General features: G+C 64.5%; 97 protein-coding genes and 1 tRNA gene (2 of these 98 cut by a window edge). 24 read left to right on the forward strand and 74 right to left on the reverse strand.

Going from position 1 to position 115,343, the window contains the following annotated elements:
• From GCT19_RS03345 to GCT19_RS03355, 3 genes are all read right to left on the reverse strand, one after another.
• Positions 1-1,091 carry the beginning of an ATP-dependent DNA helicase gene (locus GCT19_RS03345; protein WP_152851010.1) on the reverse strand. Its footprint begins 1,162 nt before the window's first position, so 1,091 of the gene's 2,253 nt are visible here — the first part of the coding sequence; it begins with the start codon at positions 1,089-1,091; its stop codon lies beyond the left edge, outside the window.
• A gap of 63 nt (positions 1,092-1,154) precedes the next feature.
• A complete protein-coding gene (locus GCT19_RS03350; protein WP_013089766.1) occupies positions 1,155-1,373 on the reverse strand; it encodes a DUF465 domain-containing protein in 219 nt (72 codons plus the stop codon).
• Positions 1,374-1,521: 148 nt separating this feature from the next.
• Complete coding sequence (locus tag GCT19_RS03355; protein ID WP_456299578.1) at positions 1,522-2,601, reverse strand: hypothetical protein; 1,080 nt, start codon at positions 2,599-2,601, stop codon at positions 1,522-1,524.
• Between the two features lie 187 nt (positions 2,602-2,788).
• Between GCT19_RS03355 and GCT19_RS03360 the strand changes: the two genes are divergently transcribed.
• Complete coding sequence (locus tag GCT19_RS03360) at positions 2,789-5,140, forward strand: Tex family protein (protein ID WP_152851011.1); 2,352 nt, start codon at positions 2,789-2,791, stop codon at positions 5,138-5,140.
• A gap of 153 nt (positions 5,141-5,293) precedes the next feature.
• Here the strand turns inward: GCT19_RS03360 and GCT19_RS03365 are convergent, their stop codons facing one another.
• From GCT19_RS03365 to ndk, 17 genes are all read right to left on the reverse strand, one after another.
• Positions 5,294-7,180, reverse strand: a complete 1,887-nt coding sequence (locus GCT19_RS03365; RefSeq protein ID WP_018435455.1) for a potassium transporter Kup — start codon at positions 7,178-7,180, stop codon at positions 5,294-5,296.
• A 232-nt stretch (positions 7,181-7,412) separates the two neighbouring features.
• Positions 7,413-7,985, reverse strand: a complete 573-nt coding sequence (locus tag GCT19_RS03370) for a phosphoribosyltransferase (RefSeq protein WP_013089770.1) — start codon at positions 7,983-7,985, stop codon at positions 7,413-7,415.
• Between the two features lie 18 nt (positions 7,986-8,003).
• Positions 8,004-9,350, reverse strand: coding sequence for an adenylosuccinate synthase (locus GCT19_RS03375; protein WP_152851012.1), 1,347 nt, complete (start codon positions 9,348-9,350; stop codon positions 8,004-8,006).
• 219 nt (positions 9,351-9,569) lie between these two features.
• On the reverse strand, positions 9,570-10,721 hold the full coding sequence (locus GCT19_RS03380) for an ATP phosphoribosyltransferase regulatory subunit (protein WP_152851013.1): 1,152 nt from the start codon (positions 10,719-10,721) through the stop codon (positions 9,570-9,572).
• Positions 10,722-10,938: 217 nt separating this feature from the next.
• A complete protein-coding gene (locus GCT19_RS03385; protein WP_152851014.1) occupies positions 10,939-11,130 on the reverse strand; it encodes a DUF2065 domain-containing protein in 192 nt (63 codons plus the stop codon).
• Positions 11,131-11,173: 43 nt separating this feature from the next.
• Positions 11,174-12,079 (reverse strand): protease modulator HflC, encoded by a 906-nt coding sequence (gene hflC / locus GCT19_RS03390; protein WP_018435452.1) that lies wholly within the window; start codon positions 12,077-12,079, stop codon positions 11,174-11,176.
• A 15-nt stretch (positions 12,080-12,094) separates the two neighbouring features.
• Positions 12,095-13,504, reverse strand: a complete 1,410-nt coding sequence (hflK, locus tag GCT19_RS03395; protein WP_018435451.1) for an FtsH protease activity modulator HflK — start codon at positions 13,502-13,504, stop codon at positions 12,095-12,097.
• 49 nt (positions 13,505-13,553) lie between these two features.
• A complete protein-coding gene (gene hflX, locus GCT19_RS03400) occupies positions 13,554-14,741 on the reverse strand; it encodes a GTPase HflX (RefSeq protein ID WP_152851015.1) in 1,188 nt (395 codons plus the stop codon).
• Between the two features lie 57 nt (positions 14,742-14,798).
• Positions 14,799-15,035: an RNA chaperone Hfq gene (gene hfq, locus GCT19_RS03405; protein WP_006051315.1), complete on the reverse strand. Its 237-nt coding sequence runs from the start codon at positions 15,033-15,035 to the stop codon at positions 14,799-14,801.
• A gap of 175 nt (positions 15,036-15,210) precedes the next feature.
• On the reverse strand, positions 15,211-16,548 hold the full coding sequence (gene der / locus GCT19_RS03410; RefSeq protein WP_013089777.1) for a ribosome biogenesis GTPase Der: 1,338 nt from the start codon (positions 16,546-16,548) through the stop codon (positions 15,211-15,213).
• 466 nt (positions 16,549-17,014) lie between these two features.
• Complete coding sequence (bamB, locus tag GCT19_RS03415; RefSeq protein WP_018435447.1) at positions 17,015-18,160, reverse strand: outer membrane protein assembly factor BamB; 1,146 nt, start codon at positions 18,158-18,160, stop codon at positions 17,015-17,017.
• A 78-nt stretch (positions 18,161-18,238) separates the two neighbouring features.
• Complete coding sequence (locus GCT19_RS03420; protein WP_152851016.1) at positions 18,239-18,868, reverse strand: YfgM family protein; 630 nt, start codon at positions 18,866-18,868, stop codon at positions 18,239-18,241.
• A gap of 66 nt (positions 18,869-18,934) precedes the next feature.
• Positions 18,935-20,275, reverse strand: a complete 1,341-nt coding sequence (gene hisS, locus GCT19_RS03425; RefSeq protein ID WP_152851017.1) for a histidine--tRNA ligase — start codon at positions 20,273-20,275, stop codon at positions 18,935-18,937.
• Between the two features lie 21 nt (positions 20,276-20,296).
• Entirely contained in the window at positions 20,297-21,613 is a 1,317-nt protein-coding gene (gene ispG, locus GCT19_RS03430; RefSeq protein ID WP_018435444.1) for a flavodoxin-dependent (E)-4-hydroxy-3-methylbut-2-enyl-diphosphate synthase, read from the reverse strand.
• A gap of 85 nt (positions 21,614-21,698) precedes the next feature.
• Complete coding sequence (locus GCT19_RS03435) at positions 21,699-22,826, reverse strand: helix-turn-helix domain-containing protein (protein ID WP_018435443.1); 1,128 nt, start codon at positions 22,824-22,826, stop codon at positions 21,699-21,701.
• A gap of 213 nt (positions 22,827-23,039) precedes the next feature.
• Entirely contained in the window at positions 23,040-24,191 is a 1,152-nt protein-coding gene (gene rlmN, locus GCT19_RS03440; protein ID WP_018435442.1) for a 23S rRNA (adenine(2503)-C(2))-methyltransferase RlmN, read from the reverse strand.
• A 217-nt stretch (positions 24,192-24,408) separates the two neighbouring features.
• Positions 24,409-24,834 carry a nucleoside-diphosphate kinase gene (ndk, locus tag GCT19_RS03445; RefSeq protein ID WP_013089784.1) on the reverse strand — a complete coding sequence of 142 codons (426 nt, stop codon included), beginning with the start codon at positions 24,832-24,834 and terminating at the stop codon, positions 24,409-24,411.
• A gap of 270 nt (positions 24,835-25,104) precedes the next feature.
• Here ndk and GCT19_RS03450 point away from each other — a divergent pair, with 270 nt between their 5' ends.
• Positions 25,105-25,803 (forward strand): Bax inhibitor-1/YccA family protein, encoded by a 699-nt coding sequence (locus tag GCT19_RS03450; RefSeq protein ID WP_013089785.1) that lies wholly within the window; start codon positions 25,105-25,107, stop codon positions 25,801-25,803.
• A gap of 146 nt (positions 25,804-25,949) precedes the next feature.
• Here the strand turns inward: GCT19_RS03450 and GCT19_RS03455 are convergent, their stop codons facing one another.
• The 10 genes from GCT19_RS03455 to GCT19_RS03500 all read right to left on the reverse strand — a co-directional run bounded on the left by GCT19_RS03455 (position 25,950) and on the right by GCT19_RS03500 (position 35,129).
• Positions 25,950-26,723, reverse strand: coding sequence for an MBL fold metallo-hydrolase (locus tag GCT19_RS03455; protein ID WP_018435441.1), 774 nt, complete (start codon positions 26,721-26,723; stop codon positions 25,950-25,952).
• Between the two features lie 7 nt (positions 26,724-26,730).
• Entirely contained in the window at positions 26,731-27,870 is a 1,140-nt protein-coding gene (gene bamC / locus GCT19_RS03460) for an outer membrane protein assembly factor BamC (RefSeq protein ID WP_013089787.1), read from the reverse strand.
• A gap of 123 nt (positions 27,871-27,993) precedes the next feature.
• Complete coding sequence (dapA, locus tag GCT19_RS03465) at positions 27,994-28,911, reverse strand: 4-hydroxy-tetrahydrodipicolinate synthase (RefSeq protein ID WP_018435439.1); 918 nt, start codon at positions 28,909-28,911, stop codon at positions 27,994-27,996.
• Between the two features lie 43 nt (positions 28,912-28,954).
• The gene (locus GCT19_RS03470; RefSeq protein WP_152851018.1) at positions 28,955-29,557 is read right to left on the reverse strand and encodes a class I SAM-dependent methyltransferase; all 603 of its coding nucleotides are present in this window, start codon (positions 29,555-29,557) and stop codon (positions 28,955-28,957) included.
• Positions 29,558-29,585: 28 nt separating this feature from the next.
• Complete coding sequence (locus tag GCT19_RS03475; RefSeq protein WP_013089790.1) at positions 29,586-30,788, reverse strand: tryptophan--tRNA ligase; 1,203 nt, start codon at positions 30,786-30,788, stop codon at positions 29,586-29,588.
• A 6-nt stretch (positions 30,789-30,794) separates the two neighbouring features.
• Positions 30,795-31,457 carry a site-2 protease family protein gene (locus GCT19_RS03480; protein ID WP_018435436.1) on the reverse strand — a complete coding sequence of 221 codons (663 nt, stop codon included), beginning with the start codon at positions 31,455-31,457 and terminating at the stop codon, positions 30,795-30,797.
• A 56-nt stretch (positions 31,458-31,513) separates the two neighbouring features.
• Positions 31,514-32,149 carry an L-threonylcarbamoyladenylate synthase gene (locus GCT19_RS03485; RefSeq protein ID WP_018435435.1) on the reverse strand — a complete coding sequence of 212 codons (636 nt, stop codon included), beginning with the start codon at positions 32,147-32,149 and terminating at the stop codon, positions 31,514-31,516.
• Positions 32,150-32,262: 113 nt separating this feature from the next.
• Positions 32,263-33,093, reverse strand: a complete 831-nt coding sequence (locus tag GCT19_RS03490; protein WP_013089793.1) for a 3',5'-nucleoside bisphosphate phosphatase — start codon at positions 33,091-33,093, stop codon at positions 32,263-32,265.
• A 177-nt stretch (positions 33,094-33,270) separates the two neighbouring features.
• Positions 33,271-34,155, reverse strand: a complete 885-nt coding sequence (locus GCT19_RS03495) for an alpha/beta fold hydrolase (protein WP_152851019.1) — start codon at positions 34,153-34,155, stop codon at positions 33,271-33,273.
• Positions 34,156-34,253: 98 nt separating this feature from the next.
• Entirely contained in the window at positions 34,254-35,129 is an 876-nt protein-coding gene (locus GCT19_RS03500; protein ID WP_152851020.1) for a ferritin-like domain-containing protein, read from the reverse strand.
• 280 nt (positions 35,130-35,409) lie between these two features.
• Between GCT19_RS03500 and GCT19_RS03505 the strand changes: the two genes are divergently transcribed.
• The 3 genes from GCT19_RS03505 (at position 35,410) to GCT19_RS03515 (ending at position 37,516) form a co-directional block, all read left to right on the forward strand.
• Positions 35,410-35,934 carry a gamma carbonic anhydrase family protein gene (locus tag GCT19_RS03505; protein WP_013089796.1) on the forward strand — a complete coding sequence of 175 codons (525 nt, stop codon included), beginning with the start codon at positions 35,410-35,412 and terminating at the stop codon, positions 35,932-35,934.
• A gap of 61 nt (positions 35,935-35,995) precedes the next feature.
• Complete coding sequence (hslO, locus tag GCT19_RS03510; protein WP_018435431.1) at positions 35,996-36,946, forward strand: Hsp33 family molecular chaperone HslO; 951 nt, start codon at positions 35,996-35,998, stop codon at positions 36,944-36,946.
• 207 nt (positions 36,947-37,153) lie between these two features.
• Positions 37,154-37,516 (forward strand): hypothetical protein, encoded by a 363-nt coding sequence (locus GCT19_RS03515; RefSeq protein WP_018435430.1) that lies wholly within the window; start codon positions 37,154-37,156, stop codon positions 37,514-37,516.
• Positions 37,517-37,613: 97 nt separating this feature from the next.
• Here the strand turns inward: GCT19_RS03515 and ftsB are convergent, their stop codons facing one another.
• The 9 genes from ftsB to GCT19_RS03560 form a co-directional block, all read right to left on the reverse strand.
• Positions 37,614-38,051 (reverse strand): cell division protein FtsB, encoded by a 438-nt coding sequence (gene ftsB / locus GCT19_RS03520; protein WP_013089799.1) that lies wholly within the window; start codon positions 38,049-38,051, stop codon positions 37,614-37,616.
• A 113-nt stretch (positions 38,052-38,164) separates the two neighbouring features.
• On the reverse strand, positions 38,165-39,448 hold the full coding sequence (eno, locus tag GCT19_RS03525; RefSeq protein WP_152851021.1) for a phosphopyruvate hydratase: 1,284 nt from the start codon (positions 39,446-39,448) through the stop codon (positions 38,165-38,167).
• 165 nt (positions 39,449-39,613) lie between these two features.
• Positions 39,614-40,468: a 3-deoxy-8-phosphooctulonate synthase gene (kdsA, locus tag GCT19_RS03530; protein WP_013089801.1), complete on the reverse strand. Its 855-nt coding sequence runs from the start codon at positions 40,466-40,468 to the stop codon at positions 39,614-39,616.
• Entirely contained in the window at positions 40,465-42,126 is a 1,662-nt protein-coding gene (locus tag GCT19_RS03535) for a CTP synthase (protein WP_013089802.1), read from the reverse strand. Before GCT19_RS03535 ends, kdsA begins: the two co-directional genes overlap by 4 nt.
• 143 nt (positions 42,127-42,269) lie before the next feature.
• A complete protein-coding gene (locus GCT19_RS03540) occupies positions 42,270-43,073 on the reverse strand; it encodes an alpha/beta fold hydrolase (RefSeq protein WP_018435429.1) in 804 nt (267 codons plus the stop codon).
• A 114-nt stretch (positions 43,074-43,187) separates the two neighbouring features.
• Positions 43,188-45,821, reverse strand: a complete 2,634-nt coding sequence (locus tag GCT19_RS03545; RefSeq protein ID WP_152851022.1) for a DNA internalization-related competence protein ComEC/Rec2 — start codon at positions 45,819-45,821, stop codon at positions 43,188-43,190.
• A gap of 113 nt (positions 45,822-45,934) precedes the next feature.
• Complete coding sequence (locus GCT19_RS03550; protein WP_013089805.1) at positions 45,935-46,723, reverse strand: TatD family hydrolase; 789 nt, start codon at positions 46,721-46,723, stop codon at positions 45,935-45,937.
• A gap of 126 nt (positions 46,724-46,849) precedes the next feature.
• The gene (lolD, locus tag GCT19_RS03555) at positions 46,850-47,566 is read right to left on the reverse strand and encodes a lipoprotein-releasing ABC transporter ATP-binding protein LolD (RefSeq protein WP_018435427.1); all 717 of its coding nucleotides are present in this window, start codon (positions 47,564-47,566) and stop codon (positions 46,850-46,852) included.
• A gap of 31 nt (positions 47,567-47,597) precedes the next feature.
• Entirely contained in the window at positions 47,598-48,851 is a 1,254-nt protein-coding gene (locus tag GCT19_RS03560) for a lipoprotein-releasing ABC transporter permease subunit (protein WP_018435426.1), read from the reverse strand.
• A 306-nt stretch (positions 48,852-49,157) separates the two neighbouring features.
• On the opposite strand from GCT19_RS03560, the gene GCT19_RS03565 reads away from it, so the two are divergent.
• From GCT19_RS03565 to GCT19_RS03585, 5 genes are all read left to right on the forward strand, one after another.
• Positions 49,158-50,282 carry a regulator gene (locus tag GCT19_RS03565; protein WP_152851023.1) on the forward strand — a complete coding sequence of 375 codons (1,125 nt, stop codon included), beginning with the start codon at positions 49,158-49,160 and terminating at the stop codon, positions 50,280-50,282.
• Between the two features lie 16 nt (positions 50,283-50,298).
• Positions 50,299-52,005: a single-stranded-DNA-specific exonuclease RecJ gene (gene recJ, locus GCT19_RS03570; protein ID WP_152851024.1), complete on the forward strand. Its 1,707-nt coding sequence runs from the start codon at positions 50,299-50,301 to the stop codon at positions 52,003-52,005.
• 110 nt (positions 52,006-52,115) lie between these two features.
• Positions 52,116-53,220, forward strand: a protein-coding gene (prfB, locus tag GCT19_RS03575; protein ID WP_013089810.1) for a peptide chain release factor 2 whose coding sequence is annotated in 2 segments (ribosomal slippage) — positions 52,116-52,196 and positions 52,198-53,220 — 1,104 coding nt in all. Because the reading frame shifts where the segments join, the coding sequence is not laid out codon by codon here.
• Positions 53,221-53,355: 135 nt separating this feature from the next.
• Positions 53,356-54,927: a lysine--tRNA ligase gene (gene lysS, locus GCT19_RS03580; RefSeq protein ID WP_018435422.1), complete on the forward strand. Its 1,572-nt coding sequence runs from the start codon at positions 53,356-53,358 to the stop codon at positions 54,925-54,927.
• Between the two features lie 345 nt (positions 54,928-55,272).
• The gene (locus GCT19_RS03585; protein ID WP_152851025.1) at positions 55,273-56,043 is read left to right on the forward strand and encodes a glycine zipper 2TM domain-containing protein; all 771 of its coding nucleotides are present in this window, start codon (positions 55,273-55,275) and stop codon (positions 56,041-56,043) included.
• A gap of 111 nt (positions 56,044-56,154) precedes the next feature.
• Here GCT19_RS03585 and iscX read toward each other — a convergent pair whose 3' ends face one another.
• The 10 genes from iscX to GCT19_RS03635 form a co-directional block, all read right to left on the reverse strand.
• Positions 56,155-56,352: a Fe-S cluster assembly protein IscX gene (iscX, locus tag GCT19_RS03590; RefSeq protein WP_008922031.1), complete on the reverse strand. Its 198-nt coding sequence runs from the start codon at positions 56,350-56,352 to the stop codon at positions 56,155-56,157.
• A gap of 15 nt (positions 56,353-56,367) precedes the next feature.
• Positions 56,368-56,709 (reverse strand): ISC system 2Fe-2S type ferredoxin, encoded by a 342-nt coding sequence (gene fdx / locus GCT19_RS03595; RefSeq protein WP_013089813.1) that lies wholly within the window; start codon positions 56,707-56,709, stop codon positions 56,368-56,370.
• Positions 56,710-56,841: 132 nt separating this feature from the next.
• Entirely contained in the window at positions 56,842-58,713 is a 1,872-nt protein-coding gene (gene hscA, locus GCT19_RS03600; RefSeq protein ID WP_152851026.1) for a Fe-S protein assembly chaperone HscA, read from the reverse strand.
• 182 nt (positions 58,714-58,895) lie between these two features.
• On the reverse strand, positions 58,896-59,423 hold the full coding sequence (gene hscB / locus GCT19_RS03605; protein WP_013089815.1) for a Fe-S protein assembly co-chaperone HscB: 528 nt from the start codon (positions 59,421-59,423) through the stop codon (positions 58,896-58,898).
• A 138-nt stretch (positions 59,424-59,561) separates the two neighbouring features.
• Complete coding sequence (iscA, locus tag GCT19_RS03610) at positions 59,562-59,885, reverse strand: iron-sulfur cluster assembly protein IscA (protein ID WP_013089816.1); 324 nt, start codon at positions 59,883-59,885, stop codon at positions 59,562-59,564.
• Between the two features lie 81 nt (positions 59,886-59,966).
• Complete coding sequence (gene iscU / locus GCT19_RS03615) at positions 59,967-60,380, reverse strand: Fe-S cluster assembly scaffold IscU (protein WP_018435419.1); 414 nt, start codon at positions 60,378-60,380, stop codon at positions 59,967-59,969.
• A 72-nt stretch (positions 60,381-60,452) separates the two neighbouring features.
• Positions 60,453-61,676 (reverse strand): IscS subfamily cysteine desulfurase, encoded by a 1,224-nt coding sequence (locus GCT19_RS03620; RefSeq protein WP_026228679.1) that lies wholly within the window; start codon positions 61,674-61,676, stop codon positions 60,453-60,455.
• Between the two features lie 83 nt (positions 61,677-61,759).
• Positions 61,760-62,290 carry a Fe-S cluster assembly transcriptional regulator IscR gene (gene iscR, locus GCT19_RS03625; protein ID WP_013089819.1) on the reverse strand — a complete coding sequence of 177 codons (531 nt, stop codon included), beginning with the start codon at positions 62,288-62,290 and terminating at the stop codon, positions 61,760-61,762.
• A 201-nt stretch (positions 62,291-62,491) separates the two neighbouring features.
• Positions 62,492-62,992, reverse strand: a complete 501-nt coding sequence (locus tag GCT19_RS03630; protein ID WP_152851027.1) for a low molecular weight protein-tyrosine-phosphatase — start codon at positions 62,990-62,992, stop codon at positions 62,492-62,494.
• A gap of 151 nt (positions 62,993-63,143) precedes the next feature.
• The gene (locus GCT19_RS03635) at positions 63,144-63,383 is read right to left on the reverse strand and encodes a hypothetical protein (RefSeq protein ID WP_026228678.1); all 240 of its coding nucleotides are present in this window, start codon (positions 63,381-63,383) and stop codon (positions 63,144-63,146) included.
• A gap of 273 nt (positions 63,384-63,656) precedes the next feature.
• Here GCT19_RS03635 and GCT19_RS03640 point away from each other — a divergent pair, with 273 nt between their 5' ends.
• On the forward strand, positions 63,657-64,151 hold the full coding sequence (locus GCT19_RS03640; protein ID WP_152851028.1) for a hypothetical protein: 495 nt from the start codon (positions 63,657-63,659) through the stop codon (positions 64,149-64,151).
• 90 nt (positions 64,152-64,241) lie between these two features.
• Here GCT19_RS03640 and GCT19_RS03645 read toward each other — a convergent pair whose 3' ends face one another.
• Together GCT19_RS03645 and GCT19_RS03650 are read right to left on the reverse strand one after the other, a co-directional pair.
• Positions 64,242-65,657, reverse strand: coding sequence for a lactate utilization protein B (locus tag GCT19_RS03645; RefSeq protein ID WP_018435414.1), 1,416 nt, complete (start codon positions 65,655-65,657; stop codon positions 64,242-64,244).
• 111 nt (positions 65,658-65,768) lie between these two features.
• A complete protein-coding gene (locus tag GCT19_RS03650; protein ID WP_018435413.1) occupies positions 65,769-66,491 on the reverse strand; it encodes a (Fe-S)-binding protein in 723 nt (240 codons plus the stop codon).
• Between the two features lie 180 nt (positions 66,492-66,671).
• On the opposite strand from GCT19_RS03650, the gene GCT19_RS03655 reads away from it, so the two are divergent.
• Positions 66,672-67,505, forward strand: a complete 834-nt coding sequence (locus GCT19_RS03655; RefSeq protein ID WP_018435412.1) for an IclR family transcriptional regulator — start codon at positions 66,672-66,674, stop codon at positions 67,503-67,505.
• A gap of 152 nt (positions 67,506-67,657) precedes the next feature.
• Here GCT19_RS03655 and pbpG read toward each other — a convergent pair whose 3' ends face one another.
• Positions 67,658-68,872 (reverse strand): D-alanyl-D-alanine endopeptidase, encoded by a 1,215-nt coding sequence (gene pbpG / locus GCT19_RS03660; protein ID WP_018435411.1) that lies wholly within the window; start codon positions 68,870-68,872, stop codon positions 67,658-67,660.
• 780 nt (positions 68,873-69,652) lie between these two features.
• Here pbpG and GCT19_RS03665 point away from each other — a divergent pair.
• Positions 69,653-70,228, forward strand: a complete 576-nt coding sequence (locus GCT19_RS03665; RefSeq protein WP_013089827.1) for a phasin family protein — start codon at positions 69,653-69,655, stop codon at positions 70,226-70,228.
• On the opposite strand, the gene GCT19_RS03670 is transcribed toward GCT19_RS03665, so the two are convergent.
• From GCT19_RS03670 to aceE, 4 genes are all read right to left on the reverse strand, one after another.
• Complete coding sequence (locus tag GCT19_RS03670; RefSeq protein ID WP_152851029.1) at positions 70,225-70,470, reverse strand: hypothetical protein; 246 nt, start codon at positions 70,468-70,470, stop codon at positions 70,225-70,227. The two genes, GCT19_RS03665 and GCT19_RS03670, sit on opposite strands and share 4 nt — an antisense overlap.
• An 82-nt stretch (positions 70,471-70,552) precedes the next feature.
• Positions 70,553-72,325 (reverse strand): dihydrolipoyl dehydrogenase, encoded by a 1,773-nt coding sequence (lpdA, locus tag GCT19_RS03675; RefSeq protein ID WP_018435410.1) that lies wholly within the window; start codon positions 72,323-72,325, stop codon positions 70,553-70,555.
• A 125-nt stretch (positions 72,326-72,450) separates the two neighbouring features.
• The gene (gene aceF, locus GCT19_RS03680; protein ID WP_152851030.1) at positions 72,451-74,109 is read right to left on the reverse strand and encodes a dihydrolipoyllysine-residue acetyltransferase; all 1,659 of its coding nucleotides are present in this window, start codon (positions 74,107-74,109) and stop codon (positions 72,451-72,453) included.
• 83 nt (positions 74,110-74,192) lie between these two features.
• Positions 74,193-76,898 (reverse strand): pyruvate dehydrogenase (acetyl-transferring), homodimeric type, encoded by a 2,706-nt coding sequence (gene aceE / locus GCT19_RS03685; RefSeq protein WP_018435408.1) that lies wholly within the window; start codon positions 76,896-76,898, stop codon positions 74,193-74,195.
• 276 nt (positions 76,899-77,174) lie between these two features.
• Between aceE and fixL the strand changes: the two genes are divergently transcribed.
• From fixL to GCT19_RS03705, 4 genes are all read left to right on the forward strand, one after another.
• Positions 77,175-79,691 carry an oxygen sensor histidine kinase FixL gene (fixL, locus tag GCT19_RS03690; protein WP_035491213.1) on the forward strand — a complete coding sequence of 839 codons (2,517 nt, stop codon included), beginning with the start codon at positions 77,175-77,177 and terminating at the stop codon, positions 79,689-79,691.
• Positions 79,688-80,332 (forward strand): oxygen response regulator transcription factor FixJ, encoded by a 645-nt coding sequence (gene fixJ, locus GCT19_RS03695; protein WP_008922736.1) that lies wholly within the window; start codon positions 79,688-79,690, stop codon positions 80,330-80,332. The genes fixL and fixJ overlap by 4 nt, the downstream gene beginning before the upstream one ends.
• A 429-nt stretch (positions 80,333-80,761) precedes the next feature.
• Positions 80,762-81,625 (forward strand): bifunctional methylenetetrahydrofolate dehydrogenase/methenyltetrahydrofolate cyclohydrolase FolD, encoded by an 864-nt coding sequence (gene folD, locus GCT19_RS03700; protein WP_018435406.1) that lies wholly within the window; start codon positions 80,762-80,764, stop codon positions 81,623-81,625.
• Between the two features lie 311 nt (positions 81,626-81,936).
• Positions 81,937-84,042 (forward strand): M3 family metallopeptidase, encoded by a 2,106-nt coding sequence (locus tag GCT19_RS03705; RefSeq protein ID WP_152851031.1) that lies wholly within the window; start codon positions 81,937-81,939, stop codon positions 84,040-84,042.
• 131 nt (positions 84,043-84,173) lie between these two features.
• Here the strand turns inward: GCT19_RS03705 and GCT19_RS03710 are convergent, their stop codons facing one another.
• Positions 84,174-85,478: an amidohydrolase family protein gene (locus GCT19_RS03710; protein ID WP_152851032.1), complete on the reverse strand. Its 1,305-nt coding sequence runs from the start codon at positions 85,476-85,478 to the stop codon at positions 84,174-84,176.
• Positions 85,479-85,641: 163 nt separating this feature from the next.
• On the opposite strand from GCT19_RS03710, the gene GCT19_RS03715 reads away from it, so the two are divergent.
• A complete protein-coding gene (locus GCT19_RS03715) occupies positions 85,642-86,337 on the forward strand; it encodes an aspartate/glutamate racemase family protein (RefSeq protein ID WP_152851033.1) in 696 nt (231 codons plus the stop codon).
• Positions 86,338-86,486: 149 nt separating this feature from the next.
• Here the strand turns inward: GCT19_RS03715 and GCT19_RS03720 are convergent.
• Positions 86,487-86,563: transfer RNA gene (locus tag GCT19_RS03720), tRNA-Met, on the reverse strand.
• A 259-nt stretch (positions 86,564-86,822) separates the two neighbouring features.
• Here GCT19_RS03720 and xth point away from each other — a divergent pair.
• Entirely contained in the window at positions 86,823-87,599 is a 777-nt protein-coding gene (gene xth / locus GCT19_RS03725; protein ID WP_018435401.1) for an exodeoxyribonuclease III, read from the forward strand.
• A 51-nt stretch (positions 87,600-87,650) separates the two neighbouring features.
• On the opposite strand, the gene GCT19_RS03730 is transcribed toward xth, so the two are convergent.
• The 4 genes from GCT19_RS03730 to glnA all read right to left on the reverse strand — a co-directional run bounded on the left by GCT19_RS03730 (position 87,651) and on the right by glnA (position 94,224).
• Entirely contained in the window at positions 87,651-89,768 is a 2,118-nt protein-coding gene (locus GCT19_RS03730; protein WP_152851034.1) for a prolyl oligopeptidase family serine peptidase, read from the reverse strand.
• Positions 89,769-89,907: 139 nt separating this feature from the next.
• Positions 89,908-91,437: a nitrogen regulation protein NR(I) gene (gene ntrC, locus GCT19_RS03735; RefSeq protein ID WP_013089838.1), complete on the reverse strand. Its 1,530-nt coding sequence runs from the start codon at positions 91,435-91,437 to the stop codon at positions 89,908-89,910.
• Positions 91,438-91,466: 29 nt separating this feature from the next.
• Entirely contained in the window at positions 91,467-92,609 is a 1,143-nt protein-coding gene (gene glnL / locus GCT19_RS03740) for a nitrogen regulation protein NR(II) (RefSeq protein ID WP_018435399.1), read from the reverse strand.
• Between the two features lie 199 nt (positions 92,610-92,808).
• Positions 92,809-94,224 carry a type I glutamate--ammonia ligase gene (glnA, locus tag GCT19_RS03745; protein ID WP_013089840.1) on the reverse strand — a complete coding sequence of 472 codons (1,416 nt, stop codon included), beginning with the start codon at positions 94,222-94,224 and terminating at the stop codon, positions 92,809-92,811.
• Between the two features lie 455 nt (positions 94,225-94,679).
• Between glnA and GCT19_RS03750 the strand changes: the two genes are divergently transcribed.
• Positions 94,680-95,144: a rhodanese-like domain-containing protein gene (locus tag GCT19_RS03750; protein WP_018435397.1), complete on the forward strand. Its 465-nt coding sequence runs from the start codon at positions 94,680-94,682 to the stop codon at positions 95,142-95,144.
• Positions 95,145-95,319: 175 nt separating this feature from the next.
• Here GCT19_RS03750 and GCT19_RS03755 read toward each other — a convergent pair whose 3' ends face one another.
• The 4 genes from GCT19_RS03755 to GCT19_RS03770 all read right to left on the reverse strand — a co-directional run bounded on the left by GCT19_RS03755 (position 95,320) and on the right by GCT19_RS03770 (position 99,327).
• Positions 95,320-96,168: a competence/damage-inducible protein A gene (locus tag GCT19_RS03755; protein WP_152851035.1), complete on the reverse strand. Its 849-nt coding sequence runs from the start codon at positions 96,166-96,168 to the stop codon at positions 95,320-95,322.
• 20 nt (positions 96,169-96,188) lie between these two features.
• Positions 96,189-97,022, reverse strand: coding sequence for an EI24 domain-containing protein (locus GCT19_RS03760; RefSeq protein WP_018435395.1), 834 nt, complete (start codon positions 97,020-97,022; stop codon positions 96,189-96,191).
• 204 nt (positions 97,023-97,226) lie between these two features.
• On the reverse strand, positions 97,227-98,225 hold the full coding sequence (locus GCT19_RS03765) for a sterol desaturase family protein (protein ID WP_018435394.1): 999 nt from the start codon (positions 98,223-98,225) through the stop codon (positions 97,227-97,229).
• An 82-nt stretch (positions 98,226-98,307) separates the two neighbouring features.
• Positions 98,308-99,327 carry a YVTN family beta-propeller repeat protein gene (locus tag GCT19_RS03770; RefSeq protein ID WP_018435393.1) on the reverse strand — a complete coding sequence of 340 codons (1,020 nt, stop codon included), beginning with the start codon at positions 99,325-99,327 and terminating at the stop codon, positions 98,308-98,310.
• Between the two features lie 579 nt (positions 99,328-99,906).
• Between GCT19_RS03770 and GCT19_RS03775 the strand changes: the two genes are divergently transcribed.
• The gene (locus tag GCT19_RS03775; protein ID WP_152851036.1) at positions 99,907-102,372 is read left to right on the forward strand and encodes a YadA family autotransporter adhesin; all 2,466 of its coding nucleotides are present in this window, start codon (positions 99,907-99,909) and stop codon (positions 102,370-102,372) included.
• 83 nt (positions 102,373-102,455) lie between these two features.
• On the opposite strand, the gene hrpA is transcribed toward GCT19_RS03775, so the two are convergent.
• On the reverse strand, positions 102,456-106,793 hold the full coding sequence (gene hrpA / locus GCT19_RS03780) for an ATP-dependent RNA helicase HrpA (RefSeq protein ID WP_152851037.1): 4,338 nt from the start codon (positions 106,791-106,793) through the stop codon (positions 102,456-102,458).
• On the reverse strand, positions 106,790-106,930 hold the full coding sequence (locus tag GCT19_RS42590) for a hypothetical protein (RefSeq protein ID WP_193727366.1): 141 nt from the start codon (positions 106,928-106,930) through the stop codon (positions 106,790-106,792). Before GCT19_RS42590 ends, hrpA begins: the two co-directional genes overlap by 4 nt.
• A 210-nt stretch (positions 106,931-107,140) precedes the next feature.
• Between GCT19_RS42590 and argA the strand changes: the two genes are divergently transcribed.
• The 3 genes from argA to proP all read left to right on the forward strand — a co-directional run bounded on the left by argA (position 107,141) and on the right by proP (position 111,138).
• On the forward strand, positions 107,141-108,529 hold the full coding sequence (argA, locus tag GCT19_RS03785) for an amino-acid N-acetyltransferase (protein ID WP_152851038.1): 1,389 nt from the start codon (positions 107,141-107,143) through the stop codon (positions 108,527-108,529).
• 131 nt (positions 108,530-108,660) lie between these two features.
• A complete protein-coding gene (locus tag GCT19_RS03790) occupies positions 108,661-108,933 on the forward strand; it encodes an oxidative damage protection protein (protein WP_026228676.1) in 273 nt (90 codons plus the stop codon).
• A 735-nt stretch (positions 108,934-109,668) separates the two neighbouring features.
• On the forward strand, positions 109,669-111,138 hold the full coding sequence (gene proP, locus GCT19_RS03795; protein ID WP_152851039.1) for a glycine betaine/L-proline transporter ProP: 1,470 nt from the start codon (positions 109,669-109,671) through the stop codon (positions 111,136-111,138).
• 67 nt (positions 111,139-111,205) lie between these two features.
• On the opposite strand, the gene GCT19_RS03800 is transcribed toward proP, so the two are convergent.
• From GCT19_RS03800 to GCT19_RS03825, 6 genes are all read right to left on the reverse strand, one after another.
• The gene (locus GCT19_RS03800) at positions 111,206-111,694 is read right to left on the reverse strand and encodes a metallophosphoesterase family protein (protein WP_018435388.1); all 489 of its coding nucleotides are present in this window, start codon (positions 111,692-111,694) and stop codon (positions 111,206-111,208) included.
• Positions 111,695-111,702: 8 nt separating this feature from the next.
• Positions 111,703-112,509 (reverse strand): hypothetical protein, encoded by an 807-nt coding sequence (locus GCT19_RS03805; protein ID WP_152851040.1) that lies wholly within the window; start codon positions 112,507-112,509, stop codon positions 111,703-111,705.
• Positions 112,510-112,512: 3 nt separating this feature from the next.
• Positions 112,513-113,088, reverse strand: coding sequence for a TMEM175 family protein (locus tag GCT19_RS03810; RefSeq protein ID WP_018435386.1), 576 nt, complete (start codon positions 113,086-113,088; stop codon positions 112,513-112,515).
• Between the two features lie 147 nt (positions 113,089-113,235).
• The gene (locus tag GCT19_RS03815) at positions 113,236-113,589 is read right to left on the reverse strand and encodes a cupin domain-containing protein (RefSeq protein WP_152851041.1); all 354 of its coding nucleotides are present in this window, start codon (positions 113,587-113,589) and stop codon (positions 113,236-113,238) included.
• 28 nt (positions 113,590-113,617) lie between these two features.
• Positions 113,618-115,015, reverse strand: a complete 1,398-nt coding sequence (locus GCT19_RS03820) for an FAD-containing oxidoreductase (protein WP_152851042.1) — start codon at positions 115,013-115,015, stop codon at positions 113,618-113,620.
• Between the two features lie 169 nt (positions 115,016-115,184).
• A protein-coding gene (locus tag GCT19_RS03825; RefSeq protein WP_008922008.1) for a hypothetical protein crosses the window boundary here: on the reverse strand, positions 115,185-115,343 show its 3' portion. It continues 30 nt past the right edge of the window; only the last 159 of its 189 coding nucleotides appear in the window; its start codon lies off the right edge, out of view; its stop codon occupies positions 115,185-115,187.

Below are 115,343 nucleotides of genomic sequence, written 5' to 3' on the forward strand. Positions count from 1 at the left end.
CGCTCGAGCGTCGCGCCGAGCTTGACCCAATCGACCGCATCGCGTGCATGACCGAGGCCCTCGGCCACCGAATCGCGCGCGAGCTCGAGGAACTGCGCGGTCGATAGCGTCTCGCCGAAAAACAGCGTGGCGGTTTCGGGCAACTGATGCGCTTCGTCGAAGATGACCGTGTTCGCAGTCGGCAGCAGCTCCGCCATGCCGGTATCGCGCAGCATGATGTCGGCGAAAAAGAGATGGTGGTTGACCACCACGATATCGGCCTGCTGCGCTTCGCGGCGCGCCTGCATCACGAAGCAGTCCTTGTAGTGCGGACACTCCTGGCCGAGACAGTTGTCGCGCGTGGACGTGACCATCGACCACACCTGCGCCGTCTCCGGCACGCTCGCGAGTTCGGCCTTGTCGCCGGTGCGCGTGATCTTCGCGAAGCGCACGATGTCCTGCAGATACGAGGTTTCCTGGCGCGACGGCAGACGGCCGTTGTCCGCGGTGCGTTGCAGGTAGTAATGGCACAGGTAGTTCGCGCGGCCCTTCAGCATCGCGACCGACACCGGCACCGCGAGCGCGTCGCGCACGGTTGGAATATCGCGCTGGAACAGCTGATCCTGCAGATGCTTGGTGCCGGTCGAGACGATCACCTTGCCGCCCCACAGCATGGCCGGCACGAGGTACGCATAGGTCTTGCCGGTACCGGTCCCTGCTTCGACGATCAGCGTGTTCTCACCCGCTTCCGCTTCATCGGCTTCGGCGCTACTGTCGGTCGACTCAGAGGGGGTGTCAGCACCGGTCTGCTGCAGGCGTCGCGCCGGGCGTTTGTGCGTCTCGAACATCGCGGGCTCGGGCATCGCGCGGCCCGACGCCTCCATCGCCGCGGCAACCGCGCGCGCCATCTCGATCTGCGACGCACGCGGCCGATAACCGTCGATCTGCCGCGCGAGCAGACCGTTGTCGGCGAAGATGTCGTCGAGCTCGCTCGCGCGACGCCGACTCAGCGACACACCTGGCACCGGCGCTGCCGCGCGCGGCGCGGGCGTGCCCGAAGCGGATGCGTTATCCGGCGCGGCCCGGGATGAAGTGTCATGCGATGAATTCAAGGCAAGCGTTCCTGCTAAGTCCGGCTCGCGCGCTGCGCGCCCGGCGCCTGCCAGGCCGCGAACTCAGGCGCGCGCGTCCGGTTCGAGCTGCAATTGCAGCAAGATGATGGTGTCCTTGACTTTGAGTTTGCGCTTTTTCAGGCGCTGCAACTCGAAGTCGTCGATGCCGGGTTCATCCGACATCCGGTCGATCAACCGGTCGAGTCCACTATGCTCCGATTCCAGTTGCAGAATGCGGTCGCGAAGTGTGTTTGCGTCGATGACGTGATGACGATCGCGCATGCTCGCCTCCTCTGGTCGGCGGCATCAACCGCGTGCGCGCGGTCCGATGCCTGAGGTTGCTGTCCGGCTCAAAACGCGTTACGGCGACTACGGCGGCCGTGGCCACGACCGCCACGGTTCACTCTACGACACTGCCACTACAGCACGCTTACTGTTGCTGTTGTTGCTGCTTTTGCTGCTCTTCGAGCTGTTGCTGCTTCAACTGGTCCTGACGCTTCTGCTCGGCCTTTTCGGCGGCCTGCTTTTGACGTGCTTCGACATCGAGCTTGTGCTGCGCGGCCTCGGCCTGCTTTCGCTCGAAGTTCTCCTGTTTCTGCTGGCGCTCCAGGGCCTGTTGCGCGCCCTGCCGACGCGCTTCCTCGAGCTTGCGCTGGTAGTCGCTCTGCTTCTGGTCGTAGGCCTTCTGATTGGCCGCCGACTGCGCCGGCGTGACACCACGCTGCGCCTGCTCGAGTGCGTGCTGGCGCTGCTTCTGTTCGTAGGCCTGCGCATTGGCCTGGTGCTGCGGTGCCGCGGCATTGCGCTGCGCCTGCTCGAGCGCGTGCTGACGCTGCTTGTCCTCGTACGCCTGCGCATTGGCTTCGCGCTGCGGCGCCTCGGCGTTGCGCTGCGCCTGATCAAGCGCGTGCTGACGCTGCTTTTCCTGATACGCCTGCTCGTTGCGCGCGTCTTCGGCGGCGCGTGCCGGCGCTTCCGCCTCGTTTTGCGCGCGCCGCATTGCCGTGCGTTCGTCGCGCTCGCGGGCGCGCTGCGCACGCTGCTCGGCGTCGAGCGCGAGCTGTTCCTTGCGGATGTCCGCCTGCACGCTGCGCATCGCGTCGCGCGCGCGATTCAGACAGTGATTGACGAAGAAGCGGCTGTAGCAGTTGTGTTGCGCGACAGCGAATTGATAGTTGTTGTCGTCGGTGCGCTGATTGAGCACCTGTTGCCGCTCGTCGAACGACTTGTCCAGCGCGGCTGCATCACTCGCGCTTTGAGGGGTGCCGGCCGTTGCCGCGGCTTGCGGGCCCGACGCCGCGACCGGCGCAGTACCTTGCGCGGGGGTCGCGCTCTGCGCCGCGGCCGACAGCGGCACGGCGAGCGCAGCAGCGATCACGCACGACGCGGCCGCCGTTACAACCGACGGACCGAACCAGCGCAACGAAACCAGCGGCAATTGAGACGAACCCCGAGACGAACCCGGCAGCGAACCTGACGCCAGCGAAGAGACCAGGCGGTTGAGGGACAAGGAGATTGGCAACGTCGTAGAGGGTCAACGGAACATGCCCGAAATTCTAACACCCCACGGTTGAGCCCTTTGGCATTTATGGCAAAATGCCCCGCTCTAGCAACCTGGTCGCGGCGCACGCCGGGCCTGTCCCAAATTGCCGCCCGCGCGCGGCCCATCACTGAGTCCGCAGGAACACCAAGACCTTATGACGGAAACCGTAGCACTCAAGATCGTCCAGCGCATCGCCACCGAACTGTCCGTCCAGCCGCGCCAGGTCGCGGCCGCGGTGGAACTACTCGACGAAGGCGCGACTGTTCCGTTCATCGCCCGTTACCGCAAGGAAGTGACCGGCAATCTCGACGACACGCAACTGCGCAATCTCGAGGAACGCCTGCTCTATCTGCGCGAGCTGGAAGACCGGCGCGCGGCGATCATCGCGAGCATCGACGAACAGGGCAAGCTCACCGACGAACTGCGCGGCGCGATCGAAGGCGCCGACAGCAAACAGGTGCTGGAAGACCTCTATCTGCCGTACAGACCGAAGCGCCGCACGCGCGCGCAGATCGCGCGCGAAGCCGGTTTGCAGCCGCTGGCGGACGCGCTGCTCGGCAATCCGCTGCTCGATCCGCAAACCGAAGCAGCGGCCTACGTGGACGCCGACAAAGGCGTCGCCGATGTGAAGGCCGCGCTCGACGGCGCGCGCGACATCCTCTCCGAACAGTTCGGCGAAACCGCCGAACTGCTCGGCAAGCTGCGCGACTACCTGTTCAACCAGGGCGTGGTGTCGTCGAAGGTCGTGGAAGGCAAGGAAACGGCGGAGGAAGAGAAATTCCGCGACTACTACGACTACGCCGAAACGATCCGCACGGTGCCGTCGCATCGCGCGCTCGCGCTGTTCCGCGGCCGCAATGCCGGCGTGCTGATGATCAAGCTCGGCCTCGGCGAAGAGCTCGACGCGCAGGTGCCGCACCCGGGTGAAGCGCTGATCGCGCGGCATTTCGGCATCGCCAATCAGAACCGCCCTGCCGACAAGTGGCTCTCCGACGTCTGTCGCTGGTGCTGGCGAGTGAAGGTGCAGCCGCACCTCGAAAACGAGCTGCTGACCAACCTGCGCGATGAAGCCGAACACGAAGCGATCCGCGTGTTCGCGCGCAATCTGAAAGATCTGCTGCTCGCGGCGCCCGCTGGTCCGAAGGCCGTGATCGGTCTCGATCCGGGCCTGCGCACCGGCGTGAAAGTGGCGGTGGTCGACCGCACCGGCAAGGTGCTCGCGACCGACACGATCTACCCGCACGAGCCGCGCCGCGACTGGGACGGCTCGCTCGCGAAGCTCGCGCGCCTTGCCGCGCAAACGCAGGCCGAGCTGATCAGCATCGGCAACGGCACCGCGTCGCGTGAAACGGACAAGCTCGCGAGCGAGCTGATCGCGCGTCACCCGGAGCTGAAGCTGCAGAAGATCGTCGTGTCGGAAGCAGGTGCGTCCGTGTACTCGGCGTCCGAACTCGCAGCAAAGGAATTCCCCGACATGGACGTGTCGCTGCGCGGCGCGGTGTCGATCGCGCGACGTCTGCAAGACCCGCTCGCCGAGCTCGTGAAGATCGAGCCGAAGGCGATCGGCGTCGGCCAGTATCAGCACGACGTGAACCAGCGCGAACTCGCGCGCTCGCTCGACGCGGTCGTCGAAGATTGCGTGAACGCGGTCGGCGTCGATGCCAACACCGCGTCGGTCGCGCTGCTCGCGCGGGTATCTGGTTTGAACGCGACGCTCGCGCGCAACATCGTCGACTATCGTGATGCGAACGGACCGTTCCCGTCGCGCGAACATCTGCGCAAGGTACCCCGCCTTGGCGACAAGACCTTCGAGCAGGCCGCCGGCTTCCTGCGCATCAACAACGGCGAGAATCCGCTCGACCGCTCGTCGGTGCACCCGGAGGCGTATCCGGTCGTCCAGCGCATTCTCGCGAAGATCAGCAAGCAGGTCGGTGAAGTGCTCGGCAATCGCGACGCGTTGCGCGGACTGTCACCCACCGAATTCGTCGACGAGCGCTTCGGGCTGCCAACCGTGCGCGACATCCTGGTCGAACTCGAAAAGCCGGGCCGCGATCCGCGTCCCGAGTTCAAGACCGCGACGTTCCGCGAAGGCGTCGAGAAGGTCAGCGACCTGATCCCGGGGATGGTGCTCGAAGGCGTCGTGACGAACGTCGCGGCGTTCGGCGCGTTCATCGACGTCGGCGTGCATCAGGACGGTCTCGTGCACGTGTCGGCGATGTCGACGAAGTTCGTGAAGGACCCGCACGAGGTCGTGAAGGCCGGTCAGATCGTCAAGGTCAAGGTGCTGGAGGTCGACGTGAAACGCCAGCGCATCGCGCTGACGATGCGTCTCGACGACGAACCCGGCGCAGCGGCCGCGCGCAGCGGCGGCGGTGCGCAGCAGGATCGCGGCGACTCTGGCGGCTTCAACCGCGGCGGAGCGGGACGCGGCGCACCGCAGCGCTCGCGCGAACCGGAGCCGGGCGGCGCGATGGCGGCCGCGTTTGCGAAGCTCAAGCAGAAGTGAGCGTGTCGGACCGGGGCGCATCGTTGCACGTGCTCTGGTCCGTTGCATGACCGTGTCGCGCGCTCGGCCGCTTTTACGCACACGCGCATAGACAAAAAGCCCACGCATTGCGTGGGCTTTTCGTTGGCGCTCCCGCATGTCACGCGCGGACCGTCAAATCTCGATCTTCGTCCCCAGTTCCACGACCCGGTTAGCCGGGATGCTGAAAAAGTCGGTAGGCTTCGCGGCGTTCTGATGCATCCACGCGAACACCCGCTCACGCCACACCGACATGCCAGGCAATTGCGTCGGCACCACCGTTTCGCGCGCGAGGAAGAACGACGTGTCCATCAATTCGAAGGTCATGTCGTGCGTGCGGCCGACGTCGAGCAGCACCGCCTTCACGTCGGGCGTTTCGTTGAAGCCGTAGGCTGCCTTCACCAGCCACAGGCCACCGTTCATGTCCTTCACGGTCACGCGATCGGAGTCCTTCACGTACGGAATGTCACGCGTGACGAAGGTCAGGAAGATCGTGCGCTCGTGCAGCACCTTGTTGTGCTTCAGGTTGTGCAGCAGGCTCACTGGCACCAGCGAATCGCTGCCGGTCAGATAGATCGCGGTGCCCGACACGCGATGCGGCGGATGCGCGAGCAGTCCCTGCAGGAACGGCATCAACGGAATACCGTCGGCGGCGGTGCGTTCCTTCACGATCATCCTGCCCTTGAACCACGTCATCAGCAGGAAGAACAGCAGGCCGCCGATGCACAGCGGCAACCAGCCGCCCTCCTCGACCTTCAGGAGGTTCGCGCCGAAAAAGCCGAGGTCGACCACCAGGAACACGCCGATGATGAGCCCGACGAGCAGTTTGTTCCAGTTCCACACTTTCACCATCACGACGCAGGCGAGGATCGTCGTGATCACCATCGTTGCCGTCACCGCGATACCGTAGGCGGCCGCCAGATTGTCGGAGCTCTTGAACGCGATCACGATGCACAGGATGATGAACAGCAGCATCCAGTTCACGACCGGCACATAGATCTGCCCGATCGCGAGTTCGGACGTGTGCAGGACCTTCATGCGCGGCACGTAGCCGAGCTGGATCGCCTGACTCGTCAGCGAGTAGGCACCCGAAATCACCGCCTGCGAAGCGATCACCGTCGCGACCGTCGACAGCACCACGAGCGGCAACAGCGCCCAGTCCGGCGCGAGCAGGAAGAACGGATTTTCGATCGCCTTCGAGTCGTGCATCAGCAGCGCGCCCTGGCCGAAGTAGTTCAGCACCAGCGACGGCATCACGAGCACGTACCAAGCCATGCGGATCGGCTTTGCTCCGAAGTGGCCCATGTCCGCGTACAGCGCTTCGGCGCCGGTCAGCACCAGCACGACCGAGCCGAGCACCACATAGGCCTGCAGCACGTGCGCGGCCATGAAGGTGTACGCATAGTACGGATTGAGCGCGCGGATTACGCTCGGCGACTGCATGATATGCCACAGGCCGAGCGCGGCGAGCACGAGGAACCACAGCGTCATGATCGGCCCGAACAGACGGCCGACCGTGGCCGTGCCGTGCCGCTGGATCCAGAACAGCACGATCAGGATCACGATGGTCAGCGGAATCACCAGATGCGACAGATGCGGCGCGGCGATTTCCAGACCTTCGACCGCCGAGATCACCGAGATCGCCGGCGTGATCACCGCGTCGCCGTAAAACATGCAGGCACCGAAGATACCGAGCATCATCAGAAGGCCGGCCATTCTGGATTTCTGATCGACCGAGCGCAACGCCAGCGCCATCAGCGCGAGGACGCCACCCTCGCCGTTGTTGTCGGCGCGCATCACGAACAGCACGTACTTGACGCCGACCACGATCATGATTGCCCAGAACAGCAGCGAGATCACGCCCAGGATCGACTGATCGGTCAACGGGATACCATGCGACGGGCTGAAGGCTTCCTTCAGCGAGTACAACGGACTCGTACCGATGTCGCCGAACACCACTCCGATCGCGGCAATCGCAAGGGAAGGAAGCGGCTGTTTGTGCTCGTGGTTGTTATCTGTCATGGACGCGAGGAAATCCGTTCCCGGGCGGAAAAAACGACCGCTATTTTAAACTGCCCATCCGGTACCGCCCGGCTTGTTGTGGATACGCCACGTGGATGTCCGCGCAGTGTAGCACTGCGATATGGACGCGTCTGCCGCGGGGCGGGCGTCCCGGCGCCGCGTGGCTCATAAAAAAAACGGAGCCCGACTGGGCTCCGTTTTGTGACACCGCGATGACCCACGCGGCCTCGCATCAATTGCCCGACGCCTCCTCGGCCTGGGCAATGCCGCGCTTGATCCACGCGCCGAGGTTATGCGGACGCACCGTGTCCCACTCCTCGAACGGCTGATGAATCCACGGGTTGGTGGGCAGGTACTGCACGTGGTAATCGGGCTTCACTTTCGAGCAGCCCTTGTACCACAGCACCGCCGAGCGCACCGCGGTGATGGCCGGATAGCGTTCCTTCAGATGCTGCTGCACGCGCGCGAGCGTGACACCCGAATCGACGAGGTCGTCGACGAGCAGCACGTTGCCGTGCAGTTCGCCGCGGGTCATCGTGATGTATTGCGCGATGTCGAGTTCGCCCTGCTGCGTGCCCGCCGCCTCGCGATACGAGCTCGTTGCGAGAATGGCCAGCGGCAGATCGTAGATGCGCGACAGCTGGTCGCCGACGCGCAGACCGCCGCGCGCGAGGCACAGGATCTTGTCGAACTTCCAGCCCGATTCGTGCACGGCGAGTGCGAGCACCTCGATCAGCCGGTGATATTCGTCCCAGCCGACCCACAGGTTCTTGTCGTCGTTACGCGGATCTTTCATCGCGATCATTGGTACACCTTGCATCACTTAGACCTTGAACGGATGACGCAGCAGAATCGTTTCGTCGCGATCCGGACCGGTGGACACCATGTCGATCGGAATACCCGCAACTTCCTGCACGCGCGTCAGATACGCACGCGCGTTGGCGGGCAGCTTGTCCCATTCCTTGATGCCGACCGTGCTTTCCTTCCAGCCCGCGAAGGTTTCGTAGACCGGTACGCAGCGTGCGACTTCCGTCGCGCCGCGCGGCAGCAGATCGACGTTCTGGCCGTCGACCGTGTAGCCGACGCACAGCTTCACTTCGTCGAGACCGTCGAGCACGTCGAGCTTGGTCATGCACAGACCCGTCACGCCATTGATCTGGATCGAGCGGCGCAGCGCGGAGACGTCGAGCCAGCCGGTGCGGCGCGGACGGCCAGTGACCGAGCCGAATTCCTTGCCGACGGTGGCCAGTTCGAGACCGATCGGGTCCTGCCGCGAGGCATTGTCCGCATCGTACAGTTCGCTCGGGAACGGGCCCGAACCGACACGCGTGCAGTACGCCTTCGTGATGCCGAGGATGTAGTTGAGCTTCTGCGGACCGACACCCGCGCCCGCCGTCGCGGCGCCGGCGACGCAGTTGCTCGACGTGACGAACGGATAGGTGCCGTGGTCGATGTCGAGCAGCGTGCCCTGCGCGCCTTCGAACAGCAGGTTGCCGCCGTTCGCGTTGACGTCGTATAGACGGCGCGACACGTCGGTCACCATCGGCTTCAGACGGTCGGCGTAGCTCAGCATCGTGTCGAGCGTTTGCTGGAAGTCGACCGCGGCGGCGCCGAGGTACTGCGTGAGCACGAAGTTGTGATAGTCGAGGTTTTCGCGCAGGCGCTCGGCGAAGGCCGGCGCGTCGAACAGGTCCTGCACGCGCAGGCCGCGGCGCGCGACCTTGTCTTCATAAGCCGGGCCGATGCCGCGGCCGGTCGTGCCGATCTTGCTCGCGCCGCGCCGCGCTTCGCGGCCCTGGTCGATCGCGATGTGATACGGCAGGATCAGCGTGGTGGCTTCGGAAATGAACAGGCGCTTCTGGACGTCGATGCCGGCGGCTTCGAGTTCGCCGATTTCCTTGAACAGCGCTTCCGGCGACAACACGACGCCATTGCCGATATAGCACGCGACGCCGGGATGCATGATGCCCGACGGAATCAGACGCAAGATGGTTTTCTTGCCGCCGATGATGAGCGTGTGGCCGGCATTGTGACCGCCCTGGAAGCGAACGACGCCCTGAGCGTGGTCCGTCAGCCAGTCGACGATCTTGCCCTTGCCCTCATCACCCCATTGGGTACCCACGACGACGACGTTGCGCCCGGGGTTCACATTCACTGCGCTGGCAGACATGTTGTTTCGTAAGCTGGTTAAAAACGTATTTTACCTAGGTTCGCGGAAGCTTCCGGAATTTTTCCGTTTCCGCTCAACGGTATGCACGTTATGTTGAGTATTGCGAGGGATGCGCGGCCGCGAAGAGTCGCTCGGCCGCGCCCGGTTCGGGCGATGGTTCACCGCCCTGGGGCGAACGCCGGAAACGTGTTTCCGGCGGAGTCGATCGGAACGCGCGGCTCAAGCGCGCGGTTCGACCACCCATGCGCCATTGCGCTCGACCAGCACGCGGTCGAACGCGAATTCATCGAGATCGTGCTTGTGGCCAGGCAGCGCCTGGATCACCACTTCACCGGCGTCGCGCAATGCCGCGACCGCCATGCGCAACGCTTCGTCGTGCCGCCACGGCGCGAGGATCGCGCTGCTGCGCGCTTCGATCGGCGAGATCCGCGCGACTTCACGCAGATCCAGCGAAAAACCCGTTGCCGCGCGGGCGCGGCCATAGGCCTGGCCGACGTGGTCGTAACGGCCGCCGCGCGCCACCGCGTTCGGCACACCGTCCACGTAAGCGGAGAACATCACGCCGCTGTGGTACGCGTAGCCGCGCAGATCGGCGAGGTCGATCATCACTTCGGCGCCGTCGACCTGGCTCGCGAGGAACGCGAGGTCGTCGAGCGCGCGGGCGATCGCCGGCGAATTCGGCAGACGCGCGCGGGCCTCTTCGAGCACCGATGCGTCGCCGTACAAAGTGGGCAGCGCGCGCAGCGCATCGCGAATCACCGGCGAGAATTGCGCGGTCATCTCGACGAGGCGCGGCACGTCCTTGCCGGCCAGGGCGTCGTAGAGCGCCTGGCCGAGTTCCTCTGCGGCCGGCTCGGCTTCGATCAGCGCCGCCAGCACGCCCGCGTGACACAGGTCCAGACGCACCTTCGCGAGTCCGGCGAGACGCAGTGCGTCGAGCATCAGCTGCTGGATCTCGAGGTCCGCTTCGAGGCCCGCGTGGCCGTAGATTTCCGCGCCGATCTGGATCTGCTCACGCGTCGCATGCAGGCCGCGCGGGCGCGTATGCGCGACGTTGCCCGCGTAGCAAAGACGCGTCACGCCCTGGCGGTTCAGCAGATGCGCGTCGATGCGCGCGACCTGCGGCGTGATATCGGCGCGCAGACCGAGCGTGCGGCCCGACAGTTGATCGACGAGCTTGAAGGTGCGCAGATTCAGATCGTGCCCACCGCCGGTCAGCAGCGACTCGAGGTATTCGAGCAGCGGCGGCATCACCATCTCGTAGCCGTACGAGCGGAAACGGTCCAGCAAATGACGCCGCAATTCTTCGATCTTGCGGGCCTCCGACGGCAGCACGTCGGCGATATTCTCAGGAAGCAACCAGGTCGACATCGATACAGTCCTACGGCGTTGAACACGGCGTCTTGAAGCGCCGATGATGAGAGTGAATGGCGTGTAGCGGCTTGATTCTGGCGGCTGACACCGACGCTCGGGCAGCGTTTTGCGGCTCGCATCCGACTTGCGGCGGCTGGACCGGACAATCGGCGTTTCGCTCGGGCGGGTGAAACACGCCGCAACGCGCGGCGTTCGTCAGACAAGCAAGCCGGCTTCAGGTCGCGATGAACAGTAGAACCAGCCCGAGCAACATCACGATGAGCCCGCCGACACGAATCTGATGCAGCGGTCGTTCCGCTATTTTACGGAACGTGTCGCGCCAGGCGCTCGGAAAAACGAACGGAAACATCCCCTCGATAATCAGCATCAGCGCGATCGCGAGCAGTAACGAACCAGCTATGTCCATGCGAGTGAAGCGGCCGCGATGCGGATGCCGCGGCCTTCGGTAATCAGCGTTTGTGCGCAGCAGGCGCGGAAGCGTCCGGGGCGACGCCGCCGGTCGGGCTACGCATGAAGCGGAAGAACTCGCTGCTGGAGTCGACCACGATCAGATCGCCCGGTTTGAAGGTCTTCCGATACGCCTGCATGCTTTGATAGAACTGGTAGAACTGCGGGTCCTTGCCGAACGCTTCGGCGGCGATCTCCGCGGCCTTCGCATCGCCTTCGCCACGAATGCCCTGCGCCTGCGCGAGGCCGTCGGCGAGCACCGCCTGTTGCTTCGCGAGCGCGTCCGCGCGGATCTGATTCGCTTCGGCGGCGCCCTTCGCGCGCTCGTCCGCCGCGATCTGCTGGCGCGCGGCGATCATGCGCTTGAACACCGAGTCGGCCACCGCCGCCGGGAAATCGACACGCGTGAGCTGTACGTCCACGACCGACACGCCGAGCGATGCCGCGCTCTTGTCCATCGCACCGCGCGCCTCTTCGGCGACCGTCTGCTGTTTGGCGAGCGCGTCGGACAGCGTGAACTTGCCGAACGCGTCGCCGAGCGCGCCGCGCGACAGCAGCGCGAGCCGGTCCGGCAGGCTTTGCGGATCACCCTTCGTTTCGGCGATCAGCTTCAGCGGATCGGTCACACGGAACTTGACGACCGGATTGACCAGCAGATCGGTTTTATCGGACGTGACGTAATGATCTTCGTCGGGTGCGTCGAGCGACTGGATGCGATTGTCGACGAACGTCACCGTTTGCAACGGCGGCGGCAGTTTCACGTGCAACCCCGGGCCGAGCAGCTTGGGCATGGCATCGCCGCGCGCGGACAGCACGGCCATATGCCGTTGATCGACGACGAACACCATCGACGATGCCGCGAACAGCACGATGACGACGGCGACGACGAGCGCAATGATTCGGTTCATATTCTTGTGCGCTCCTTATTGAACGTCTTCTTCGCGCATGCGATTGCGGAACGCTTCGCGCGAACGCAGCGACGCGGCACTCGGCCGGCTCGCCGGCGCAGGCGCGGAAGCGGCGGGGCCAGATGCGCCCTCGGCGGCGGAGCCCGCCGCGGCACCGGTCTCAGCGGCCGACGCGGCTGACGGCGCAGCCGCACTCGCCGCTTGCGGCGCGCCCGCGACAGCAGGACCCGAAGCGGCGGCGCCCGCCGCGGCGGCCTGACGTTCGCGGTTCTGCTCGACGAGCCTGTCGAGCGGTAGATACAGCACGTTGTTGCCGTTCTTCGCGTCGACGAACACCTTGGTCGCGTTCGCGTAAATCTGCTGCATGGTTTCCATGTACAGGCGGAAGCGCACGAGCGCCGGCGCCTTCGCGTATTGCGCGTAGACCTGCTTGAAGCGCTCCGCCTCGGCCTGCGCCTGCGCGACCACGGTCTGGCTGTAAGTCTTGGCTTCCTGCACCTGACGATCGACGTCGGCCTGCGCGCGCGGCACGAGATCGGCGGCATAAGCCTGCGCATCGCGTTTCAAGCGTTCGTTTTCGTCGTGCACCTTCGCGGCGTCGGCGAACGCGGGTTGCACCTGCTCGGGCACCTGTACGCTCTGAATCGTCACACCCGTGACCCCCAGACCGGACTGATACTGGTCGAGCGATTGCTGGATCGACGCGATCAGCTGCTGGCGCAGTGTTTCGTGATCCTGATCGAGAATATCGCTGGTGCTGTGCGCGCCGACGATGCCGCGCACCGCCGCCTGCGCGGCATGCATCACGCTCTGATCGGGATCGACGCTGCGAAACAGGAAGTCGTTGGGCTTGCGGACCTGGTACTGCACGGCGAAGCGCACGTCGACGATGTCGCCGTCGTGCGTGAGCATCGATGCGTCCTTTACGTTCGCGAGACGCACCACATTGCTACGGCCGATCTCGACCTGGCGGATCTGGCCGACGTTGACGAACTCGTGGGACTCGAACGGATACGGCAGACGCCAGTGCACGCCCTGCGCCGCGGTATAGCGATACTTGCCGAACTGCAGCACGACCGCCGCCTGGCCATCCTGCACGACGAACACGCCGCTGCCGAGATAGATTGCGATCAGCACGCCGATCACGATGCCGACGCCGATGCGCGCGCCGCGGCCGTTGTCCGGACGGCCACCGCCGCCGACACCGCCGCCGCCCTTGCGCCCGAAAATCCGGGACAGACGGCGATTGAAATCGCGCCACATTTCGTCGAGATCGGGCGGACCTTCACCGTCGCGCCCCGGTCGCTTCGGATCGTTCGGCCGTTGCCGGTCGCCGTTGCCGTCGCCCCGGCCCCAACGCGGATCGTTCAGTGAAAGCAAGGCGCGCATACGCAGCCAGATACTCCGCTCGTTGTAATCGTTCACCTGTGTTCGTTCACCAGAGTAGACAGCGGGTCAGTGCAATTGGAACGGGTCAGTGCCCGAGTTCTGGAATCTTGTGGTCTTCGCGCAGTTGCGCCGAGCGGTCGTCTTGCGACGCATCGAGCGGCATGTCGGCAAGCGGTTCGGCTGTAGCGATTTCAGCGATGGCAGCGCGCAACGCATCCAGCCCCTGCCCGGTGCGCGCGCTCAAAAAGACGCGCGAAATATTACCATACTCGTCCCGCTCGACCGCGTCCCCACGGGCCGCCAGTTCTGGCACCGCATCTATCTTGTTGAACACGAGGACCTGACGGATCGTGTCCGCGCCGATCGCGTGCAACACCTCGTTCACCTGATCGATCTGATCGAGCCGCACCGCGCTCGATGCATCGACGACATGCAGCAACAGGTCCGCGTGAATGGTTTCCTCGAGCGTCGCGCGAAACGCCGCGACGAGCTGATGCGGCAGTTCGCGGATGAAACCGACGGTATCGGACACCACTACCTGCCCCGCTTCGTCGCCGAGATACACGCGCCGCGAGGTGGTATCGAGCGTCGCGAACAACTGGTCGGCGGCATACGCCTGCGCCTTGGTAAGAGCGTTGAAGAGCGTCGATTTTCCCGCGTTCGTATAGCCGACGAGCGACACCGACATCGTCTGGTTGCGATTACGCGCGCGGCGCTGCGTGCCGTGCTGGCGGCGCAGCTTGTCGAGGCGGATCTTCAGCGCCTTGATGCGCTCGCCGATCAGCCGGCGGTCGGTTTCGAGCTGCGTTTCACCCGGACCGCGCAAACCGATCCCGCCCTTCTGACGTTCGAGGTGGGTCCACGCGCGAATCAGCCGCGTCGACAGATATTGCAACTGCGCGAGTTCGACCTGCAGCTTGCCTTCGTGGCTGCGCGCGCGCTGCGCAAAAATGTCGAGGATCAAACTGGTGCGATCGACCACGCGCCGATTAAGCGCCCGCTCCAGATTGCGCTGCTGCGCAGGCGCCAGAGCATGGTTGAAGATCACGAGTTCGATGTCGTTCGTTTCACAGGCAAGGCGCAATTCTTCGGCCTTGCCGCTGCCGACGAACATCTTCGCGTCGGGACTGGAACGGCGTCCGGTGAGAGTGACTACGGGATTCGCGCCCGCGCTTTGCGCGAGCAGGCTGAGTTCTTCGAGACTGGCTTCGAAATCGATCTTGCCGAAGTCGATGCCAACGAGCGCTGCATTGATCAAATTGGAGGGTATCAAAATGACGCGGCCGGGAGTGATCGCCAACGGGCGACGCTGTGCCGGCCGCGGCGAGGGTTAGGACTGTTCGGAATCCGGGTGGAAATTCACCGGACGGGCCGGCACGACCGTCGAAATGGCGTGCTTATAGACCATCTGGGTGACCGTATTCCGGAGCAACACGACGTACTGGTCGAACGATTCGATGTTCCCTTGAAGCTTGATGCCGTTGACCAGGTAGATCGACACCGGCACATGCTCTTTACGCAGTGCGTTCAAAAACGGGTCTTGTAACAATTGCCCTTTGTTGCTCATAGCAAACTCCGTATTTTTTTGCAGGTTGACTGAATTGACGGCGAAGAAAAAGAGATCCGCCACCAACCGCTACACTATAGCTGATTTTCATTTCGACGCGCGGGCCCGGGACCCCCGGCCAAACCCAACGTACATGCGGGTTTCAGCCCTGGCTTAAGACCCGCTTCAGCGTGCTTCAGCCTTTGTCCGCGTAGGGGTTCGTCGACGATCTGAACTCTATTCGCAATGGAGTCCCCGTCAGCTTGAAAGTTTCCCGGAAGCGATTTTCGAGGTACCGCTTATACGTGTCGGTGATCGCGTCGAGCGCATTGCCGTGAATCACGATAATCGGCGGATTTTGGCCGCCCTGGTGTGCATAACGCAGCTTCGGACGCACTGGGCCGCGGCGGCGCGGCTGCTGGAATTCCACCGCCTCGATCAGCGCGCGCGTCAGCTTCGGCGTCGGCAGCTTCGACATCGCGGCCGTGTACGCGTCGTCGACCGAACGCATCAGCGGCCCAATTCCGGTTTTTTCCGCGGCGGAAATGAAATGGAATTTGGCGAAGTCCAGAAATTTTAGTTTGCGTTCGAGGTCGGCTTTGGTGCGCTCGCGCACATGCGGATCAAGGCCATCCCATTTGTTCACGCCAACCACCAGCGCGCGGCCCTGCTCGACGACGAAGCCGGCGATGTGCGCATCCTGATCCGAAATGTCCTGACGCGCGTCGAGCAGCAGGATCACGACGTTCGCATCGGAGATCGACTGCAGCGTCTTCACGACCGAGAACTTTTCGATCGCCTCGAACACCTTGCCGCGACGGCGCAGGCCGGCCGTGTCGATCAGCGTATACGGCTTGCCGTTACGTTCGAAATCGACGTAGATCGAGTCGCGCGTAGTGCCAGGCATGTCGAACGCGATCACGCGTTCTTCGCCGACCAGCGCATTGATCAGCGTCGATTTGCCGACGTTCGGGCGGCCGACGATCGCGATCTTCACGCCGCGCGCTTCCTTGTCTTCCTCGCTCTCTTCCGGCTGACCGGCATACGCGACTTCGAGCGCCTCGTTGATCATGTCGGTGACGCCGTCGCCGTGCGCGGCCGAGATCGCGCGCGGGTCGCCGAGGCCGAGCTCGTAGAAGTCGGCCGCGACGTTGGTGTACTTCATGCCCTCGGCCTTGTTGACGACGAGGAAGATTGGCCTGCCGACCTTGCGCAGATAGTCGGCGATCGACTTGTCCTGCGGCGCGAGACCGTTGCGGCCATCGACGATGAACACGACGACGTCCGACTCCTCGACCGCCTGGCGGGTCTGGCGCGCCATCTCATGCAGGATGCCGTCTTTGGCGACCGGCTCGAAGCCGCCGGTATCGACGACCAGATAAGGCCGCTCGCCGGTGCGTCCTTCGCCGTAGTGGCGATCGCGCGTTAGACCGGGCAGGTCGGCAACAAGCGCGTCACGCGAACGCGTGAGGCGGTTGAACAGCGTGGATTTCCCCACATTGGGGCGCCCAACGAGGGCAATAACGGGTTTCATCTGATGTTGTTCACGGTGAAACGCGGGATCGCAATCGATCGCGCGCGTAGCGACGCCAGGCAGCCGCCACGCGGCGGCGTTTTGACGAAATTATCACGAATTCAGCCTGCTCCGGATGCGCGATCGATACGCGCACCCAGGCGGACGGGAGTGGGCTGCACAGACGCCATCGGAGGTCGCCTGCTTCAGATCGGGCTGCTCGACGGCTGACGCTCGCGTGCGAGCGCGCTGGGGTTCGCAAAGCCGCCGACCAAGCGCACGCGCCGCCTTCGATGCCGGCGGGTGCAGCTTCGATCCGGCTTGCCGGACCAACCCGTCCGGCGATCTTTTTATTGAGCCTGCCCGATCACGCGACGGACGGAGTGGCAACCCGACGCAGGAGCCGTGCGCCAAAGCCCATGCAGACTTCAATTAAAAAGCGCGCGGCCGGCAAAGCCGGCCTGCGCGCGTGACATCACTACAGCGATCAGCGCGGACGATAGCCGAACAGGCCGCCATCGCGCGTCTGTACGACCAGCGTGTCGCCGGCCAGCACCGGCGCCGCGGTGATCGCGCTGCCGTCGGTCTTGACCCGCGCGACGAGCGCGCCGTCGGCGGTCGACAGGAAATGCACGAAGCCTTGGTAGTCGCCGAACACGGCCGCGCGGCCGAGCAGCATCGGCACGCTCAGTTCGCGGTTCTTCAGGGCCTCGTTCTTCCACAGCACCGAACCGTTGTTCACGTCGAACGCGGACACGACTGACCAGTCGTCGGCGGCGACCACGCTGCGCTCATCCTGGGCGAGGCCACTCGTGCTCGAGAACGGCTTGCCCCACAGCGCGCGGCCCGAGTTCGCGTCGAAACAGCCAATCTGGCCCTGGAACGTCACCGCGCACGTCTCCGAACCCACCAGCGTGGGCGGGCCAGTCACGTCGTTGATACGCTCAACCTCGGTCACGCCCTTCGGATAAGACACCGGCGTCTGCCAGTAGGCGTCGCCCGTCTGCAGATTGATAGCGGCGAACGAACCGCCCGGGAAGCCGGCCAGCACCGCGGCATCGCCCGCGAACGTCATGCCCGACGACACGCGCAGGTTCAACGGCACCGCGCGGTTGCGGAAGTTCCACTTCTGCTCGCCGGTTTGCGCGTTGAACGCAACGATCTGGCCGTCGATCGTGCGCACGACCACGAGACCGTTGCCGACGAGCGGCGGCGAAATGATCTCGCCCGGCGCCTTCGCGGTCCACAGCTCCTTGCCGTCCGCGCCGAGCACGTACACGTCGCCCTTCAGGCCGCCGACCGCGGTGAGTGTGCCATCGCTGCCGACGCCCGCCGACAGATCGTCATGCAGCTTGACGCGCCACACGTCCTTGCCGGTTTGCGCGTCGATCTTGGCGACCGTGCCGTTCGTGCCCGCAGCGTACACGGCATTGCCGACCGCAACCGGCGAGAACATGTAGCGGCCCGCCTTGCCAACGCTGGCCGACCAGGACTGCTGCACGTCGAGCACGGGTTTGAACTCGGTGAGCGGCGTCGGCACACGGCGCTCGTCTTTCGTGGATGAGCAAGCCGCCAGCGTCAGAACGGTCATCGCACAGATAACGGGCACGGCGTAACGTTTCAGCAGATTCATCGGTGGACGAAGCATTCAGGAAATGGATTAAAGGAGACCGTCTTGCGGTCGTGGCTCGCGGCGCTCCGCGCGGGACGCTCAGCCGCCAAGCGCATCCAGCTTGAACTGGATCAGTTGGCGCGCCGAACTGTCGCTCTTCGACAGCGAGTCGAGCGCGAGCTCGTAGGCTGCGCGCGCGTCGTCGCGCTTGCCCTGGGCGGCGAGCAGGTCGCCGCGGCGGTCCGCCACAACGCCCTTGAAGGCATCGGATTGCGGCTCGGCCAGCAGCGCGAGGCCCTGGTCGTAGGCCTTGTCGTCGAGCAGCAGCGATGCCATGCGAAGCTTCGCGATCTGCTTGAACTCGTCGTCTTTTGCGTGATCGATCGCCCACTGCAGTTGCGCCTTCGCGCCGGCTTCGTCGCCGGCGGCGTAGAGCGCTTTGGCGGCGCCGAGCGCGGTCATCTGAGCGTAGGCGGTGCGGCCGAACTTGTCTTCCATGTCGGCGGCGACGCGTGCAATCTGCGCCTTGTCGCCGGTTGCCGTGGCTTGTTGAACCTGGTCATACAGCACCGCGGCTTCCGCGGCCTGACGACGCTGCCAGAAATTCCAGCCATTCCAGCTCGCGCCTGCCAACAACGCCACCAGCACGATCCACGTGGTCGCATTGCCCCACTGATTCCACCATGCCTTCAGACTTTCAATCGATTCTTGTTCGTCGTGGTAACTCATTGCCCGGCGATTTCCTCATTCTTGCTAGGTGTGCGTGTCGAGCCAACCGGCTCGACGACATCGCGATCAGTCGTCGCCGTCTTCGGCGGATGCAACCATCGCATTGATTAGATATTCGGTCAAGTCTTCGGCAGGCACGTTCTGTTGCTCGTTCTTACCGCCATGGGCTTGGGTATCGCGCAGCGGTTTCACGCCGACCGTGCCATTGGCGATCTCGTCCTCGCCGAGCACGACCGCAAACGCGGCGCCGCTCGCGTCGGCGCGCTTCATCTGCGACTTGAAGCTTGCCGACTGACCGTCCGCGCTGCAATGCAGTATCACGTCGAGACCGGTATCGCGCAGACGCTCGGCGATGATGAAAGCCTGCTTGCGCGCGGCGTCGCCCTGATGGACCACGTACACGTCGCAACCTTCGTCTTCCGGCACGAGCTGCTCTTCCTTCAGCAACTCGAGAATCCGCTCGATGCCCATCGCCCAGCCGCACGCGGCGGTGGGCTTGCCACCGAGCTGCTCGATCAGGGGATCGTAACGGCCGCCCGCCGCGACCGTGCCTTGCGCGCCGAGCTTGTCGGTCACCCACTCGAACACGGTCAGATTGTAGTAATCAAGACCGCGCACGAGACGCGGATTGATCGTAAACGGAAGATTGTTGGCCTTCAGAAGACGCTGCAGACCTTCGAAGTGCGCGCGCGATTCTTCGCCGAGAAAGTCGATCAGCTTGGGCGCGTTCTGCGCGACTTCCTGCAGTGCGGGATTCTTCGTATCGAGCACGCGCAGCGGATTCGTGTATAGCCGGCGCTTCGCGTCTTCATCGAGCACGTCCATGTGCTTTTCGAGGTACGCGATCAGCTCGACGCGATGCGCGGCGCGCTCTTCAGCGAGACCCAACGAGTTGATTTCGAGCTTGATGCCGGTCAGGCCGAGGTCGTCCCACAGACGCTGGCACATCATGATGATTTCCGCGTCCGCATCCGGACCCGCGAAGCCGAGCGCCTCGACACCGACCTGGTGGAACTGCCGATAACGGCCGCGCTGCGGACGCTCGTGACGGAACATCGGACCGATGTACCACAGGCGCTTCGGGCCGTCGTACAGCATGTTGTGCTCGATCGACGCGCGCACTACCGCCGCCGTGTTTTCCGGGCGCATCGTCAGGTTTTCGCCGTTCAATGCATCGGTGAAGCTGTACATCTCTTTTTCGACGATGTCGGTCACTTCGCCGATACCGCGTGTGAACAACTGCGTGTGCTCGACGATCGGCGTGCGGATATTCTGGTATCCGTACGAACGCAGCATCGACTTGACGGTGGTTTCGAAAAATTCCCAGAGCCCGGCTTCCTGCGGAAGGATGTCGTTCATGCCCTTCACGCCGGAAAGCTTCTCGAGCTTTTTCTTCTGTTCAGTCATCTGTGTTTCGATTGCCGATATTTAGTTGAGCGCTTCGGCGCGGCCATAGCGGCGCTCGACGTAGTCGCTCACGATTTGCTGGAATTCTTGCGCGATGTTCTCGCCGCGCAGCGTCTTCACCTTCTCACCGTCGATGAACACCGGTGCGGCCGGGTTCTCGCCCGAGCCCGGCAGGCTGATGCCAATATTCGCCTGCTTCGACTCGCCCGGGCCGTTGACGATGCAGCCCATCACCGCGACGTGCATCTGCTCGACGCCGGGATACTGGTCACGCCACACCGGCATCTGCTGACGCAGATAGGTCTGAATTTGCGACGCGAGTTCCTGGAACAGCGTGCTCGTGGTGCGGCCGCACCCCGGGCACGCGATCACCATCGGCGTGAACGAGCGCAAGCCCATGGTCTGCAGGATTTCCTGACCGACGATCACTTCGCCGGTGCGCGACGCGCCGGGTTCCGGCGTCAGCGAAATACGGATCGTGTCGCCGATGCCCTGCTGCAACAGAACCGACAGCGCCGCAGTCGACGCGACGATGCCCTTCGAGCCCATGCCTGCTTCGGTCAGGCCCAGGTGCAGCGCGAAATCGCAACGCCGCGCGAGTTCGCGGTACACGGCGATCAGATCCTGCACGCCACTGACCTTGCACGACAGAATGATCTGGTCGCGCCCGAGGCCGAGTTCGACCGCACGTTCCGCCGAGCCGATCGCCGACTGGATCAGCGCTTCGTACATCACGCTTTGCGCGTCCCACGGCGTAGCGCGCGAGCCGTTTTCGTCCATCATTTTGGCGAGCAGGTCCTGGTCGAGGCTGCCCCAGTTCACGCCGATGCGCACCGGTTTGTCGTATTTGACCGCCGCCTCGATCATCTGCGCGAACTGCGTGTCGCGCTTCGCGCCGTGCCCGACGTTGCCCGGATTGATCCGGTACTTCGACAGCGATTCCGCACAGCCCGGATAGTCGCGCAGCAGAAGATGGCCGTTGTAATGGAAGTCGCCGACGAGCGGCACCATCACGCCCATGCGGTCGAGCTGCTCACGGACCGCCGGCACGGCCGCTGCCGCTTCCGGCGTATTCACGGTGATACGCACCAGTTCGGAACCGGCTTGCGCCAGTTCCTTGATCTGGATCGCGGTGCCGATCGCGTCGGCGGTGTCGGTGTTGGTCATCGACTGCACGCGCACCGGCGCATCGCCGCCGATGGTCACGAGCTGGCCGCCCCAGCGGACGTTGACCGCATGCGATTTGCGCCGCATCGCGGGGCCGCCGAACACCGGCTCGTCTGAAACGATCTTGCTACAGGATTGGGATTGAGCTTCGGTTTGCATCGAAAAACCCATTTACGCCGCACGCGCTATGCAAAAACGCAGCGCCTCAATTGAAAAAGCGCCGCGGACCGATTGGCCGCGGCGCGTACCGTATCTGTCAAGGCAGCGCAAAGCGCGCCACATTGCCCTTGGCTGCCGCATATTTCGACGGATCGACCGGCTGACCGTCGAGAGTCACCGACTCGAGACCCGCCTTGTTGCCGACCGTCACCTTGAACGGACCGGCGCCCGTCACTTCCTTCGGATCGCCCGCATGCACGAGGCCGGAGAACAGTTCCTTGCCGTTCTTGTCACGCACGCTGAACCAGCTGTCCTGCGTCACGCGCAGCGCGACGACCGACTCGCCGGGCGCTGGCGCAACCGCCGGTGCCGACGCGCTCGCCACGGCCACCGGCGCACTTGCGTTTTCCAAGACGGCCTGTGCTTGAGTCTGCGAGCCGGCCTTCGGTGCCGCTGCCGTCGGCGCCGGCATTGCCGCTGTATTCGCCGCCGGGGCCGAGCCTGGCGCGGTGCCGGTGGCAAGCGGCGCGGGCATCGGCGTTGCTGACGCAGACGCCGCATTATCCACGCTCGCCGCGTTGTCCGCCGCGTCCGGTGCCGATGCGCCTTCCGCCGTCGCCGGGCCTTGCGCGACCGCGCCCGACGCCGCCGTGTCGCTGCTCGTCGAACTATTCGCGCTGGCCTTCAGGCGCGCGAGCCACGCGGACGAATCGCCGCCGTTGGTGCGCCACATGCCGAGCGCGATGACCGCGACGACGATCGCCGCCACGCCCCACAGCCACGAACGGCTCTTGTGCCCGCTGTCACCGAGCGACAGCGAAACCTTGCCGCGCGGCAGATCCTTGCCCGATGACGCGGGCATCGACAGATTCGGCGCCGGCACCCCTCTCTCGCGACGCAGCGCCGCCGTAAAAGGCGCCGGATCAGCGCCCAGCATTTTCGCGTAGCTGCGCACGACACCGAGTGCGAACGTCGTGTCGGGCAGATGGCTGATGTCGCCCGCCTCGAGCGCACTCAGCTTGACGACCGACACCTTCAGCCGCGCCGACACGTCCTCGATCGCCCAGCCTTTCGACTCACGCAGCTGGGTCAAGCGCGCGCCAACCGCTGCCAACGAATCGAGGGCCGGCTGCACGACAGGCTGGACCACCGCCCTTGCAACGGGTGCCGGATGGCCATCGTTCGTGTCTGTCTCGTGCGGCTGCGGGTGCTGCGGCTCACTCATCCCAAATCCTTTCGCGTCGATTCTTTTAATCGTGCGACCGGACGGGCTCGAGCCTCACGTCCAAATCGCAGACCGTTTATAACAAAATGTGCGGCTTTGTGTGCCGCTCCCGATCGATTCTGCAAACTTTCTTTTCAACCGCCGGTGGCATCGGAGCATTTTTTGCGCTCGCGGCACAATGCCCCGAACGCCGACGCCCCTGCTGCCCCGCGATTACACGGCGCGAACCTCGATTACTTTTGCCGCCTTCCCGGTGCGCTCAGCAAGACGCGTGCGGTCTTTCACCGCGCCGGCCAGCTGACCGCAGGCAGCATCGATATCGTCACCGCGGGTCTTGCGCACAGTCGTGACGACGCCAGCGTCGATCAATACCTGCGCAAACCGCTTGATCTGTTCCGGCTTCGAGCGGATGAGGCCCGATTCGGGGAACGGATTGAACGGAATCAGATTGAACTTGCACGGCACGTCGCGCGTGACGGCGAGCAGCTCGCGCGCGTGCGCCTCGCTGTCGTTCACGCCATCGAGCATGCAATATTCGAACGTAATGAAATCGCGCGGCGCCACTTTCAGGTAGCGCTCGCACGCCGCCATCAGCTCGCGCAGCGGATACTTTTTGTTGAGCGGCACCAGCACGTCGCGCAGCGCGTCGTTCGACGCATGCAGCGACACCGCGAGGGCCACGGGCAAGTCCGCGCCGAGCCGGTCCATCATCGGTACGACGCCCGACGTGGACAACGTGACGCGCCGGCGCGACAGGCCGTACGCATTGTCGTCGAGCATCAGACGCATGGCGGGTACGACCGCGTCGTAATTGAGCAGCGGCTCGCCCATCCCCATCATCACGACGTTCGTGACGACGCGCTCGCCCTTGCCGTCGCCGCCCATCGCGCGGCCGCCGGCATCGCCACGCGACGCGCGCAGCGCAAACTCGGCCATGCGCAACTGGCCGATGATTTCGCCGGTGGTGAGATTGCGGGAGAACCCCTGCTTGCCGGTCGAGCAGAATCGGCAGTTGACCGCACACCCGGCCTGCGACGACACACACAGCGTGCCGCGCGTTTCTTCGGGGATGTACACGGTTTCAACGGCGTTGCCGTTACCGACGTCGATCAGCCACTTGCGTGTCCCGTCCGACGAAATATGGTCGCTGACGACGCCCGGCATTGTGATCGTGGCGCGCCCTTTGAGCTTTTCGCGCAAGGACTTCGCGAGATCGGTCATGCCGTCGAAGTCTGCAGCGTTGTATTGGTGAATCCAGCGCTGCAATTGCTTGGCGCGAAACGGTTTCTCGCCCAGGCTGTCGCAATACGCGACGAGCCCTTGGGCGTCGAGGTCGAGAAGGTTGACGGAGGGACTGCTCGTCATATCGAATCCTGCCATTTCAGTGCGAGACTACATTCATGCAACAAGCTGCATGAACGCCATGCCGTTCGCGCCCGTTCCTGCTGCTTTTACCTTACTACTTTTGCCGTGCACCGCGCGCGATTCATGCGATAAAACAATTCGACCGCACGAAACGCGCCACGAGAAAGAGGCTTGCGATACGCGACGGAGGTCAGTGCTCGACCTCAGCGCGAGGCGCTCAACGCGAGTAGACGTTGACTTGGGGGAAGAAGAACGCGATTTCAGCCGCAGCCGTTTCCGGCCCGTCCGAACCGTGCACCGCGTTGGCGTCGATGCTGTCGGCGAAGTCGGCACGGATCGTGCCCTTTTCTGCCTTCTTCGGGTCCGTCGCACCCATCAGGTCACGGTGCTTCAGGATCGCGTTTTCGCCTTCCAGCGCTTGCACGACCACCGGACCCGAGATCATGAATTCGACGAGGTCTTTGAAGAACGGACGTGCTGCGTGGACAGCGTAGAACTTCTCGGCGTCAGCACGCGACAGGTGAACCATGCGCGATGCCACGATCTTCAGGCCAGCGTTTTCGAAACGGGTGTAGATCTGGCCGATCACGTTCTTGGCCACTGCGTCCGGCTTGATAATCGACAGGGTGCGCTCGATCGCCATAAAAACTCCAAAAAATTAAGAGGTTACAGATTCAAATGAATCCGCTATTGTAGCATGTTCCCGTGTATCATTGCGATTGAACCCTTACAGCATTGAAAGGATCAAGGCAAGGGGTGCAAAATACTGGTAGCGTAGGCCATGGAGGGCGACTGGAGGGTATTGAAACTCCGTGCCGCCGCGCTAATCTTACGGATGAACGGTGCGCCCGCCGGCGCTTCGCAAACTTCCGTATCACCATCACGAAACATGCTTCCGAGGTAAGGAGAGACCATGAACGAACATCCGTATATGTTTGGCCGCAACGGCGCGGTCAGCACGGTCGAAACACGCAACCGCGTGCTACGGAACACCTACTGGCTGCTCGCGCTGTCCATGATTCCAACCGTGCTCGGCGCCTGGGTCGGTCTTGCTACCGGCTTCTCGTTGTTCGCCGCCACGAGCCCCGCCATGAGCATGTTGGCGTTCTTCGCGATCGCCTTCGGCTTCATGTTCGCGATCCAGCGCACCAAGGACAGCGCCATCGGCGTCTTCGTACTGCTCGGCTTCACGTTCTTCATGGGGCTGATGCTGTCGCGCATTCTCGCGTTCGTGCTCGGCTTCTCGAACGGCCCGTCGCTGATCATGCTCGCGTTTGGTGGCACTGGTGTGATCTTCGCGGCCATGGCAACCATCGCCACGGTCAGCAAACGAGACTTCTCGGGCCTCGGCAAGTGGCTGTTTATGGGCGTGATCGTGATCCTGCTGGCTTCGGTCGCGAACGTGTTTCTGCAGCTGCCGGCACTGATGCTGACGGTCTCGGTCATGGCAATCGTGATTTTTTCCGCCTACATCATGTTCGACGTGCAGCGCGTCGTGAACGGCGGCGAGACGAATTACATCACCGCGACGCTCGCGATTTACCTGGATCTGTATAACGTGTTCGTCAATCTGCTCGCGCTGCTCGGCATTTTCGGCGGCAACCGCAATTAAGCTTGGCCAGTCGCGCGGCGTGACCTACGCCGCGCTCGACGCCCAAAGCAAAAGCCCATAACGATCGATCGTTATGGGCTTTTTTCATTGCATGAGCACCTGACGCACGATGCCCGGCGTGACCGGAGGCCAACCCGGCGTCACCGTCACAGAGTCAACCACGCGAAACCTTCACTCTGCGACGCAACCACCACCTCAGTGGGAGCGGTGCCAAGCACACCCGCCAGCGCTGCCTGCGCGAGTTCCGGCAGATTGTTTTGCTGGCTCAGATGCGCGGCGATCAGATGCCGCAAACGCGATCGGTCGAGCGACGCCAGTATTTCAGCCGCCGCGTCATTGTTCAGATGCCCGTGATTGCCGCCGATACGCGCCTTCAGCGACGGCGGATAACGACTTCCCGCGAGCATTTGCACGTCGTGATTGCATTCGAGCACGAGCGCGTCGCAACCACTCAGCACCGCGCTGATATGTGGCGTGGACGCGCCCACGTCGGTGAGCACGCCGAGCCGGCTGGCGCCATTCGAGAACACGTATTGCAACGGTTCGCGGGCGTCGTGCGGAACGGTATAAGGGAGAACGCTGAGCTCGCCGATTGCTACCGCCTCGTCGCCCCATAGCACCCGCAGGTCGACATCGGCATCGTCGGCGCCCACCGCGCGCGCGGTGCCCCAACTCATGTACAGCGGAATCGACCATTTGCGCGCCAGCGTCAACGCGCTGCCGATGTGGTCGCTATGTTCATGCGTAATCAGGATCGCATCGAGATGCTCGGCGCTCGCGCCGAGCCGCGCGAGACGCCGCTCGACTTCACGCGCGGAAAACCCGCAATCGAGCAGCACGCGCGTGGTGCTCGCGCCGCTGTGCGCTTCCACCAGCAGCGCGTTGCCTTCACTGCCGCTGCCGAGACTTGCGAAGCGCACGACCCGCCTAGTTCAGTTGCGCGTGCAGCAGCGACACGATGCGCTGCGCGTCCGACGACGTATCGATCTGGCCGTTCGCGTTGACGACCGCAACCTGCGTCACCGCGTCGCCCTTCGCGCGCACGTTGACGAGGAATTCCTGGCCCGGCTTGCGCGTCGAATTGCCGCTGTAGAACAGTTTGCCGAACAGGCCTTCCTTCTTCAGCTCCTGCATCGAATCCGCGTAGCGCACGTAGTAGATGCCCTTCTCGCGATCGCGGTTGTCGACCGTGAAGTTGGTGCGATCGAGCGCGAGGCCCACACGCAGCCAGGCGCGGTCGAACGACTCCTGCAGATCGAGCGTCGACGCGCCCGCGTTCTGCTCGATGGTAGTCGGCGCGCTGGCCGGGCGCGCGTCGGTCAGCAACTGCTTCGACTGTGCTTCGGTCAGGCCGAACTTCTGCATCAGCTTGGCGAGGAACAGCGCCTCGAGCGCCGGGTCACGCGGACGCTCTTCCCAGCGCGAAGACGTCTTGTCCTGCCCGGTCATCACCTCTTCCATCGCACTGTGCGTGATCGAGATATCGGTCGCACTGTCCGAACCGCGCGAGACCAGCGTGCGGAAACTGTCGCGGGTGCCCGACGAATAAGCGAAGTCGATGACCTTGCCGATCGTGCGGCGGAACCAGTCGTCAGGAATGTTCGCGCGGTTCTCCGCCCAGTCGGTCGTCATGATGCCGGTGGCTGGCGCGTCGGTCTTCAGCACGAAGCCGTTCTCCTGCCAGAACTCCTGCAGCTGCGGCCACAGCTGTTCCGGGGAACGGCCGTCTACCACCAGCCAGCGACGGTCGCCGTCGCGCTCGATATGCATGCCGAGCGGATCCTGCGCGGTCGGCTGACCTTCGGTCGCGTTGCCGGCGGCCGTGACAGCGCGCGTCGGCGTGCCACCGAGCGCCAGATTGGCGGGCGGCGCCACATAGCGCTGGTCGTTCGGCGACGTGCTCAGGTCGCTCGGCACGGCGAGCGGCGGCGCGCTCGAGGTCGCCTTGTAGTTGACGCGGTCGGAAGCGAACCAGTCGTTCAGCGTGTCACAGCCGGCGAGCGTCGACAGGGCAAGCGCCAGCGCCGCCATGCGGGTTGCGTGGAGGGAAAGTGCGGAACGTTTCATGAGGTCCTTCGTGATGCTGGAACGCGATGCCTCGTTCGGTCTGCCGGGAACGTGGGCTGAAGCGACGTCGGTTAATGAAATGCCGGTGGCGGTCTGGCGTGGGCGGCTGGACGGGCGGGCCGTTCAGCCGAGCAGGCCCGCTTCGCGCAGCGCGCCGCGCACCACTTCGTGGTATTGCGCGTCGAGCGGCGTGAGCGGCAGGCGGATGCCGCCCTGCACACGCCCCAGTTGCTGCAGCGCCCACTTCGCCGGAATCGGATTCGCTTCGGCAAACAGGTATTTGTGCAGCGACAGGAGTTTCAGATGAATCTCGCGCGCGGTCTTTGCGTCCGCGGCGAGCGCGGCCTTGCACAGCTCGCTCATTGCGCGCGGCGCGACGTTCGCGGTGACCGAAATATTGCCGTGACCGCCGAGCAGCATCAGCGCGATCGCAGTGGGATCGTCGCCGCTATAGATGCTGAAGTTTGCCGGCGCCGACTTGATCAGATGCGCCGCGCGGTCGATGTTGCCCGTGGCTTCCTTCACGCCGACGATCCCCGGCACCTGCGCGCAGCGCAGGATGGTCTCGTTGCTCATGTCGGCGACAGTGCGGCCCGGCACGTTGTACAGGATCACCGGCAGATCGACGGATTCGGCGATCTTCGTGAAATGGCGGTAGATGCCTTCCTGAGTCGGCTTGTTGTAATACGGCACGACCTGCAGCGTGGCGTCCGCGCCGACGTCTTTCGCGTGCTGCGTGAGTTCGATCGCCTCGGCGGTGGAGTTGGCACCCGCACCCGCGATGACAGGAATCCGTCCAGCGGTGTGGTCGACCGCGGTCTTGACCATCAGCACGTGTTCTTCGACCGACAGCGTGGCCGACTCGCCGCTCGTGCCGACCACGACGAGCGCATTCGTGCCTTCCTCGATGTGCCAGTCGATCAGTTTGCGAAACGCCGGCAGATCGAGGCTGCCGTCTTCGAGCATCGGAGTGATGATGGCAGGAATGCTGCCGCGGATCTGAACGCCGTCCTGGTGACCGCTGTGGTTGCCGTTAGTCATGAAACGCCATGAATATGATCAGGTAAACCGCGATTGTAGCGGATTAGCCAGCCAACTCGTAACAAGGTGGGGGTGTTGCCCGTGCGGGATCATCCGCACGTGCCGCTTCCCGAACCGCGCAGATGCGCTGAACGTAGGCCGGACGCGGCTCGGCGAGAAACCCGTCCTGAAATGCGATCACCCGCAGATGGCCCCGCACGATGTCGAGCAGTTCGCCAGGCGCGAGCAAAAACGCCGGATTGGAGGGTTTGCCGACGCGTTCGTTTCCTTGCGCAAAGGTCTCGTAAACCAGTACGCCGCCGGGCGCGAGCGCGCGCAGCAACTGCGGAAAAAGCGGCCGGTGCAGGTAATTGGTGACCACGACGGCGGCGAACACCGCCTCGCCCGGTAATGGCCACGGCGCGCCTTCGAGGTCGGCCGCGACAGGGGTGACGAGCGGCGCGTCGCCCAGCAGGCCGAGGGCAGCCGCGTCCCGATCGATCGCGGTGACCGGATGGCCGAGCGACGCAAAAAAGCGCGCGTGCCGCCCGGCCCCCGATGCCACGTCGAGCACCGCGCCGCCCGGCGCAATCAGGTGCGCCCAGTGACGCACCCAGCGCGACGGTTCACCGAGGCCATGCAAGCCAGGGATAACGGGCGTGCTCATCGTTGCGGTGCGGCGCCTCGAGTGCGCATCAGTTGTACGAAAGCCCCATCGCCTCACGAACGTCGCGCATCGTTTCGGTCGCGAAGCGGCGTGCCTTGTCGCAGCCATCGGCGACGATCGCGCGCAACAGCGACGGGTCGTCCATGTACTTCTGCGCACGCTCGAGCATCGGCTGCTGCTCGCGCAGAATCCCTTCGACGACCGGCTGCTTGCAATCGAGGCAACCGATGCCCGCCGAGCGGCAGCCCTTCTGCACCCACTCGTGGGTCGCTTCGTCGGTATAGACCTGATGCAGCTGCCACACCGGGCACTTGTCCGGATCGCCCGGATCGGTGCGGCGCACGCGCGCGGGGTCGGTCGGCATCGTGCGGACCTTCTTCGTGATCGTTTCCGCGTCTTCGCGCAGGCCGATCGTGTTGCCGTACGACTTCGACATCTTCTGGCCGTCGAGACCCGGCATGCGCGACGCCTCGGTCAGCATCGCCTGCGGCTCGACCAGGATGATCTTGCGCGAACCTTCGAGATAGCCGAACAGGCGCTCGCGATCGCTCATCGACAGGCTTTGCGATTCCTGCAGCATCGCCCGCGCGCGTTCGAGCGCTTCGTCGTCACCTTCCTGCTGATACGCGTTGCGCAGCTCGTGATACAGCTTCGAGCGCTTGCCGCCGAGCTTCTTCGCGGCTTCGTTCGCCTTCTCCTCGAAGCCCGGCTCGCGGCCATACAGGTAGTTGAAACGACGTGCGATTTCGCGCGTCATCTCGACGTGCGGCACCTGATCTTCACCGACCGGCACGAGCGAGCCGCGATACAGCAGAATGTCCGCCGCCATCAGCACCGGGTAGCCGAGGAAGCCGTAGGTGGACAAATCCTTGTCCTTCAGCTTTTCCATCTGCTCCTTGTAGGTCGGCACGCGTTCGAGCCAGCCGAGCGGTGTGCTCATGCCGAGCAGCAGCGCGAGCTCGGCATGCTCGGGCACCCTGCTCTGGATGAACAGCGTCGCCTGCGCCGGATCGATGCCGGAAGCGAGCCAGTCGATCAGCACGTCCCACACGTTCTTTTCGATCACTTCGGGCGTTTCGTAGTGCGTCGTCAGTGCGTGCCAGTCGACCACGCAGAAGAAGCACGGGTACTCGGACTGCAGCCGCACCCAGTTTTTCAGCACGCCGTGATAGTGGCCGAGGTGCAGCGACCCGGTGGGCCGCATGCCGGAGAAGATACGGTCTGGGAACATGGTTATTTAGAAAAGCGAGACAAGAGGAGTCAGAATTGCGGTAATCGCGCTATAGCCGAGCGTAACGAGTGGCCTCAGCCAGAAACGCGTGAGCGTACCCGTCATCACGAGCGCCATCACGATGAAAAAGCCGTACGGCTCGAGCCGCGACAACGCGAACGATTGCTTCGGCGGCAACAGCGCCATCACGACGCGGCCGCCATCGAGCGGCGGCAGCGGAAACAGGTTCAGCACGCCGAGCACCAGATTGACGCCGACGCCCGCGCCCGCCATACGCGTAAAAAACGGTTCGTTGACATTGAGCACCGCGAGCACGATGCCGAACACACCCCAAAGCAGCGCCTGGACAAAATTGCATACCGGTCCGGCCGCCGCGACCCAAAGGCTGCCCCAGCGCGGATTGCGCAGATTGCCGAACGCGACCGGCACCGGCTTCGCATAGCCGAACATGAACGCGCCGCTCGTCGCAAAGTACAGCAGCAACGGAATGGCGATTGTGCCGAGCGGATCGATATGCCGCATCGGGTTGAGCGACACGCGGCCGAGCACGTACGCGGTGTTGTCGCCGAGCCAGCGCGCGACATAGCCGTGCGCGGCCTCGTGCAGTGTGATCGCGAAGATCACCGGCAGTGCGTACACCGCAATGGTCTGTATCAGGGAAGAATCCATAGCTCGCTATTGTAACAATGCGCTTGCGCGTGTTTGTCCGGTTTCGCTCAGGCCGCTCACGCCGTTTCCTCGAGGCCGAACGGCTCGAGCGGGCCGCGCCCTGCCCGCACCAGCACCGGCTCCGAGCCGGTCAGATCGATTACGGTGGACGGCTCGCACACGCACGCGCCCCCGTCGATCACCAGATCGAGCTGCTTTTCGAGCCGCGCGCGGATTTCCTCGGGGTCGTTCAGCGGCTCGGTTTCGCCGGGCATGATCAGCGTCGTGCCGAGCAGCGGCTGGCCGAGCTCCTCGAGAATCGCGAGCGTGATCGCATGATCCGGCACGCGCAGACCGATCGTCTTGCGCGACGGGTGCGACACGCGTCGCGGCACTTCCTTGGTGGCCTGCAGCACGAACACGTACGGACCTGGCGTCACCGATTTCAGCAGCCGATACTGCCAGTTGTCCACCATCGCAAAATTAGCGAGTTCCGACAGATCGCGCACGAGCAGCGACAGCAGCTGCTTTTCGTCGAGTCCGCGGATACGCCGCAGGCGTTCGACCGCATCCTTGTCGTCGAGACGGCAGGCGAGCGCGTAGGTCGAATCGGTCGGCAAGGCGACCACGCCGCCGTCATTGATGATCTGCGCGGCCTGCTTGACGAGGCGCGGCTGCGGATTGTCGGGATGAAGCCGAAAGTATTGGGACATGGAGACTCACGATGGCGGCAGACGAACTGCGGCGGATGGACTGCGGCGAGCAGAGCGCGTGCCGCAGCCAGCCGGCCCGCGCGCGAGACGTGCCGTTCCGGCACGGCGCGCGGTCACAGCCAGCGTTCCCAGACGGGCTTCAGATCGGCGGGGAGCGGCGGCAGTGTGCCGAGTTCGATGCGGCCTTCGCCGGGCGCATGGAAGTCGGAACCGCGCGAGGCCTCGAAGCCATAGCGACGCGCGACGTCCGCATATTCGCGGTATTGGTCGGGCGTATGGCTGCCGGTCACGACCTCGATCGCCTTGCCGCCGAGGTCGATGAATTCACCGAAGAATGCGTCGAACTCGAGTTGCGAATAGGCGTAGCGGCCCGGATGCGCGACGATCGCGACGCCGCCCGCGGCATGGATCCAGCCGAGCGCGTCGGCGAGCTTGGCCCAGCGGTGCGCGACGTAACCCGGCTTGCCGTCGCCGAGATAGCGGTCGAATACTTCCTGGGTGTTTGCGCAGTGGCCGTGTTCGACCATGAAGCGCGCGAAATGCGTGCGCGACATCATGTCGGGATTGGACACGTAACGAAGCGCGCCCTCGTACGCGTCTGGAATGCCGAGCGTGGCCAGTTGCTCGCCGATTGCTTCGGCGCGCGCGGCGCGGCCGTCGCGCGTGCGAGCGAGACCGTCGATCAGGATCTGGCTGGTCGGATCGATGCCGAGTCCGACGATGTGCACGGTGCGCCCCGCCCACGTGACCGAAATCTCGACGCCGCTCAGGTAGTTCATGCCGAGCGCCTCGGCCGCGGCGCGCGCCTCGTGCTGGCCACCCACTTCGTCGTGATCGGTGAGCGCCCACAGCGTCACGCCGTTTGCGTGCGCGCGGCGCGCGACGTCGGTCGGCGCGAACTGGCCGTCGGAAACGGTGGAGTGGCAGTGAAGATCGGCGTTCATCGTGGTCCTGGAAGGGTTCTGCGGTCATTTTACTGCAATGCAGTATGGGTCCGCAGGGGTATCTCGCGACGCCGGCTGCGGCTTGCCCGCGTGCCGCGAGGTCAGAACCGGGCGGTGCCGAGACCGCCGTCCGAGCGACCCGCGAGCGCCGTTTCAGCCGTAGCTTCAGGCACCGTGCTACGCGCAGAAACCCTCGATCAACGCGGCGATCTGCTCCGGCTGGTCGTGATGCACCATGTGCCCCGCGCCGTCGATGATCTTTTCGCGCCAGTCGGCAAACGCATGGAAACGCGCCTTGAATTCATCGAGCGGCACGTCGCCGGCGATCCGCGCGAGCGTCGCCGACCCGGCGGCCTCGACGTGCAGCACCTTTGCGCTGACCTTGCGCCACACCGCCATCACCTCGTCGAGGCGATACAACGTCGGGCCACGGACCTTGTGCGCCGGATCGGCGAGCAGCATGAAGCGCCCTTCGCCATCCGGCTTCGACCAGTGCTGCGCGAGAAACTGCGCGCGCCGCGGATCGAGGCGCGGATTGGTTTTGATCAGGCGCGCGGCGACCTCGTCGAGCGACGCATAGCGCTTCAGCTGCGGTGGATCGCGCAGTTCGTCGAGCCAGTTCAGCAGACGTTTCGGCGCCTGCGCCGGATGCGAATGCGCGAGCCCGAAGCCCTCCAGATCGACCACGCGCCGTACCCGCTGCGGCCGCACGCCCGCGTACAGGCACACGACGTTGGCACCCAGGCTGTGACCGACGAGGTTCACCTCGCCGTCAGGCGCGTAGTGGTCGATCAATGCGTCGAGATCGCCGAGATAGTCATGCACCCAGTAGCTGCCGCCGCCGCGCTCGGCGACCGGCCAGTCGGACAGACCGAAGCCGCGCAAGTCGGGCGCGATCACCTGCCAGTCGCCGCCGAGCGCATCGACGACGAACTGGAACGACGCGCCGACGTCCATCCAGCCGTGCAGCATGAACAGCATCGGCGCGTCGGGACGTCCCCAGCGCCGCACGTGCAGCCGGACGCCATGCGCGGTAACGAACTCAGAGCGGGAAGTATTCATCAACGTCGCACCCGTAAAAAGAATGGTCGTTCGATTATAGGGACGGCGGCGCAACAGGTGATGACGGATTGTTGGGGCGACGCCGGGTCGTCCGTAGCCTATGTGCCTTGCTGCGCATCCTCACGGGCGAGCGCGGCGAGTTCGGCATCGTCGAAACCAGCGTCGCGGCGTGCTTCGAAATTGAACGGGCCACGCAGTTTCGGCGCGTGATACTGGTCGGCCAGACGCAGATACGTATGGTGCGGATCGAGGCCGTCCGCGTCGCACAGGTGACGAAACCAGCGGTTGCCGATCAGCACGTGGCCGATTTCATCGCGCAGGATCACGTCGAGAATCGCCGCCGACGCGTGATCGCCGGCCTGCTGCAGACGCGCGCGGATCGGCGGCGACGCGTCGAGGCCGCGCGCTTCGAGCGTACGCGGCACGAGCGCCATACGCGCGAGCACGTCGCCGCGGGTGCGCTCGCACATGTCCCACAGGCCGTCATGCGCCGGGAAATCGCCGTACGCGTGGCCGTATTCGGCGAGACGCGCGGCGAGCAGCGAGTAGTGATATGCCTCTTCGGCGGCGACCTTGAGCCAGTCGGTATAGAACCCGGCGGGCATGCGGGCGAAGCGCCAGACTGCGTCGAGCGCCAGATTGATCGCGTTGAACTCGATGTGCGCGAGCGCGTGGAGCAGCACCGCACGGCCCTGCGGCGACTGCATGCTGCGTCGACCGAGTTGGCGCGGCTCGACCAGTTCCGGCCGTTCAGGACGGCCCGGCAGGCCGGCGGGCTCGGCGAGATCGAGGTCGGCGTCACAGAGCGCGCGGCCGTCGAGTACCGCAGCGTACAGTTCGCGGGCCGCCGCGGCCTTCGCGGCCGGTTCCGGCGCGCACAGCGCGGCGAGCGCGGCGCGGCGCGCACACAGCGGCTCGTCGCGAGAATTCGATGCGGAAGACGCGACAGAAACGGGCGAAGCGGCGGACGTCATGACAAACGGATAGGCGATGGAAGCGGTGAAGGCGATGGAAAGACGGCGCCGGACCCGCACGCGAGCGGCCGAGCGGCTCAAGCACACAACCGTTTACAATACCCGATTCGACCATCCGGCGCGCTTTCGGGCACGCCCGTCAGTTGGCGACGCAGGACCGCCAAACTCGCACCGCGCCGGGCGCACGCCGCCCTGCCCATGCGAGGCAATCGATCAGACACCCATCGTGCACGGGATCGGAGCAGCCCCAACGCCTGGCTCCGACCGACAAGGAGACATTGTGACGATTTACAAGCTGGGCGAAGCCGCCCCGATCATTCATGAAAGCGTGTTCGTCGCGGATTCGGCGAACATCATCGGCAACGTGACGCTCGCGGAGAACGCGAGCGTGTGGTTCGGCGCGACGCTGCGCGGCGACAACGAGCCGATCACGATCGGCGCCGGCAGCAACGTGCAGGAAAACGCGGTGCTGCATACGGACCCCGGCTATCCGCTAACGGTCGAGTCGAACGTGACGATCGGCCATCAGGCGATGCTGCACGGCTGCACGATCAGGGAAGGCGCGTTGATCGGAATTCAGGCGGTGGTCTTGAATGGCGCGGTGATCGGCCGCAACTGTCTGGTCGGAGCGGGTGCGATCGTCACCGAGGGCAAGGTGTTTCCGGACAATACGCTGATCCTCGGCGCGCCCGCGAAGGCGGTCCGCGAACTGACGGAAGCGGATATCGCCAACCTGCAGCGCGCCGCGGCAAGCTATGCCGGGCGGCGCGAATATTTCAAGGCGCAGCTCGTACGCATCGGCTAGACGGCCGGCGCGCGGCGCGCAGGCGCGGCATCACGCCGCGTCATTCCAGCGAGGAAAAGTTGTGAGCGACCAGTTGCAAAAATTCATGTTCAGCGCGGCGCCGGTGCGCGGCGAGATCGTTTCCCTGCGCAATACCTGGCAGGACGTGCTGACACGCCGCGATTATCCGGCGCCCGTGCGAACGATTCTGGGCGAAATGATGGCCGCGTGCGCTCTGCTGTCGGCGAACCTGAAGTTCGACGGCACGCTCGTCATGCAGATTTTCGGCGATGGCCCGATCAAGATGCTGGTCGTGCAGTGCAGCTCGAACCTGACGATGCGCGCCACCGCGAAGCTGTCCGGCGAAGCCGCCCATACGATCGACGACTCGACCTCGCTGATCGATCTGGTGAACGCGAGCGGCCACGGCCGCTGCGTGATCACGCTCGACCCGACCGACAAGAAACCCGGCCAGCAGCCGTACCAGAGTATCGTGCCGCTGTCGGGCGCGAATGGACCGCTGAAATCGATAGCCGAAGTGCTCGAGCACTACATGCATCACTCCGAGCAGCTCGACACGCGCATGTGGCTCGCGGCGAACACCGAGCGCGCGGTCGGCATGCTGCTGCAGAAGCTGCCGGGCGACGGCGGCATCGTCCCGCATCCGGGCGCGCTCGACGCGGATACCTGGGAGCGCGTGTGCACGCTCGGCGGCACGCTGTCACAGGACGAGTTGCTGAAGGAAGAACCCGAGACGGTGTTCCGGCGCCTGTTCTGGCAGGAAAACGTCCAGCATTTCGAGCCGGTCACCGCGCGTTTCGAATGCACTTGCTCGCGCGAAAAAGTCGGCGCGATGCTGAAGATGCTTGGCCGCGATGAAGTCGACGGCGTGATCGAGGAGCGCGGCCACGTCGAGATTCACTGCGAGTTTTGCAATCAGCGCTACGAGTTCGACCCGGTCGACGTCGCGCAACTTTTCGTCGCTGGCGGACTCTCACAAGGCGTGACGCCGGCGGCCGCGCAGCGGCACTAAAACCCACGCTTTCGCTGAAGCGGAGTGCGTGCCCACGAAGTGATCGCGCTTTTCGACGGAAGTCCTGACCGCGCCGCCCCATGCCTCGTCACGGCTCGGGCGGCGCGTTGCATTTGAGCGCCGCGTTGATACATTGGAAGGATGCGGCGCCGCGTGTTGGAAGACGCCTGCTCGAGCCTCGGACCTTGGACCGATGGAGATTCGACCATGAAGCACACGCTTTCGTTGATGCTGGCCGTCCTCACGGGCTGCGCGGCGCTGGCCGCCTGCTCGATCGATCCGCCGGGTCCTGCGCCGATTCTGAGCCGTCTGCCGCCCGATCAGGCGGAGGCCATCAGCCATACACAGACGCTGACACCGGAGGAACGCGCGCGCTATGACGCGATCGAGCAACAGGTGATGTTCGAACAGAATCAGGCGATCGCCACGGACGCCGCCGCGCAAGCCTGGTCCCGCTATTACTCGCGCTCGCCGCCCGTAAGGTTTTCCTTGGGCTTCTCGAGCGGCGGCTGGGGACGTGGCTGGGGAACCGGGGTCGGCGTCGGGTTCGGGCCGTATTGGGGCTGGTAGCAGCGCATACGGCAACCAAAAAACAAAAAGCGCGGTTCAAGATGAACCGCGCTTTTTTTGCGCCCTTCGTGGCGAAGCCGATGCGAGATATCGAACCTCAGTGCGCCGGCTTCTTCTCCTTCGCAGCCGCCGCCTTCCCGCCATGCTTGCGATCCGGTTTCGCGCGCGACTCCGGATTCGGCACCACGTGCAGCGGCGCGGCCGACACCTCACCGCGCGTCGACGTATCCGCCGACGGCGTATTCGCCAACGGCAACGGCTGGTTCGGTGACACGAACTGCGCGAACACTTCGCCGTCCTTGACCATGCCCATTTCGTAGCGCGCCCGTTCTTCTACCGCGGCGGTGCCGTTCTGCAGATCCTGCACTTCACCCTGGATGCGCTCGTTGCGCAGCTTGGCATCGGCATTCTTCTGCAGTTGCTGCGCGAGTTGGCCCTGCAACTCGTGCACGCGCAACCAGCCGCCATGCCCCCACCAGAGCGGGTACTGGATCAATGCCAGCAGAACGATCAGGACAGCAGTGACAAGCCGCATGAAGTAAGCACAATAAATACGCGCCGCCCTGCGCTATACGCAGGGCGGCGAGGTCAATCAGAAACGAAGGATAACCGGCTCATCGATCGACGTGAACAATCTGGCGACAACGCTTAGCGCAGATTGTAGAACGCCGACTTGCCCGGGTAGCTTGCGATATCGCCGAGATCTTCCTCGATACGCAGCAACTGGTTGTACTTCGAGATGCGATCCGAACGCGACAGCGAACCGGTCTTGATCTGGCCGGCGTTCAGACCGACGGCGATGTCCGCGATCGTCGAGTCTTCGGTTTCGCCCGAGCGGTGCGAAATCACGGCCGTGTAGCCCGCGCGCTTGGCCATTTCGATCGCCGCGAAGGTTTCCGTCAGCGTGCCGATCTGGTTGATCTTGATCAGGATCGAGTTCGCGATGCCCTTCTCGATGCCTTCCTTCAGAATGCGCGTGTTCGTGACGAACAGGTCGTCGCCGACCAGCTGGACTTTGTCGCCGAGCTTGTCGGTCAGGATCTTCCAGCCTTCCCAGTCGCCTTCGTGCATGCCGTCTTCGATCGACACGATCGGGAACTTGTCGGCGAGGTTCGCGAGGTAATCCGCGAATTCCGTCGACGACAGCTGCAGGCCTTCGCCCGCGAGCTGGTACTTGCCGTCGTGGTAGAACTCGCTGGCCGCGCAGTCGAGTGCGAGCAGCACGTCTTCACCGGCGCGATAGCCCGCTTTCTCGATGGCTTGCAAAATGGTGGACAGGCATTCCTCGTTGCTGCCGAAGTTCGGCGCGAAGCCGCCTTCGTCGCCAACGGCCGTGCTCATGCCGCGATCCGACAGGATCTTCTTCAGCGCGTGGAACACTTCGGCGCCGCAGCGCAGTGCTTCGCGGAAGCTCGGCTGGCTGACCGGCACGATCATGAATTCCTGGATGTCCAGGCTGTTGTTCGCGTGCGCGCCGCCGTTGACGATGTTCATCATCGGCACCGGCAGTTGCATCGCGCCCGAGCCGCCGAAGTAGCGGTACAGCGGCAGGCCGGCTTCTTCAGCGGCGGCCTTCGCGACGGCCATCGACACGGCCAGCATCGCATTCGCGCCGAGGCGCGACTTGTTGTCGGTGCCGTCGAGCTCGAGCAGCGTCTTGTCGAGGAACGCCTGCTCGGAAGCGTCGAGACCCATGATCGCTTCGGAGATTTCCGTGTTGATGTGCTCGACGGCCTTCAGCACGCCCTTGCCGCCGTAGCGGCCGGCTTCGGCGTCGCGCAGTTCGATCGCTTCGCGCGAGCCGGTCGACGCGCCCGACGGCACGGCTGCGCGGCCCATCGTGCCCGACTCGAGCAGCACGTCGCATTCGACGGTGGGGTTGCCTCGCGAATCGAGAATCTCTCGACCGATGATGTCTACGATAGCACTCATGGTTTCCTCAAAGGATGACGTTGAATTCTTTACTGGGACCTTGCATCGCGTACCTGCCGGTCTCCCCGACAGACAACTCGCGCGCCGATACGTTCGACGACCACTATGCGAAAACGCCGCGGGTCGATGATCGAGAGCAATCGTGACACGCGGCGCACACCTGAATCAGTTGAAGTCGCTTTCGAGGAACGGGCCGCGCTTGACGGCCTGGTCGAGCGTGACGAGCGTCTCGAGCAGGTCGGCCATGCGATTGAGCGGCACCGCGTTCGGCCCGTCCGACTTTGCTTGCGCCGGATTCGGGTGCGTTTCCATGAACAGGCCCGCGACGCCGACCGCGACTGCGGCGCGCGCGAGTACCGGCACGAATTCGCGCTGGCCGCCCGAGCTCGTGCCCTGACCGCCCGGCAACTGCACCGAGTGCGTCGCGTCGAACACGACCGGCGCGTTGGTCTCGCGCATGATCGCGAGCGAACGCATGTCCGACACGAGGTTGTTATAGCCGAACGACACGCCGCGCTCGCACGCCATGAAGCGGTCTTCCGACAGACCCGCTTCACGCGCGGCGTCACGCGCCTTGTCGATCACGTTCTTCATGTCGTGCGGCGCGAGAAACTGGCCCTTCTTGATGTTGACCGGCTTGCCCGAGCGTGCACACGCGTGGATGAAGTCCGTCTGACGGCACAGGAACGCGGGTGTTTGCAGCACGTCGACCACCGACGCGACCTGCTCGATCTCGTGCTCGGCGTGGACATCGGTCAGCACCGGCAGACCGAGCTGGCGCTTCACTTCTGACAGGATGCGCAGACCTTCGTCCATGCCCAGACCGCGGAACGACTTGCCGCTGCTGCGATTGGCCTTGTCGTACGATGATTTGTAGATGAACGGAATGTTCAGCTTCGCGCAGATTTCCTTCAGGCGGCCGGCCGTGTCGATCGTCATCTGTTCCGATTCGACGACACAGGTACCGGCGATCAGGAAAAACGGCTTGTCGAGCCCGATTTCGAAATCGCCCAGTTTCATGCTTTCTCCTCGACCCTCGACTGCTGATGCGCGAGCGCCGCTTCGACGAACGACTTGAACAGCGGGTGACCGTCACGTGGCGTGGACGTGAATTCCGGGTGGAACTGCACGCCGACGAACCACGGGTGCATGCTGCGCGGCAACTCCATCATTTCCGGCAGATCCTCGCTCGGCGTACGGGCGCTAATGATGAGGCCACCGCCTTCGAGCTGGGGCACGAAACGGTTATTCACCTCATAACGGTGACGATGACGCTCGTTCACATCCGTGCCGTAGATCTCTTCGGCGAGCGTGCCGGGCTTGATCGGGCAGCGCTGCGAGCCGAGACGCATCGTGCCGCCGAGGTCCGACTCTTCGGTGCGCTTCTCGACGCGGCCTTCGCGGTCGTACCACTCGGTGATCAGCGCGACCACGCGGTTCTTCGTTTCCTGATCGAACTCGGTGCTGTTCGCATCCTTCAGGCCGACCACATCACGCGCGAATTCGATCACGGCGAGCTGCATGCCGAGGCAGATGCCGAGATACGGCACCTTCGCTTCGCGTGCGTAGCGGATCGCGGCAATCTTGCCTTCGGTGCCGCGACGGCCGAAGCCGCCCGGCACGAGCACCGCGTCGAGATGCTTGAGGCTTTCGACGCCTTGCGTTTCGATCTCTTCGGAGTCGATGTACTCGATGTTCACGCGCGTCGACGTGTGCATCGACGCATGGCGCAGCGCTTCGATCAGCGACTTGTACGACTCGGTCAGATCGACGTACTTGCCGACCATGCCGATCGTCACTTCGTGCTTCGGATTCTGCAGCTTCTCGACGAGGTCCGACCACATGGACAGGTCCGCCGCCTTCGGCGCGAGCTTCAACTCTTCGCAGATGATCGCGTCGAGACCCTGGTCGTGCAGCATCTGCGGAATCTTGTAGATGCTGTCCGCGTCCCACACAGAAATCACCGCGTCTTCAGGCACGTTCGAGAACAGCGAGATCTTCGCGCGCTCGTCGTCCGGAATGCGGCGGTCGGCACGGCACAGCAGCACGTGCGGCGAGATGCCGATTTCGCGCAGCTTCTGCACGCTGTGCTGGGTAGGCTTGGTTTTGAGTTCGCCGGCCGTGGCAACCCAGGGCACCAGCGTCAGGTGCACGAAGCACGCGCTGTTGCGGCCGAGGCGCAGGCTCATCTGACGCGCGGCTTCGAGGAACGGCAGCGATTCGATGTCACCCACCGTGCCACCCACTTCGACGATCGCGACATCCGGCTCGCCGCATGTCGCAGAAGCTGCGCCGCGTTCGACGAATGCCTGGATTTCGTTCGTGATGTGCGGAATGACCTGCACGGTCTTACCGAGATAATCGCCGCGGCGTTCCTTGCGGATCACCGATTCGTAAATCTGGCCCGTGGTGAAGTTGTTGGCCTTGCGCATCTTCGTGCTGATGAAGCGCTCGTAGTGGCCGAGGTCGAGGTCGGTTTCCGCTCCGTCTTCCGTCACGAACACTTCGCCGTGTTGAAACGGGCTCATCGTGCCGGGGTCGACGTTGATGTAGGGATCGAGTTTGAGGAGGGTGACTTTAAGACCGCGCGATTCGAGGATCGCGGCGAGGGAAGCGGCGGCAATACCCTTGCCGAGGGAAGATACTACGCCGCCGGTGACGAAAACATATTTGGTCATCGCTGGATGCTCGCGGGAAAAACGGATTATACCGTAAAGGATGGTCCCGACCCAGCAAAAAACGACCGGCCCGCCGTGCGCCGATGCCGCTTCGCGTGGCAGCCGGCGCAGCAGTTTGGGGCGCGCTTCGTGAGCGCCGCGCGTCAGGCGGTTCGCTCCAGCTCGCGCAACATGCGTTGCACCGCACGCGCGGTTTCGATCGGCTTTTCCATCGGATATAGATGGCTGCCCTCGATCCACTCGACGTGCCCGCCGGTCGCGCGCCGCGTCGCGTCGAGACCGACCTGGCGGATCTCCTTCGAGCGTGTGCCGGCGATGAACCCGACCGGCACCGGCGCGCCGCGCGCGAGCCGCGCGCCGAGCGTATGCGGCAAAGTTCGGTAGATCTGGTATTCGGTGCGGCGATCGAACGCGAGCACCCGGGTGCCGTCGGGCGAACTCTGCGGAATGCCGAAGTCGATGTAGTCGGACAGCATGCGCTCGTCCCAGCGCGCGAACGCGGGTTTCGAATGGAAATGCCGCCATGCTTCGTCGCGGCTGGTCCATTGGGTGCGGCGCTTGCGCGTCGCGGCGGCGGGCGACAGCCGCTCGTCGAGCCCGGTCCATTGCGACACGCGCAGCATGCTGCTGCGCCAACCGGCGATGACCGGCGAGTCGAGCATCACGACGCCCCTCACCCACTGCGGCTTTTTCAGCGCCGCCATCAGCGACAGATACCCGCCGAGCGAATGCCCGACCAGCCACACCGGCTGCTCGTATGTGCGGGCGATGTCGTCGAGCAGTTGCTCGACCAGATGGGGCCAGTCCTGCGTGACCGGAAAGCGCGCATCATGACCGATCCGCTCGATCGAGCGCACCTCGTAGTCGTCGGAGAGTTCGGCGAAGATGGTCCGGTAAGTCGATGCCGGAAAGCCGTTCGCGTGCGAGAAATGGATGATGTTTTTCAACTGCGGCAATCTCCGTTGTGTTTTTTACGCGCGGGCGGGTGCTTTTCCTGTGCCGCTTATAGCGCTGTTTGCGCCGCTTGTCTGCGCCGTTGCGCTCATTGAGGCGCGACGCGCTCAGGGCTCCATCCAGTAGCGGCGATGCATGTCACGGTAGCGCTCGAGCGTGAGCACGGCGCCCTCCTCACCGCGCGCGCCCGGATCGACGTCGACCCTGACGGCGCCATCGCGATCGCTTCGCGCAAGCTCGATATGACGCGCCACATAGCGCGCGAATACGCCCGCGTCCGGATGATGAAAACGATTCTCGTAGCCTACCTGAAATAACGCGATGGACGGATCGATAGAGTCGAGGAACGGTTCGGTCGACGAGGTCTTGCTGCCATGATGCGGCACCATCAATACTTGCGCGCGCAGGATCTTGCGATCGCGTGCGAGCAGCGCACGTTCGGTCGGCGCTTCGATGTCGGCGCTCAGCAGGGCCGCGACACGCGGCGCGTTCGCACCGGCCAACGCTGCCGCGCCGCCTGCGTTGGTGGCGGACAACGTGCTGACCCTCAACACGCAGCAATGCTCGTTCGCCTTGCCGGTGAGCGCCCCGGCGTCCGGCCACAATACGGCGAACTCGACACCGTCCCACTGCCAGCGCTGCCCTGCCACGCACGGCAGCGTGCGTGTGCCATGCTGCTTTGCCTGAGGCCACAGCGAATTGTCCGGCGCGAGGCCGGCCACCAATTGACGCACCTCGATCGCATCGAGCACCGCCGGCGCGCCGCCCGCATGATCCGAATCGGCGTGACTGATCATCAGCGTATCGAGCGTCGTCACGCCTTGCGCCTGCAGGAACGGCACCACCACGCGCTCGCCCGCGTGCGTCGATTCGGGGCCCGGACCCGCATCGAACAGCAACGCGTGATGGGCGGTCTGCACGAGCACCGACGAACCCTGCCCGACATCGAGCGCAGTCAGACGGAACGCGCCCGATGGCTCGGCGAGCGCGCCGTTTGCGCTGGGCATCAGCATCGGCAGCCACGTCAGCAGCGCCGCCCAGCGCAGCGGCCAGCCGCGCGGCGCGAGACACCACAGCACACCGACCGCCGCCGCGGCGAGCGCCCACGCATGCGGCTGCGGCAACCACCACAAGGTCCAGCGCGGCCCCGACACCAGCTGCAGGCCGGCCGCGAGACCATCGAGCAGCGTGTGCGCGGCGCGCCACGCGAACGCATCGAGCGGCGCGGGCAATGCGACGCCCGCGAGCACTGCCGGCGTGACGAGCGCGCTCACCCACGGAATCGCGAACGCGTTCGCGAGCGGACCGACGAGCGGAATCTGCGCGAACCAGTTGGCGGTCAGCGGCGCAAGCGCAACCGTTACCGCGATCTGCACGTGCGCGGCGCTGCGCAAGCGTTCGGCGAGTGCGCGCAGATGCCGGATCAATACCGGACGCAGCGCCAGCCACCTGGGTTGCGCCGCGCCGCCCTCCCCGTCTTCATGCTGACGGGACGTCTGCGGACCCCGCACGCGCGGCCGTCCCGACATCGCGAACAGGATCGCGCCGACCGCGCAGAACGACAGCCAGAACCCGGCCGACACGACCGCCCACGGATCGACCAGCAGCACGAGCCCGAGCGCCCATGCGAGCACGGTGGAGCGCGCCAGCTGCCGGCCGCCGACGAACGCCAGCGCGACGAGCGCGGCCATCCACAGCGCGCGTTGCGCCGGCACGTTGAAGCCCGCGAGCGCGGCATGCAGCGCGGCGAAGATCGCACCGGCCGTCACGCCGACGAGCTGCGCGGGCAAGCGCAGCGGCCAGTTGCGGCCGAGCCAGCCCGACCGTCGCCAGAATGCTGCGGCGAGCCAGCCGGTCAGCCCCGCGACGAAGCCGATATGCAAGCCCGAAATCGCCACCAGATGACTCGTGCCGGTTTCGCGCATCAATTGCCAGTCGGCGCGGCTCAGCTGGTCCTGCGCGCCGATCGCGAGCGCGACGACGATGCCGCGATGCGGCGCATCGGCCAGCACTGTGTCGATACGCGCACGCAACGCGGCGCGCCAGCGGTCGACCAGCACGGCGAACCCGTGCGCGGGACCGGCGAGGCGCTGCGCATGATCCGGCACGCTCACGTAGCCAGTCGCGCGGACGTTGCGCGCGAGCAGACTCGCCTCGGCATCGCGCACGCCGAAATTCGCGTTGCCGTGCGGGCGCTTCAGGCGCACGGTCAGACGCCAGCGCTCGCCCGGTTCGAGCCGCGGCGCCGGGGCGTCGCGCGCGATCCAGGCGAGTTGGATTACGCGCGGGAAGGCGGCAAGCCGCGCATCGTTCGTCTCGACGTCGAACAGGAAGCGCGCGCCTTTGTCGTCGCGCGTCGGCAATCCCTTGATCGTGCCGACCACCTCGATGTCGCGCCCTTCCCACTCATGCGGCAGACTCGCCGCGAGCCGCGTTTGAGCGCGCAGTGCCGCATAGCCGAAACCGACGCAGATCGCCGCGCACCACACGGCGCCCCAACCCGCCACCCGTCGCACGCGGGCGTCGCGCCGTACGCGCCTGGCGAGCCGGTTCGACAAGCGCTGCTCGTATTCGAGCTGGTACGCCACGCACGTCCCATCGCCACGCAAACCCCACACGGCAACGCCGGCGGCCGTGCAGCCGACCAGTATCAACGCCCACCATCCACCCGCATCCGGCAACGCCGCCTGTCGCTGCAGCCAGATCACGCCCAACGCAAACCCACACCAGACCGCCCGCATTCGCCCTCCGCGTCGTTGGCGCCGAGCGTCGTCACGCGCCGGCGAACAGGCAGCACCGAGCCCGCCGGGCGTGGGCATCGCCCGGCGCGAACCCTTTCGATCAACGAAATCGATTATGCAGAGGAAAGCGCGAGTCGCGGCAGCGCGGCGAGCGCGTTAGCCGTTGTGCCAAGGGCGGCTGCGTCGGAAGTGACACCGCGCAGTTGCGCGAGGCTCGCGCCGATCGCCGGAATCTGCTCCGGCGAATTGCGCTGCCTGTACATCCACGACGGCGCGATATCGGGCGCGTCGGTCTCGACGACCAGCGCGTCGAGCGGCAGCTGTTCGGCGAGTCGGCGGATCTGCCGCGCGCGCTCGAACGTCAGGTTGCCGCCGAAGCCAAGATGCAGGCCCTGATCGATATAAGCCTGCGCCTGCTGGAAACTGCCATTGAATGCGTGCGCAATGCCGCGATGGATCTGATGCCGCCGCAATCCCGCGATCACCTGATCCTGCGATTTGCGCACATGGCAGATGACCGGGAGATCGAATTCGCGCGCGAGCTGCAGCTGGCCGTTGTAGAAAAACTGCTGGCGCGCATCGTCGAGACCGTCGACGAAAAAGTCCAGCCCGATCTCGCCGATGCCGACGAAGCGCGGATCGTCGAGACTCGCCTCGATCTCCATGCGAAGCAGGTCGAGGTCGGCATCGACGGCGCCTGGCGTGTACATCGGATGAATGCCGAGCGCGTACGCGCCGCCGTCGACGCGATGCGCGAGCTCGCGCACCGCCGCGAAGTTTTGTCGCCCGATCGCCGGAATCACGATGCGCGACACGCCCGCCTCGCGCGCGGACGCCGCGACCGCGTCACGATCGGCGTCGAACTCCGAAGCGTCGAGATGGCAGTGCGTATCGATCCACATGGGTTGTCTCACTGGCAATGTGACCGGCCCGAAGGTGGTCCGGCGGTTCGCGGCGGCGGTCAGTCATCCGCGGACCACCCGCAACGACCGTGCCGGGGTTTGGCGCAAACCGGGCTCAACCCGGGTTCAGACCGGCACGGGCGGCTCTTCGTGGAGCACGCCGTCGCGCAGCCGCATGATGCGATCGCAGCGCCCCGCCAGTTCCGGGTCGTGCGTGACGATCACGAAGCTCGTCTCGAGCGTGCGCGACAGTTCGAGCATCAGGTTGAACACGGTGTCGGCGGTGCCGCCGTCGAGGTTGCCGGTCGGCTCGTCGGCGAGCACGCAGGCGGGCTTCGTGACGAGCGCGCGCGCGATCGCGACACGCTGACGCTCGCCGCCCGACAGCTCGCCCGGCCGATGCTTCGCGCGATGCCCCATGCCGACGCGCTCCAGCACCGCCATTGCCTCGCGGCGCGCGACTTCGGTCGTCTCGCGACGAATCCGCAGCGGCATCGCGACGTTATCGAGCGCGGAAAACTCCGGCAGCAGATGGTGAAACTGATAAACGAAACCGAGCGCGCGATTGCGCAGGTCGTTGCGCTCACGCTCGGACAGCTTCGTGAACGGCTTGCCGAGCACCGACACCTCTCCCGCGCTCGGATCGTCGAGACCGCCGAGCACGTGCAATAGCGTGCTCTTGCCGGAACCCGACGCGCCGACGATCGCGAGCTTTTCGCCGCGCCGCACGGCGAGTTCAGCGTTGTTGAGCACCTGCACGTTCAGGCCACCCTGCACGAACGATTTGGAAATGCCGGTGGCTTCGAGCACGTACGGATACGATGCGGGGTCCTGAGCGGTCATGGATGAATCGGTTGAGGGATGGACGAGGCGGTCATTCATAGCGCAGCGCCTCCGCCGGACGGACTTTCGCGCCGCGCCAGCTCGGATACAGCGTGGCGAGCGCGGACAGCACGAACGCGATGATGCCGATGCGAGCGACGTCGGCCGGAACCAGCTCGGACGGCAGCTCGCTGATGAAGTACACCGACGGCGGCAGGAACTGCACGCCGAGCAGATGCTCGATCATCGGCACCAGCCACGGAATGCTCCACGCGATCAGGCAGCCGAGCGCGACGCCGGTCGCCGTGCCGATGAAGCCGATCGTCACGCCCTGCACGACGAAGATCTTCATGATCGAGCCGGGCTGCGCGCCGAGCGTGCGCAGGATCGCGATATCGGCCTGTTTGTTGGTCACCGTCATCACCAGCGACGACACCAGATTGAACGCGGCCACCGCAATGATCAGCGTCAGGATGATGAACATCATGCGCTTCTCGATCTGCACCGCCGAGAACCAGGTCTTGTTCTGCTGGGTCCAGTCGCGAATGTACAGGTCGCCCGACAGCGTGCGCGCGAGCTGATGCGCGACTTCCGGCGCGCGCTGCATGTCGGTCAGACGCAGCCGCACGCCGGTCGGCGCGGGCAGCCGGAACAGCGCCTGTGCGTCCTTGATGTTGATCAGCGCTAGCGTGCTGTCGTATTCGTAATGGCCCGACTCGAAGATGCCGACCACCGTGAACTGTTTCAGGCGCGGCAGCATGCCGGCCGGCGTGATCGTGCCTTCGGGCGCGACGAGCGTGATCTTGTCGTTCAGCTGCACGCCGAGATTGGCCGCGAGATCGGCGCCGAGCACGATGCCGAAATCGCCGGGCACGAGGTCGGACAGCTTGCCGCCTTTCATTTCCTTGCCGATATCGGACACTTCGGGCTCGAGCGTCGGCTCGATGCCGCGCAACGCGACCCCGCTTACCGCATCCTGGCGCGTGAGCAGCGCCTGGGCCTCGACGTAGGGCGCCGCGCCGATCACCTGCGGGTTCTGCCGCGCTTCCTTCGCGGTCAGTTGCCACTCGGGCATCGAACCGGTCGGCGAAAAGATCTCGACGTGCGCGAGCACCGACAGCATGCGGTCGCGCACCTCTTTCTGAAAGCCGTTCATCACCGACAGCACCACGATCAGCGCCGCGACGCCAAGCGCGATGCCCGACATCGACACCAGCGCGATGAACGATATGAAGCCGTTACCGGTCGTGCGTTTGCCGGCGCGTGTGTAGCGCCAGCCAATCTGCCATTCGTAGGGAAATTTCAAGCGAATCCTTTTGTGCGTTCTTCGACTGTGTGTCGGGAGCGGCGGACATCGAGCGTGTGCCGGGCGGCCCGAGCGTCGTGATCGTTGGGCTCGCGGCGGCGCGGATCGTTCCGCGCCCGCGCAGCCGCTGTGCGGCTCCGCCGGCGCATGGAGGCGTGGCGGCACGGCGCGCCGCCCCTGCCTCGACCAGCGATCAAGCGCGAAGTTTGCCACACAATGCCGCCGGCTCGCGCAAAGCGCATGCCGCGGAACGTCATCGATAAACCGGCCGTGCTTCGTCGAAATACTCGCACCGTTTGCCCTACAATGCGCAGCATCATGCCTGCCGACCGCCTCCATCTTCTGCTGCCCTTCGCGCTGCCCGCCGCGGCCGACGCCTCCACCGCGCTTCACGACATCCGCAGTCCCGCCCTCGACAGGCTGATCGCGCGCGCGACGCTGATCGAACGCGTGATCGGCGAGGATTTTCAACGCACGCTGCCGCACGAGCGCTGGGTCGCGCGACAATTCGGCGCGCTGCCTGATGGCACGGCGGGCGCCTCGGCCGCCGCCGACGAAGCCCCGCTCGCGCCCTACATGCTGCGCGCCGACGGCGGCGAACCCGGCAGCGCGACGTGGGCCTGCGTGCAGCCGGTGCACGTGCACATCGCACACGACCATCTGGTGCTGATCGATCCCGCGTCGCTCGATCTGTCGGACGAAGAAGCGACCACGCTGCTCGCGCTGGCGCGCCCGCTGATCGAGGAGCTTGGCGTACGCATCGAAGCGCCGAAGCCGACCCGCTGGTATCTGTCGAGCGACGCGTTCGGCACGCTCGCGGGCGCGTCGCCGTTGCGCGCGAGCGGCCGCAACATCGAGATCTGGCTGCCGCACGAAGCGCATTCCGGCGAACGCTCGCGCGCATGGATGAAGCTGCAGAACGAAGTGCAGATGGCATGGTTCGAGCATCCGATCAACGAAGCGCGCGAAGCACGCGGGCTGCCAGCCGTCAACTCGATCTGGTTTCACGCGCAAGGCGCCGCGCGGCCCGTGCGCAGTCCGTTCGCGCAGGTGCTGTCCGACGCCGCCGCGACGCGCGGCCTCGCGCTCAGCGCGGGAGTCGCGCCAGGCGCGCCGCCGGCGTCGTACCGCGAACTGCAGGCGGCGCTGCGCGGTGCAACCAACGGCAGCGGCAGCGGCGCGACACTCGTCGAACTCGATCCATTCTCCGCGCCCTACATCGAACAGGACTGGGCGCGCTGGAACCAGGCATTCGCCGAGCTGCAGAGCGACTGGTTCGAGCCCGCGCTGGCGGCGCTGCAGGCGGGCGAACTCGCGGAGCTCGGCCTCACGCTGTGCGGCGACACCGGCTCGGTGACGCTGACCGTCACGCGCGGCGATCTGCGCAAATTCTGGCGGCGGCGCGTGCTGGCCTCGCTTTTCATCGAATGATCCACGGCCCTTCCGCATGACCCGAATCGTTACGCGCCCCTGCTCCCCCCTCGACGCCGAAGTGCTGACCCGCTGCGGCATGCATCCGGTGCTCGCGCGCCTGTACGCATCGCGCGGCGTGTGCCTGCCCGAAGAGGTCGAAACCGGCCTCGCGCGGCTCGTGCCGCCCGCCGACCTGAAGGGCTGCGACGCGGCCGCCGCGCTGCTCGCCGACGCGCTCCAGCAACAGCGCCGCATGCTGGTCGTCGCCGACTACGACTGCGACGGCGCGACCGCCTGCGCGGTCGCGGTGCGCGGACTGCGCATGTTCGGCGCGCGCATCGACTATCTGGTGCCGAACCGCATGGAGCACGGCTACGGTCTCACGCCGGACATCGTCGAGCTCGCGGCCCGCAGCGCGGCCGGCAAGCCCGATCTGCTGATCACCGTCGACAACGGCATCGCGAGCGTCGACGGCGTCGCCGCCGCCAACGCGCTCGGCATCGACGTGCTCGTCACCGACCACCACCTGCCCGGCGACGAGTTGCCCGCCGCGCGCGCGATCGTCAATCCGAACCAGCCGGGCTGCACGTTCCCGAGCAAGTGCCTGGCCGGCGTCGGCGTGATGTTCTACGTGCTGCTCGCGCTGCGCGCCGAACTGCGCCGCCGCGGCGCGTTCGGCGACGCACTGCCCGAACCGCGCCTCGACGGCCTGCTCGATCTGGTCGCGCTCGGCACCGTCGCCGATGTCGTCAAGCTCGACGGCAACAACCGCGTGCTGGTCGCGCAAGGTCTGCAGCGCATCCGCAAGGGTCGCATGCAGCCAGGCATCGCCGCCCTCTTTCGCGCCGCCGCGCGCGACGCGCGCAATGCCTCCGGCTTCGATCTCGGCTTCGCGCTGGGACCGCGCCTGAACGCGGCGGGACGGCTGTCGGACATGTCGCTCGGCATCGAATGCCTGACCACCGACGACGTCGGCCGCGCGTGGGAACTCGCGCAGCAGCTCGACACGATGAACCGCGAGCGCCGCGAAATCGAGGCCGGCATGCAGCAGCAGGCGCTGGACGACCTGTCGACGGTCGATCCCGACGGCGCGACCACGATCACGCTGTTCAATCCGGGCTGGCATCAGGGCGTGATCGGCATCGTCGCGGGACGGCTGAAGGAGAAATTCCACCGCCCGTCGTTCACGTTCGCGCCCGCCGACGACACCGGCGTGCTCGTCAAGGGCTCGGGACGCTCGATCCCGGGCTTCCATCTGCGCGACGCGCTCGATCTGATCTCGAAGCGCGAACCGGACCTGATCGTCAAATTCGGCGGCCACGCGATGGCTGCGGGCCTGACGCTCGCCGCCGCCGACGTGCCGCGCTTCACGGCCGCGTTCGAGGCGGTCGGCCGCGAATGGCTGTCGGCGGAGGCGCTCGCGCGCACCGTCGAAACCGACGGCGAGCTCGAAGACGCGTACTTCACGCCGCAATTCGTCGAGATGCTCGACGCGGCCGTATGGGGCCAGGGATTTCCGGCGCCGGTGTTTTCGGGCGAATTCGAGGTCGCGTCGCAGGCGCTCGTCAAGGACAAGCACCTGAAGCTGCAATTGCTGCGCGGCCGCCAGCGCTTCAACGCGATCTGGTTCAATCACACGGATACGCTGCCCGCGCGCACCACCGTCGCCTACCGGCTCGCCAGCGACACATGGAACGGCGTATCGCGCGTGCAACTGATCGTCGAGCACGCGGTGAGCTGAAATCTTCCGCAAAATCAATCGCGAACACGCGCCGGATCGCCCGCAGGGCTCCGGCGCGGCATGCCGATCGGCTATAATTTCCCCTTTTCACGAAGCTATAAAAGATCGACATGGAAGCGGAACGTCTCAACGCGATCGAAGCCTCTCTGGCCGACCTGCGCAAGCGCGCGGACGACCTACGGGGGTATCTTTGACTACGACGACAAAGCACTGCGTCTAATCGAAGTCAACCGGGAACTCGAAGACCCGGACGTCTGGAACGATGCGAAGCACGCCCAGGCACTCGGTAAGGAAAAGAAGCTGCTCGACGACACGGTCGGCAAGCTCACGTCGATCACCAACGACGTGAACGACGCGCAAGACCTGTTCGACATGGCGCGCGAAGAAGCCGACGACGAAACGCTGCTCGCCTGTGAAGCCGATGCCCAGGCCATCGAAGCGCGCGTCGCCGACATGGAATTCCGCCGGATGTTCGCGAACCCGGCCGACCCCAACAACGCCTTTCTCGACATCCAGGCCGGCGCCGGCGGCACCGAAGCGTGCGACTGGGCGTCGATGCTGCTGCGCCAGTATCTGCGCTACTGCGAGCGCAAGGGTTTCAAGACCGAAGTGCTCGAGCAGACCGAAGGCGACGTCGCCGGCATCAAGAACGCGACGATCAAGATCGAAGGCGAATACGCGTACGGCTTCCTGCGCACCGAAACCGGCGTGCACCGCCTGGTGCGCAAGTCGCCGTTCGACTCGTCGGGCGGTCGGCATACGTCGTTCTCGTCGGTGTTCGTGTACCCGGAAATCGACGACTCGATCGAAGTCGAGATCAACCCGGCCGATCTGCGCATCGACACGTACCGTGCTTCGGGCGCGGGCGGTCAGCACATCAACAAGACCGACTCGGCGGTGCGTATCACGCACATGCCGTCGGGCATCGTCGTGCAGTGCCAGAACGACCGCTCGCAGCACCGCAACCGCGCGGAAGCAATGGCGATGCTGAAATCGCGACTGTACGAGGCGGAAATCCGTAAACGTCAGGCCGAACAGGACAAGCTCGAAGCCGGCAAGACCGACGTGGGTTGGGGCCATCAGATCCGCTCGTACGTGCTCGACAACAGCCGCATCAAGGATCTGCGCACCAACGTCGAAATCAGCAACACGAAGAGCGTGCTCGACGGCGATCTCGATCCGTTCATCAGCGCGAGCCTGAAACAGGGCGTCTAAGCGCGCACGGCGCGGCCGCGTTCACCGATCGGGACCGCGCTTGCTTCGTTTTCCAGTACCGCCTGAGGTTTTTACACTGACTGGCTTCCCGATCCGCGGCGCACGCCGCGGCGGGCCACCGAATACCAAATCATCATGACTGAACCGACCCAGCCGAATGCGGCCCAGCGGAATGCCGCCCAGCGGAATGCCGCCCAGCCGACTGTCGTGCCCGAAGTGGACGACAACAAGATCATCGCCGAGCGCCGCGAAAAGCTGCGCGAGCTGCGTGAGCAAGGCGTCGCTTATCCGAACGACTTCCGTCCCACGCACCACGCCGAAGATTTGCAGGCGCAGTACGAGCACACCGACAAGGAAGCGCTCGAAGCGAATCCGCTCGAAGTCGCGATCGCCGGCCGCATGATGCTCAAACGCGTGATGGGCAAGGCAAGCTTCGCGACCGTGCGCGACGGCTCGGGTCAGATCCAGTTCTTTATCACGCCGGCCGACGTCGGTCAGGAAACCTACGACGCGTTCAAGAAGTGGGACATGGGCGACATCGTCGCCGCGCGCGGCGTGCTGTTCCGCACCAACAAGGGCGAGCTGTCGGTGCGCTGCACGGAGTTGCGTCTGCTGTCGAAGTCGCTGCGTCCGCTGCCGGACAAGTTCCACGGTCTCGCCGACCAGGAAATGAAGTACCGCCAGCGCTATGTCGATCTGATCGTCACGCCTGAAACGCGCCGTACGTTCGTCGCGCGTACGAAGGCGATTTCGTCGATCCGCAAGTACATGGCCGACGCGAACTTCATGGAAGTCGAAACGCCGATGCTGCATCCGATTCCGGGCGGCGCGGCGGCCAAGCCGTTCTCGACGCACCACAACGCGCTCGACATGCAGATGTTCCTGCGCATCGCGCCGGAGCTGTATCTGAAGCGTCTGGTGGTGGGCGGCTTCGAGCGTGTGTTCGAGATTAATCGTAACTTCCGCAACGAGGGCGTGTCCGTGCGCCACAACCCGGAATTCACGATGATCGAGTTCTACGCGGCCTACACCGACTACAAGTGGCTGATGGACTTCACCGAGCAACTGATCCGCCAGGCCGCGATCGATGCGCTCGGCACGGCCACTATCACCTATCAAGGCCGCGAGCTCGACCTGTCGAAGCCGTTCCATCGTCTCACGATCACGCAGGCGATCCAGAAGTACGCGCCGCAATACACGAACGAGCAACTTGCCGACAGTACGTTCCTGCGCGCCGAACTGAAGAAGTTTGGCGTCGATGCCTCGCAGCCGCAGTTCCTGAACGCGGGCATCGGCTCGCTGCAATTGGCGCTGTTCGAAGAGACAGCCGAGTCGCAATTGTGGGAGCCGACCTACATCATCGACTACCCGATCGAGGTGTCGCCGCTCGCGCGCGCGTCGGACAAGGTGGAAGGCATTACCGAGCGCTTCGAGCTGTTCATTACCGGCCGCGAAATCGCCAACGGTTTCTCTGAGCTGAACGATCCGGAAGATCAGGCCGCGCGCTTCAAGAAGCAGGTCGACCAGAAGGACGCCGGCGACGAGGAAGCAATGTTCTACGACGCGGACTACATCCGCGCGCTCGAATACGGCATGCCGCCGGCGGGCGGCTGCGGTATCGGCATCGACCGTCTGGTGATGATGCTGACCGATAGCCCGAGCATCCGCGACGTGATCCTGTTCCCGCATCTGCGTCGTGAAGATTGAGCGACGCTGAGCGCGAGTAGCCGTTCCACTTCGCGTGCAATGTGATGGTTTTGGAGAACGCCCGGTCGAGCCGGGCGTTTTTTATGCGCGCGTTTTCGCTTGCCGGGACCGTATTCTGCTGCCGATCGTTTTGTAACCGGCGGTAAAAGCTGCTCCATCGCACGCAAGTCTCCGTGGTCGCAACAACCTTAAAGGCGTGCTGACACCAAGGCGCGCCGCGCAGAGGCCACCGGCCCACGCCCAAGGCCGCCATCGAGCCGGTTACAAATGGAAACGCCGACCGGATCGAATTGCCCGACACTCAGTCTCATAACGAGTCGGCTCTGTCAGAAACGGAGGCCCCACATGGACACCCCTACTCATCAATCCACGCAGCCGCGTCGTCTTCATCCGTTGATCGCGGTTGCCGCCGGCGCGGTGCTCGTCGCAAGTCTGGTCGCTACCGCCGCGATCACCGGCGTGTTCCCCAAGGCGTCGGGCAACGGCGCACAGAACGATCAGACACACGCCGCGCAGGTCAGCACGCAAGTGCCGGGCGTCGTCGATTCGGCCGCGCCGGTCAATCCCTCCGCACAACAGCAGCAGGTTCAGGCTCAACCAGCGGCGCAGCCCGCTCCAGCGCCGGCCCCCGCTCCGGTGCAGCAACAGCAATATGCGCAGCAGCAACAGCAATACGCGCGGCAGCAACAGGCGCAAGCCGCGCCGCAGTCGCAGTACGCGCAACAACTCGAGCCGCAAGCGGCGCCGCAGTATGCGCAGCAGTCGGCGCCACAAGCCGCTCATTGCTCGAATTGCGGCACCGTCGTCGCGATCTCGGCGGTTCGGCATGAAGGACATGGCACCGGGATTGGCGCGGTCGGCGGCGCGGTGGCCGGTGGCGTCGTCGGCAATCAGTTCGGGGCCGGCAGCGGGCGTACCGCGATGACGCTGCTCGGCGCGCTCGGCGGCGGGTTGGCCGGCAACTCGGTCGAAAAACATCTGCGCAGCACGACGTCGTATTCGGTGCGCGTGCGCATGGAAGACGGCAAGACGCGCTACTTCACGTATCACGAGGCCCCGCCGTTCCACGACGGCGAGCGCGTGCGCGTGCAGAACGGCGGCCTCGTCGCCGACTGACACCGGCCGCCCCACTCTCGCGCTCTACTCTCGTCAACGCAGCCATCAAAAAAGGCGATTCCATCGGAATCGCCTTTTTTTGCAGTTCAATGAACCGGCTCGAACGCGCGTTCAATAATCCGCGTCTTCGATCCACGCCGCCTGAATCGCTTCGAGAATCTTTTCGCTCGAGCGGTTCGGATCGTCGTCGAAGCCTTCGAGTTCCATCACCCAGCGATGCAGGTCGGTGAAACGCACCTGCTGCGGATCGACATCCTGATGCTTGTCGGTCAGAGCCATCGCGATTTCTTGCGTATCGGTCCACTTCATGGCGGCGCCCTCCTGTTAGTGGTTTTCCTTCGCGTGATTGATCGAGTAACGCGGAATTTCGACGACCAGATCCTGCTCGTCCGGCATGATCGCTTGACAAGACAGGCGCGAAGCCGGTTCGAGCCCCCATGCCTTGTCCAACAGATCGTCCTCGTCTTCCTCGGACGGCGTCAAGGCGGCGAAACCCTCACGCACGATCACGTGACAGGTCGTGCACGCGCACGACTTCTCACACGCATGCTCGATTTCGATACCGTTATCGAGCAGGTTGTCGCAGATGCTCTTGCCGGGAACGGCGTCGATCACCGCGCCTTCCGGGCACAATTCGACGTGAGGCAGCACAACGATTTGAGGCATACAGTTTCCGTTTGGGTCTGAGGCACGGCGTGCAGGCTCCGTACCATTTTACTGGCGTCGCGCGGACTTTTTAAGTCCACGCGGCGCGCTCCGGTGATTCGTGCGCCGTGCGCAGTTCGTCCGTTCGCCCGTTCAGATCTCGTCGAGCTTGCGGCCCGACAGCGCGCGGCGAATTCCCTTGTTCATGCGGCGCGCGGCGAATTCGTCGGTGCCTTCGGCGAGCGCCTTCGTCGCGGCTTCGATCGCGCCGACGTCCTCGCCCGGCGCGACGTTGCGCAGCGCGGCGAGCAGCGCGTCGAGTTCGGTGCGTTCGCTGTCGTCGAGCAGTTCGGCGTCGGCGGCGAGCGCCGCGTCGGTCGCTTCGACGAGACGCTGCGCTTCGACCTGCGCCTCGCGCAGAGCGCGCGCCCGCATATCGATTTCAGCGGTCGAAAAGCTGTCTTCGAGCATGCGCGCGATGTCGTCGTCGGCGAGTCCATACGAAGGCTTCACGACGACCGATGCCTCCACGCCCGACGCGAGTTCGCGCGCGAACACGGACAGCAGGCCGTCGGCGTCGACCTGGTAGGTCACGCGAATGCGCGCGGCGCCAGCGGCCATCGGCGGAATACCGCGCAGCTCGAAGCGCGCGAGCGAACGGCAATCGCTGACGAGTTCGCGCTCGCCCTGGACGACGTGAATCGCCATCGCGGTCTGGCCGTCCTTGAAGGTCGTGAAATCCTGCGCGCGCGCGACTGGAATCGTCGAGTTGCGCGGAATGATCTTCTCGGTCAGACCACCCATCGTCTCGACGCCGAGCGACAGTGGAATCACGTCGAGCAGCAGCCACTCGTCGCCTTCCGCGCCGCGGTTGCCGGCCAACAGATCGGCCTGGATCGCGGCGCCGAGCGCGACGACCTGATCCGGATCGAGATTGACGAGCGGCGCCTGGCCGAAGAACGCCTCGACCGCGCGGCGGATCACCGGCATGCGCGTCGCGCCGCCAACCAGCACCACACCCTTGATCTCTTTCGTGGTGACCTTCGCGTCGCGCAGCGCCTTTTTCGTCGGACCCAGCGTGCGTTGCACCAGCTCGGCCGTGATGGTCTCGAAAGTGGCTTCGTCGATCGTCAGATCGAGCGCGGTGCCGTTGGCAAGCGTGAGCTTGAGGTCAGCCTTCGGCGCGCTCGACAACGCCTCCTTGGCCTCGCGCACGCTATCGAGCAGCAGGCGCACGTCGTGCGGTGCGAGCGTCTGCGGCGCGATGCCGGCCTGTTCAAGCACATGGCGGTACAGCGCATGGTCGAAGTCGTCGCCGCCGAGCGCGGAATCGCCACCCGCCGCGAGCACTTCGAACACGCCCTTGGTGAGCTTCAGGATCGACAGGTCGAAGGTGCCGCCGCCGAGGTCATAGACCGCGTACAGACCTTCGGCGCCGTTGTCGAGACCGTAGGCGATCGCGGCCGCGGTCGGTTCGTTCAGCAGACGCAGCACGTTCAGCCCGGCGAGGCGCGCGGCGTCCTTGGTCGCCTGGCGCTGCGCTTCGTCGAAGTACGCGGGCACCGTGATCACCGCGCCGACCAGCTCGTCGCCGAGTGTGTCTTCGGCGCGCTGGCGCAGCGTCGCGAGAATTTCAGCCGATACTTCCACCGGGCTCTTCACGCCGTCGACCGTGCGGATCTGCACCATGCCGGGTGCGTCGATGAAGTCGTACGGCGCGTTTTCGGCGCCCTCCACCTCGGCCTTGCCGCGGCCCATGAAGCGCTTGACCGACACGATCGTGTTGCGCGGGTCGCTGGCGGCCTCGGCCTTCGCCCGGCGGCCGATGCGACGGCCGCCCTGTTCCAGGTAGCGCACCACCGACGGCAGCAGCACGTGCCCGTCTTCGTCGGGCAGCACATCGGGCAGGCCGCTGCGCACGGCGGCGACGAGGGAGTTGGTGGTGCCGAGATCGATACCGACCGCCAGACGCCGCTGGTGAGGCGCCGGCGCCATGCCGGGTTCGGAGATTTGCAGTAAGGCCATCTGGATCTTCTCGGGGACGTTGTGCCCCGTCCTGAATGTTCGCGTTGCTGGGGGTGATGCCACGGCTCGCGGCCGCTCTGGTTTTTGTTTGTCGCTTGCTACATCGCTGCCTACCGGTGCTGCTTCGGCGTGTTGCTGTTTGCCAGCGCGGCGCATTTTTGCGCGCGTCGCACGAAATCGCGCTAGCCTTCGAGCCGCTCGATCTGCGCGCCGATTTCCGACGCGACGCGCTCGATGAACATCATCTGCCGCACCGCCTCGGCAGCCGCCTGATTCGCGCCGCTATCGAGCGATGCGCCGAGCTTGTCGAAGCGCTGACGTTCCTCGTCGCGCAACTCGATGAGCAGCGCGTCGAGCGCGTCGACGTTCTTCGCCGCTGCCGCGTCCTCGATGTTCTCGCGCCACTCCATCTGCTGCATCAGGAACGCGGGCTCCATCGCCGTGTTGTTCTCCGCGCCGACGTTGATGCCGCGCAGCGACAGCAGATAGGTCGCGCGCTTGAGCGGATCGCGCAGCGTCTGATACGCCTCGTTCGCGCGCGTCGCCCATTGCATCGCGATACGCTTTTGCGCATCGCCGGCCGCCGCGAAGCGATCCGGATGCACCTGCGCCTGCACGGTGCGATACGCGTGATCGAGCGTGGCGGCGTCGAGCGCGAATTGCGCCGGCAGACCAAACAGGTCGAAGTGGCTGTCGTTCAGCGAGGCCATCGAATTAAAGTCCGTTGATGAAAACGTGGTGTGGCAACGTTGGGCCGTGTCAGGCGCGAGCGCTTCACGCGAGCGCGGATCAAACTAAAAAGGCGGCCCGCGCCGCCTTTGATCCGCCGCACGCGGAAAGTAACGAATCTAGACGCGGAACGACTCGCCGCAGCCGCATTCGTCTTTCACGTTCGGGTTGTTGAACTTGAAGCCTTCGTTCAGCCCTTCGCGCGCGAAGTCCAGCTGCGTGCCGTCGATATACGCGAGACTCTTCGGGTCGACGACAACCTTCACGCCGCCTGTCTCGAATACCTGATCTTCCGGCGCGAGTTCGTCCACGTACTCGAGCTTGTAGGCGAGGCCCGAGCAACCGGTGGTGCGCACGCCAACGCGCAACCCGATGCCTTTACCTCGGCGGGTCAGATACTTCTGGACGTGCTGTGCTGCCTTTTCGGTCAACGTAATTGCCATAACGTTTCTCAGTTGCCAGAGTGCGCGGCGCGCGGGTCCGCGTCGCGCTCACCGGTTGCTTCGTTCTTACCTTGTTGCTGCTCAGGCGGCCTTGCCGTCTTCGGCAACCGCTGCTTCGCCGTGGCGCTGCTTGTAGTCGGCGACCGCTGCCTTGATCGCGTCTTCCGCGAGGATCGAGCAGTGAATCTTCACCGGCGGCAGTGCCAGTTCTTCGGCGATCTGCGTGTTCTTGATCGACATGGCCTGGTCGAGCGTCTTGCCCTTCACCCATTCGGTGACGAGCGAGCTCGACGCGATGGCCGAGCCGCAGCCGTACGTCTTGAACTTCGCGTCTTCGATGACGCCGTCCGCACCAACGCGGATCTGCAGCTTCATCACGTCGCCGCAGGCCGGCGCGCCGACCATGCCGGTACCGACCGTGTCGTCGTCCTTCGCGAAGGAACCGACGTTGCGCGGGTTTTCGTAGTGGTCGAGGACCTTGTCGCTATAAGCCATGATTACACTCCTTGATTCGTTTCAACCTGCAATCCGATGAACGGTCGATGTCGGTTTCGTTCAGCGGGCGCGTCAGTGCGCGGCCCACTGGATGGTCGACAGATCGATGCCGTCCTTGTGCATTTCCCACAGCGGCGACAAATCGCGCAGCTTGGAAATCTTCGTCTTCAGCAGGTTGATCACGTAGTCGATTTCCTGCTCGGTCGTGAAGCGTCCCACCGTGAAGCGGATCGAGCTGTGCGCCAGTTCGTCGTTGCGGCCAAGCGCGCGCAGCACGTACGACGGCTCCAGCGACGCCGACGTGCACGCCGAGCCCGACGACACCGCGACGTCTTTCACCGCCATGATCAGCGATTCGCCTTCGACGAAATTGAAGCTGATGTTCAGGTTGTGCGGCACACGCTGTTCCATGTCGCCGTTCACATACACTTCCTCGATTTCCGACAGGCCTTTCAGCAGCCGGTCACGCAGCATGCGGATGCGCTCGTTTTCGGTCGCCATCTCTTCACGCGCGATACGGAACGCTTCGCCCATGCCGACGATCTGGTGCGTGGCGAGCGTACCCGAACGCATACCGCGCTCGTGGCCGCCGCCGTGCATCTGCGCCTCGATACGAATACGCGGCTTGCGACGCACGTACAGCGCGCCGATGCCCTTCGGACCGTAAGTCTTGTGGGCCGAGAACGACATCAGGTCGACCTTCAGCTTCTGCAGATCGATCTGGATCTTGCCAGTGGCCTGCGCCGCGTCGACGTGGAAAATGATGCCCTTTTCACGCGTGATCTCGCCGATCGCCTCGATGTCCTGGATTACGCCGATCTCGTTGTTGACCGACATCACCGACACCAGAATCGTATCCGGGCGTAGCGCCGCCTTGAATGCGTCGAGGTCGATCAGACCGTCGTCCTTGACATCCAGATAGGTAACTTCGAAGCCTTCGCGCTCGAGCTCACGAGTGGTGTCGAGCACGGCCTTGTGCTCGGTCTTCACCGTGACGATGTGCTTGCCCTTGCTCTTGTAGAAGTGCGCGGCACCTTTCAGGGCGAGATTGTCCGACTCAGTCGCACCCGAGGTCCAGATGATTTCGCGCGGATCGGCGTTCACGAGCGCGGCGACCTGCTCGCGCGCTTCCTCGACCGCGCGCTCGGCGTTCCAGCCATAAGCGTGGCTGCGCGACGCGGGGTTGCCGAACTGCTCGCGCAGATACGGAATCATCTTGTCCACCACACGCGGATCGATCGGCGTCGTGGCGCTGTAGTCCATGTAGATGGGCAGATGGAGAGAGTCGTTGTTCATCAATTGCTCCGGGGACGTCATGTGCTCTGGCTTCTGGATTCGATATGGGGCTGCGGCAGAAGATTTCTATCGCGTGCCGCGCTTCACGAACCGGCCATGTTGAAAACGGAATTGGGACCCTTGGGCGCCACGCGGACAGGTTCGACCGCCGGCGCGTCGCTGCGCCTGTCGCGCAGCACCGCCGGCGCGCCTTCGCGCGAACGCTGCTGGTCGACCAGATCCTTTAGCGAAACCGAATCGAGGTATTCGACCATTTTCTGGTTCAGCGTCGACCACAGCTCATGCGTCATGCAGTGGCCGTCGTGCTGCTTGGTGCCTTCGCACGTGCCCTTGCCGCCGCATTGGGTGGCGTCGAGCGGTTCATCGACCGCAATGATGATGTCGGCCACCGTCACCTCTTCCGCACGGCGCGCGAGATTGTAGCCACCGCCCGGTCCGCGCACGGACTCGACGATTTCATGACGGCGCAGCTTGCCAAACAGCTGCTCGAGGTATGACAGGGAGATGTGTTGGCGCTGGCTGATACCCGCAAGCGTCACCGGGCCCTGCTCCTGGCGCAGCGCCAGGTCGATCATCGCCGTGACGGCGAAACGGCCTTTCGTGGTGAGTCTCATATGATGTGGGAACCGCAATTCTCGACAAGTTTTGTCAAGTATAAATACATGACCGATTTAGTCAAGTATGGGCGGTAAATTTTGTGTCATCTGCTTAATTGATCGCCAGACTTCGACGCGGCGGGAGCACGTGCGGGGCACGCGGGATGGTGCAGCGTTTCTCGCCTGGGTGCGTCGCCCGCGTTCTTCATTTTTGGGCAGTTAACTAGCGAGCAACTGCGGGCGTAACGCGGCGATCAGCCCGCGGCAGGCTGCTTCGCACTGATCGAGCACCATCTCGAAGCCTTCCGCGCCGCCGAAATATGGATCGACCACCTCTCGCGCGCCGCTCCAGCGCCCATCCGACTCCGGCACGAACTCCATCAGCAGACGGATCTTGTCACGCTGCGCAGGCGGGCACAGTTGACGCAACGCGGCGACGTTGCGGTCGTCCATTGCAATCAGCAGATCGAAGCGCTCGAAGTCCGCGACCGTGATCTGGCGGCCGCGCAGCGCGTCGAGCGCATAGCCGCGCTGGCGCGCCGCGTGTTGTGCGCGCTCGTCGGGCGCTGCGCCGATGTGCCAATCGCCGGTGCCGGCCGAATCGATCAGAATGCGGTCCGCGAGCTTCGCCTCGTCGACCAGATGACGCATCACGCCCTCCGCCGTCGGTGAACGGCAGATATTCCCGAGGCAAACGAAACAGATGGACACGGTTTTCATCTGGGATTCTTAGACGCTCTGGGCGCCGCGCGTAAGGTCGTCAGACAGTCAGCCGACTGCGCCGCGATTATACAAACCTGGACGGATTCGCGCCGAGCGTGGTACAGCCGCGCGAGCCCAACGGCCGTCCGTCGCCGTCCGCCGCGCCTGCTTACGACGCCTCGGCGAGCGGCGTCGCCGTCGCGGCAGGCATCGGTTTGGCCGGCAATGCCGACGCCGTGTCGATCATGCCGTATGACACCGCGCGGGCGAGTTCGGCGGTCAGATGGTTGGCGTCGAGCGGCATCTGCGAGGCGCGCGAAGAGGTTTGACCGTTGACGTGCAGATAGGCGAGCACCGCGAGCGATGCAACGATGGCCAAAGGCCAGTACACAGATATTGTCTTTTTCATGATGTGTTTTCCAATTAGGGGCGCATGAGCTTGTGGCGCACTATGCCCAGTCGAAATCCTATAGGAATTCACAATCAGGAAAAACCCGCGCGCGCGAGATAGATCGTTGCTCGAAATGGAACAGTCAATTGACGGCTCTTTCGGGAACATGGGCAGCCGCTGGCACGAAAAAGAAGACCTTACAAACTCATACAAAAGCGGCGCGACGGAAAGCGATAATGATGGTCTTATTCTTATACCTACATTTCTTTGCACTGCAACTGGTCCTACAAAATGAAACGCATTGCACCTCTCGCTGGCCTCGTGGCCGCCGCGCTGCTCGGCGGCTGCGCGGTCTATCCGGACGGCACGCCGATGTACGGCAACGGCTACGGCGCCTATAGCGGCTATGACGGTTACGCGCCCGGCGCCGCGGTCGTGCCGCAAACCAATGTGTATCTCGGCTACAGCGATTACGGTCCGGGGCGCTACTACGGCCCGCCGCCGGGCTACGGCTATCGCGGTCATCCGGGCGACAACGACTGGCGTCACGGCAATCACGGCAACGATCGTGGCAATAACGGCGGCGGCGCGGGGCAACCGCACGGCGGCCCGCCGCCGCAGGGCGCAGCGGGCGGTCCGCGCGGGCCTAGCGGCGCCAATGGCGGCCCGCCCCCCGGCGCAGGCGGGCCGCCTCCCGCGCAGCCGCAAGCAGGCAATGGCGGACGAGGCACCGACTGGGTGAGAAACGCGCCCGCCCGTCGCGCAGGGCAACCGACGGAACATTGAGGACCGTCCGGCGTTGAGCTAGGCCCGCCCGCGCCCATGGTGACGGCTGCGCGAGCGAGCAGCTGTCAAACCACTCCCACTGCCGCCCGGTCAGCCGATATGGCTGCGTTGTGCGGCATACAGCTCCCGGAACGTACGACCCACCGGCGCCGGCATGTCGCGCGTATCGGTCCACCCCGCGCCGCCGAGCGGCAGTTTTGCGATCGACCGATTGCGCCCGCCCATGCGCTCCAGCACTCGCACGGCGAGTTTCGTAACGAGCGCATAGGCATCGGGATGCAGCGCGAGCCAACCCCACAGGGCCAACCCGGCGCGCTCCCTCCACGGCCGCAGGTGTCGCTCCGTCTGCTTTTCGCGCAGCTTGCGTAACAGATCGGACAACGGGATTCCGACCGGGCACACGCTATTGCATTCGCCGCACAAAGTTGCTGCTTGTGGCAAATCGAGCGCCTTGTCGATACCGACATAGCTCGGCGTCAGCACCGAGCCCATCGGCCCCGGATACACCCACCCATACGCATGGCCGCCGACCTTCTGATACACCGGGCAATGATTCATACACGCGCCGCAGCGGATGCAGCGAAGCATCTCCTGAAAGTCGCCGCCGATCAGCCCAGTGCGGCCACCGTCGACGAGCACCACGTACATATGCTCCGGCCCGTCCTGATCGCCCCCGCCGCGCGGCCCGGTCAGCATCGAAAAATAGTTCGAGGTAGCCTGGCCGGTTGCTGAACGCGGCAGCAGGCGCATCGCGGTCGCGAGATCCTCGAGCGTCGGCAGCACCTTCTCGATGCCGGTGACAGCGACGTGCACGCGCGGCATCACCGTGCACATGCCTTCGTTGCCCTCGTTGGTCACGACCGCCACCGAGCCCGTTTCCGCGATGACGAAATTGCCGCCCGTCACGCCCATGTCCGCACTCAGAAAATGCGGCCGCAGCATCTCGCGCGCCTCGCGTGTCATGTCGGGAATCTCGGTGAGCCGCGGCCGGCCGTGGGTCTTCGCGAACAGATCGGCGATCTCGTCCTTATCCTTGTGAACCACCGGCGCGATGATGTGGCTCGGCGGCTCGTTGTCGTTGATCTGCAGGATGTATTCGCCGAGATCGGTTTCGATCGACTGCACGCCCATCTGCCCCAGCACCTCGTTCAGGCGCATTTCCTCGGTGACCATCGACTTGGTCTTGATCACCTTCTTCACGTCGTGCTTGCGCGCGATGTCGCCAACGAGCCGCGCAGCCTCCTGCGTCGTTTCAGCGAACAGCACCGTCACGCCGCGCCGGGTCGCCTCGCGCTCGAAGGTTTCGAGCCACACGTCGAGATTTTCGAGCGCACGATTCCGCCGCTCCTTGAGCGCCGCACGGGTCGCGGGAAAGTCGATCGCGGTGATCGCGCTCGCGCGCGCCGATACGAACTTCGTTGACAGCTTGGTCAGGTTCTGTTGCAGGCGCTGGTCGGCAAGTTTCTGCCCGGCGCGAGCCTTGAACTGCATCGATTGGACTTGCATGGCGGCCCTGATGAGATCGGATTGAAACGCGCGCCCTATCCGCGCGCGACGCAATGCGTGACAGACGAAAGAAACGTGACGCGAACAATGACCGTGTTCGCCGCACTGGAATTACACGTCGCCGGCCAGCACCTGCGCGATATGCAGCACGCGCGTCGTGGAGTCGCCTTGGCGGCGCAGCCGCCCTTCGATATTCAACATGCAGCCGAGGTCGCCGAGGACGACCGTACCGGCACCGCTCGCGGCGATGTTGGCGCACTTTTCGTCGACGATCGCGGTCGAGATATCGCCGTACTTGACCGCGAAGGTGCCGCCGAAGCCGCAGCAATGCTCGCAGTCCTTCATTTCGGTGACCGCGACGCCGACCTGCGCGAGCAGTTCGCGCGGCTGCGCCTTGACGCCCAGTTCCCGCAGGCCCGAACAGGAGTCGTGATAGGTCACCTGTCCCGCGAACTCGCCCGGTTGCAACTGCACCTTCGCGACGTTGACGAGGAACTCCGTCAGTTCGAACACCTTGCCGCGCAGGCGGCCGAAACGGTTCATCAGTTCAGGATCGTCGCGAAACAGGTCGCCGTAGTGCGCGCGGATCATGCCGCCGCATGAGCCCGACGGCACCACCACATAGTCGAACTGTTCGAACTCGCGCAGCGTTTTCTCGGCGAGTTCGCGCGCGAGCCGGCGGTCTCCGGAGTTGTACGCGGGTTGCCCGCAACACGTTTGGGCGGGTGGCACCACAACCTCGAAACCGGCGCCTTCAATCAGCTTGATGACCGAAAAACCGATTTCGGGACGCATCAGGTCGATCAGGCACGTGACGAACAATCCGACTCGCATGAGCCCTCCTTCCGGGGAAACGTCCCTGATTATCCGCCGTTTGCCGGTGCAATACCAACGGCCGGAAGGCATAGGAAGCACGCCGCGTCCGATTGGAAGCGCGCCTCGAAGCGCGTTCGCTTTTTTCACAATACGAGATACAATCAGTTTTCGCTGTTTGACGCGTCCACCGATTCTCATATGAGCGATACGAACCCGGATCCCAAAACCTCGATCCAGGTGATCGAACGCATGATGCGCCTGCTCGACGCACTGGCGGCACATAGCGACCCGGTCAGCCTGAAAGAACTGGCCCTCCGCACGGAGCTGCATCCATCCACCGCGCACCGCATCCTGAACGATATGGTGATGTGCCGGCTGGTCGACCGTTCGGACCCCGGCACCTACCGTCTCGGCATGCGCCTGCTCGAACTCGGCAATCTCGTCAAGGCGCGCCTGTCCGTGCGCGACGCGGCGCTCACGCCGATGCGCGAGCTGCACCGTCAGACCGGGCAGACCGTGAACCTGTCGGTGCGTCAGGGCGACGAAATCGTCTATATCGAACGCGCGTATTCGGAGCGCTCCGGCATGCAGGTGGTGCGGGCGATCGGCGGGCGCGCGCCGCTCCATCTGACCTCGGTCGGCAAGCTGTTCCTCGCCGCCGACGAAGCCACCCGCGTGCGTGCCTATGCCACCCGCACCGGTCTGTCGGGCCACACGCAGAACAGCATCACCGACCTCGCGAAACTCGAGCGCGAGCTGTCGCATGTGCGCCAGCAGGCCTGCGCGCGCGACAACGAGGAACTGGAGTTGGGCGTGCGCTGCATCGCCGCCGGCATCTACGACGATACGGGCAAGCTGGTCGCGGGGCTGTCGCTGTCGGCGCCGGCCGATCGTTTGCAGGATTCGTGGCTCGGGCAGTTGAGCCAGACCGCGTTGATGATTTCGGAGTCGCTAGGCTATCGGCCGCAGGCGCAGCAGGATCATTCGCACGGCTCTCATGGGTCGCACAGTTCGCACGGCCAGCATTCGTAGGTCGCACGTACAGCGGTCGCCTGGCCGCAGTTGTACTTCCGCTCGCGCCCCCGTCGACGCCAAACGAAAAAAGCCTCGCATCCGCGAGGCTTTTTCTTTGCACGATAACTGCAGCCGGCCCGAATCCCGTCGGCTGACTAATCGTTCCCGCTTCAGGTACCCGGACCGCCAGCATCTGCGCTCGTGATACGCGGCTGGTCGCCGCCGTTGTCGATCCATGTACGCAGACGCGTCGCATCCGCAAAACGCGAGTACTTGCCCGACGAATCGAGCAGCACCAGGATCATCGGCCGGCCGTGGATGGTCGCCTGCATCACGAGACACTCGCCCGCTTCGTTGATGAAGCCGGTCTTCTGCAGACCGATGTCCCACGTCGGGTTGCGCACCAGCGCGTTCGTGCTGTTGTACGCGAGCGTGCGCTTGCCGGTGTACACCTCGTAGCTGTGATCGGTCGAGAACTTGCGGATCAGCGGATACTGATACGCCGCGTTGACCATCTTCACGAGATCGCGCGCGCTCGACACGTTCATGCTCGTCAGACCGGTCGGGTTCTCGAAGTGCGTGTCGTTCATGCCGAGCTGCTTGGCCTTCGCGTTCATCGCCGCGAGAAACGCCGGACGGCCACCCGGGTAATACCGCGACAGCGCCGCGGCCGCGCGGTTTTCCGACGCCATCAGCGCGATGTGCAGCATGTCTTCACGCGACAGCACCGAGCCCACCGCCAAACGCGAACCGGTGTTCTTCTCGTAGTCGCGGTCTTCGTCGGTGACTTCGATCTGGTCGGTCATCGGCTCTTTCGAATCGAGCACTACCATCGCGGTCATCAGCTTGGTGATCGATGCGATCGGTACCACGGCACGCGAGTTCTTGTCGAACAGCGTCTCGCCGCTGTTCTGGTCGATCACGTAGGCGACGCTCGAGCGCAGCATCAGCGCGTCCGGCGTCTCGTGCAAACCAAAGGCCTGGCCGACGCTCGGCTGGCGCGGCTCGTACGCCACGCGTCGCATCACCGAATGGTGCCGGCCGTTCGCCGCGAACGTCACGCGCTTGCGTCTGACGCTGGCGCGCGGCGCATCATCATCCGCGGCAGCGGCTTTCACGGCCTCGCCCTTGCCGGCTTTCGCTGCCTCAGCCTTGCCGGCTTTCGCCGCACGGCTCGACACCTTTTCGGTGGCGGCCGCTTGCGCCGGCTTTTTGGCGGTTTTTGCGTGTTTGGAAGTTTTTGCGGGTGCAGCAGACGTAGCTGCAAAAGTGCTGACAGGCGTAGCGAACGCCGCTGCGACGGCCAGCGAGACGGCCACCGACAGAGCGGTGCTGCGCGCCGCGCCGTGGAGCACTTTTAGCGACGAAAACATGTCGGTTTTCATGGGTGTTCGATAGGGAGCGGCGAGAGGTTTCCGCAAGTGTAGTAAAGCAACGAAAAATTAGCAATTTGAAGCACTTATACGCGGTCCTTAAACCGGCTTGTCAGCTCCGATCGCAAAAACACAAATAAGTGCCGCACCTCGATCAAAAAAAACGATCGTCGCCAGCAAGCCTCGCCATTGCTGCCGCCCAGCCCAACCGAGCAGATCCTTGCAGGATAACGGCAATTTTGAGAAAACCTTGATCCGGGGAAATACTGTCAGAGCATCGGCGGAGATTACTGCGCCGCGCCATGAAGGCGTTGCGAGCGTGCGAAAAACTTTTAAGTGTCTGACGAAGTCGCTAACGCGCGTTCGACCACCTTCGTTCCTTAACGTTCCTTGTCATCGTCTGGTTTACATCGAATTGATGATGAGCGGTTTTTCAGGGGCGAATCGCTGCGATGCTACCCCTCTCGGGCCCACATAAAGGCTTCGACGGGGAAAAATAATTTCCGGACCGCCTCCCGAGAAGGACGTTCATCTCGCACCAGCGAGGTGCAGCGGCCCAATCGTTCCGCGTCATATTAATGACATGCCTACTGCATAAGCTCTTGTTTTATCGGCATTTTCTTAACATTGTGCGACGCACAAAAAATGCTTGACATTCTTTGCGACCATCCTAAAATGGGAACCATTGCTGCGATGCACAATACATCGCGGTCCAGGCGGACGATCAATCGGCGTCTTGCCACCCACCCAATGCGGTCCGCACAGACCGGCCGCGATCCAGGAGCGTAAACCATGACTCTGCTGACCCCTGAGCAATTCGCCGCAGCCCAGAAAGCCAACTTCGAAACCCTGTTCGGCCTGACGACCAAAGCATTTGAAGGCGTCGAAAAGCTGGTTGAGCTGAACCTGCAAGTTGTGAAGTCGACGCTCGCCGAAAGCCAGGAAAATGCCCAACGCGCGCTGTCCGTGAAGGACGCACAGGAACTGCTGGCACTGCAAGCAAGCCTCGCGCAGCCGGTGGCTGAAAAGGCGCTGTCGTATGGCCGCCACGTGTACGAAATCGTTTCGGCAACGCAAGGTGAATTCACCCGCGTCGCGGAAGCGCAATTCGAAGAGCAAAACCGCAAGGTTCAAGCGCTCGTCGAAAACGTCGCCAAGAACGCACCGGCTGGTTCGGAAACCGCTGTCGCCGTGATGAAGTCGGCTATCACCGCCGCCAACACCACGTACGAAACGGTCCACAAGGCAACCCGTCAGGCTGTCGAAATCGCCGAAAGCAACTTCAATGCAGCCGCAACGGCCGCTTCGAAGGCAGCTTCGCAAGCCGCTGCGCAAGCATCGCGCGCTGCCGCCAAGAAGGCAGTCTAAGCTTCACGCATCAACACGCCAGGCGTTAAACACCTGGCGTCGTCGTCTTTCACGCCGGCCCAGCCTACGCGCTGCGCCGGCGTTATCGCAAGCAACAGCGTCGTGCCGTTGCCGCTTATACGGTTTGATGGGCCGAACGCTCCGATACGTTGCAATGACGTATCGTTTGCCCGGCCGCCAAGCCGGGATTTTTTTGCCCGCCTACCGGCCGCCACGAAAACAGAAACGGCGCGCTCCGACATGGAGCGCGCCGTTTTTCTTTGCGGTACGGCTCGACCCGCTTCGCCGGGCCCGCATGTCGCCACGCAGGCCCCGCGCACCGTCTTACTTCTTCTTGACGGGCGGCAGATCGGTACAGACGCCTTCATACAACTCGGCCGCCATGCCGATCGATTCGCCGAGCGTCGGATGCGGATGGATCGTCTTGCCGATATCCGTGGCGTCCGCGCCCATCTCGATCGCGAGACAGACTTCACTGATCAGGTCGCCCGCATTCAGACCGACGATACCGCCGCCGATCACCCGATGCGTCTCCTCATCGAACAGCAGCTTCGTGAAGCCTTCGTCGCGGCCGTTGGCGATCGCGCGGCCCGACGCGGCCCATGGGAACACCGCCTTGCCGAACTTGACGCCTTCGGCTTTCAGCTGGTCTTCCGTCTTGCCGGCCCATGCCACTTCCGGATCGGTGTAAGCCACCGACGGAATCTGCATCGCGTCGAAGTACGCCTTCTCGCCATGCGCGGCTTCCGCCGCGACGTGGCCTTCGTGCACGGCCTTGTGCGCGAGCATCGGCTGACCGACGATATCGCCGATCGCGAAGATGTGCGGCACGTTCGTGCGCTGCTGATTGTCGACTTCGATGTAGCCGCGATCCGTCACCGCGACACCGGCCTTTTCCGCGCCGATGCGCTTGCCGTTCGGCGAACGGCCCACGGCCACCAGCACGAGGTCATAGCGTTGCGGCTCGGCCGGCGCCTTCTCGCCCTCGAACGACACGTAAATACCGTCGTCCTTCGCTTCGGCCGCGACGGTCTTGGTCTTCAGCATCACGTTCGCGAACCGCTGGCTGTTGTACTTCTCCCAGACCTTGACCAGATCGCGGTCCGCGCCGGTCATCAGGCCTTCGAGCATTTCGACGACGTCGATCTGTGCGCCGAGCGTCGAGTACACGGTGGCCATTTCGAGACCGATGATGCCGCCGCCGATCACCAGCATGCGCTGCGGAATCTGGCGCAATTCGAGCGCGCCGGTCGAATCGACGACCCGCGGATCTTCCGGAATGAACGGCAGCTTCACCGCTTCCGAGCCCGCGGCGATGATCGCCTGCTTGAACTTGACGACCTTCTTGCCGCCGTCGGTCTGCACTTCCATGTGATTCGGATCGACGAACGCGCCGGTGCCGGTCACCACTTCGACCTTGCGCATCTTGGCCATGCCGGCGAGACCGCCAGTCAGCTTCTTGACCACGCCCGATTTGAAATCGCGCAGCTTGTCGAGGTCGATCTGCGGCTTGCCGAACGTGATGCCGTGCGACGCGAGATCGGCTGCTTCGTCGATGACGAGCGCGGTGTGCAGCAGCGCCTTCGACGGGATACAACCAACGTTCAGACATACGCCGCCGAGCGTCGGATAACGCTCGACCAGCACGGTCTTCATGCCGAGGTCGGCGGAGCGGAATGCGGCCGAATAACCGCCGGGGCCCGAACCGAGCACGAGCATGTCGCACTCGATGTCGGCGCTGCCCGAATAGCTGCCGGCCTGCGGCGCCGGTGCGGCGGCCTTCGGCGCGGCAGGCGCCGGCGCGGGCGCCGCCTTTTCCGGTTCCTTCGCCGCCGGCGCGGCCTCGGCCGCGCCGCCCGCCGCGGCCTCGACGAGCGCGATCACCGTGCCCTGCGAAACCTTGTCGCCCGGCTTGATGCGCACTTCCTTGACGGTGCCGGCGGTATCGCTCGGCACTTCCATCGACGCCTTGTCGGATTCGAGCGTCAGCAGCGACTGCTCCTGCTCGATGACGTCACCCGGCTTGATGTTGACTTCGATGACGTCGACGTCCTTGAAGTCACCGATGTCCGGCACTTTTACTTCGACGAGACTCATGGTGTCCCCTTCTCTTATTGATCGATGATGAGCGGCGCGTTCGGCGCGCACGGCGCACGCGCGGACGGCGCGACGCGGATCGGTCGGAACCCTCCGCGCCCGCGCCGGCGGACCTCACCAGCGGGTCAAAGAATCACACGCCGGAAATCGGCAAGAATCGAACCGAGGTATGCGTTGAAGCGCGCGGCTTCCGCTCCGTCGATCACGCGATGGTCGTACGACAGCGACAGCGGCATGGTCAGGCGCGGCTCGAACTGCTTGCCGTCCCACACCGGCTTCATCGCGCTGCGCGACAGGCCGAGAATCGCGACTTCAGGCGCATTGATGATCGGCGTGAAGTGCGTGCCGCCGATACCGCCCAGCGACGAGATCGAGAAGCAGCCACCCTGCATCTGGTCCGGCTTCAGCTTGCCTTCGCGCGCGGCCTTCGACAGGTCGGCCATTTCCTTCGCGATGTCGACGAGACCCTTCTTGTCCGCGTCGCGAATCACCGGAACGACGAGGCCGTTCGGGGTGTCCGCGGCAAAACCGATGTGGTAGTACTGCTTGAACACCAGGTTGTCGCCGTCGAGGCTCGCGTTGAAGGTCGGGAATTTCTTCAGGGCCGCCACGCATGCCTTGATCACGAACGCGAGCATCGTGAACTTGACGCCCGCCTTTTCGTGTTCCTTGTTCAGCTTTACGCGCAGCGCTTCGAGCTCGGTGATGTCCGCTTCGTCGTTGTTCGTGACGTGCGGGATCATGACCCAGTTGCGATGCAGGTTCGCGCCCGAGATCTTCTTGATGCGCGACAGCGGCTTCGGATCGATCGGACCGAACTTCGTGAAGTCGACCTTCGGCCACGGCAGCAGATTCAGTTCGCCACCGCCGGCGGCCGCCGCGGCGGCTCCTGCCGGCGCCGCGCGCTGGCCGGTCATCACGCCCTTCACGAACGCGGTCACGTCGGCCTGCGTAATGCGGCCCTTCGGACCCGTGCCCTTCACCTGGCTCACGTCGACGCCGAGTTCGCGCGCGAACTTGCGCACCGACGGCGAAGCGTGGCTCGGATGACGCGTGCCGCCTTCGCCCGCCGGGATCAGCGGCGCCTGCGCGAGCGCGGACGGCGCGGCCGGTGCCGGGCTCGGCGTGGCCGGTGCGTCGGACGGCTTTTCAATCGGCGCCTTCGCGGCCGGTGCCGGCGCGGGTGCCGCGGCAGCGCCGCCTTCCGCTTCGATCACGACGATGACCGAGCCTTCCGACACGGTATCGCCAACCTTGACCTTCACTTCCTTGACGACGCCGGCGGCCGAGCTCGGCACGTCCATGGTCGCCTTGTCGGATTCGAGCGTGACGAGCGACTGTTCCTTCTCGACGCGGTCACCGACCTTCACCGCGATCTCGATCACGGGAACGTCTTTGTAGTCGCCGATATCCGGCACCTTGATTTCCTGCACGCCGCCGCCTGCCGCCGCGGGTGCGGGTGCGGGTGCGGCAGCGGGAGCCGCCGCCGGTGCCGGTGCGGGCGCTGGAGCCGCCGCCGGCGCGGGCGCCGCGGCAGCCGCGTTGGCGCCTTCCAGCACGACGATCAGCGTGCCTTCGGACACCGCATCGCCGACCTTGACCTTCACTTCCTTGACGACGCCGTCAGCCGAGCTCGGCACGTCCATCGTCGCCTTGTCGGATTCCAGCGTAACGAGCGACTGCTCTTTTTCGACGGTGTCACCCGCCTTTACCAGCACCTCGATCACAGGAACGTCCTTGTAATCGCCGATGTCCGGCACCTTGACTTCGATCGCTTGACTCATTGTTAGTGTCTCCTGGGCCGCGCACGCCGCCTGCTCCTCGCGAGGAGGAGCAGGCGCGTGCATCGTGGCACACGGGTGATGCCTTAGACGGTCATCGGGTTGGGTTTGGCGGGATCAAGGTTGTACTTCTTGAGCGCCTCGGCGACCACCTTGCGTTCGATCGTGCCTTCGTCCGCCAGCGCGTTGAGCGCGGCGACCGTGACCCAGTAGCGATCGACTTCGAAGAAGTGACGCAGCTTCTCGCGCGTGTCCGAACGGCCGTAGCCGTCGGTGCCCAGCACGACGAACTTCTGCGGCACGAACGCGCGGATCTGCTCGGTCAGCGCGCGCACGTAGTCGGTCGATGCGATGACCGGACCCGGCGCATCCTTCAGCAGCTTCTCGACGTGCGACAGCTTCTTCTCTTCGGTCGGGTGCAGCAGGTTCCAGCGCTGCACTTCGTGACCTTCGCGCGCGAGCTCGGTGAAGCTCGGCACGCTCCACAGGTCGGCGTTCACGCCCCAGTCGTTCTTCAGCAGGTCGGCCGCGGCGATCACTTCGTTGAAGATCGTGCCCGCGCCCATCAGTTGCACATGCGGCGCCTTCTTGTCGGCAGCGGTCTTGCTGAACGAGTACATGCCCTTGATGATGTCCTCGGCCACGCTTTCCAGCCCCGGGCCCTGCGGGATCGCCGGGTGCTCGTAGTTCTCGTTCATCACCGTGATGTAGTAATACACATCTTCCTGCTCGGCGACCATGCGGCGCAGACCGTCCTGCACGATGACCGCGAGTTCGTAGCCGAACGTCGGGTCGTAGCTGATGCAGTTCGGCACCGAAGCCGCCCACAGCAGCGAGTGGCCGTCTTCGTGTTGCAGACCTTCGCCGTTCAGCGTCGTGCGGCCGGCAGTACCGCCCAGCAGGAAGCCGCGCGAGCGCATGTCGCCAGCGGCCCATGCGAGGTCGCCGATGCGCTGGAAGCCGAACATCGAGTAGAAGATGTAGAACGGGATCATGATCTCGCCGTGCGTCGAGTACGACGTCGCGGCCGCGATCCAGTCGGCCATGCCGCCGGCTTCGTTGATGCCTTCCTGCAGGATCTGACCGGTTTCCGACTCACGATAGAACATCAGCTGGTCGGAATCTTCCGGCACGTACTTCTGGCCGTCCTGATTCCAGATGCCGATCTGGCGGAACAGGCCTTCCATACCGAACGTACGCGACTCGTCCGGCACGATCGGCACGACGCGCTTGCCGAGCGCCTTGTCTTTCAGCAGGATGTTCAGGATTCGCACGAACGCCATCGTCGTGGAGATCTCGCGGCCTTCGCCCGTGCCCTTCAGCAACGGCTCGAATGCCGACAGTTCCGGCACCGGCAGCGACTGGGCCTTCTGACGACGCGCCGGCAGATAGCCGCCGAGGTCCATGCGCCGCTGGCGCATGTATTCGAGTTCCTTCGAGCCTTCCTCGAACGTCAGGTACGGCACGTCGACGATCTGCTCGTCCGTGATCGGCAGACGGAACTGGTCGCGGAATTTCTTCAGCTGCTCCACCTGCATCTTCTTCTGCTGGTGGGTGATGTTCATCGCCTGGCCGGCTTCGCCCATGCCGTAGCCCTTGATCGTCTTCGCGAGGATGACGGTCGGCTGGCCCTTCGAATTCGTCGCTTCCGTGAACGCTGCGTAGATCTTGTGCGGATCATGGCCGCCGCGGTTCAGATTCCAGATGTCGTCGTCGGACCAGTCGGCGACCAGCGCCTTCAGTTCCGGCGTGTTGAAGAAGTGCTCGCGCACGAACGCGCCCGACTCCGACTTGTACGTCTGGTATTCGCCGTCGACCACTTCCATCATGCGGCGCATCAGCGCGCCCGACTTGTCGCGAGCAAACAGCGCGTCCCAGCGGCTGCCCCAGATGACCTTGATCACGTTCCAGCCGGCGCCGCGGAATTCGCTTTCGAGTTCCTGGATGATCTTGCCGTTGCCGCGCACCGGACCGTCGAGACGCTGCAGGTTGCAGTTGATCACGAACACGAGGTTATCCAGCCGCTCGCGGCCGGCCATGCCGATCGCGCCGAGCGATTCCGGCTCGTCCGTTTCGCCGTCGCCGAGGAAGGCCCAGACCTTGCGGCCGTCGGTCTTCGCGATGCCGCGCGCCTGCAGGTACTTCATGAAGCGCGCCTGGTAGATCGCCATGATCGGGCCGAGGCCCATCGACACGGTCGGGAATTGCCAGAAGTCCGGCATCAGCCACGGGTGCGGATACGACGAGATGCCCTCGCCGCCGACTTCCTGACGAAAGTTGTCGAGCTGCTTGTCGGTCAGGCGGCCGAGCAGGAACGCGCGCGAGTAGACGCCCGGCGACGAGTGGCCCTGCACGAACACGAGGTCACCACCGTGCTCGGCCGACGGTGCGTGCCAGAAGTGGTTGTAGCCGACGTCGTACAGCGTGGCGGCCGACGCGAACGACGCGATGTGGCCGCCGACATTGGTTTCCTTGCCCGCGCGCAGCACCATCGCCATTGCGTTCCAGCGGGTGTACGAGCGGATGCGGTGTTCGATGTCCTGGTCGCCGGGGTTCTTGGCCTGGCGCGCGACCGGAATCGTATTGATGTAAGGCGTGTTGGCGGAGAACGGCAGATGTTCGCCGTGCACGCGTGCAAACTCGATCTGCTTTTCGATCAGGTAGTGGGCACGGTCAGGGCCAACAGCAGAAATCACGCCATCCAGCGCTTCCAGCCATTCGCCGGTTTCCTGGGGATCGTCGTCTTTCTCGGCGGCGACATATTTCATGACTTCGTCGGGTACAGCGGACATGCTCGTCTCCTGGGTATGGGGAACGCACTTTGAACAGACCACGCGGACGCAGGATTAGGCCGCGGCAGCACCGGCTGATTGTAATAAGGGTCCCGACGTCAACGCAATCAAATTTTCAAATTACGAGATCAATTCTCACAATGCGGAAAATTGCTGCAACGCAACCTGGTTTGACTGCCATTAGACGTATCCGTCGGCTAGTTTGCGCCGATTAACTGCACTTTCCGCGCTTTTTTGCGTCATTTGTCGGGGACGTGCTGAGCTACAATGCCACGCATGTTGACCGAACGGCTTTTCTCTCGCTCGGCGCGCACCGCGGGTTCGCCGGCGGATTCGTCGCCGTCCTCGCGCTGGCACCACGGACCCTGGTGGTCCAATTCCTATTTGCTGACGCCGCTGCTGTCGATCCTGGTATTCCTGGTCGTCATGAGCCTGATTCTCTGGAGTCTGAACCGGCGCGAGCAGCAGCAGCAGGAAGACACGCTGTACCGCAACGTCGCGTGGGCGCAGCAGCAGATCCGGCTGTCGATGACGAGCGCGCAGGAACAGATCCAGGCGCTCGCGCGCGACCTCGGCGCCGGCCATGCCGACGAACATTCGTTCCAGGTGAACACCACTGACATCATGCAGGGGCATCCCGAGATCCTCTACATGAACTGGTACACCGCACAGCAGCAGCCGCGCTGGCCCAATGCCGCGCCGCCGGTGCTCGGCCAGCGGCTCGCACGCCCGAACGACGCGCAAATGGACGAAGCGGTCAAAGCCGGTTTCGCCGAGGCGCGCAACACGCGCCGCCAGGTGTACTCGCCGCTCATCTACGACGACCTCGGCAACGGCTTCATCACACTGCAAACGCCGATCTTCCGTGATCGCGATTTCCTCGGCACGATCGCCGCGGTGTTCTCCGTGGAAGGCATTCTGAAGCGCGACATCCCGCCCGAGCTGTCGGCCAAATACAAAATCTCGATCATCGACGCGAACAACCGCGAGTTGACCACCACGTCGACTCGCCCGCGCCTGCCGCGCGACATGTTCTACGACCTGCCGCTCGACCCGCCGGGCCAGGGCATCTCGGTGCGCGTCTACGCGTTCCCGCAGATCACCAACTTCACGAACAACACGCTGGTGTGGCTGGTGGCGGGGCTCTCCTGCTTCGTGCTGTGGAGCCTGTGGAGTCTGTGGAAGCACACGCGGCAGCGCTTCGAGGCACAGCAGGCGCTGTACGCGGAAGCGTTTTTCCGCCGCGCAATGGAAAACTCGGTGCTGATCGGCATGCGCGTGCTCGACATGCACGGCCGCATCACGCACGTGAACCCGGCGTTCTGCCGCATGACCGGCTGGGACGAAAGCGACCTCGTCGGCAAGAGCGCGCCGTTCGCCTACTGGCCGCGCGACGCTTACCCCGAGATGCAGCGCCAGCTCGACATGACGCTGCGCGGCAAGGCGCCGTCGTCCGGCTTCGAGCTGCGCGTGCGCCGCAAGGACGGCTCGACGTTCCACGCACGGCTCTACGTGTCGCCGCTGATCGACAGCTCGGGCCGCCAGACCGGCTGGATGTCGTCGATGACCGACATCACCGAGCCGAAGCGCGCGCGCGAAGAGCTCGCCGCCGCCCACGAACGCTTCACGACCGTGCTTGAAAGCCTCGATGCGGCGGTGTCGGTGCTCGCCGCCGACGAAGCCGAGCTGCTGTTCGCGAACCGCTACTACCGGCATCTGTTCGGCATCCGCCCGGACGGCCACCTCGAACTCGCGGGCGGCGGCTTCGACAGCTCGCAGGCGTCTTCCGATTCGATCGACATGGTCGACACCTTCGTCGGCCTGCCCGCCGCCGCGCTGACCGAAAGCACGGCCGACGCGCAGGAAATCTACATCCCCGGCATCCAGAAGTGGTTCGAGGTGCGGCGCCAGTACATCCAGTGGGTCGATGGCCATCTCGCGCAGATGCAGATCGCGACCGACATCACGACCCGCAAGCGCGCGCAGGAGCTGGCGCGCCAGCAGGACGAGAAGCTGCAGTTCACGAGCCGCCTGATGACGATGGGCGAAATGGCCTCGTCGCTCGCGCACGAGCTGAATCAGCCGCTCGCCGCGATCAATAACTATTGCTCCGGAACCGTCGCACTGGTTAAATCCGGTCGGACGACGCCCGACAATCTGCTGCCGGTGCTCGAAAAGACCGCGCAGCAGGCGGTGCGCGCCGGCATGATCATCAAGCGCATCCGCGAGTTCGTGAAGCGCAGCGAGCCGAAGCGTCAGGCCACGCGGGTCGCGGATATCGTCGCCGACGCGGTGGGTCTCGCCGAAATCGAGGCAAGGAAGCGGCGGATTCGCATCGTGACCGATCTGCGCTCGCGGCTGCCGGTGATCTACGTCGATCCGGTGCTGATCGAGCAGGTGCTGGTGAACCTGCTGAAGAACGGCGTCGAGGCGATGGCCGAAGCGCGCCCGAACGCGGTAGACCCGGTCATTCGCGTGGTCGTGCGGCTGGATAGCGGTTTCGTTTGCATCAGCGTCGTCGATCAGGGGCCGGGCGTCGACGAAACGACCGCCGAGCGTCTGTTCGAACCGTTTTACAGCACCAAGTCCGATGGCATGGGCATGGGGCTGAACATTTGCCGTTCGATTATCGAATCGCATCGCGGACGTCTGTGGGTGGTCAACAACGTCGAATCCGACGGCCACATCACGGGCGCCACGTTCCATTGCAGTCTGCCTATTGGGGAGCCTGACGGCCCGAGCAACGGCGGGTCCGAGGCGCCGACACCACAAACCGTTACGGGAGAGCTATGAACAGCCCAGTCACCACCCAGGAAACCGTCTTTGTCGTCGACGACGACGAGGCCGTGCGAGATTCGCTGCGCTGGCTGCTGGAGGCGAACGGCTACCGCGTTCAATGCTTCCTGAGCGCCGAACAGTTCCTCGACGCATGGCAGCCGCATCAGCATCCGGGCCAGATCGCGTGCCTGATCCTCGACGTGCGGATGTCCGGCATGAGCGGACTCGAGTTGCAGGAACGCCTGATCGCTGACAACGCTTCGCTGCCGATCATCTTCGTGACGGGCCACGGCGACGTGCCGATGGCGGTGTCGACGATGAAAAAAGGCGCGATGGACTTCATCGAAAAACCGTTCGACGAAGCCGAGTTGCGCAAGCTCGTCGAGCGCATGCTCGACAAGGCGCGCAGCGAAAGCACCAGCGTCCAGCAGCAGCGTGCCGCGGCCGAGCGCCTCGGCAAGCTGACCGCGCGTGAGCATCAGGTGCTCGAGCGGATCATCGCGGGCCGCCTGAACAAGCAGATCGCCGACGACCTGGGCATCAGCATCAAGACGGTGGAAGCGCATCGCGCGAACATCATGGAAAAGCTGAACGTCAACACGGTCGCCGATCTGCTGCGACTCGCGCTGTCGAACAAACCGCAAACGGCGCAGTAACGGCGGTACGGGCGGCCCTTCGCTCGGAGGGCCGTTTCTATGTGACCGCCGCGGGTGGCGGTTGCGTCGCCGGTTCGCGACGGCGTGAGCGTCGCTAAGTCCTGCGTGCGCGTGGCGTGCGAGCGGCCTGCCCCGCCGCCCGCGTAGCGCTTTCTTGCCGTCGCACGTCCCGCCCCCCCACCTCCCGTACGCTCCCAAGCGCGCCGCGAATCCATTGCGGAAGCGCGCGCCCCGCGCCGGTATAATGTCGGACTTTGCAGCGGCGCCTTGCGCGAATCCCCAACGCTCCTGTGACAGGCGACCTGGCTTCGTCAAGCAGCCGAAGCACACCGTCGCGCGCCCCCTCCGCGCGAGCGCTTCGCCCGCCAGCCAAACCGCCTGCCCCGAATCCATTCCCGATCCCAACCTCGACTCAACGTTCGACCGACCATGACTGCCAAACTGATCGACGGCCTCGCCCTCTCCAAGACCCTGCGCGCCGACGTCGCGGCGCGCGCCGCCGCCCTGACCGCCCGCGGCCATCAGCCGGGCCTCGCCGTGATTCTGGTCGGCGACAATCCGGCCAGCGAAGTGTATGTGCGCAACAAGGTGAAAGCCTGCCACGACAACGGCCTCGGCTCGTCGCTCGACCGCTATCCGGCCGACCTGCCCGAAGCCGACCTGCTCGCGCGCATCGACGAGCTGAACCGCGATCCGGCCATCCACGGCATCCTCGTGCAGCTGCCGCTGCCGAAGCACATCGACAGCCACAAGGTGATCGAGGCCATCGCGCCCGAGAAGGATGTCGACGGCTTCCACGTCGCCAATGCGGGCGCGTTGCTGACCGGCCAGCCGCTGTTCCGTCCGTGCACGCCGTACGGCGTGATGAAGATGTTCGAGGCCTATGGCATCGAGCTGAAGGGTGCCAACGCGGTGGTGATCGGCCGCTCGAATATCGTCGGCAAGCCGATGGCGCTGCTGCTGCTCGAAGCGGGCGCGACCGTCACGATCTGCCACAGCAAGACGCGCGATCTGGCCGCGCACACGCGCAACGCCGATGTCGTGGTCGCCGCGACCGGGCTTCGCAACATCCTGACCGCGGACATGGTGAAGCCGGGCGCGACCGTGATCGACGTCGGCATGAATCGCGACGACGCCGGCAAGCTGTGCGGCGACGTCGACTTCGCGGGCGTCAAGGAAGTGGCCGGCCATATCACGCCGGTGCCGGGCGGCGTCGGCCCGATGACGATCACGATGCTGCTGGTCAACACGATCGAAGCGGCCGAACGCGAGGCGAACGCCGCCAAGGCCTAAGCACCGGGCGGTCAGTGCGAGACGGAGTGAGGCAACTCATCCGTCTCGTCCACCGGGTCATCGCCCGTCCTCCTCTCTCGTACCCCCTCATCACCGCGCCGCCGGACCACGCCCCGCCCCATCGCGCGCCAGCGCACCGCAACATCTGTTAATTTGTCAGCCGATGGATTGGAATCGGCGCGCCCCGCCCCAATACTGTCCTTAGCCGGTGCCGCCACGCGCCGTGCGCCGATCGTCGAGCGACACGCCATGAGACGGCTCGCGCGAACGCCGCCGCACCACCCCTTCACCCGCGTCAGACAGGAAGCCCTATGTCCACTACCGCCACGCCTCAAGACAATCCGCTCCTCGATTTTTCCGATCTGCCGCGCTTTGGCTCCATCCGACCCGAGCACGTGACGCCCGCCCTCGACGTGCTGCTCGCCGACGCGGCGGCCGCGGTCGAGCGGGCCGCGCTGCCGGTCACGCCCGCGTCGTGGGCCGACGTCGTCGAACCGGTCGAGCGCGCCACCGAGCCGCTGTCGCGCGCGTGGAGCGTGATCGGCCATCTGAACGCCGTCGCCGATACGCCCGAGCTGCGCGCCGTGTACGGCGAGAACCTGCCGCGCGTGACCGAGTTCTGGTCGAGCGTCGGCCAGAATCTCGCGCTCTACGAGAAGTACAAGGCACTGAACGCCAGCGACGAGTTCGCGTCGCTGAACGGCGAGCGCAAGAAGATCCTCAGCAACGCGCTGCGTGACTTCCGTCTATCCGGCGCCGAGCTGCCGGAAGACCAGAAGCCGCGTTTCGCCGAATTGCAGGAGCGCCAGGCGGCGCTGTCGAAGGCGTTTTCGGATCACGTGCTCGATGCGACCAACGCGTATGCGTACCTCGTCGATGCGGGCAACGAGGCGCAACTGGCGGGGCTGCCCGAAGACGTGATCGAGGCCGCGAAGGAAGCCGCCGAGCGCGACGGCAAGACCGGCTACAAATTCACGCTGCACTTCCCGTCGTATTTCCCCGTCATGCAGTACTCGGAAAACCGTCCGATGCGTGAAGCGATGTATCGCGCGTACGTGACGCGAGCGTCCGAGCTCGGCGCGCAATACGGCAACGGCAAGACCGAGTGGGACAACACCCAGGTGCTCGCCGACGAACTGAGGCTGCGCGCCGAAGAAGCGCAGATGCTCGGCTACGGCAACTTCGCCGAAGTGTCGCTCGCGCCGAAGATGGCCGAATCGCCGGCTCAGGTGATGACCTTCCTCGAAGACCTCGCGACGCGCGCGCGTCCGCATGCTGAGCAGGACTGGAAAGAGCTGCGCGAATTCGCCGCGAGCGAACTCGGCATGACCGATCTGCAGCCGTGGGACATGACATTCGCCGCCGAGCGTCTGCGTCAGAAGCGCTATGCGTTCTCGGAAAACGAAGTGAAGCAGTACTTCCCGGAAGACGCGGTGTTCAAGGGTCTGTTCAAGGTCACCGAGACGCTGTTCGGCGTGCGCATCCGCCGCGACGAAGCGGCCGTCTGGCATCCGGACGTGCGCTTTTTCCGCGTCGAGAATCAGGACGGCGGCCTCGTCGCGCAGTTCTATCTCGACCTGTATGCACGCGAAGGCAAGCGCGGCGGCGCCTGGATGGACGACGCGCGCGGCCGTCACAAGCTCGCGCACGGCGCAGTGCAAACGCCGGTCGCGTATCTGACTTGTAATTTCTCGGCGCCGGTCGGCGGCAAGCCCGCCTGCTTCACGCACGACGAAGTGATCACGCTGTTTCACGAGTTCGGCCACGGCTTGCATCACATGCTGACGCGCGTCGATGAGCTCGGCGTGTCGGGCATCAACGGCGTCGAATGGGATGCGGTCGAACTGCCGTCGCAGTTCATGGAGAACTTCTGCTGGGAATGGGACGTGCTGTCCGACATGACCTCGCACGTCGATACCGGGAAGCCGCTGCCGCGTGATCTGTTCGACAAGATGCTCGCCGCGAAGAACTTCCAGAGCGGTCTCGGCACGCTGCGGCAGATCGTGTTCTCGATGTTCGACATGCAACTGCATACGGGCTTCGATGCGAATGGCGCGAAGAGCGCCAACGAGCTCGCGCGCGAAATCAACGAACGCTTCCACGTCGTGCCGCAAGCGCCGTTCTCGCGCTGGCCGAATACGTTCAGCCATATTTTCGCGGGCGGTTACGCGGCCGGCTACTACAGCTACAAGTGGGCGGAAGTGCTGTCGGCGGATGCGTACGCGGCGTTCGAGGAAGCCGCGCAAGCCGCGGGCAGCGTGCTCGATCAGTCGACCGGCATGCGCTATCGTCGCGAGATTCTCGAAGTGGGCGGCAGCCGGCCGGCGATGGAATCGTTCAAGGCGTTCCGCGGCCGCGAACCGAATATCGATGCGCTGCTGCGGCATAACGGCATGGCGCCGGGTGCCGCACACTGAGCGATTCAAGCGTCGCGATGATCGTTCGTTCGGCGTAGATGGGATGGCGCCGAACGAGCGATGCCGACAAAAAAACCGGCGGTCTGCGCGAGCAGGCCGCCGGTTTTTTCATTCATCCGCGTGACACCCCGTTACGCGCGATGCAGCTTGAAATCGACCTGCTCAGGCCGCCCTTCGAGCGATAACGACGCGCGCGCGGCCGGCGCGCGGCTCACCACCCTGCCCCGGCTCACCACCGCGAGCCGCGCGGCGCGCAGACGGATCGCCTCGATCTCGTCGCGCGCATCGAGCACGACGAGATTGGCCGCGCAACCGGGCGCGATGCCGTAGTCTTCCAGACCGAGAATGCGCGCCGCGTTCACGGTCACCGCGTCGAAACAGGCGCGCATGCCGTCGACGCTGGTCATCTGCGCAACATGCAGGCCCATCTGCGCGACTTCGAGCATGTCGGCCGAGCCGAGGCTGTACCACGGGTCCATCACGCAGTCGTGGCCGAATGCGACCGTGATGCCCGCCGCCAGCATCTCCGGCACCCGCGTCATGCCGCGCCGTTTCGGGTAGGTGTCGCTGCGGCCTTGCAGCGTGATGTTGATCAGCGGATTCGCGATCGCCGCGACGCCCGACTCGCGCATCAGCGGCAACAGCTTGCTCACGTAGTAGTTGTCCATCGAATGCATCGACGTCAGGTGCGAACCGGTGACGCGTCCGTGCATGCCGAGCCGATGCGTTTCGGCCGCGAGCGTTTCGATGTGGCGTGACAGCGGATCGTCCGATTCGTCGCAATGCATGTCGACGCGCAAGCCCTGCCCGGCCGCGTACTCGCACAGCATGCGTACCGACTGCGCGCCGTCGGCCAGCGTGCGCTCGAAATGCGGAATGCCCCCGACCACGTCGACACCCATGCCGATCGCGCGCTTGAGGTTGTCGAACGCACCAGCGCTGCGCAGCAGACCGTCCTGCGGGAAAGCGACCAGCTGCAGATCGAGATACGGCGCGACGCGGCGCTTCACTTCGAGCAATGCTTCGACGGCGAGCAGACGCGGATCGCATACGTCGACGTGGCTGCGGATCGCGAGCAGGCCGCGCGCGACGGCCCAGTCGCAATACTGCATCGCGCGTTCGATCAACGCTTGCTGCGTGAGCTCGGGCTTCAACTCGCCCCATAGCGCGATGCCTTCGAGCAGCGTGCCCGAGGCGTTCACGCGCGGCAAACCGTACGACAGCGTCGCGTCCATATGGAAATGCGGATCGACGAACGGCGGCGTGACGAGCGAACCGGCCGCGTCGATTTCGTCGCGCGCGCTCGCGGCCAGATTCGGCTCGACCGCGACGATGCGCCCCGCGTCGTCGATGCCGACGTCGACTGGGGACGGGTGATGCGGGAACAGCTGGGCGGCACTGCGCGGCAGCGTCGCGCGGCGGATGATCAGATCCATGTTCGCTCCGGTTGATCGCGTTCGGACTGGCTACGATTCTATCGACGCCAGAATAATGCGGGCACCGATGCGTACCGGCGCACGCGCCGCAATCCGTACCGGCTGCGCGCGATGCGACGCGCCTATACTCGCCGTTTCGGCCATGCATTGACGGAGCGTACAGATGAAAACGATCGGTGTGATCGGCGGAATGAGCTGGGAGTCGTCCTCCGAGTATTACCGACTGCTGAACCGCCACGCGAAGACGCGGCTCGGCGGTCATCACAACGCGCGCAGTCTGCTGCTGACCGTCGATTTCGCGTCGATCGAGGCGAACCAGCGTGCAGGCGACTGGCAAGCGCTCGGCGAACAGATGGCCGACGCCGCGCGCCAGCTCGAACGCGGCGGCGCCGATCTCGTGATTCTTGCGACGAACACGATGCATCGCGTGTACGAATCGATCGAGCAGGCAATCATGGTGCCGTTCCTGCACATCGCCGATCCGACCGGCGCGGCGTTGCGCGCGGCTGGCGTCGAGCGCGTGGGCCTGCTCGGCACGCGCTACACGATGGAACAGACGTTCTATACGGGCCGGCTACGCGAGCGCTATGGACTCGACACGCTAGTGCCTGATGACGACGACCGCGCGGACGTGCATCGCATCATTTACGACGAGCTGTGCCACGGTAACGTGGACGACGCGTCGCGCAAGGTCTATCAACGCGTGATCGAACATCTGGCCGCGCGTGGCGCGCAGGCGGTGATACTCGGGTGCACGGAGATCACGCTGCTGATCAAGCCGGAAGATTCGGTGCTGCCTGTATTCGATACTACTGCGTTGCATGCGCAGGCGGCGGTGGAGTGGGCGATTGGGGAATGACGATGGGTTCGAGGCTTCGATCGCGCACCAATCGTGTTGCGTCAGTTCACGCGCGCGCAGCATATGCAGCGAGCTACCACAGGCAAAACGAGGCGCTGAAAGTCAAAAAGCCCGCATGGCTTGCGCGATGCGGGCTTTCAACAATGCTTTGGTTGCGGGGGTAGGATTTGAACCTACGACCTTCGGGTTATGAGCCCGACGAGCTGCCAGACTGCTCCACCCCGCGTCAGAGAAAAAAGATTATATAAGGTTACTAGCAAAACGTCAAACCTATGCGCGGAACATTTCTCGAACGACGTCGTCGCCATGAAATTCGAGCCTCGATAAACACGCATGAGCATGCGCCGTGAATCGCAAGACAAGCGACCCAGCCTCGCATTCCATGCATGGCGCAAGGCACTCAGCAAGTAGAATGTCGCCGACTTTGACCGGCGAGGCCCCGCTATAATCGGCCTTGCTCTTATCACGCACGCATCGGATATTTCGTGAAAATCGCCACCTGGAACGTCAACTCCCTCAAAGTCCGCCAGCAGCACGTGATCGACTGGCTCGCGAGCAGCGGCACCGACGTGCTGTGCCTGCAGGAACTGAAGCTCCCCGACGAAAAGTTTCCGCGCGCCGAACTCGAGGCGGTCGGCTATCGAAGCTGGTACGCGGGTCAGAAGACCTATAACGGTGTCGGCATTCTGGTGCGCGAAGGCCTGAACGTCGACGAAAGCAGCATCGTGCGCAACATCCCCGGTTTCGAGGATCCGCAGCAGCGCGTCATCGCGGCAACCGTCGACGGCGTGCGCATCATCTCCGCGTATTTTCCCAACGGCCAGGCGCCCGGCACCGACAAGTTCGCGTACAAGCTGCGCTGGCTCGACGCGCTGCACGACTGGCTCGCAACCGAGATGACACTGCATCCGAAGCTCGCGCTGCTCGGCGACTACAACATCGCGCCCGAAGATCGCGATGTGCACGACCCTAAGGCGTGGGAAGGCCAGAATCTGGTGTCGCCCGAGGAACGCGCCGCGTTCGTGCGGCTGATCGGCCTCGGTCTGCTCGACGCGTTCCGCCAGTTCGAGCAGCAGGAAAAGATCTATTCGTGGTGGGACTACCGGATGATGGCGTTCCGTCGCAACGCGGGACTGCGCATCGATCACATCCTGTTGTCGAAGGCGCTGTCCGACATCTGCAAGGCGTGCGACATCGACAAGGTGCCGCGCAAGTGGGATCAGCCGTCGGATCACGCGCCGGTGTTCGCGCAGCTCGGTTGATCCGCAACCCAGCCACGAAGCGAGGCGGTGCGGCCTCGCTTCCCTGGTGCTTCAAGCGCCGCCCAGCACACCCCACAAGAACTCGAACACCATCGCATCATGCTCGGCCTGCTCCAGTTCATCGGAGCCGCCGTGTCCGCCTTCCGTATTCTCCCGGTACCACACGTTCTGCGCGCCCAGCGCCTGCATGCGCGCGGCCATCTTGCGCGCGTGGCCGGGATGCACGCGATCGTCGGCGGTCGACGTCATGAATAGCACCGGCGGATACGCGACGCCCGCCGCGAGGTTGTGATACGGCGAATACGCGGCCAGCGCGCGCGCTTCATCGGGTTCATCCGGGTCGCCGTACTCGTCGATCCACGACGCGCCCGCGTGCAGCAGGTGATAGCGGCTCATATCGAGCAACGGCACCTCGCAGACGACTGCGCCGAATAGCTGCGGCCGCTGCACCATGCAGGCGGCCACCAGCAGACCGCCATTGCTGCCGCCCTGAATGCCGAGCTGCGCGGCGCTCGTCACGCCGCTCGTGATCAGAGCCTCGGCGACCGCGATGAAATCATCGAATGCGCGCTGGCGATGTTCGCCCTGCGCCGCCGTGTGCCAGCGCGTGCCGAATTCGCCGCCGCCGCGAATATGCGCGACCACGTATACGCCGCCACGTTCGAGCCAGCCGATGCCCTGCCCCGTCAAATAGCTCGGCAGCAGCGGAATCGCGAAGCCGCCGTAGCCGCTCAGCAGACACGGACGCGTCGGCTGTCTATCGCCCGGCGATGACGATGCTTCCTTAGACCCAATCACCGTGTACGGAATGCGCGTGCCATCGGCCGATACCGCGTGGCCGCGCGTCACGGCAACGCTCGTCGCGTCGAACTGCGTCGGCCAACGGTCGAGCAATTCCCATTCGCCGGGTTCGTCGCGCGCGAGATCGGAGAGCCAGTAGGCGGGCGGTTGCAGATAATCGTCGGTGTCGACGAACACTTCGTCGTTCAGCGTCGACTCGACCGGCGACACGTCCACTTGCGCGTCGCCGCGCAACGCGAACACACGCTCGCGCCAGTGCCACGTGCCGTCCTCGCGTTGCGACGGCGTCCAGATCAGCGTCTTGCCGCGCACGTCGTCGAGATACGACACGATCAGATGATGGCGCGTATGCGACCACTCGCAGGCCGAAGTCAGCGGCGTCGGCGTGAAGAGCGGCGTCACGTCGCGCTCGCCGCGCAGAAACGCGTCCTCGCGAATCGCGAGCAGCGCGCCGCCAGGATAGCGCGCGCGATTGCCGTCCCACTCGCATTCCCAGTCGAGGCGCGGCTCGAGCAGCAGCCAGCCCTGCCACGCCCCCACCGCGACGTGCGACGGTACCTCATAGCGATGCCAGGCATCGCTGGCACCGTCGAGGTAATAGGTGTGCGAATCGAAAAAGTCGACGCTGCTCGTCACCGTATGCCTGCGGTCGACCGGATCGTAATTCGCCTCGACGCCGATGTCGTCAAACTCGCCGCGAAACACGATCGGCGCGTCGGAGAGCGCGGTGCCGCGAGTCCAGCGCCGCACGTCGCGTGGATAACCGGAACGCGTCAGCGTCTTGCGCCCGTTGTCCCAGCCGACGTACAGCGTATCGCGATCGATCCACGACACCGTGTGCTTACCCGCCTTCGCAATCGCGAAACCATCATCGACGAAACCCCGCGCTTCGAGATCGAACTCGCGCACGACGAGCGCGTCCGAGCCGCCCGGCGACATCGTGATCAGCGCGCGATCGCCGTCCGGATAAAGGATGTCGAGATCGACGCACACCCACGGCTTGCCTTCGGCCGCACCGAGCGCGTCGAAGTCGAGCAGATTCTGCCACACCGGCGCGCCCGCGCGCCAAGCGGCCCACGCGGTGCGTCGCCAGATGCCGCGCGGATTGCGTTCGTCCTGCCACAGATCGTAGGCCCAATCCTTCCAGCGATCCGGAATCACCGGACGCTCGCGCGGCAGATACGCATCGGCGAGCCGGCGTCTGAGCGTGTCGAACGACGCGCCGCTGCACCACGCCGCACGTGTGCGCGCATTCTGCGCGTCGACCCATGCGAGTGCGTCAGTGTCGTATAGCTCTTCGAGCGACAGGAAAGGATCGGGGGAAAGCGGCCACTCGAACGGGGCGGGAGAAGCGGGAGAAGCTGGCATCGTTAGCTGTCGGATCGGAACAGCGTTGATTATGCCTTGTGCGCGAGGGTTGGCCGCCTGCCACGACGCGCGATGCAAAAACGACGAAGGCGGCCAGAGCCGCCCTCGCCTGCTTTGCAGGATCGCTCAATACGAACGCTCAAGGCTCGAGATTGAGCTCCTGAATCTTGCGCGTAATCGTATTGCGCCCAATACCGAGCCGCTCGGCCGCCTCGACCTTGCGGCCGCGCGTGAAGTCGAGCGCCTCGCGGATCACGGCCGCTTCGAAGCGGCGCGCGAGTTCGTCCATCACGTCGGCCGCGTTCTCGCGCAGCATGCGCGCGACTTCGGTGCGCAGGCCGCCTTCCCATGCGCTCAGCGCGGTGGCGACCGACGCACCCGCCGGATGCACGAGCGTGCTGGCGTTCGCGCCAGCAAGCGGCGCGCCGACCGTGAAGCCGGCATTGGTCGCCACGGCGCCATCCGTCGTCGCTCCCGCGGCGGCACCCGCACCGGGCTCGCTCCCGCCGCTGTGCGCGGGACCGAGATCGGGCGGCAGATCCTTGATTTCGATCGTCTGCGCGGGCGCCATCACCGTGAGCCAGTTCGCGAGGTTCTCGAGTTGCCGCACGTTGCCCGGAAACGGCAGCGACGCGAGATACGCGAGCGCCTCGTCGGACACGCGCTTCGGTTCGACGCCGAGATCGCGCGCGCTCTTCTGCAGGAAATGCCGCGTCAGCAGAGGAATGTCCTCGCTGCGCTCCCGCAATGCGGGCAAGCGCAGACGGATCACGTTCAGACGGTGATACAGATCCTCGCGAAACAGCCCCTGCCGCACGCGCGCTTCGAGATTCTGGTGCGTCGCCGCGATCACGCGCACATTCGCGCGCAGCGGATTGTGGCCGCCCACGCGATAGAACTGTCCGTCCGACAGCACGCGCAACAGACGGGTTTGCAGATCGAACGGCATGTCGCCGATTTCGTCGAGAAACAGCGTGCCGTTCTCGGCCTGTTCGAAGCGTCCCTGGCGCATCGCCTGCGCGCCGGTGAACGCCCCGCGCTCATGACCGAACAGCTCGGACTCCAGCAGATCCTTCGGAATCGCGGCCGTGTTCAACGCGATGAAGGGGCCGTTCGCGCGTGGGCTATGTCGGTGCAGCGCACGCGCGACCAGTTCCTTCCCGGTGCCTGATTCGCCCGTAATGAGCACGGTGGCCGCCGAATGCGACAGGCGACCGATCGCGCGAAACATGTCCTGCATCGCGGGCGCCTGGCCGAGCATCTCGGGCGCTTCGGCGACGCGGTCGTCCCATGTCTGCTCGCCGCGCATGCTTTCGTCGACCGCGCGACGAATCAATTCGACGGCCTTATCGATGTCGAACGGCTTCGCGAGATATTCGAACGCACCGCCCTGGAATGCGGCGACCGCGCTATCGAGATCCGAGAACGCGGTCATGATGATGACCGGCAAGCCCGGCACTTTGTCGCGTACGGTCTGCAGCAGCTCCAGCCCGGAGCCGCCGGGCATGCGGATATCGGAGACCAGCACCTGCGGGCTGTCGTGATCGAGCGCGGCCGACGCTTCGCGCACGTTCGCGAAGCTGCGCGTCGCGAAGTTCTCGCGCGCCAGCGCTTTCTCGAGCACCCAGCGAATTGATTGATCGTCGTCTACTATCCAGATCGGCTTCATAAGGTCGGTCTTGAGGTGCTTGGTGGTATCTAGAGATCGAGCGGCAGCAGAATCTGAAACTCGGTATGGCCCGGCCGGCTATCCACCTCGATCAGACCTTCGTGCTGCTGCACGAAAGTCTGCGCAAGCGTGAGACCGAGACCGCTGCCGTCCTCGCGCCCCGATACGAGCGGATAGAAAATGCGGTCGCGAATCTCTTCGGGAATGCCTGGGCCGTTGTCGACGATATGCAAGTCCAATGCCAGCTTGCACAGGCGTTTTGAAATCGTGACCTTGCGCGCGATGCGCGTACGTAACTCGATACGCGCATCGCCCTGCGAGATCCGCTCGCGCAACGCCTCGGCCGCATTGCGCACGATGTTCAGCAGCGCCTGGATCAGCTGCTCCTTGTCGCCGCGCAGATCCGGCACGCTGACGTCGTAGTCGCGCTCGATCGTCAGACCGCGGGGAAATTCCGCGAGAATCACCTGACGCACGCGCTCGCACACCTCGTGAATATTCACGTCGCCGACGATATGCGGATGCCGGTGCGGTTCGAGCAAGCGGTCGACCAGCGTCTGCAGGCGGTCCGATTCCTTGATGATGACCTGGGTGTACTCGCGCAACTCGTCGCGTTGACGCTCCCCGAGTTCGAACTCGAGCAACTGCGCGGCGCCGCGAATGCCGCCGAGCGGATTCTTGATTTCGTGCGCAAGATTGCGGATCAGATGCTTGTTGACCGCCGTCAGGTCGTTGATGCGCTCTTCGCGGTCGGTGCGCAGATGCCGCTCGTTCTCGAACAGTTCGAGCAACACGTAGTCCTGCGCGCTTTCCAGAAAGCCGACGATCGCATGCACGTGCAGCGGCTCGTGGCCGGGACGCTCTAGCACGGCGTCCAGATGCGTCGCGTGAAAACGGTGCGCGGCGATCGCGGTGATCGTCGCGACCAGTTCGTCCGCATTCGAGAAGATGTCCGGCCACGCCATCTGCGTGAGTTGCTTGCGCGACATCTCCAGCATCGATTCCGCCGACGGATTCGCGAACGCGACGCGCAGCGTGCGCTTCTCGAGCACCAGCACGACGGTGGGCAACGCCTCGAAACCCGGCAGCAAGCCAGAGCTCACGAGCTGAACGTCATCCGACAGCGTCTGTTCGTGTCCTTTCCTTGCCTTGATCAGATTCTTGAGAACCATCTTGCAGTGTGGCCGGTAGGAGATGGTGGTAAATCAGGAGTGTGGCCTGTGGGTGATTCGTCGAATTGCGTGTTGACCGCGCGCGGCCGGCCGTGCGTACGGTTTAACGAAAAAGGGACGGCGCCGCCGTCCCTTCGTGACCGATCGCGAGCGTCGGGCAAAGCGCTTCGCCGCGTGAAGGGCGAAGCGCCATGGCCGCTTACAGCGAGTAGTACATTTCGAATTCGATCGGGTGCACCGACTGACGATAGCGTTGCAGCTCGCCCGTCTTCAGTTCGATGTACGCGTCGAGCATCGAATCCGTGAACACGCCACCGCGCGTCAGGAACTCGCGGTCCGCGTCGAGTGCGTCGAGAGCCTGGTCGAGGCCGGCGCACACGGTCGGGATCTTTGCATCCTCTTCCGGCGGCAGGTCGTACAGGTTCTTGTCGGCAGCTTCGCCCGGGTGAATCTTGTTCTGCACGCCGTCCAGACCCGCCATCATCAGCGCGGAGAAGCACAGGTACGGATTCGCCAGCGGATCCGGGAAGCGCGTTTCGATACGGCGGCCCTTCGGGTTCGACACGTGCGGAATACGGATCGATGCCGAACGGTTGCGAGCCGAGTAAGCCAGCTTGACCGGCGCTTCGAAGTGCGGCACGAGACGCTTGTACGAGTTCGTACCCGGGTTCGTGATCGCGTTCAGCGCGCGAGCGTGCTTGATGATGCCGCCGATGTAGAACAGCGCGAATTCCGACAGACCTGCGTAACCATTGCCCGCGAACAGGTTCTGGCCGTCCTTCCAGATCGACTGGTGAACGTGCATGCCCGAGCCGTTATCGCCGACGACCGGCTTCGGCATGAACGTCGCCGTCTTGCCGTACGTGTGCGCGACGTTGTGGATGATGTACTTCATCTGCTGCAGCCAGTCCGCGCGCTGCACGAGCGTCGAGAACTTGGTGCCGATTTCGTTCTGGCCCTGGCCCGCCACTTCGTGGTGGTGCACTTCGACCGGAATGCCGATCTGTTCGAGCAGCAGACACATTTCCGAGCGGATGTCCTGGAACGTGTCGACCGGCGCGACCGGGAAGTAGCCGCCCTTGGTGCCCGGACGGTGACCGGTGTTGCCGCCTTCGAATTCCTTCGCCGACGACCACGGTGCTTCTTCCGAGCCGATCTTGATGAAGCAGCCCGACTGGTCCGTGTTCCACTGCACCGAGTCGAAAATGAAGAATTCCGGTTCCGGACCGAAGAAGGCCGTGTCGCCGAGGCCCGAGCTCTTCAGGTACGCTTCGGCGCGCTTCGCGAGCGAGCGCGGGTCGCGCTCGTAGCCCTTGCCGTCAGCCGGTTCGACGACGTCGCAAGTCAGCACGAGGGTCGATTCTTCGAAGAACGGGTCGATGAAGGCCGTGTTCGCGTCCGGGACCAGCAACATGTCCGATGCTTCGATGCCCTTCCAGCCGGCAATCGACGAACCGTCAAACGCATGGCCGCTTTCGAACTTGTCTTCATCGAATGCCGACACCGGCACCGAAACGTGTTGCTCCTTGCCACGGGTGTCGGTGAAACGGAAGTCGACAAACTTGACGTCTTCGTCTTTGACGAGTTGAACGACGTCGGCCACGGATTTACTCATAACCTATCTCCTGATTAACAATTTCGGCGGAATTCAGCCGCCGCCCAATCTAGCTGACCCGTCCCGGAACGTCCACATATACGGCGTCGCAGGCGGAAAATTCTGCGGGACCAATCGATCGGCACCAATAAAGCAGATAGTGTGCCACCTCTGGGCCCACACTGAGCCAATTCGGCGCGAATCCTTACTGCGCTTACGTGTGCGGGCTACGCCTGGAGCGCGGGCGGCGCCACGAAGAAACGCCCGAACATCCGTGCGCACCAGTTTTGTGCATTCACCGCTTTGGAAAACACGTTATCTTCCATTTTGGTGCATTCAGGTGAAATTGCACCACATTTGCGCATCGAGGTTGGGACAGCGCCCACCGACTGCCCGACGACACCCAGTCTACCCAGGTCTGCGCGGTGCCTGCCGCGCGCTAGAATGATCATTTGGTCCGAAGGAGATTGACGCTCATGAGCACGCTCGAACAGCTTTACGCGAAGGCGGACGCCCGTCGCGCCGAGAACCAGTTGCCCTACGCGGGCGCGGTATCGCCGGCCGAGGCGTTCGAACTGCTGGAACTCGATCCGCGCACCCGTCTCGTCGACGTGCGTACCCGCGCCGAACTCGACTGGGTCGGCCGGCCGGTGATCGGTGATGGCCAATACGCGCATGTCGAATGGACGCGCTATCCGGGCGCGGTGCCCAATCAGGAGTTCATGCAGCAACTCGCGCAGGTCGCCTCGCCCGACACGCCAGTGCTGTTCCTGTGCCGCAGCGCCGCGCGCTCGAAGCTCGCCGCGATCGCCGCGACCCAGGCCGGCTTCACGAAGGCGTACGACCTGCTGGAAGGCTTCGAAGGCGACAAGGACGGCCAGGGGCATCGGAAGACGGTGTCGGGATGGTGTTTTCACGGCTTGCCGTGGATCGGCGCCTGACGGCGGTCGGCGCACTGCCCTCGCATGCGCAAGCCCCGTCGCACGGGGCTGAGGCAGGCCAATCAAAACGGGACGCGCCGACCACGCATTGATTGCATCGTCGGCGCGGGTTGTGACACTGGGATGTCGCGGCCCGCGCCAACCCAACCCTCCGGCGCGAACCGCTGCCAGCCGCTCAGCTTCGCAGCTTACCGGTGGCGGCTGCCGCCGCGGCCGCTACTTCAGGCTCGACGATATCGCCACCGAGCAGATGCACCCCCTCGCGCAGCTTCACGAACGCCGCGGCGACGGCTTCCGGTTCACCCTTCACACCGAGATCGATGTGATGCCGCGCATACACACCACCGCGCTCCGCATCCCCGACGCTCGGCAGGCTGAACACCCGCACGCCCGGAAAATCGCGCTCGATTTTCTCCATCAGCGGCGTCACGCGTGACTCCGGCAGCTCGAACACCAGCAGCGACTTTTCAGCGTGAGGCGTGGTGTGATGCAGATGCGCGTACTGCGTGTCGAGCACCCACTCGATCATCGGCCAGGCCATCACCGGGAAACCCGGCACGAAATGGTGCTGGCGGATCGAAAAGCCCGGAATCTTGTTGTAGCCGTTCGGAATGATGTCCGCGCCCTGCGGATAGGTGCCCATGTTCAGGCGATGCCGGTTCTCGGGCGAGTTCAGATCGAGCGGCGTCGTCGAAGTCGCCGGATACATGTCGCGGATGCGCTCCTGGATCAGCTTCGCCGCCTCCGGATGCAGTTCGAGGGGCACGCCGAGTGCGGCCGCCGCGCACTGGCGCGTGTGGTCGTCAGGTGTCGCGCCGATGCCGCCCGTCGAGAAAACGATGTCGCCCGACGCGAACGTGCGACGCAGCGTCGCCGTGATGCGCTCCGGATCGTCGCCGATGTACTCCGCCCAGCCGAGCGACAGCCCGCGCGCCCGGAGCAACTCGATGACCTTCGGTAGATGCTTGTCGACGCGCCTGCCCGACAGGATTTCATCGCCGATGATGATGACGCCAAATGCCATTGCCGCCTCTTTCGTTTGGATCAGTAGGGAATCGGCGCGACCTCGCGCGCGCCGCCAGACGCTTCCGCCCGCATCCGCTGCAGCGCGCGTAGGCAGTAGTTGCCGAACCATAGCGCCGAGAACACGAGGATGAACGCGTAAATCCAGATCGTCACCGTCGTAATCACCGGGAACAGCACGATCAGCCATACAGACGACGCCCATAGCAGCGTCGGCAGCGAACCTAGCAGGCCGCTCACGACACCGATCAGCAGCAACGGCAACCGATGGCGCCGCACGAGTTCGCGCCGCTCGTCGGGCGTCGCATGCAACGCGAGCGCGTCGTAGGTCATCACGCGATACGTGAGCCAACCCCACAGCAGCGGCGGAATCAGCGCGAAGAACGGCGGCACGAGCCACAGCGGCAACGTGACGATCAGCAGGACGAGACACAGCAGCGTGGTCGAGAGCGCCTGACCGAGGCTACCGTACCATGTTCCGCCGCGTCGTATCTCCAGCCCGGCGAACTGGCGCGCCGCGAGAAAGCGGATCACGGCCGGCATCGACAGCATGGCGATCAGCAGCAGCACCGTGACGACGATCAACGGGATCGCCATCGCAATCACGATGAACGGCGCGATGACCGCGTGTAGCGTCGAAAAACCGAGCACGTCGAACAGATGATAAAGCGTGGCGGTGAAAGACCACTCGTCGAGCCAGGTGCGGGTCGCGCCGGTCAGCGTCTGCCAGAAAAACCACAGCAGTAATCCCCAGCCGACCGTCGCGACGATAAACGGTTTGAAGGTCAGCCAGAGCATGCGCGGATGCAACGCGCTTGCGAGTGCGCGCCCAAACGAGCGCAACAGATCATTCATGCGAGCCAATGCCTGCGTACGAAACGATGGACGGGAAAAACGCGCCGCGCCGGCCTGGCATGCTGGGGCACTGGAGGCGCGCACGAACGTGCACAGCATAAACCAAGGGACCCGCCGCCGGCGCAAGTGGGCGGGGCGGCGGACGCGTGCACGAATGGATGCGCAATGGGCTCAGAATGGATTCTGAATGAACTCTGAATGAACTCAAACGGCGGCGGTGTCGTTGCGGGTTGCGCGGCGCTTCGATACGAGGCGATGCGCGATGCGCACGAAGGCGAACCAGTGCTGCGTCCAGAAGCCATCGCCATAGCGGCGGCCTTCGAGCTGATCGCTGATACCGGTCGGCTCCATGTCGCGGCTCCACGACACGCTGCGGAACAGCATGTCCCACCACGGGAACAGCACGCCGAAATTGCAGCCGTACTTGAGCCCTTCATGACCCAAGCCAATCGCGTGGTGACGGCGATGGAATGTCGGACTGACGAGCAGCCGCTCGCCGAGCCAGCCGTAATACAGGCGGATGTTCGCATGCTGCACGCTTTGCGCGAGGTTCGTGACCGCGACTAGCACGACGAACTGCGACGGCGGCACACCGATCGCGAGCGAGATCACCGCGAAGAACGACGCCTGCAGCAAATCGTCGAGCAGATGGTTACGATCGTCGGACCACAGCGACATCTGCCGCTGACTATGGTGTACCGCATGCAGTTCCCACCACACGCCGAAGCGGTGCTGCCCGCGGTGATACCAGTACCCGGCGAAATCGAGCACCAGTAGATACATGACGAACGTGACGAGCGGCTGCGTGGTCACGCCAGGCCACAGGTTGTCGAAGTTCAGGTTCGCGATGCCGTGAAGCCGGAGCCAACCTTGCACGTTGTCGAAGAATGGCTGCAGTGCGAAGAAAAAGAACAGGTTCAGAATGCCGAGCTTTGCGATCCAGGTGTACAGCACGTCGACGCGCACTGCCTTGCGGTTTTCCCATTGCTCGACCGGGCGCAGCGCCTCGAGCGGACGCAGGATCGCGTACATCGCGAGCACCTCGAGCACACCGACGATGACCCAGTACAGGCTGTCGTAGGTGTCCTCGTCGTAGTCCATCAGATTGAACCGGAACAGCAGCGGCTGTACCACGTCGACGTACAGCCACGTCTGCGTGGCTGAAACGAAGCTGTCGAGTGTGGAGAAAATCAGATGGAACATTGTGCTGGCCTGTTACTTCATTCTTGATGGCTCGTGGCGCCCGGGCTCTGCTCTGTTGCTCTCAGGCACCCGCTGAGACCCCTCAAGCACCGTTCGGCGCCGTGACCGGCGCGCGGTTGAAGAAATAGATGCCATGCGGCGAGCGGCCCACTGCAATCGTCTGGATCAGCTTGCGCGTGTTGAGATCGATGATGCCAATGTGCTTCGCGAAGCGGAAGGTCACCCACAGATAGCGCTTGTCGGCGGAAAGTTCCATGTCATCCGGTCCCGGCATCAGGCCGCTGATGTCGCCGACGTTGGTGAGCGTGTCTTCGTCGATGATGCTGATCGTGCTAGCGACGCGGTTCGACACCGCGACATGCTTGCCGTCGGCGAGCGAGCGGAAGTTGTGGGCGCCCTTGCCGGTGTGAATCGTCTTGACAACCTTCTGGTTGCGCCAATCCACGACGGCGACGTAGTCCTCGCCGGTCATGCCAACGAGCAGGTACTTTTCGCCCGGCGTCATCCACAGGCCCGCGGGCACCTTGCCGACCTTCATCTTCCATTTGACGGTTTGCGTGGGCAGATCGATGGCGGCGAGTTCGCCCGAGATCTGCAGCGAAACGAACACCGTCTTGCTGTCGTTCGTGAACGCCATGTGGCTCGGCATCACCGCGAGCGGCAGCCGTGTAGCCAGCGTCATCTGGTTCTTCTGGTTGTCGTAGTGGTAGATGTCGAGGCGGTCGAGCCGCAGGCCCGTAGTGACGAGCCACTTGCGATCCGGCGAAAAACCGATTTGATAGGGATCTTCGATATTTTCGACCCAGCGCTGCAACTGCCCCGTTTTCGGATCGACGAACATCAGGTTGTTCGACACCGAATTGGCGACGATCAGCGAGGAATTGTCCGGCGTGACCATCAGGTGATGCGGTTCCTTGCCCGTGGGCACGGTGCCGATGACCTGGCGGCTGTTCTCGTCGATCAGGCTCAGCGTGGCCTCACCGGAATTGAGCACGATCACGTTATTGGCGTGCGCCGCCGGAGAAAAAAAGCCTGCGGCGGCGACCAGCACCGCAGTCGCGGCGAACGTGGCAGTGAAGCCGGGAAGAAGAAATTTACGCATGAAAACTCGCTTCGGAGAACAACGGTCATTGTAGAACGTTTGCCGGCCCGAGCGGTTGACGTAAGTCACCGGGCGACGACCGAAAAATGACGGATGCGATGAAGTGCGGCCGCGCGCAGGTGGGTTCGTCTACCACGTCCAGTTCGATGCTCGCGTCACGCGTTTTCGAGTGAGAAATCAATGTGCCTCTCCTTGTCAGAATCAATCATGCATCAACCACACGCCAATATCGCCCAAAAGCATTAGCGAAAAAATAGGAATATTCCTTTTTTCACACAGTTAAAATCTACCTGTATTAATATATTTTTTAGCCCGTTTGAATTTCGGAGTTCGCTGATACCCGAATTGCGCGCGGACATCGGAGAATTCTTCTACGCGTCGCCTCGCCAGCGCCTCACCCATGAATGCCGCGCGCACAACGCGGGGACGACGCGCGCTCGACCAAATAGCGCATGTTTCATCAATGCCCAGCGTTTTGTATTTTCAATATTTTAAAACCCACCATGGCAATAACATCGTGTTTATCTTGAATTACACACTGCACGCACAAAGCACAATAATGCGGAGGAATGTAAATTGATGCCCAAGCATATTTCGATAATTCGCCGTACCACGTCTCAAAGAAAAGTCGCGGCGCCGCGAACAGCCTGCCTGCAAACACACGTTGCTTGCGCGCGCCAGAAAGGCATCGCCCGGGCGGTTCGACGTACCGCGGGTGTTGCCATAGCGGCGGCCCTTTACGTCACGGAAGCGAACGGCGCCGGCGTCGCTTCCGTCGAGGTCGGCACGGCCAGCGCGCCCGGTGACGCCGCGGTCGCGATAGGCGCACAGGCCATCGCAAGCGGCAACTCATCGCTGGCGATCGGCTCGCAGGCGAACGCGCAAAACGACGGCGCGCTCGCGGTAGGGGCAGGCGCCACCGCACAGGGCGACAGCGCAGTCGCCGTGGGTCTCTCCTCTTCCGCACAGGGTGAAGGCGCGAGCGCCTTCGGGCCCTATGCGAATGCGCAAACGGAACGCGCGACCGCGGTCGGTCTGAACGCATCGGCGCTCGGCGTCGACTCGGTCGCAGCGGGCTCCGGGTCAATCGCGGCGAATTCGGCTGCCTCCGCGTTCGGTTCTCTATCCACGGCAACCAGCGTCGGATCGACCGCGCTCGGCTATGTCGCGCAGGCCGGAGGCACCAGCTCGCTTGCCGCCGGAGCATGGGCCTCGGCGCTGGCGGATTCTAGCGTCGCGCTGGGTAGTAGTACCCTCGTCAGCGGTGTCGGCGCCATCGCCCTTGGCGTCGCTGCGCAGGCGAGCGGCGCCTACGCCAGTGCAATCGGCTTCGGCGCAACGGCGGCCGGAGCCGGCGCGATCGCGCTCGGCAGCAACGCGAACGCGAGCGCCGACAACAGCGTCGCGCTTGGCGCCAATGCCAGCACCACGACGGATCTGTCGCAAAGCGCGTTTGTGCCCGGGGGAGTGGGCGCGACCCCGGTCGCAGCCTCCAGCGCGACAGGCGAAGTCTCGCTCGGTTCGGCGAACAATGAGCGTCGCCTGACCAACGTCGCCGCGGGCGCCGCGCCCACTGACGCGGTCAACGTGAGCCAGTTGAGCGCGGTCGACAACAAGGTCGATGCACTCGCTCAAAGCAGCGCGCAGCATTACCTCAGCGCTGCTGACCCGGCCGACGGCTCCAACGACGCGCTCGCAGACGGCACGCACGCGCTCGCCGCGGGCAGCAACGCCAGCGCCATGGGCACCGACGCAAGCGCATTCGGCACGAGCGCCAGCGCGAGCGCAACCGACTCGACCGCGATCGGCGCGGGCGCTGCCGCCGGCACGGCCGGCGCTACGTCGCTGGGCGCATCAGCGTCGGCCTACGGCTCAGGGGCCACGGCGCTCGGGGCCAGCGCGACGGCAAACGGAGACGGCGCCCTCGCGCTCGGCTATCAGTCGAGCGCGCTAGCCGCAAACTCCGTCGCGCTCGGCCAGGGCTCGATTGCCGATCGCGCGGGTACCGTGTCGGTCGGTTCACCGGGCAACGAGCGCCAGATCACCAACGTCGCGGCTGGCACCGCCGACACCGATGCGGTCAACGTCGCCCAGCTGAAAGCGGTGAGCGACCGGAGCAGCGCGAACGCAGCGAAACTGGACGGCGCGGTCATGTACGACACGAACGCCGACGGCAGCATCAATCACAACAGCATTACGCTCGGCGGGGATACCACAGAGCGCACCGCCATCCACAACGTCGCGGACGGCGTGCTCGCGTCCGACGCGGTCAACCTCGGTCAGCTGAACGCGGCGCTCGAAGGCGCGATCAATAACGCGGCGATCGGCACAGCCGGCGCGTTGTTCAGCGCGGAGGGCGACAGTGCGACTGAAACCGCGCAGGCATCGGGCGCACACGCGATTGCGGCTGGGGCGAACGCGCGGGCAAGCGGCGCCAACGCGGTCGCCGAAGGTGCGAACGCTCAGGCGTCCGGCACGAACGCCATTGCCGTCGGAGCGAATGCACAAGCAAGCGGCGCCAGCGCGGCAAGCATCGGAGCGAATGCCATCGCCAACGGCAACAACGCGACGGCGGTGGGCGCCGCGGCCAACGCGAGCGCCGACAACTCGGTGGCCTTAGGCCAAGGCTCCATCGCAGACCGCGCGAACTCAGTATCCGTTGGCTCGGCGGGCCAGGAGCGCCAGATCACCAATGTCGCGGCCGGCGTGCGAGGCACCGACGCGGTCAACGTCAATCAGCTGCAGCAAAGCATGAGCGGCGCGATCAGCGCGGCGAATCGCTATACCGACGACCAGATCCGTTCCGCCCGCCGGGACAGTTACGCAGGCACGGCATCGGCGATCGCGATGGCGGGCTTGCCACAAGCGGTCCTGCCGGGACACGGCATGGTCGCCATGGCCGGCGGCACGTACGGTGGTCAATCCGCACTCGCGATTAGCGTGTCGCAGTTGTCGAACACTGGCAAATGGATCTACAAGGTCCAAGGCAGCACCGACTCGCGCCGGCAGTTCGGCGCATCGATCGGCGCGGGGATGCATTGGTGAAATCAGTTCGAGCGAACGTATCGGACAAAGCCCGGACGCGGTGCACACCCAGTGCCCCGCGTCCACAGGCGAGCGCCCTGGCTTTAGCGCTGCATCGACTCCCACACTTTGTGCAGGCGTTTTACCGAAACCGGCATCGGCGTGCGCAGCTCCTGCGCAAACAGCGAGATGCGCAATTCCTCGAGCAGCCAGCGGAATTCCGCAAGCCGCGGATCCACGACGCCGCCGCGCTGCGATACCGCCCGCTGATAATGCTGCAGCAGCGGCTGGAATTCGGCGAACTGCCGCGCGTCGCGGGTGGCGTCCGCGCGCAGCTTGTCGATACGCAACGCCATCCCCTTCAGATAACGCGGGAAATGTGCGAGTTGGGCGTACGGCGTATCGACGACAAAACGCTTGCCGATCAGCGCATCGAGTTGATTCTGCAGATCGGAGTACGCGGCCGCGAATGGCTTTGCCTGCAGAAGCTTCTTCATCAGGCTCGCGTATTCGGCGAGGATCTGGCCAACCAGCCGCGAGATTTCCTGCGCGAGCAACGTGAGGCGGCTACGCCCTTCGTCACGTCGGGTATGGAAGCTCGCATCGTCGTCGGGCAGGGGGTCCTGCAGACACGCGCGGTCGAGTGCGGTGTCGATCAGCTGATCGCGCAGTTCTTCCTGCGTGCCGCGCGGCATGAATTGCATGGCCATTTCGCGCAGACCCGGCAGATTCTTCTCCAGATACTTGATCGGCTCCTTCAATTGCAGTGCGAAAAGCCGACGCAAGCCCGCCCGATGAATCCGCGCGGCTTCTTCCGGCGAATCGAACACCTCGACGTCGCAATGGGTGCCACGGTCCACGAGCGCCGGATAGCCGAACAACGTCTGACCACCGCGGCGAATTTCGAGCAATTCGGGCAGCTTGCCGAAATTCCACGTGGTCAGGTTTTCGTACAGCGCGGTGGCTGGTGCGCCATCCGGCGTCGCGGGTTGTGGCGCGGCCGCGCCCTTGCCGCGCGCCGGGCCACTCGCAGCCAGATCTGGAGAGCGCGCAGGTGTTGCGACACCGCCGCCGCCCGCATCGGCCAGCGCGGCGCCTGCCGCGCCCGAAACGAGCTTCTGGAAATGCTGCTGCGCCTGACCGCCGAGCTCCGCGCGCAGTTGCGACAGATTGCGCCCCATCGCGAGTTGCCGGCCATGTTCGTCGATGACCTTGAAGTTCATGAACAGATGCGCGGGCAGCGTCTCGAGCTTGAAGTCGGACTGCTTCATCGCGACCTGGGTCTGCTCGCGCACGTCGGCGATCAGCGCCTCGAGCAGGCCCCCTACTCCGAAGCGCTGTGCGCTGTGCCGTTCGACGAAGCCCGCCGCGTATTCGGGGAGCGGCACGCAATGCCGACGCAGCTTCTGCGGCAGCGACTTCAGCAGCAACTGCGTCTTTTCTTTCAGCATGCCGGGCACGAGCCACTCACAACGACGCGCGTCGACCTGATTCAGCGCATACAGCGGCACCGCGAGCGTTACGCCGTCGCGCGGCGTACCCGGCTCGAAGTGATAGGTCAGCGCCATCTCGATGCCCGCCATCGTCAGCCGCTTCGGGAACAGATCCGTCGTGACACCCGCCGCTTCGTGCCGCATCAGATCGTCGCGGGACAAATACAACAGCCTCAGCTTGTCCTCCGCCTGGCCGCTCTTTTTGACTTCATCGCGATACCAACGCTCGAACGACGCGCCGGTGTAGACGCCATCCGGCAGCGCCTGATCGTAGAACGCGTAGATCAACTCGTCGTCGACCAACACGTCCTGACGGCGGGACTTGTGCTCGAGCTGTTCGATGTCGGCAAGCAGCTTGCGGTTGTGCGCGAAGAACGCAAGCTTCGTGTCGAACTCCCCTTCAACAAGCGCACCGCGAATAAACAGCTCGCGCGCCCGCGCAGGGTCCTGCTTGCCGAATGCGACGCGCCGCCGGTGGTAAATCGGCAGGCCATACAACATCGCGCGCTCGAACGCGGACACCTGCGCTGCACGCTTTTCCCAATGTGGCTCGGACAGCGACTTCTTCAGCAGATGCGCGCCGACCTTCTCGACCCACTCCGGCTCGATTTTCGCGATACAGCGCGCGTAAAGCCGGCTCGTTTCGACGAGTTCTGCAGCCATCACCCACTTGCCCGCTTTTTTCACGAGCGCAGAGCCCGGCCACAAATAGAACTTGATGCCGCGCGCGCCGAGATAGTACGGCTCGTCGTCGGCTTTCAGGCCGATGTTGCCGAGCAGGCCGGTCAGAAGCGCAAGATGGATCTGCTCGAACGTAGCCTCCGCTTCGTTCAGGCGCCAGCCGTGCTCACGCACGACCGTCAGCAATTGCGAATGGACATCGCGCCACTCGCGCAGCCGCAATTGCGACAGGAAGTTCTTGCGGCACTCGTCCTGCAACTGCCGGTTCGATTTCTTGTGCGCGATCGCTTCGTCGAACCAGTTCCAGATCTTCAGCCACTGCAGGAATTCGGAGCGCTCGTCGGCGAACCGGCGATGCGCCTGGTCGGCCTGCTCCTGAGCTTCGATCGGGCGATCGCGCGGGTCCTGCACGGACAGCGCGCTCGCGATGATCAGCACTTCCTTCAGCGCCTGCTGGTCGCGCGCGGCGAGGATCATGCGGCCGACGCGCGGGTCGAGCGGCAACCGCGCGAGTTCGCGGCCGAGCGGCGTCAGCTGATTGTCGTCGTCGACGGCGCCGAGCTCGTTGAGCAACTGGTAGCCGTCGGAAATCGCACGGCCCGGCGGCGGTTCGATAAACGGGAACGTTTCGATCGCCGTCAGGTGCAGCGACTTCATGCGCAGAATCACCGAAGCGAGCGACGAGCGCAGAATTTCCGGATCGGCGAAGCGCGCACGGCCCTGGAAGTCGCTTTCCTCGTACAGACGAATGCAGATGCCATCGGCGACCCGGCCGCAACGCCCCGCGCGCTGGTTCGCGGCGGCTTGAGAAATCGACTCGACCTGCAGCTGCTCGACCTTGTTGCGATACGAGTAGCGCTTCACGCGCGCGAGGCCCGTGTCGACCACGTAGCGGATGCCGGGTACCGTCAGCGAAGTTTCGGCGACGTTGGTCGCCAGCACGATGCGGCGCGCGTTCGACGCGCGGAACACGCGCTCCTGCTCGGCGGCCGAGAGCCTGGCGAACAGCGGCAGAATCTCCGTATGGGGCGGATGATGTTTGCGCAGCGCCTCGGCGGCGTCGCGTATTTCGCGCTCGCCGGGCAGGAACACCAGTACGTCTCCGTGGCCTTCGCGGCACAGTTCGTCGACGGCGTCGACGATCGCCTCCATCAGATCGCGGTCGGTCTCGCGCTGCGTCTTCGGGCGTTCGCGGCCAGACGACGCCGCACCCGAGGTCCCTTGCGCCGCCTTGACCGCCGGGCTGTCCTCGACCACCGGCCGGTAACGCACCTCGACCGGATACAGTCGCCCGCTCACTTCGATCACCGGCGCGGGCTTGTCGTCGCTGCCGAAGTGACGCGCGAAACGGTCGGCGTCGATCGTCGCCGAGGTCACGATCACCTTCAGGTCGGGACGCTTCGGCAGAATCTCCTTCAGGTAGCCGAGCAGAAAATCGATGTTCAGGCTGCGCTCGTGCGCTTCGTCGATGATCAGCGTGTCGTAGGCTTTCAGCAGCGGATCGGTCTGCGTTTCCGCAAGCAGAATGCCGTCGGTCATCAGCTTGACCGATGCGCCCGGCGCCAGGTTGTCGTTGAACCGCACCTTGTAGCCGACCACTTCGCCGAACGGCGTGCCGAGTTCCTCGGCGATCCGGCGCCCGGTCGCCGACGCCGCGATCCGACGCGGCTGCGTATGGCCGATCAGACCATTGCCGCCGGCACCGAGACCACGGCCGAGCGCGAGGCAGATTTTCGGCAGCTGCGTGGTCTTGCCCGAGCCGGTTTCGCCCGACACGATCACGACCTGATTCTCCGCGATTGCCCGCGCGATCTCATCGCGACGACCGGAGACAGGAAGCGCTTCGGGGAACGTGATCGGTGGAATCGGATTCGGCTCGACGACCCGCGGCGGCCTCGGTTCGCGGGGCGCGCGAGGCTCCTTGCGCGGCTCGCCCGATTGTTTGTCGTGCGATTGCGTGTCGCGCGAGCCGTGACGTGGCTCGCCGCGGGCAGACCCGGGTTGCTCGTGACGTGGCCCGCGCTCCCCCTGTTCGTTGCGAGGCGCACGACGCTGTTCAACGCGAGGTGTGTCCGAGCGCGCGTCGCGGACTTCGTCACGCTGCTCGCTTTGCCGCGCATCGCCTCGTTCATCGCGAGCCTGCCGGCCATGCGCACCGCTGGGCGCGGTCGGAGGCGTACTGCGGTGCTCGCTTTGCGGCCCAGCGCCCTGCTGCTCGCGGGCCGCGTTATGAAGCGCGGAACGGAACTGGCCAAGCTGCTCGCTCAACGAAGCACCACGTTGCTCGCTACGACCCGCACTGCCCCGCTTTGCACCAGACACTTCACCCGATTCAGCGCGAGACACACCGCGCCGTTCGTCACGCGCCGCGCCTCGCGCGCCAGCGTGCTCTTCGCGACCTTCACGGCCTACACCGCCGGCTTCCGGCGGCACTTTTCGCGCAGACGCGGCCTCCCCCCGACGCGCGTCATGCGCCTGATCGGGTCTCGCATCCTGCGCAGGCTGGCGCATCGTGTCGCCGGGGTTGGCCGGCTCGCCGGACGACGCCGGTTTCTCGTTCGCCCCAGCGGGACTTTTGGGTACATTCGACATGGGGGCGCATTATAATCCCCGGCATGAATTCCCAAACCGACCTCGTCCCCGCGCCCGCGAGCGTTCCGGCCCCCGCCGACTCGACGGAAACCCTCGCCCAGCACGCGCAATTCGTCGACTGGATGCGTTCAGTCGCACCGTATATCCACGCGTTCCGAAACAAGACATTCGTTGTCGGTTTCGGCGGCGAAGTGGTGCATCAGGGGCTGCTGAATGCACTCGTGTCCGACATTGCGCTGCTGCAGGCAATGGGCATCCAGATCGTGCTGGTGCATGGCTCGCGCCCGCAGGTCGAGGAGCAGATGAGCCTGCACGGTGTCGAATCGGAGTTTTCGCACGGCATGCGCATTACCGACGCGCGCGCGCTCGAGTCCGCGAAGGAAGCGGCCGGCGAAGTGCGTCTCGACATCGAAGCCGCGATCAGCCAGGGTCTGCCGAACACGCCGATGGCGCACGCGCACATCAGCGTCGTGTCGGGCAACTTCGTGACGGCGCGCCCGGTCGGCATTCTGGACGGCGTCGACTTCCAGCACACGGGCCTCGTGCGCAAAATCGACGCGGATTCGATCCGACACTCGCTCGCGAGCCGCAAGCTCGTGCTGCTGTCGCCGCTCGGCTTCTCGCCCACAGGTGAAGCGTTCAATCTGTCGATGGAGGACGTGGCCTCGGCCGCGGCGATCGCGCTGCGCGCCGACAAGATCGTGTTCCTGACCGAAACCCCGGGCCTGATGGAAGCCAGCGAAACCGGTACCGACCTGATCCGCGAACTGTCGCTCGACGACGCCTACAAACTGCACGAAAGCGGCGAAGTCACCGGCGACGCCGGGTTTTACCTGAAACATTCGATCCGCGCCTGCCGCGGCGGCGTGCCGCGCGCGCACATCATCCCGTATGCGCTCGACGGCAGCCTGCTGCTCGAACTGTTCCTGCACGACGGCGTCGGCACGATGATCTCGTACGAGAACCTCGAAAGCCTGCGCGAAGCGACGCCGGACGACGTCGGCGGCATTCTCGCGCTGATCGAGCCGCTCGAAGCGGACGGCACGCTGGTACGGCGCGGCCGTCACCAGATCGAGCGTGACATCGACCACTTCTCGGTGATCGAGCACGACGGCGTGCTGTTCGGCTGCGCGGCGCTGTATCCGTATTCGCAGGAGCGCATCGGCGAAATGGCGTGCCTGACGGTCGCGCCCGAAGCGCAAGGGACCGGTGATGGCGAGCGTCTGCTCAAGCGCATCGAGCAGCGCGCGCGGGCACGCGGCCTCACACGCATTTTCGTGCTCACCACGCGCACCGAACACTGGTTCCTGAAACGCGGCTTCGTCAAGGCTACGGTCGACGACCTGCCCGAAGACCGTCGCCGACTCTATAACTGGCAGCGCAAGTCGCTCGTGCTGATGAAACAGCTTTGAGTAACCGCTTGATCGTCCCCATCTGATCCGAACTGGCGTCTGCCCACCCCACATTGATACAGTAACCATTTTTCATGGGACCGCAGTAAGTGCTAAAGCACCAACTCCGGTCGACACAGGAGAAGCACAGCATGACTCGTATGGTTCAATGCGCGAAGCTCGGCAAGGAAGCCGAAGGCCTCGATTTCCCGCCGCTGCCGGGCGAACTCGGCAAGCGGATCTACGAAAGTATCTCGAAGGAAGCCTGGCAAGCCTGGTTGAAGCAGCAAACCATGCTGATCAACGAAAACCGTCTGAACATGGCCGATCCGCGCGCACGTCAGTATCTGATGAAGCAGACCGAAAAGTTCTTCTTCGGCGAAGGCGCGGATACCGCATCGGGCTACGTACCGCCGTCGGCCTGAGCTTGCCACGTCGAGACAACTCGACACCACGCTTCGCCCGAACGGGCAACGCACGGCTAAAAATCCGCGCCGCAAGCGCGGATTTTTTTCGCCCTGACATCGGCGGCGCATCGTGTCCGCATTCCCATCGTCTTCCCGTCAAAAAATCGTCCCGCTAATGTTCTAAGCGGTCCGTTTTCAAACCCGTTCAGACCCCGCCAAAGCCCCCGCCCGGCAATGGATGCAGCCGCATCGGCGACCTCACCTCGCGCCCCGGTTTGCACGATCCTCTGTCATCGTGCTAACATATGCCCCGTTTCAGCTGCAATTCACCTTCATTCGTGTTCTTTTCAGTTTGACTCGGCGTGCGTTTTCCGCGCGTGCGTCATCCTGAATCGAGCTGTTTTTAAACAAGAAGGCTCGTCGGTCGTTTCCCCGCCTCAAGCGGAAAAATTCAAGACCGGCCTTTTTCGTTTCAAGCCTTCAGTGGCGCATGGGTCAGCTTCCGCCAGCCCCGCGTCCTTCGTGCATCTGCCCCCCTTCCACGGCCACGCAGGTGCAACAGTCAGCACAATCTAGACGAGTGTTTTTTCGCGAACTCATCGCGAGGCACGGGCGTTTGTTTCTTTTCGCCAACTGTTCCGCCGCTGGATAACCGGCGCCGCGGATACCCTCGCCCCGCTCACGAAATTGCACTTCCAGCAACCGAGGCGGAACGCATCACGAGTTTCGTCGCAGTCATTGGAGTTTTAAACCTTGACCGCTTCCAGCAACGGCTTCTGGCGACATCACAAACAAGAACAACGCCTTTCCCTCGACGACATCACCGTCGTCGATCACTCCCTCCTGAAACGGGCCGTCGGCGCCATGGCGCTCGGCAACGCGATGGAATGGTTCGATTTCGGCGTGTACAGCTATATCGCGGTAACGCTCGGCAAGGTGTTCTTCCCTTCGTCGAGCCCGTCGGCGCAGCTCATCGCAACCTTCGGCACGTTTGCCGCGGCGTTTCTCGTGCGGCCGATCGGCGGCATGGTATTCGGGCCGCTCGGTGACCGCATCGGCCGGCAGCGCGTGCTGGCGATGACGATGATCATGATGGCCGCAGGGACCTTCGCGATCGGCCTGATCCCCAACTACGCGACGATCGGCATTCTCGCGCCGGTGCTGTTGCTGCTCGCGCGCCTCGTGCAGGGCTTCTCGACCGGCGGCGAGTACGGCGGCGCCGCGACCTTCATCGCCGAATTCTCGACCGACAAGCGCCGCGGCTTCATGGGCAGCTTCCTGGAGTTCGGCACGCTGATCGGCTATGTGCTCGGCGCGGGCACGGTCGCGCTGTTGACGGCGACGCTGTCGACCGACGCGCTGCTGTCCTGGGGCTGGCGCGTGCCGTTCCTGATCGCCGGTCCGCTCGGCCTGGTTGGTCTCTACATCCGTATGAAGCTCGAGGAAACGCCCGCGTTCAAGAAGCAGGCCGAACAGCGTGAAGCCGAGGACCGCGCGGTGCCGCAGCAGTCGTTCCGCCAGTTGCTCGTGCAGCAATGGAAGCCGCTGCTGCTGTGCGTCGGCCTCGTGTTGATCTTCAACGTGACCGACTACATGGCGCTGTCGTATCTGCCGAGCTATCTGTCGGCGACGCTGCACTTCAACGAAACGCACGGCCTGTTCCTCGTGCTGCTCGTGATGATCCTGATGATGCCGTTGACGCTCGCCGCCGGCCGTCTGTCCGACGCGATCGGCCGCAAGCCGGTGATGCTGCTCGGCTGCGTCGGTCTGTTCGCGCTGTCGATTCCGGCGCTGCTGTTGATTCGCATGGGCACGGTGTTGCCGGTGTTCGCCGGTCTGATGATCCTCGGCGTGCTGCTGTCGTGCTTCACCGGCGTGATGCCGTCGGCGCTGCCGGCGCTGTTCCCGACCCGGATCCGCTACGGTGCGCTCGCGATCGGTTTCAATATCTCGGTGTCGCTGTTCGGCGGTACGACGCCGCTCGTGACCGCATGGCTGGTCGACCGCACCGGCAATCTGATGATGCCCGCGTACTACCTGATGGGCGCCTCGCTGATCGGCATCGTGTCGGTGCTCGCACTACGCGAAACCGCGCGCAAGCCGCTGCTCGGCTCGGGCCCGTGCGTCGCGACGCGCGCCGAAGCACACGCGGTGCTGCGCGGCGAGCGCGAGGCCGAGGAGATGGATGAAGGGTTCGCGGCGGCTGCGACCGCGCGTGCCTGATCCGCGCAGTCATCCCTCGCTAGGGTAGTGTCGAAGCGGGCCGGCGATATTCGCCGGCCCGCTTTTTTTACGTCAGCAGCGAATCGAACGTCGCGCTGACCTGCGCGCCTTCGACGATCAATCTACCCGCGCACACCGGCAGCTTGAAACGCCGCGGCCCCGCGCTGCCCGGATTGACGTACAGCACGCCGTCGCGCTCGGCGATCGACGGCTTGTGCGAGTGGCCGCTCACAACGACGCGAATGCCTTCGTCGTGCGGCACGCAGCCCAGTTCGGCGATGTCGTGCACGACCAGAATCGTCACCTGCTGGACGGTCAGCCGCGCATGCGTCGGCAAAGAGGCGGCCCAGTCGCCCGTATCGTTGTTGCCGCGCACCGCGGTCAGCGGCGCGATCCGCGCGAGCGCGTCGAGCACGTCCGGGTTGCAGATATCGCCCGCGTGAATGATCGCATCACAGCCGTCGAGATAATGCAACGCTTCGGGACGCACGAGGTTGTGCGTGTCGGAGACGAGCCCGATACGGGCAGCAATCGAAGGTGGGCGACGTGAAGCCATGCTCGATCTCACTCAGTCTGCGGCTGCGCCAACTCTCGCGCCGCCGCGTGAGCGCGCCGCTGCCCAGCCAGCATGCGCCGCGTCAACCCCTGCACGACGACCGACACCACCGCCGCGCACGCAAAGCCCGTCGCCACACCGTACTGCGGCAGCAGCAACGCCGTCACCGCGAAGAACGCCGCGAACGAGCCGCGCCCGACCACCATGCCGCGCATCAGCAGCGCGACGAAGTCCGCGCCATGCGCACGCTGCGCCGATACCGCGAGCACGATGCCGAGCAGCGGAAACACCGACAGCACGCCACTCCAAGCCGCGCCCATCGATGCAGAGGCCGCCGTCACCGCGAGCGTCAGCAGCGCGCCCGCGAGCATCCTTACGGCCAGATCCGCGCGCCCGACGCGCGCCGCCGGCACATGGCCCGTCGCGCGCGGCAAGCTGCTCTGCGACACCGCCACGCCCACGCACGCCGCCGCCAGCGCCCATCCGGCCGAGCCGGGCAGCCGCACGATCACCAGCGCAACGCCGAGCCAGCCGGCCACCCCCACAAGCAGTGCAAGCGGCCAGTCGAAGCGCCGGCAGGTCCACCCATAAGCAAGATTGAACGCCTCCAACGCGGCGATCGCCGCAATCGACGCCGCCGACGCCTGCGCCGCGAACGCCGGCCCGCGCTCGAGCGCGAGCAGCAGCATGATCGGTCCAGCGACGACCGGCAGCCCCGCGAGCCATCCGGCGACCGATGGTCCCCAGACGCGCGCGGCCACCGTCAGCGCGGCGAGAAAGGCCGGCACCAGCACGAGCTTCAGCGCGAGCAGCATTGCTCAGGTCTCCAGCACGTGTTCGATGCGCCGGTCCGGCACGAACCACCACACGGCCGCGAGCGCGTACAGCGCAGCCGACGCCCACGGCACGACAAACGCGAGCCCGATGCCGGTCAGGTAAATAACGACCGAGACCTTACCCTTGAAGTCGCTGCCCAGCGCTTTGGCCAGAGCCGAATCGCGTCCATGCTGAGAAATCAGCGCGCGCGTCAGGATGAAATACGCAATCGCCGACATGAACAGCACGATGCCGTACATCGCGGTCGGCCACGCGGCCAGATTGTTTCGGCCGACCCAGTGCGTGACGACCGGCAGCAGCGACAGCCAGAACAGCAGATGCAGGTTCGCCCACAGCACCTTGCCGTTGACCGTCTGCACCGCATGGAACACGTGGTGGTGATTGTTCCAGTAGATGCCGACGTAGATGAAGCTCAGTACGTAAGCGCAGAACACCGGCACGACTGGGCGCAGCGCCGCGAGATCGTAGCCCTCGGGCACCTTCAGCTCGAGCACCATGATCGTGATGATGATGGCGATTACGCCATCGCTGAAGGCTTCGACGCGTCCCTTGCCCATGCTGCGATGTCCCGAAGATGAATGCGGTGGGGCGCACAGCCCGCCCGCGCATCGCGCGCGGGCCGCGCCGCTGCCGATTATCCGTGATGGTGTGAGGATTTGTCGATGCGCCGAGCCGGCCGCGCGGATGACTCCGTCCGCCGCGGCTCACGGGTAGTAGACGGCGAGCCAGACGCTTGGCTCGGTGTCGCTCGTATATGCGACGCGGTGCCGGCAATGCGCTTCGATCAGCACGTGATCGCCTGGCTTCATCGGAAGCGGCTCGGGGTCGCCGTCGAATTCGAGCACCGCCGCGCCGCTGAGCAGCACGACCCATTCGGCGCGCGGGCTGTCGTACCAGAAGCCGGGCGGACTCGCCTGCCCGGTCGACACGATCCGCTCGATCGTCACGCCGCCCTGCTCGACGAGCGCGTCGACCTGCTCGTCAGCCGTCGTCGCCGGCCGCGCGACGGCGTCGAACAGGTTGCCGCTGTTACGTGCGGGTTTGAGCGAGCTTGTCATTCGCGTGTCGCGCCGGCGTCAACGCGGTTCATTGCATCGGCTCGAGCCCATCGAGCAGCGTCAGCACGAGTTCGCTGATGGTCGGATGCACGTGCATCGCGTATTGCAAAGTCGGATATGGCGCGCCCGCCGTCATGATGTCGACGAACGTATGGATCGCCTCGTCGCCCTCGACGCCGTGAATCGCCGCGCCGAGTATCTGTTTGCTGTTCGCATCGACGAGCGCCTTCATGAAGCCGTCGGTTTCGCCACGCTCGCGCGCACGGCCCACGCGCGACATCGGCATCGTCGCGATCAGCGCTTTGCGGCCGCTCTTGCGCACCTCCTCTTCCGACATGCCCACGCGCGCGAGCGGCGGATCGACGAACACCGCGTACGTCATGATCCGCGTGTCGACGCTGCGCGCGCCACCGTCGAGCAGGTTCGCCGCGACGATCTGGTAGTCGTCGTAGGACGTATGCGTGAACGCGCCGCGGCCGTTCACGTCGCCGATCGCCCACACGCCCGGCACGCTGGTGCGCAGCTGGCCGTCGACGATGATCGTGCCGTGCCGGTCGGTCTCGATGCCGGCGACGTCGAGACCGAGGTCGTCGGTATTCGGCGTGCGGCCGGTCGCGACCAGCAGGTGCGATGCTTCCATCGCCGGGATGTTCTGCTCGAAGCCGATGCACACATCGTTCGCGCGATGCGGATGCAGCTCGACGCGCGTCGGCTGCACGCCGAAATGAAACTCGACGCCCTCGCGCGCGAGCACCTTCTGCACCGACTCGGCGAAATCGGCATCCTCGCGGTTGAGCACGCGCTCGCCGCGCACCAGCACGCTGACGCGGCTGCCGAAGCGGCGAAACACCTGCGCGAATTCGAGCGCGATATAACTACCGCCGACGATCACCAGATGATTCGGCAACGTGGTCAGTTCGAGCAGCGTCGAGTTGGTGTAGTACGGAATCCGCTGGATGCCTTCGAGCGGCGGCACGACCGCGCGCGTGCCGGTGTTGATGAAGATTTCGAACGCGCTGAGCTCGTCCAGTAGCTGACCGTCGCGCCCAATGACCGAGAGCGTGCGTGGGCCGGTGAAGCGCGCATGGCCATTGAACACCGTGATGTTTTCCGTGCCGCGCAGCCATTTTTCGACGCCGCTGCGCGACTGCCCGATGATCCGGTCCTTGCGCGCCTTGACGGCCGCCATATCGACGCTGACCGAGCCCACCTGCACGCCGAGGTCCGCAGCATGGCGCGCCACGTGCGCCGCGCGGGCGCTCGCCACATAAGATTTGGTCGGTGTGCAGCCAACGTTGACGCAGGTGCCGCCGAAGTCCGCGCGCTCGATCACCGCGGTACGGCGCCCGCTTTGAGCGAGCCGCACGGCGAGCGGCGAGCCGCCTTGTCCCGTACCGATCACGACTGCGTCGAAGTGCTGTGGCATGGCAACTCTCCCGGGTCTGGGTGCAGGTCGTAGCATCTTACGCTTAGTGCCACGGGCTGCCATGCGATGTCGGATTGTGCGGGCGCTTTGGCGATGGCCCGTTTTGCCGCGCGCCGCGCGAGGCGGCGCCAGTCAGTCTGGATTACTGGGTGGTACTTCGCGGGACTTCTCAGGCGTGGCAATGAACCGCGCAAATCAACTCGCGCGAACGCTGCAGGGCGGCCTGCGCGCCGCGCGCCGCGAATACCCAGCCGACCTGGCCGAGATTGAAGTCTTGCGACACCATCACCTGCATCAAAGCGACCATCGGCAGCACGACCGATGGCCT

The sequence above is a fragment of the Paraburkholderia atlantica genome (assembly GCF_009362785.1).
Lineage (GTDB): Bacteria > Pseudomonadota > Gammaproteobacteria > Burkholderiales > Burkholderiaceae > Paraburkholderia > Paraburkholderia atlantica.

Coding starts and splice junctions, on each gene's coding strand:
- GCT19_RS03585 (WP_152851025.1), top strand. CDS start 55,273: ATGGACACCCCTACTCATCAATCCACGCAGCCGCGTCGTCTTCATCCG.
- hisS (WP_152851017.1), bottom strand. CDS start 20,275: ATGACTGAACAGAAGAAAAAGCTCGAGAAGCTTTCCGGCGTGAAGGGC.
- hfq (WP_006051315.1), bottom strand. CDS start 15,035: ATGAGCAACAAAGGGCAATTGTTACAAGACCCGTTTTTGAACGCACTG.
- ispG (WP_018435444.1), bottom strand. CDS start 21,613: ATGGGTTTTTCGATGCAAACCGAAGCTCAATCCCAATCCTGTAGCAAG.
- GCT19_RS03380 (WP_152851013.1), bottom strand. CDS start 10,721: ATGTCGACCTGGTTGCTTCCTGAGAATATCGCCGACGTGCTGCCGTCG.
- GCT19_RS03515 (WP_018435430.1), top strand. CDS start 37,154: ATGAAGCACACGCTTTCGTTGATGCTGGCCGTCCTCACGGGCTGCGCG.
- GCT19_RS03760 (WP_018435395.1), bottom strand. CDS start 97,022: ATGAATGATCTGTTGCGCTCGTTTGGGCGCGCACTCGCAAGCGCGTTG.
- GCT19_RS03385 (WP_152851014.1), bottom strand. CDS start 11,130: ATGGACATAGCTGGTTCGTTACTGCTCGCGATCGCGCTGATGCTGATT.
- GCT19_RS03420 (WP_152851016.1), bottom strand. CDS start 18,868: ATGAGTTACCACGACGAACAAGAATCGATTGAAAGTCTGAAGGCATGG.
- hflC (WP_018435452.1), bottom strand. CDS start 12,079: ATGAACCGAATCATTGCGCTCGTCGTCGCCGTCGTCATCGTGCTGTTC.
- glnA (WP_013089840.1), bottom strand. CDS start 94,224: ATGAGTAAATCCGTGGCCGACGTCGTTCAACTCGTCAAAGACGAAGAC.
- bamB (WP_018435447.1), bottom strand. CDS start 18,160: ATGAATCTGCTGAAACGTTACGCCGTGCCCGTTATCTGTGCGATGACC.
- iscR (WP_013089819.1), bottom strand. CDS start 62,290: ATGAGACTCACCACGAAAGGCCGTTTCGCCGTCACGGCGATGATCGAC.
- GCT19_RS03800 (WP_018435388.1), bottom strand. CDS start 111,694: ATGGCTTCACGTCGCCCACCTTCGATTGCTGCCCGTATCGGGCTCGTC.
- iscA (WP_013089816.1), bottom strand. CDS start 59,885: ATGGCAATTACGTTGACCGAAAAGGCAGCACAGCACGTCCAGAAGTAT.
- GCT19_RS03815 (WP_152851041.1), bottom strand. CDS start 113,589: ATGACAAGCTCGCTCAAACCCGCACGTAACAGCGGCAACCTGTTCGAC.
- ndk (WP_013089784.1), bottom strand. CDS start 24,834: ATGGCGATCGAGCGCACCCTGTCGATTATCAAGCCGGACGCAGTGGCC.
- ntrC (WP_013089838.1), bottom strand. CDS start 91,437: ATGAAGCCGATCTGGATAGTAGACGACGATCAATCAATTCGCTGGGTG.
- GCT19_RS03350 (WP_013089766.1), bottom strand. CDS start 1,373: ATGCGCGATCGTCATCACGTCATCGACGCAAACACACTTCGCGACCGC.
- GCT19_RS03550 (WP_013089805.1), bottom strand. CDS start 46,723: ATGTGGATCGATACGCACTGCCATCTCGACGCTTCGGAGTTCGACGCC.
- GCT19_RS03480 (WP_018435436.1), bottom strand. CDS start 31,457: ATGGATTCTTCCCTGATACAGACCATTGCGGTGTACGCACTGCCGGTG.
- lpdA (WP_018435410.1), bottom strand. CDS start 72,325: ATGAGTCTCGTCGAAGTAAAAGTGCCGGACATCGGTGACTTCAAGGAC.
- GCT19_RS03470 (WP_152851018.1), bottom strand. CDS start 29,557: ATGAGCACGCCCGTTATCCCTGGCTTGCATGGCCTCGGTGAACCGTCG.
- GCT19_RS03370 (WP_013089770.1), bottom strand. CDS start 7,985: ATGATCGCGATGAAAGATCCGCGTAACGACGACAAGAACCTGTGGGTC.
- dapA (WP_018435439.1), bottom strand. CDS start 28,911: ATGACTAACGGCAACCACAGCGGTCACCAGGACGGCGTTCAGATCCGC.
- GCT19_RS03635 (WP_026228678.1), bottom strand. CDS start 63,383: ATGAAAAAGACAATATCTGTGTACTGGCCTTTGGCCATCGTTGCATCG.
- GCT19_RS03755 (WP_152851035.1), bottom strand. CDS start 96,168: ATGGCATTTGGCGTCATCATCATCGGCGATGAAATCCTGTCGGGCAGG.
- GCT19_RS03765 (WP_018435394.1), bottom strand. CDS start 98,225: ATGTTCCATCTGATTTTCTCCACACTCGACAGCTTCGTTTCAGCCACG.
- recJ (WP_152851024.1), top strand. CDS start 50,299: ATGACCCGAATCGTTACGCGCCCCTGCTCCCCCCTCGACGCCGAAGTG.
- GCT19_RS03490 (WP_013089793.1), bottom strand. CDS start 33,093: ATGAACGCCGATCTTCACTGCCACTCCACCGTTTCCGACGGCCAGTTC.
- argA (WP_152851038.1), top strand. CDS start 107,141: ATGAATTCCCAAACCGACCTCGTCCCCGCGCCCGCGAGCGTTCCGGCC.
- GCT19_RS03650 (WP_018435413.1), bottom strand. CDS start 66,491: ATGCGAGTCGGATTGTTCGTCACGTGCCTGATCGACCTGATGCGTCCC.
- glnL (WP_018435399.1), bottom strand. CDS start 92,609: ATGGTTCTCAAGAATCTGATCAAGGCAAGGAAAGGACACGAACAGACG.
- GCT19_RS03805 (WP_152851040.1), bottom strand. CDS start 112,509: ATGCTGCTCGCGCTGAAGCTCGTGCTGGTGCCGGCCTTTCTCGCCGCG.
- GCT19_RS03365 (WP_018435455.1), bottom strand. CDS start 7,180: ATGACAGATAACAACCACGAGCACAAACAGCCGCTTCCTTCCCTTGCG.
- GCT19_RS03640 (WP_152851028.1), top strand. CDS start 63,657: ATGAAACGCATTGCACCTCTCGCTGGCCTCGTGGCCGCCGCGCTGCTC.
- fixJ (WP_008922736.1), top strand. CDS start 79,688: ATGAACAGCCCAGTCACCACCCAGGAAACCGTCTTTGTCGTCGACGAC.
- GCT19_RS03715 (WP_152851033.1), top strand. CDS start 85,642: ATGAAAACGATCGGTGTGATCGGCGGAATGAGCTGGGAGTCGTCCTCC.
- GCT19_RS03450 (WP_013089785.1), top strand. CDS start 25,105: ATGAACGAACATCCGTATATGTTTGGCCGCAACGGCGCGGTCAGCACG.
- GCT19_RS03485 (WP_018435435.1), bottom strand. CDS start 32,149: ATGTCCCAATACTTTCGGCTTCATCCCGACAATCCGCAGCCGCGCCTC.
- hscA (WP_152851026.1), bottom strand. CDS start 58,713: ATGGCCTTACTGCAAATCTCCGAACCCGGCATGGCGCCGGCGCCTCAC.
- GCT19_RS03360 (WP_152851011.1), top strand. CDS start 2,789: ATGACGGAAACCGTAGCACTCAAGATCGTCCAGCGCATCGCCACCGAA.
- pbpG (WP_018435411.1), bottom strand. CDS start 68,872: ATGAAAACCGACATGTTTTCGTCGCTAAAAGTGCTCCACGGCGCGGCG.
- GCT19_RS03475 (WP_013089790.1), bottom strand. CDS start 30,788: ATGTTCCCAGACCGTATCTTCTCCGGCATGCGGCCCACCGGGTCGCTG.
- GCT19_RS03730 (WP_152851034.1), bottom strand. CDS start 89,768: ATGCCAGCTTCTCCCGCTTCTCCCGCCCCGTTCGAGTGGCCGCTTTCC.
- GCT19_RS03820 (WP_152851042.1), bottom strand. CDS start 115,015: ATGCCACAGCACTTCGACGCAGTCGTGATCGGTACGGGACAAGGCGGC.
- GCT19_RS03545 (WP_152851022.1), bottom strand. CDS start 45,821: ATGCGGGCGGTCTGGTGTGGGTTTGCGTTGGGCGTGATCTGGCTGCAG.
- GCT19_RS03750 (WP_018435397.1), top strand. CDS start 94,680: ATGAGCACGCTCGAACAGCTTTACGCGAAGGCGGACGCCCGTCGCGCC.
- GCT19_RS03710 (WP_152851032.1), bottom strand. CDS start 85,478: ATGGATCTGATCATCCGCCGCGCGACGCTGCCGCGCAGTGCCGCCCAG.
- GCT19_RS03775 (WP_152851036.1), top strand. CDS start 99,907: ATGCCCAAGCATATTTCGATAATTCGCCGTACCACGTCTCAAAGAAAA.
- folD (WP_018435406.1), top strand. CDS start 80,762: ATGACTGCCAAACTGATCGACGGCCTCGCCCTCTCCAAGACCCTGCGC.
- GCT19_RS03495 (WP_152851019.1), bottom strand. CDS start 34,155: ATGAATACTTCCCGCTCTGAGTTCGTTACCGCGCATGGCGTCCGGCTG.
- GCT19_RS03705 (WP_152851031.1), top strand. CDS start 81,937: ATGTCCACTACCGCCACGCCTCAAGACAATCCGCTCCTCGATTTTTCC.
- GCT19_RS03435 (WP_018435443.1), bottom strand. CDS start 22,826: ATGAGTGAGCCGCAGCACCCGCAGCCGCACGAGACAGACACGAACGAT.
- lolD (WP_018435427.1), bottom strand. CDS start 47,566: ATGACCGCTCAGGACCCCGCATCGTATCCGTACGTGCTCGAAGCCACC.
- ftsB (WP_013089799.1), bottom strand. CDS start 38,051: ATGCGGCTTGTCACTGCTGTCCTGATCGTTCTGCTGGCATTGATCCAG.
- GCT19_RS03790 (WP_026228676.1), top strand. CDS start 108,661: ATGACTCGTATGGTTCAATGCGCGAAGCTCGGCAAGGAAGCCGAAGGC.
- GCT19_RS03565 (WP_152851023.1), top strand. CDS start 49,158: ATGCGCAGCATCATGCCTGCCGACCGCCTCCATCTTCTGCTGCCCTTC.
- der (WP_013089777.1), bottom strand. CDS start 16,548: ATGAAACCCGTTATTGCCCTCGTTGGGCGCCCCAATGTGGGGAAATCC.
- GCT19_RS03645 (WP_018435414.1), bottom strand. CDS start 65,657: ATGCAAGTCCAATCGATGCAGTTCAAGGCTCGCGCCGGGCAGAAACTT.
- kdsA (WP_013089801.1), bottom strand. CDS start 40,468: ATGAAACTGGGCGATTTCGAAATCGGGCTCGACAAGCCGTTTTTCCTG.
- lysS (WP_018435422.1), top strand. CDS start 53,356: ATGACTGAACCGACCCAGCCGAATGCGGCCCAGCGGAATGCCGCCCAG.
- rlmN (WP_018435442.1), bottom strand. CDS start 24,191: ATGACGAGCAGTCCCTCCGTCAACCTTCTCGACCTCGACGCCCAAGGG.
- bamC (WP_013089787.1), bottom strand. CDS start 27,870: ATGAAACGTTCCGCACTTTCCCTCCACGCAACCCGCATGGCGGCGCTG.
- eno (WP_152851021.1), bottom strand. CDS start 39,448: ATGAGTGCTATCGTAGACATCATCGGTCGAGAGATTCTCGATTCGCGA.
- GCT19_RS03500 (WP_152851020.1), bottom strand. CDS start 35,129: ATGACGTCCGCCGCTTCGCCCGTTTCTGTCGCGTCTTCCGCATCGAAT.
- GCT19_RS03655 (WP_018435412.1), top strand. CDS start 66,672: ATGAGCGATACGAACCCGGATCCCAAAACCTCGATCCAGGTGATCGAA.
- GCT19_RS03810 (WP_018435386.1), bottom strand. CDS start 113,088: ATGGGCAAGGGACGCGTCGAAGCCTTCAGCGATGGCGTAATCGCCATC.
- GCT19_RS03535 (WP_013089802.1), bottom strand. CDS start 42,126: ATGACCAAATATGTTTTCGTCACCGGCGGCGTAGTATCTTCCCTCGGC.
- GCT19_RS03620 (WP_026228679.1), bottom strand. CDS start 61,676: ATGAACAACGACTCTCTCCATCTGCCCATCTACATGGACTACAGCGCC.
- GCT19_RS03670 (WP_152851029.1), bottom strand. CDS start 70,470: ATGTCGGAGCGCGCCGTTTCTGTTTTCGTGGCGGCCGGTAGGCGGGCA.
- iscU (WP_018435419.1), bottom strand. CDS start 60,380: ATGGCTTATAGCGACAAGGTCCTCGACCACTACGAAAACCCGCGCAAC.
- aceE (WP_018435408.1), bottom strand. CDS start 76,898: ATGTCCGCTGTACCCGACGAAGTCATGAAATATGTCGCCGCCGAGAAA.
- GCT19_RS03665 (WP_013089827.1), top strand. CDS start 69,653: ATGACTCTGCTGACCCCTGAGCAATTCGCCGCAGCCCAGAAAGCCAAC.
- fixL (WP_035491213.1), top strand. CDS start 77,175: ATGTTGACCGAACGGCTTTTCTCTCGCTCGGCGCGCACCGCGGGTTCG.
- hscB (WP_013089815.1), bottom strand. CDS start 59,423: ATGGCCTCGCTGAACGACAGCCACTTCGACCTGTTTGGTCTGCCGGCG.
- aceF (WP_152851030.1), bottom strand. CDS start 74,109: ATGAGTCAAGCGATCGAAGTCAAGGTGCCGGACATCGGCGATTACAAG.
- GCT19_RS03770 (WP_018435393.1), bottom strand. CDS start 99,327: ATGCGTAAATTTCTTCTTCCCGGCTTCACTGCCACGTTCGCCGCGACT.
- GCT19_RS03630 (WP_152851027.1), bottom strand. CDS start 62,992: ATGAAAACCGTGTCCATCTGTTTCGTTTGCCTCGGGAATATCTGCCGT.
- GCT19_RS03375 (WP_152851012.1), bottom strand. CDS start 9,350: ATGTCTGCCAGCGCAGTGAATGTGAACCCCGGGCGCAACGTCGTCGTC.
- fdx (WP_013089813.1), bottom strand. CDS start 56,709: ATGCCTCAAATCGTTGTGCTGCCTCACGTCGAATTGTGCCCGGAAGGC.
- iscX (WP_008922031.1), bottom strand. CDS start 56,352: ATGAAGTGGACCGATACGCAAGAAATCGCGATGGCTCTGACCGACAAG.